This is a genomic window from Alexandriicola marinus (assembly GCF_004000435.1).
In the GTDB taxonomy this organism is placed as follows: Bacteria; Pseudomonadota; Alphaproteobacteria; order Rhodobacterales; family Rhodobacteraceae; genus Alexandriicola; species Alexandriicola marinus.
The window spans coordinates 112,901-225,363 of sequence record NZ_RBVZ01000003.1; the positions used below are offsets into that span (position 1 = coordinate 112,901).

General features: G+C 64.2%; 108 protein-coding genes and 2 pseudogenes (2 of these 110 running past the window's edge). 62 read left to right on the forward strand and 48 right to left on the reverse strand.

Features of this window, described 5'->3' with window-relative positions; genetic code table 11:
- From urtB to EP376_RS13170, 6 genes are all read left to right on the forward strand, one after another.
- Window positions 1–644, forward strand: the 3' portion of a protein-coding gene (gene urtB / locus EP376_RS13145; RefSeq protein ID WP_127656060.1) for an urea ABC transporter permease subunit UrtB. Its footprint begins 1,309 nt before the window's first position; 644 of the gene's 1,953 nt are visible here — the last part of the coding sequence; its start codon lies beyond the left edge, outside the window; its stop codon occupies window positions 642–644.
- A 4-nt stretch (window positions 645–648) separates the two neighbouring features.
- Entirely contained in the window at window positions 649–1,905 is a 1,257-nt protein-coding gene (gene urtC, locus EP376_RS13150; protein WP_127656061.1) for an urea ABC transporter permease subunit UrtC, read from the forward strand.
- The gene (gene urtD, locus EP376_RS13155; RefSeq protein WP_127656062.1) at window positions 1,902–2,642 is read left to right on the forward strand and encodes an urea ABC transporter ATP-binding protein UrtD; all 741 of its coding nucleotides are present in this window, start codon (window positions 1,902–1,904) and stop codon (window positions 2,640–2,642) included. Before urtC ends, urtD begins: the two co-directional genes overlap by 4 nt.
- A 2-nt stretch (window positions 2,643–2,644) precedes the next feature.
- Window positions 2,645–3,340, forward strand: a complete 696-nt coding sequence (gene urtE, locus EP376_RS13160; RefSeq protein ID WP_127656063.1) for an urea ABC transporter ATP-binding subunit UrtE — start codon at window positions 2,645–2,647, stop codon at window positions 3,338–3,340.
- Window positions 3,341–3,385: 45 nt separating this feature from the next.
- Complete coding sequence (locus EP376_RS13165) at window positions 3,386–3,859, forward strand: thioesterase family protein (RefSeq protein WP_127656064.1); 474 nt, start codon at window positions 3,386–3,388, stop codon at window positions 3,857–3,859.
- A gap of 127 nt (window positions 3,860–3,986) precedes the next feature.
- Window positions 3,987–4,298 carry a MocE family 2Fe-2S type ferredoxin gene (locus tag EP376_RS13170; protein WP_127656065.1) on the forward strand — a complete coding sequence of 104 codons (312 nt, stop codon included), beginning with the start codon at window positions 3,987–3,989 and terminating at the stop codon, window positions 4,296–4,298.
- 3 nt (window positions 4,299–4,301) lie between these two features.
- Here the strand turns inward: EP376_RS13170 and EP376_RS13175 are convergent, their stop codons facing one another.
- Window positions 4,302–4,766, reverse strand: a complete 465-nt coding sequence (locus tag EP376_RS13175; protein WP_127656066.1) for a HugZ family pyridoxamine 5'-phosphate oxidase — start codon at window positions 4,764–4,766, stop codon at window positions 4,302–4,304.
- A gap of 173 nt (window positions 4,767–4,939) precedes the next feature.
- On the opposite strand from EP376_RS13175, the gene EP376_RS13180 reads away from it, so the two are divergent.
- The 9 genes from EP376_RS13180 to EP376_RS13220 all read left to right on the forward strand — a co-directional run bounded on the left by EP376_RS13180 (window position 4,940) and on the right by EP376_RS13220 (window position 14,705).
- Window positions 4,940–5,992 (forward strand): LacI family DNA-binding transcriptional regulator, encoded by a 1,053-nt coding sequence (locus EP376_RS13180; RefSeq protein WP_127656067.1) that lies wholly within the window; start codon window positions 4,940–4,942, stop codon window positions 5,990–5,992.
- A 31-nt stretch (window positions 5,993–6,023) separates the two neighbouring features.
- Window positions 6,024–7,280: an extracellular solute-binding protein gene (locus EP376_RS13185; RefSeq protein ID WP_238928839.1), complete on the forward strand. Its 1,257-nt coding sequence runs from the start codon at window positions 6,024–6,026 to the stop codon at window positions 7,278–7,280.
- A 73-nt stretch (window positions 7,281–7,353) separates the two neighbouring features.
- On the forward strand, window positions 7,354–8,421 hold the full coding sequence (locus tag EP376_RS13190) for a carbohydrate ABC transporter permease (protein ID WP_127656068.1): 1,068 nt from the start codon (window positions 7,354–7,356) through the stop codon (window positions 8,419–8,421).
- 1 nt (window position 8,422) lies between these two features.
- Window positions 8,423–9,301, forward strand: a complete 879-nt coding sequence (locus EP376_RS13195) for a carbohydrate ABC transporter permease (RefSeq protein WP_127656069.1) — start codon at window positions 8,423–8,425, stop codon at window positions 9,299–9,301.
- Window positions 9,302–9,305: 4 nt separating this feature from the next.
- The gene (locus tag EP376_RS13200; RefSeq protein ID WP_127656070.1) at window positions 9,306–10,301 is read left to right on the forward strand and encodes a glycoside hydrolase family protein; all 996 of its coding nucleotides are present in this window, start codon (window positions 9,306–9,308) and stop codon (window positions 10,299–10,301) included.
- A 3-nt stretch (window positions 10,302–10,304) separates the two neighbouring features.
- Window positions 10,305–11,369 (forward strand): ABC transporter ATP-binding protein, encoded by a 1,065-nt coding sequence (locus tag EP376_RS13205; protein WP_127656071.1) that lies wholly within the window; start codon window positions 10,305–10,307, stop codon window positions 11,367–11,369.
- Window positions 11,366–12,430, forward strand: a complete 1,065-nt coding sequence (locus tag EP376_RS13210) for an NAD(P)-dependent oxidoreductase (protein ID WP_127656072.1) — start codon at window positions 11,366–11,368, stop codon at window positions 12,428–12,430. The genes EP376_RS13205 and EP376_RS13210 overlap by 4 nt, the downstream gene beginning before the upstream one ends.
- A 78-nt stretch (window positions 12,431–12,508) precedes the next feature.
- Window positions 12,509–13,963, forward strand: a complete 1,455-nt coding sequence (locus EP376_RS13215; RefSeq protein ID WP_127656073.1) for a hypothetical protein — start codon at window positions 12,509–12,511, stop codon at window positions 13,961–13,963.
- A 7-nt stretch (window positions 13,964–13,970) separates the two neighbouring features.
- The gene (locus EP376_RS13220) at window positions 13,971–14,705 is read left to right on the forward strand and encodes a hypothetical protein (protein ID WP_127656074.1); all 735 of its coding nucleotides are present in this window, start codon (window positions 13,971–13,973) and stop codon (window positions 14,703–14,705) included.
- Window positions 14,706–14,707: 2 nt separating this feature from the next.
- Here EP376_RS13220 and EP376_RS13225 read toward each other — a convergent pair whose 3' ends face one another.
- The 8 genes from EP376_RS13225 to EP376_RS13260 all read right to left on the reverse strand — a co-directional run bounded on the left by EP376_RS13225 (window position 14,708) and on the right by EP376_RS13260 (window position 22,424).
- Window positions 14,708–14,938 (reverse strand): formate dehydrogenase subunit delta, encoded by a 231-nt coding sequence (locus EP376_RS13225; protein ID WP_127656075.1) that lies wholly within the window; start codon window positions 14,936–14,938, stop codon window positions 14,708–14,710.
- Window positions 14,928–15,662, reverse strand: a complete 735-nt coding sequence (gene fdhD / locus EP376_RS13230; protein ID WP_338068404.1) for a formate dehydrogenase accessory sulfurtransferase FdhD — start codon at window positions 15,660–15,662, stop codon at window positions 14,928–14,930. The genes EP376_RS13225 and fdhD overlap by 11 nt, the downstream gene beginning before the upstream one ends.
- Window positions 15,663–15,739: 77 nt before the next feature.
- On the reverse strand, window positions 15,740–18,622 hold the full coding sequence (fdhF, locus tag EP376_RS13235) for a formate dehydrogenase subunit alpha (RefSeq protein WP_127656077.1): 2,883 nt from the start codon (window positions 18,620–18,622) through the stop codon (window positions 15,740–15,742).
- Window positions 18,619–18,834, reverse strand: a complete 216-nt coding sequence (locus EP376_RS13240) for a DUF4287 domain-containing protein (protein ID WP_127656078.1) — start codon at window positions 18,832–18,834, stop codon at window positions 18,619–18,621. The genes fdhF and EP376_RS13240 overlap by 4 nt, the downstream gene beginning before the upstream one ends.
- Window positions 18,831–20,351, reverse strand: coding sequence for an NADH-ubiquinone oxidoreductase-F iron-sulfur binding region domain-containing protein (locus tag EP376_RS13245; RefSeq protein WP_127656079.1), 1,521 nt, complete (start codon window positions 20,349–20,351; stop codon window positions 18,831–18,833). The genes EP376_RS13240 and EP376_RS13245 overlap by 4 nt, the downstream gene beginning before the upstream one ends.
- Window positions 20,348–20,827 carry a formate dehydrogenase subunit gamma gene (locus EP376_RS13250; protein ID WP_127656080.1) on the reverse strand — a complete coding sequence of 160 codons (480 nt, stop codon included), beginning with the start codon at window positions 20,825–20,827 and terminating at the stop codon, window positions 20,348–20,350. Before EP376_RS13250 ends, EP376_RS13245 begins: the two co-directional genes overlap by 4 nt.
- A gap of 93 nt (window positions 20,828–20,920) precedes the next feature.
- Complete coding sequence (locus EP376_RS13255; RefSeq protein WP_127656081.1) at window positions 20,921–21,805, reverse strand: LysR family transcriptional regulator; 885 nt, start codon at window positions 21,803–21,805, stop codon at window positions 20,921–20,923.
- A 43-nt stretch (window positions 21,806–21,848) separates the two neighbouring features.
- Window positions 21,849–22,424: a hemerythrin domain-containing protein gene (locus EP376_RS13260; RefSeq protein WP_127656082.1), complete on the reverse strand. Its 576-nt coding sequence runs from the start codon at window positions 22,422–22,424 to the stop codon at window positions 21,849–21,851.
- A 318-nt stretch (window positions 22,425–22,742) separates the two neighbouring features.
- Here EP376_RS13260 and EP376_RS13265 point away from each other — a divergent pair, with 318 nt between their 5' ends.
- From EP376_RS13265 to EP376_RS13285, 5 genes are all read left to right on the forward strand, one after another.
- Window positions 22,743–24,380 carry a peptide ABC transporter substrate-binding protein gene (locus tag EP376_RS13265; RefSeq protein WP_127656083.1) on the forward strand — a complete coding sequence of 546 codons (1,638 nt, stop codon included), beginning with the start codon at window positions 22,743–22,745 and terminating at the stop codon, window positions 24,378–24,380.
- Window positions 24,381–24,463: 83 nt separating this feature from the next.
- The gene (gene oppB, locus EP376_RS13270; protein ID WP_127656084.1) at window positions 24,464–25,387 is read left to right on the forward strand and encodes an oligopeptide ABC transporter permease OppB; all 924 of its coding nucleotides are present in this window, start codon (window positions 24,464–24,466) and stop codon (window positions 25,385–25,387) included.
- A gap of 3 nt (window positions 25,388–25,390) precedes the next feature.
- Entirely contained in the window at window positions 25,391–26,320 is a 930-nt protein-coding gene (locus EP376_RS13275; RefSeq protein ID WP_127656085.1) for an ABC transporter permease subunit, read from the forward strand.
- Between the two features lie 30 nt (window positions 26,321–26,350).
- Window positions 26,351–27,322: an oligopeptide/dipeptide ABC transporter ATP-binding protein gene (locus tag EP376_RS13280; RefSeq protein WP_127656086.1), complete on the forward strand. Its 972-nt coding sequence runs from the start codon at window positions 26,351–26,353 to the stop codon at window positions 27,320–27,322.
- Window positions 27,319–28,326, forward strand: a complete 1,008-nt coding sequence (locus EP376_RS13285) for an ABC transporter ATP-binding protein (RefSeq protein WP_127656087.1) — start codon at window positions 27,319–27,321, stop codon at window positions 28,324–28,326. The genes EP376_RS13280 and EP376_RS13285 overlap by 4 nt, the downstream gene beginning before the upstream one ends.
- Window positions 28,327–28,386: 60 nt before the next feature.
- Here the strand turns inward: EP376_RS13285 and EP376_RS13290 are convergent, their stop codons facing one another.
- The 4 genes from EP376_RS13290 to truA form a co-directional block, all read right to left on the reverse strand.
- Entirely contained in the window at window positions 28,387–29,013 is a 627-nt protein-coding gene (locus EP376_RS13290; protein ID WP_127656088.1) for a hypothetical protein, read from the reverse strand.
- Between the two features lie 69 nt (window positions 29,014–29,082).
- Entirely contained in the window at window positions 29,083–33,339 is a 4,257-nt protein-coding gene (locus EP376_RS13295; RefSeq protein WP_127656089.1) for a translocation/assembly module TamB domain-containing protein, read from the reverse strand.
- A 26-nt stretch (window positions 33,340–33,365) separates the two neighbouring features.
- A complete protein-coding gene (locus tag EP376_RS13300; protein ID WP_240652465.1) occupies window positions 33,366–35,174 on the reverse strand; it encodes an autotransporter assembly complex protein TamA in 1,809 nt (602 codons plus the stop codon).
- Window positions 35,175–35,322: 148 nt separating this feature from the next.
- Window positions 35,323–36,099 carry a tRNA pseudouridine(38-40) synthase TruA gene (gene truA / locus EP376_RS13305; RefSeq protein ID WP_127656090.1) on the reverse strand — a complete coding sequence of 259 codons (777 nt, stop codon included), beginning with the start codon at window positions 36,097–36,099 and terminating at the stop codon, window positions 35,323–35,325.
- A 97-nt stretch (window positions 36,100–36,196) separates the two neighbouring features.
- On the opposite strand from truA, the gene EP376_RS13310 reads away from it, so the two are divergent.
- Genes EP376_RS13310 through EP376_RS13320 form a run of 3 tightly spaced genes read left to right on the forward strand, consistent with a single transcriptional unit; the run spans window position 36,197 to window position 39,044 of the window.
- Window positions 36,197–37,612, forward strand: coding sequence for a YcjX family GTP-binding protein (locus EP376_RS13310; protein ID WP_127656251.1), 1,416 nt, complete (start codon window positions 36,197–36,199; stop codon window positions 37,610–37,612).
- Window positions 37,609–38,034 (forward strand): GNAT family N-acetyltransferase, encoded by a 426-nt coding sequence (locus tag EP376_RS13315; RefSeq protein ID WP_127656091.1) that lies wholly within the window; start codon window positions 37,609–37,611, stop codon window positions 38,032–38,034. The genes EP376_RS13310 and EP376_RS13315 overlap by 4 nt, the downstream gene beginning before the upstream one ends.
- Window positions 38,031–39,044, forward strand: a complete 1,014-nt coding sequence (locus EP376_RS13320; protein ID WP_127656092.1) for a YcjF family protein — start codon at window positions 38,031–38,033, stop codon at window positions 39,042–39,044. Before EP376_RS13315 ends, EP376_RS13320 begins: the two co-directional genes overlap by 4 nt.
- Here EP376_RS13320 and EP376_RS13325 read toward each other — a convergent pair.
- Window positions 39,041–40,219 carry an FAD-dependent oxidoreductase gene (locus EP376_RS13325; RefSeq protein WP_127656093.1) on the reverse strand — a complete coding sequence of 393 codons (1,179 nt, stop codon included), beginning with the start codon at window positions 40,217–40,219 and terminating at the stop codon, window positions 39,041–39,043. The two genes, EP376_RS13320 and EP376_RS13325, sit on opposite strands and share 4 nt — an antisense overlap.
- A gap of 229 nt (window positions 40,220–40,448) precedes the next feature.
- Between EP376_RS13325 and ileS the strand changes: the two genes are divergently transcribed.
- A complete protein-coding gene (gene ileS, locus EP376_RS13330; RefSeq protein WP_127656094.1) occupies window positions 40,449–43,379 on the forward strand; it encodes an isoleucine--tRNA ligase in 2,931 nt (976 codons plus the stop codon).
- A gap of 117 nt (window positions 43,380–43,496) precedes the next feature.
- Complete coding sequence (locus EP376_RS13335; protein WP_127656095.1) at window positions 43,497–43,955, forward strand: methylated-DNA--[protein]-cysteine S-methyltransferase; 459 nt, start codon at window positions 43,497–43,499, stop codon at window positions 43,953–43,955.
- Here the strand turns inward: EP376_RS13335 and EP376_RS13340 are convergent.
- The 3 genes from EP376_RS13340 to EP376_RS13350 are packed head-to-tail and all read right to left on the reverse strand — an operon-like array spanning window position 43,952 to window position 46,307.
- Window positions 43,952–44,647 (reverse strand): CDP-alcohol phosphatidyltransferase family protein, encoded by a 696-nt coding sequence (locus tag EP376_RS13340; RefSeq protein WP_127656096.1) that lies wholly within the window; start codon window positions 44,645–44,647, stop codon window positions 43,952–43,954. The two genes, EP376_RS13335 and EP376_RS13340, sit on opposite strands and share 4 nt — an antisense overlap.
- A gap of 7 nt (window positions 44,648–44,654) precedes the next feature.
- Window positions 44,655–45,599: a tyrosine recombinase XerC gene (locus EP376_RS13345; RefSeq protein WP_127656097.1), complete on the reverse strand. Its 945-nt coding sequence runs from the start codon at window positions 45,597–45,599 to the stop codon at window positions 44,655–44,657.
- The gene (locus EP376_RS13350; protein ID WP_127656098.1) at window positions 45,600–46,307 is read right to left on the reverse strand and encodes a DUF484 family protein; all 708 of its coding nucleotides are present in this window, start codon (window positions 46,305–46,307) and stop codon (window positions 45,600–45,602) included.
- Between the two features lie 142 nt (window positions 46,308–46,449).
- Here EP376_RS13350 and EP376_RS13355 point away from each other — a divergent pair, with 142 nt between their 5' ends.
- Entirely contained in the window at window positions 46,450–46,824 is a 375-nt protein-coding gene (locus tag EP376_RS13355; protein ID WP_127656099.1) for a hypothetical protein, read from the forward strand.
- Window positions 46,825–46,849: 25 nt separating this feature from the next.
- Here the strand turns inward: EP376_RS13355 and fsa are convergent, their stop codons facing one another.
- Entirely contained in the window at window positions 46,850–47,503 is a 654-nt protein-coding gene (fsa, locus tag EP376_RS13360) for a fructose-6-phosphate aldolase (RefSeq protein WP_127656100.1), read from the reverse strand.
- A gap of 138 nt (window positions 47,504–47,641) precedes the next feature.
- On the opposite strand from fsa, the pseudogene EP376_RS13365 reads away from it, so the two are divergent.
- Window positions 47,642–48,270, forward strand: a pseudogene (locus EP376_RS13365) (LysE family translocator).
- 6 nt (window positions 48,271–48,276) lie between these two features.
- Window positions 48,277–50,469 carry a primosomal protein N' gene (locus EP376_RS13370; protein ID WP_127656101.1) on the forward strand — a complete coding sequence of 731 codons (2,193 nt, stop codon included), beginning with the start codon at window positions 48,277–48,279 and terminating at the stop codon, window positions 50,467–50,469.
- Window positions 50,470–50,471: 2 nt separating this feature from the next.
- Here EP376_RS13370 and EP376_RS13375 read toward each other — a convergent pair whose 3' ends face one another.
- The gene (locus EP376_RS13375; protein WP_127656102.1) at window positions 50,472–51,539 is read right to left on the reverse strand and encodes a YeeE/YedE family protein; all 1,068 of its coding nucleotides are present in this window, start codon (window positions 51,537–51,539) and stop codon (window positions 50,472–50,474) included.
- 67 nt (window positions 51,540–51,606) lie between these two features.
- Complete coding sequence (locus EP376_RS13380; RefSeq protein ID WP_127656103.1) at window positions 51,607–51,897, reverse strand: DUF6958 family protein; 291 nt, start codon at window positions 51,895–51,897, stop codon at window positions 51,607–51,609.
- A 91-nt stretch (window positions 51,898–51,988) separates the two neighbouring features.
- Between EP376_RS13380 and EP376_RS13385 the strand changes: the two genes are divergently transcribed.
- From EP376_RS13385 to EP376_RS13395, 3 genes are all read left to right on the forward strand, one after another.
- Window positions 51,989–53,233 carry an MFS transporter gene (locus tag EP376_RS13385; RefSeq protein ID WP_127656104.1) on the forward strand — a complete coding sequence of 415 codons (1,245 nt, stop codon included), beginning with the start codon at window positions 51,989–51,991 and terminating at the stop codon, window positions 53,231–53,233.
- Window positions 53,234–53,262: 29 nt separating this feature from the next.
- On the forward strand, window positions 53,263–54,144 hold the full coding sequence (locus EP376_RS13390) for a 50S ribosomal protein L11 methyltransferase (RefSeq protein ID WP_127656105.1): 882 nt from the start codon (window positions 53,263–53,265) through the stop codon (window positions 54,142–54,144).
- A 102-nt stretch (window positions 54,145–54,246) separates the two neighbouring features.
- The gene (locus EP376_RS13395; RefSeq protein ID WP_238928841.1) at window positions 54,247–54,597 is read left to right on the forward strand and encodes a hypothetical protein; all 351 of its coding nucleotides are present in this window, start codon (window positions 54,247–54,249) and stop codon (window positions 54,595–54,597) included.
- A gap of 130 nt (window positions 54,598–54,727) precedes the next feature.
- Here the strand turns inward: EP376_RS13395 and EP376_RS13400 are convergent, their stop codons facing one another.
- Window positions 54,728–54,928: a DUF1127 domain-containing protein gene (locus EP376_RS13400; RefSeq protein WP_127656106.1), complete on the reverse strand. Its 201-nt coding sequence runs from the start codon at window positions 54,926–54,928 to the stop codon at window positions 54,728–54,730.
- 236 nt (window positions 54,929–55,164) lie between these two features.
- Here EP376_RS13400 and ruvC point away from each other — a divergent pair, with 236 nt between their 5' ends.
- From ruvC to EP376_RS23320, 17 genes and pseudogenes are all read left to right on the forward strand, one after another.
- Window positions 55,165–55,671, forward strand: a complete 507-nt coding sequence (ruvC, locus tag EP376_RS13405; protein ID WP_127656107.1) for a crossover junction endodeoxyribonuclease RuvC — start codon at window positions 55,165–55,167, stop codon at window positions 55,669–55,671.
- The gene (gene ruvA / locus EP376_RS13410; protein WP_127656108.1) at window positions 55,668–56,351 is read left to right on the forward strand and encodes a Holliday junction branch migration protein RuvA; all 684 of its coding nucleotides are present in this window, start codon (window positions 55,668–55,670) and stop codon (window positions 56,349–56,351) included. Before ruvC ends, ruvA begins: the two co-directional genes overlap by 4 nt.
- A gap of 9 nt (window positions 56,352–56,360) precedes the next feature.
- Window positions 56,361–57,380 (forward strand): Holliday junction branch migration DNA helicase RuvB, encoded by a 1,020-nt coding sequence (gene ruvB, locus EP376_RS13415; RefSeq protein ID WP_127656109.1) that lies wholly within the window; start codon window positions 56,361–56,363, stop codon window positions 57,378–57,380.
- Window positions 57,381–57,424: 44 nt separating this feature from the next.
- On the forward strand, window positions 57,425–58,054 hold the full coding sequence (locus EP376_RS13420; RefSeq protein ID WP_127656110.1) for a hypothetical protein: 630 nt from the start codon (window positions 57,425–57,427) through the stop codon (window positions 58,052–58,054).
- The gene (gene ybgC, locus EP376_RS13425; protein ID WP_127656111.1) at window positions 58,051–58,431 is read left to right on the forward strand and encodes a tol-pal system-associated acyl-CoA thioesterase; all 381 of its coding nucleotides are present in this window, start codon (window positions 58,051–58,053) and stop codon (window positions 58,429–58,431) included. The genes EP376_RS13420 and ybgC overlap by 4 nt, the downstream gene beginning before the upstream one ends.
- A gap of 149 nt (window positions 58,432–58,580) precedes the next feature.
- On the forward strand, window positions 58,581–59,255 hold the full coding sequence (gene tolQ / locus EP376_RS13430) for a protein TolQ (RefSeq protein ID WP_203331014.1): 675 nt from the start codon (window positions 58,581–58,583) through the stop codon (window positions 59,253–59,255).
- 3 nt (window positions 59,256–59,258) lie between these two features.
- The gene (locus EP376_RS13435; RefSeq protein ID WP_127656112.1) at window positions 59,259–59,753 is read left to right on the forward strand and encodes an ExbD/TolR family protein; all 495 of its coding nucleotides are present in this window, start codon (window positions 59,259–59,261) and stop codon (window positions 59,751–59,753) included.
- A 17-nt stretch (window positions 59,754–59,770) separates the two neighbouring features.
- A complete protein-coding gene (locus EP376_RS13440; protein ID WP_238928842.1) occupies window positions 59,771–60,904 on the forward strand; it encodes a hypothetical protein in 1,134 nt (377 codons plus the stop codon).
- Between the two features lie 170 nt (window positions 60,905–61,074).
- Window positions 61,075–62,376, forward strand: a complete 1,302-nt coding sequence (tolB, locus tag EP376_RS13445; protein ID WP_127656255.1) for a Tol-Pal system beta propeller repeat protein TolB — start codon at window positions 61,075–61,077, stop codon at window positions 62,374–62,376.
- Between the two features lie 83 nt (window positions 62,377–62,459).
- A complete protein-coding gene (gene pal, locus EP376_RS13450; protein ID WP_127656113.1) occupies window positions 62,460–62,981 on the forward strand; it encodes a peptidoglycan-associated lipoprotein Pal in 522 nt (173 codons plus the stop codon).
- Between the two features lie 22 nt (window positions 62,982–63,003).
- A complete protein-coding gene (ybgF, locus tag EP376_RS13455; RefSeq protein ID WP_127656114.1) occupies window positions 63,004–63,831 on the forward strand; it encodes a tol-pal system protein YbgF in 828 nt (275 codons plus the stop codon).
- Complete coding sequence (gene tilS / locus EP376_RS13460) at window positions 63,828–65,165, forward strand: tRNA lysidine(34) synthetase TilS (RefSeq protein ID WP_127656115.1); 1,338 nt, start codon at window positions 63,828–63,830, stop codon at window positions 65,163–65,165. The genes ybgF and tilS overlap by 4 nt, the downstream gene beginning before the upstream one ends.
- A gap of 82 nt (window positions 65,166–65,247) precedes the next feature.
- Complete coding sequence (gene ftsH, locus EP376_RS13465) at window positions 65,248–67,173, forward strand: ATP-dependent zinc metalloprotease FtsH (protein ID WP_127656116.1); 1,926 nt, start codon at window positions 65,248–65,250, stop codon at window positions 67,171–67,173.
- A gap of 132 nt (window positions 67,174–67,305) precedes the next feature.
- Complete coding sequence (locus tag EP376_RS13470) at window positions 67,306–67,887, forward strand: MOSC domain-containing protein (RefSeq protein WP_127656117.1); 582 nt, start codon at window positions 67,306–67,308, stop codon at window positions 67,885–67,887.
- A 160-nt stretch (window positions 67,888–68,047) separates the two neighbouring features.
- The gene (locus EP376_RS13475; RefSeq protein WP_127656118.1) at window positions 68,048–69,724 is read left to right on the forward strand and encodes a formate--tetrahydrofolate ligase; all 1,677 of its coding nucleotides are present in this window, start codon (window positions 68,048–68,050) and stop codon (window positions 69,722–69,724) included.
- 79 nt (window positions 69,725–69,803) lie between these two features.
- On the forward strand, window positions 69,804–70,712 hold the full coding sequence (gene folD / locus EP376_RS13480; protein WP_127656119.1) for a bifunctional methylenetetrahydrofolate dehydrogenase/methenyltetrahydrofolate cyclohydrolase FolD: 909 nt from the start codon (window positions 69,804–69,806) through the stop codon (window positions 70,710–70,712).
- 545 nt (window positions 70,713–71,257) lie between these two features.
- Window positions 71,258–71,539: pseudogene (locus EP376_RS23320) on the forward strand (LytTR family DNA-binding domain-containing protein); the annotation flags it as partial.
- Window positions 71,540–71,564: 25 nt separating this feature from the next.
- On the opposite strand, the gene pdeM reads toward EP376_RS23320, so the two are convergent.
- The 16 genes from pdeM to EP376_RS13565 form a co-directional block, all read right to left on the reverse strand.
- Window positions 71,565–72,275 (reverse strand): ligase-associated DNA damage response endonuclease PdeM, encoded by a 711-nt coding sequence (gene pdeM / locus EP376_RS13490; protein WP_127656121.1) that lies wholly within the window; start codon window positions 72,273–72,275, stop codon window positions 71,565–71,567.
- Between the two features lie 40 nt (window positions 72,276–72,315).
- Window positions 72,316–74,715 (reverse strand): ligase-associated DNA damage response DEXH box helicase, encoded by a 2,400-nt coding sequence (locus EP376_RS13495; protein ID WP_127656122.1) that lies wholly within the window; start codon window positions 74,713–74,715, stop codon window positions 72,316–72,318.
- 86 nt (window positions 74,716–74,801) lie between these two features.
- On the reverse strand, window positions 74,802–76,112 hold the full coding sequence (locus EP376_RS13500) for an ATPase (RefSeq protein ID WP_127656123.1): 1,311 nt from the start codon (window positions 76,110–76,112) through the stop codon (window positions 74,802–74,804).
- A gap of 113 nt (window positions 76,113–76,225) precedes the next feature.
- The gene (locus EP376_RS13505) at window positions 76,226–76,717 is read right to left on the reverse strand and encodes a prepilin peptidase (protein ID WP_127656124.1); all 492 of its coding nucleotides are present in this window, start codon (window positions 76,715–76,717) and stop codon (window positions 76,226–76,228) included.
- A 3-nt stretch (window positions 76,718–76,720) separates the two neighbouring features.
- Window positions 76,721–77,578 carry a tetratricopeptide repeat protein gene (locus EP376_RS13510; RefSeq protein WP_127656125.1) on the reverse strand — a complete coding sequence of 286 codons (858 nt, stop codon included), beginning with the start codon at window positions 77,576–77,578 and terminating at the stop codon, window positions 76,721–76,723.
- Between the two features lie 32 nt (window positions 77,579–77,610).
- On the reverse strand, window positions 77,611–78,171 hold the full coding sequence (locus EP376_RS13515) for a tetratricopeptide repeat protein (RefSeq protein ID WP_238928843.1): 561 nt from the start codon (window positions 78,169–78,171) through the stop codon (window positions 77,611–77,613).
- A 62-nt stretch (window positions 78,172–78,233) separates the two neighbouring features.
- Window positions 78,234–79,217, reverse strand: coding sequence for a type II secretion system F family protein (locus tag EP376_RS13520; protein WP_127656126.1), 984 nt, complete (start codon window positions 79,215–79,217; stop codon window positions 78,234–78,236).
- Between the two features lie 8 nt (window positions 79,218–79,225).
- Window positions 79,226–80,194 (reverse strand): type II secretion system F family protein, encoded by a 969-nt coding sequence (locus EP376_RS13525; RefSeq protein ID WP_127656127.1) that lies wholly within the window; start codon window positions 80,192–80,194, stop codon window positions 79,226–79,228.
- Between the two features lie 6 nt (window positions 80,195–80,200).
- Window positions 80,201–81,667, reverse strand: coding sequence for a TadA family conjugal transfer-associated ATPase (locus tag EP376_RS13530; RefSeq protein WP_127656128.1), 1,467 nt, complete (start codon window positions 81,665–81,667; stop codon window positions 80,201–80,203).
- Window positions 81,668–81,673: 6 nt separating this feature from the next.
- Window positions 81,674–82,921 carry a CpaE/TadZ family protein gene (locus EP376_RS13535; RefSeq protein ID WP_127656129.1) on the reverse strand — a complete coding sequence of 416 codons (1,248 nt, stop codon included), beginning with the start codon at window positions 82,919–82,921 and terminating at the stop codon, window positions 81,674–81,676.
- Between the two features lie 236 nt (window positions 82,922–83,157).
- Window positions 83,158–83,817: an OmpA family protein gene (locus tag EP376_RS13540; protein WP_127656130.1), complete on the reverse strand. Its 660-nt coding sequence runs from the start codon at window positions 83,815–83,817 to the stop codon at window positions 83,158–83,160.
- 14 nt (window positions 83,818–83,831) lie between these two features.
- On the reverse strand, window positions 83,832–85,256 hold the full coding sequence (locus EP376_RS13545; RefSeq protein ID WP_127656131.1) for a type II and III secretion system protein family protein: 1,425 nt from the start codon (window positions 85,254–85,256) through the stop codon (window positions 83,832–83,834).
- 210 nt (window positions 85,257–85,466) lie between these two features.
- A complete protein-coding gene (cpaB, locus tag EP376_RS13550) occupies window positions 85,467–86,327 on the reverse strand; it encodes a Flp pilus assembly protein CpaB (protein ID WP_127656132.1) in 861 nt (286 codons plus the stop codon).
- A 53-nt stretch (window positions 86,328–86,380) separates the two neighbouring features.
- Entirely contained in the window at window positions 86,381–86,572 is a 192-nt protein-coding gene (locus EP376_RS13555) for a hypothetical protein (protein ID WP_127656133.1), read from the reverse strand.
- Between the two features lie 223 nt (window positions 86,573–86,795).
- Entirely contained in the window at window positions 86,796–86,984 is a 189-nt protein-coding gene (locus EP376_RS13560) for a Flp family type IVb pilin (RefSeq protein WP_127656134.1), read from the reverse strand.
- Window positions 86,985–87,227: 243 nt separating this feature from the next.
- Window positions 87,228–87,416, reverse strand: a complete 189-nt coding sequence (locus EP376_RS13565; protein WP_127656135.1) for a Flp family type IVb pilin — start codon at window positions 87,414–87,416, stop codon at window positions 87,228–87,230.
- A 344-nt stretch (window positions 87,417–87,760) separates the two neighbouring features.
- Here EP376_RS13565 and EP376_RS13570 point away from each other — a divergent pair, with 344 nt between their 5' ends.
- Window positions 87,761–88,621 carry a lytic transglycosylase domain-containing protein gene (locus EP376_RS13570; protein WP_238928844.1) on the forward strand — a complete coding sequence of 287 codons (861 nt, stop codon included), beginning with the start codon at window positions 87,761–87,763 and terminating at the stop codon, window positions 88,619–88,621.
- A gap of 4 nt (window positions 88,622–88,625) precedes the next feature.
- Here EP376_RS13570 and topA read toward each other — a convergent pair whose 3' ends face one another.
- From topA to tldD, 3 genes are all read right to left on the reverse strand, one after another.
- Window positions 88,626–91,262, reverse strand: coding sequence for a type I DNA topoisomerase (gene topA, locus EP376_RS13575; protein ID WP_127656136.1), 2,637 nt, complete (start codon window positions 91,260–91,262; stop codon window positions 88,626–88,628).
- A 136-nt stretch (window positions 91,263–91,398) separates the two neighbouring features.
- The gene (gene dprA / locus EP376_RS13580) at window positions 91,399–92,571 is read right to left on the reverse strand and encodes a DNA-processing protein DprA (protein WP_127656137.1); all 1,173 of its coding nucleotides are present in this window, start codon (window positions 92,569–92,571) and stop codon (window positions 91,399–91,401) included.
- Window positions 92,572–92,673: 102 nt separating this feature from the next.
- Window positions 92,674–94,095, reverse strand: coding sequence for a metalloprotease TldD (gene tldD, locus EP376_RS13585; protein ID WP_127656138.1), 1,422 nt, complete (start codon window positions 94,093–94,095; stop codon window positions 92,674–92,676).
- 180 nt (window positions 94,096–94,275) lie between these two features.
- Between tldD and coxB the strand changes: the two genes are divergently transcribed.
- The 10 genes from coxB (at window position 94,276) to EP376_RS13635 (ending at window position 102,725) form a co-directional block, all read left to right on the forward strand.
- Window positions 94,276–95,106 carry a cytochrome c oxidase subunit II gene (coxB, locus tag EP376_RS13590; protein WP_127656139.1) on the forward strand — a complete coding sequence of 277 codons (831 nt, stop codon included), beginning with the start codon at window positions 94,276–94,278 and terminating at the stop codon, window positions 95,104–95,106.
- Window positions 95,107–95,184: 78 nt separating this feature from the next.
- Complete coding sequence (gene cyoE, locus EP376_RS13595; protein WP_127656140.1) at window positions 95,185–96,135, forward strand: heme o synthase; 951 nt, start codon at window positions 95,185–95,187, stop codon at window positions 96,133–96,135.
- The gene (locus EP376_RS13600) at window positions 96,135–96,341 is read left to right on the forward strand and encodes a hypothetical protein (protein ID WP_127656258.1); all 207 of its coding nucleotides are present in this window, start codon (window positions 96,135–96,137) and stop codon (window positions 96,339–96,341) included. Before cyoE ends, EP376_RS13600 begins: the two co-directional genes overlap by 1 nt.
- Complete coding sequence (locus tag EP376_RS13605; protein WP_127656141.1) at window positions 96,338–96,967, forward strand: cytochrome c oxidase assembly protein; 630 nt, start codon at window positions 96,338–96,340, stop codon at window positions 96,965–96,967. Before EP376_RS13600 ends, EP376_RS13605 begins: the two co-directional genes overlap by 4 nt.
- Before the next feature lie 48 nt (window positions 96,968–97,015).
- Window positions 97,016–97,816, forward strand: coding sequence for a cytochrome c oxidase subunit 3 (locus EP376_RS13610; protein WP_127656142.1), 801 nt, complete (start codon window positions 97,016–97,018; stop codon window positions 97,814–97,816).
- Between the two features lie 92 nt (window positions 97,817–97,908).
- Window positions 97,909–98,574: an SURF1 family protein gene (locus EP376_RS13615; RefSeq protein WP_127656143.1), complete on the forward strand. Its 666-nt coding sequence runs from the start codon at window positions 97,909–97,911 to the stop codon at window positions 98,572–98,574.
- Window positions 98,575–98,578: 4 nt separating this feature from the next.
- Window positions 98,579–99,967 carry a threonine synthase gene (thrC, locus tag EP376_RS13620; protein ID WP_127656144.1) on the forward strand — a complete coding sequence of 463 codons (1,389 nt, stop codon included), beginning with the start codon at window positions 98,579–98,581 and terminating at the stop codon, window positions 99,965–99,967.
- On the forward strand, window positions 99,964–101,229 hold the full coding sequence (locus EP376_RS13625; RefSeq protein WP_127656145.1) for a M16 family metallopeptidase: 1,266 nt from the start codon (window positions 99,964–99,966) through the stop codon (window positions 101,227–101,229). Before thrC ends, EP376_RS13625 begins: the two co-directional genes overlap by 4 nt.
- The gene (locus tag EP376_RS13630) at window positions 101,229–101,813 is read left to right on the forward strand and encodes a GNAT family N-acetyltransferase (protein ID WP_127656146.1); all 585 of its coding nucleotides are present in this window, start codon (window positions 101,229–101,231) and stop codon (window positions 101,811–101,813) included. The genes EP376_RS13625 and EP376_RS13630 overlap by 1 nt, the downstream gene beginning before the upstream one ends.
- Window positions 101,814–101,903: 90 nt before the next feature.
- Window positions 101,904–102,725: an MBL fold metallo-hydrolase gene (locus EP376_RS13635; RefSeq protein ID WP_127656147.1), complete on the forward strand. Its 822-nt coding sequence runs from the start codon at window positions 101,904–101,906 to the stop codon at window positions 102,723–102,725.
- A 1-nt stretch (window position 102,726) separates the two neighbouring features.
- Here EP376_RS13635 and EP376_RS13640 read toward each other — a convergent pair whose 3' ends face one another.
- Together EP376_RS13640 and EP376_RS13645 are read right to left on the reverse strand one after the other, a co-directional pair.
- Entirely contained in the window at window positions 102,727–103,275 is a 549-nt protein-coding gene (locus EP376_RS13640) for a cytochrome b (RefSeq protein ID WP_127656148.1), read from the reverse strand.
- A complete protein-coding gene (locus tag EP376_RS13645) occupies window positions 103,275–103,841 on the reverse strand; it encodes a YceI family protein (RefSeq protein ID WP_127656149.1) in 567 nt (188 codons plus the stop codon). Before EP376_RS13645 ends, EP376_RS13640 begins: the two co-directional genes overlap by 1 nt.
- 123 nt (window positions 103,842–103,964) lie before the next feature.
- Here EP376_RS13645 and EP376_RS13650 point away from each other — a divergent pair, with 123 nt between their 5' ends.
- Entirely contained in the window at window positions 103,965–105,371 is a 1,407-nt protein-coding gene (locus EP376_RS13650) for an FAD-binding oxidoreductase (protein ID WP_127656150.1), read from the forward strand.
- On the opposite strand, the gene EP376_RS13655 is transcribed toward EP376_RS13650, so the two are convergent.
- The 4 genes from EP376_RS13655 to EP376_RS13670 all read right to left on the reverse strand — a co-directional run bounded on the left by EP376_RS13655 (window position 105,368) and on the right by EP376_RS13670 (window position 108,348).
- The gene (locus EP376_RS13655) at window positions 105,368–105,898 is read right to left on the reverse strand and encodes an adenine phosphoribosyltransferase (protein ID WP_127656151.1); all 531 of its coding nucleotides are present in this window, start codon (window positions 105,896–105,898) and stop codon (window positions 105,368–105,370) included. The genes EP376_RS13650 and EP376_RS13655 overlap by 4 nt on opposite strands.
- A 13-nt stretch (window positions 105,899–105,911) precedes the next feature.
- The gene (locus EP376_RS13660; protein WP_127656152.1) at window positions 105,912–106,595 is read right to left on the reverse strand and encodes a hypothetical protein; all 684 of its coding nucleotides are present in this window, start codon (window positions 106,593–106,595) and stop codon (window positions 105,912–105,914) included.
- A complete protein-coding gene (locus tag EP376_RS13665) occupies window positions 106,592–107,467 on the reverse strand; it encodes an S-methyl-5'-thioadenosine phosphorylase (RefSeq protein WP_127656153.1) in 876 nt (291 codons plus the stop codon). Before EP376_RS13665 ends, EP376_RS13660 begins: the two co-directional genes overlap by 4 nt.
- 275 nt (window positions 107,468–107,742) lie before the next feature.
- Window positions 107,743–108,348 carry a flavin reductase family protein gene (locus EP376_RS13670; RefSeq protein ID WP_127656154.1) on the reverse strand — a complete coding sequence of 202 codons (606 nt, stop codon included), beginning with the start codon at window positions 108,346–108,348 and terminating at the stop codon, window positions 107,743–107,745.
- A 35-nt stretch (window positions 108,349–108,383) separates the two neighbouring features.
- Here EP376_RS13670 and EP376_RS13675 point away from each other — a divergent pair, with 35 nt between their 5' ends.
- Both EP376_RS13675 and EP376_RS13680 read left to right on the forward strand, forming a co-directional pair.
- A complete protein-coding gene (locus EP376_RS13675) occupies window positions 108,384–108,911 on the forward strand; it encodes a GNAT family N-acetyltransferase (RefSeq protein WP_127656155.1) in 528 nt (175 codons plus the stop codon).
- Between the two features lie 48 nt (window positions 108,912–108,959).
- Entirely contained in the window at window positions 108,960–109,748 is a 789-nt protein-coding gene (locus tag EP376_RS13680) for an EcsC family protein (RefSeq protein WP_127656156.1), read from the forward strand.
- Here EP376_RS13680 and ptsP read toward each other — a convergent pair whose 3' ends face one another.
- Together ptsP and EP376_RS13690 are read right to left on the reverse strand one after the other, a co-directional pair.
- The gene (gene ptsP / locus EP376_RS13685) at window positions 109,749–111,989 is read right to left on the reverse strand and encodes a phosphoenolpyruvate--protein phosphotransferase (protein WP_127656157.1); all 2,241 of its coding nucleotides are present in this window, start codon (window positions 111,987–111,989) and stop codon (window positions 109,749–109,751) included.
- A gap of 165 nt (window positions 111,990–112,154) precedes the next feature.
- Window positions 112,155–112,463, reverse strand: the final stretch of a protein-coding gene (locus EP376_RS13690) for an aspartate kinase (protein ID WP_127656158.1). 930 nt of this gene lie beyond the right edge of the window; only the last 309 of its 1,239 coding nucleotides appear in the window; its start codon lies beyond the right edge, outside the window; it ends in the stop codon at window positions 112,155–112,157.

The following is a 112,463-nucleotide window of genomic DNA, read 5'->3' on the forward strand; positions in this document are numbered from 1 at the left end:
TGGTGATCCGATGGCTCTATCATCGCCCGCTCGAGACGCTGCTGGCGACCTTCGGGATCTCCATCGCGCTGCAACAACTGGCCAAGAACATCTTCGGCACGCAGGCCCGGCCGCTGACCTCGCCCGGTTGGCTGGATGGGGCGAGGGTCGTCAACGACGTCGTCCAGATCAGCTATATCCGGATCGCGATCTTCGTTCTGGCGCTGATGTTCCTTGTCCTGATCCTGTTCATCCTCAACCGAACCCGTCTTGGCCTCGAGGTTCGGGCGGTGACGCAGAATCCCGGCATGGCGGCCTCGATGGGGATCAATCCCGACCGGATCAACATGCTGACCTTCGGGCTTGGCTCCGGGGTCGCGGGGATCGCGGGCGTGGCGATCGGCCTTTATGCCAAGGTCACCTCGGAAATGGGCTCCGACTACATCGTGCAAAGCTTCATGACAGTGGTTGTGGGCGGTGTCGGCAATGTCTGGGGCACGCTGGCCGGGGCCGCCCTCATCGGCTCGTTCCAGAAGGGTATCGAATGGCTCAATCCGTCGAACACGCTGGCGGCACAGACCTACATGATCATCATCATCATCATCTTCATCCAGTTCCGGCCGCGCGGGATCATCGCGCTCAAGGGGCGGGCTGCGGGGGGCTAGGATCATGAGCCTTGTTCAAGACAGCGGACCGCGCCGGCCCTTCATCCTGAGACACCCCTCCGTGCTTTTGTTTCTGGGCGCACTGGCGGCGTTCACCATCGTGGTGACCATCCTGTCAGAAGCCGCGGGTCTGGGCCTTGTCTCGACCTCCTTCGTCAAGACATTGGGCAAGACCCTGTGCCTGTGCCTCGTGGCAGTGGCCATGGATGTCCTCTGGGGCTATTGCGGGATCCTGTCGCTGGGACACATGGCGTTCTTCGGGATCGGCGGATACGCGATCGGTATGTGGCTGATGTATGCCCGGACCGAAGCGATCGTCGCCGACAACCTGGCCGCGGCACCGATCCCGCCCACGCCGCAAGAGATATCCGATGCCATCGGGTCGCAGATCTTCGGTGTGGTGGGGTCATCGGAATTCCCGCTGATCTGGTCGTTCGCGGATTCGCTGTTCCTGCAATTGCTGGCCGTAATCGTTGTCCCGGGCCTTCTGGCGCTTGTCTTTGGCTGGTTGGCATTCCGGGGGCGGGTCACGGGGGTGTATCTGTCGATCCTCACGCAGGCGATGACGCTGGCCCTCGCGCTGTACCTGTTCCAGAACGACAGCGGCCTGCGCGGCAACAACGGCCTGTCGGGCCTTCAGAACATCCCCGGATGGGAGGATTGGCCGCAAAGCGTGGTCTCGCTCGTGTTCTTCTGGGCCTCGGCTCTGGCGCTGGCGCTTGGCTACGTGCTCTGTGCCTGGATCGTGTCGGGCAAGCTGGGCTCGGTGATCCGGGGCATCCGCGACGACGAGGCCCGGGTGCGGTTCCTCGGCTACCACGTGGAAAGCTACAAGCTGTTCATCTTCGTGCTGACTGCGGTGATCGCGGGCATTGCGGGGGCGCTCTATTACCCGCAGGCGGGCATCATCAACCCTGCCGAGATTGCGCCCATCGCCTCGATCTATCTCGCGGTCTGGGTCGCGATCGGTGGGCGCGGGCGGCTATATGGTGCGGTGATCGGTGCGGCCTTCGTCTCGCTTCTGTCGAGCTGGTTTACCGGGGGAGGTGCGCCGCCGATCAACCTTGGCTTCTACACGATCCAGTGGACCGATTGGTGGCTTGTCCTGCTGGGCCTCAGCTTCGTTCTGGTCACACTCTTTGCGCCCAAGGGACTGGGCGGTCTGGTCGACCTCTGGACAGAGCGTCGCCGGACAGCGGACCGGGTCGGCGATTACGGCCCCGACAAGGGCGCGTGGCGCCGCGAGGAGGGCGAGGAATGAGCACGCTTCTCGAACTTAGCGGGGTGTCGGTCTCCTTCGACGGGTTCAGGGCGATCAACAACCTGTCCTTCCAGATCGGTGAACCCGAGATGCGCGCGATCATCGGCCCGAACGGGGCCGGCAAGACGACCTTCATGGATATCATCACCGGCAAGACCCGCCCAGACGCGGGCAGCGTTCTGTGGGGGGAAAAGAGCGTCTCACTCCTGCGCAAGAGCGAAAGCGCGATTGCCCGCGAGGGCATCGGCCGAAAGTTCCAGAAACCGACCGTGTTCGAGGCGCAGACCGTGCGCGAGAACCTCGCCATGGCCCTGAAGAACCCGCGCGGGCCGTTCGACGTTCTGATGCACCGCAAGACGCCCGAGGGCGCAGCCCGCATCGAGGCGCTGGCCGAAGAGATCGGATTGACCGGACAGCTGGGCCGCATCGCCGGCGAACTGAGCCACGGACAGAAGCAATGGCTCGAGATCGGGATGCTGCTGGCGCAGGCTCCCCGGCTCCTGCTGGTCGACGAACCCGCGGCGGGAATGACCCCGGCGGAGCGTGAACACACGACCGACCTTCTGAAAAGGGCGGCTGAGACGCGCGCCGTGGTGGTGGTCGAGCATGACATGGAATTCGTCCGGCGGCTGGAATGCAAGGTCACGGTCCTGCACGAAGGTTCGGTCCTGGCCGAGGGAAGCCTCGATCACGTGACGAAGAACAAGGACGTCATCGATGTCTATCTGGGGCGATAACGATGCTTGAAGTCAGCGGTCTGACATTGCGCTATGGACAAAGCCAGATCCTGCACGGGATCGATCTGGTCGCCGAACGGGGGCGGGTCAGCGCCATCATGGGCACCAACGGTGTGGGCAAGACCTCACTGCTCAAGGCCGTGTCGGGGCGGCACCCGTTCCACAAGGGAACGATCCGACTTGATGGCCGCGACCTTGGCCATCCCTCTGCCTTTGCCGCGGCGCAGGCGGGCATCGCCTATGTGCCGCAGGGACGCGAGATCTTTCCGCTTCTGACGGTGCGTGAGAACCTCGAGATCGGGTTTTCCTGCCTCCCGCGCGAGGCGCGCGAGGTGCCGGACCGCGTGTTCGAACTGTTCCCGATACTCAAGGAATTCCTTGGCCGCCGGGGCGGCGATCTGTCGGGCGGTCAGCAGCAGCAGCTGGCCATCGCGCGGGCGCTGGTGACGCGGCCCAAGGTTCTGCTTCTGGACGAGCCGACCGAAGGCATCCAGCCCAATATCATTCAGCAGATCGGCGAGGTGATCCGCCGCCTGCGTGAAGAAGGCGAGATGGCGATCGTTCTGGTCGAGCAATATTTCGATTTCGCCGTGGGCCTTGCCGACCGGATCACCGTGCTCAACCGGGGCGAGGTCAATTTCCAGACCGATGCCGCCGAGCGCGACAGGCAGAAAGTTCTGGAAAGCGTATCGATCTGACGGTGTCGGCTTGCCCGTCCCGGTCGGCCCGCTAATCTTGCCACGATGAGCGAAGTTTTCACATATCGAACGAACGTGCGCCCCGAGTGGATCGATTACAACGGTCACATGCAGGATTGCTACTATGGCCTGATCTTTTCGCTGGCCGCCGACGAGGTGCAGGAGGCGCTGGGCGTCGGTGCGCGTTATCGCAAGGCAACCGGCTGCACCATCTATCTGGTCGAGGATCACAAGGTGTTCCTGCGCGAGGTCAAGGAAGGGGCCGAGGTCATCGTCGAGGCGCGGGTGATCGGCGCGGATGCCAAACGGTTCCATCTGCACAAGCAGATGTTCGAAGGTGGGGAACTGGTCTGCGTCGGCGAATACATGGAATTGCATGTCAATCAGCATCCCAAGCCGCATGCCACGGCCATGCCCGACGAGGTTTGCGAACGCCTGAACCGCGCCTGTCTGAGTGCCGAGGCCGCAGCTGCCCTGCCGCATCGCGCCCGCGCCATGGGATTGCCGGCGGCCGGATGATGGCTTTCTTTCAACCGGCCTGGCTGCGCATGACGAAAAATGAGGGGAATGGCGTTGCGAATGCTTTCCAATCCGGTGCATTCCCGCCTAGCTCTTCGCGAGTATGAACAAAGGGAAGGAAGCCAAGATGGCCCAATGGATCGATGCCTGCGCCGCCGATGATATCGAAGAAGAAGACCTGATCCGGTTCGATCATGACGGACGGACGTTCTGCATCTATCGCTCTCCGGACGACGAGTTTTTCTGCACCGATGGGCTTTGCACCCATGAACACGTCCATCTCGAGGACGGGCTTGTCATGGATTACGAGATCGAGTGCCCCAAGCACAACGCGACCTTCGATTACCGCACCGGCGAGGCAAAGCGCGCACCGGCCTGCGTCAACCTCAACACCTATCCCGCCAAGGTCGAGGGCGGGCGCGTGATGATCGAGATCTAGGGTCTAGCCGGCAAGGTCCTCGCGGGTCATCTCGTAGGCCTTGCCGAACCCTCCGTTCAGAAACACCCGCGACGCGACAAGCCGCATCATCCGGAAATCCGCGAAATCATAGTAAAGCGCGGTCTTCGGGTGATCACGGAGCCACGCGTCCTTGAGGGTTGCCTTGTCGGCGGGTGTGACCCGGCCCTGCAAGGTCAGCCGCGGGTGGGTCAGGGGATCGCCCTTCGGTCCCGGCTCCCCCAGAAGGAGCGAGGCGCCGGGATCGGCGTCAAGCGCGCGGGTATGGCCCGACAGCGACGAAATCAGCAACAACGCATCCGGCCCGTCGTGGCCCACCGCGACGCGGCTGACAAATGGCAGGCCCGTCTCGGGATCGGTGACGCCAAGCGCTGCGTGGCGCGCATCGCGCAGGAGGCCGCGTGCCAAAGCGCGCGCCTCGTCATCGGTGGGGCGGATCGGATCGGTCATCTCCCAATGGTGGGCCGACCGGACCCGGACGGCAAGTCGGGTCGAAGAGAATCCTTGACGCGGGAAATTCCACGCTGCTATGACACCGATGTCATGACACCGATGTCATAATCCAGATAGGTGAACCGGAGACACGCGCGGGAGGCGCGATTCGGGCTGGCGGGGGAGGGAAGATGTCGACCATCTATGACGTTGCGCGAGAGGCGGGAGTCTCGCCCAAGACAGTGTCGCGTGTGATCAACGGCGACGCGCCGGTTGGACGTGAAACGCGCGCGAGGGTCGAACAGGCAATCCAGAAGCTCGATTATGTGCCCTCGAACGCCGCGCGCATGATGCGGTCGTCGAAATCGGGCCTGATCGGGATGATCACCGGCGCCATTTCCAACACCCCCGAACCGGGCGAGCCGACGGGCCTGCCGGATATCTACATCGTTCAGGGCATCCAGCGGGCCATCGCCGAACGCAACATGACGTTGATGATCGCCGACACCGGAGGGCGCTCTGACAAGGTGGAGGACCTTGTCCGCACCTTCATGCAGCACAAGGTCGAGGGCCTGATCTACGTGGCCGATTACCACCGCCGCGTCGATTTCGACGCCTCTGGTGCGGATTGCCCCGTGGTTCTGGCCAATTGCTATGACACTAAGGGCACCTCCTGTGTTCTGCCCGATGACCGGGCCTGCCAACGCGCGCTGGTCGAACGGCTGATCGCCCATGGCCATCGCCGCATCGCGTTCCTGACGCTTCATGACAGCATGGATGCGTCCGGCCTGCGTGTTTCGGGCTATCGTGACGCGCTCGACCGTGCGGGCATCGCGTTCGACCCTGATCTGGTGCGGCCGGGTTTCCTCGAGGTGCATCAGCCGCACAATTCCTCGATCCTCGGCCCGGCTCTCGAGGCGCTCCTGTCGCTGGATGATCCGCCCACCGTGATCTGCTGCGGCAACGACGAGATGGCCCTGCGTCTTTACGGGCTTTTGCGCACGCGGGGCATCCGCCTGCCCGAGGAAATCTCGGTCGCGGGTTTCGACAATTATCGCGCCATCGCCGAGACGTTGCTGCCGCCCCTGACAACGGTCGAGCTGCCCTATCGCGAAATGGGCAAGCGCGCCGCCGAGGCCCTTCTGGCCCTGATCGACGGCACCCAAGAGAAACCACGGGAACCGGTCCTCGTGCCGGGCCCCGTTGTCTGGCGATCCTCCGTGATCGCTCAAACTGCATCCTGACTTTGCAAATCCATGGGAGGATAAAATGAGGATGATGAAACTGACCGCCGGCGCCCTTGTCGCCTATGCCGCGCTGGGCGGCACCGCCGCAATGGCGCAGACGGAACTGACCATGTGGTACCACGGTGCCGGAAACGAGGTGGAACTCACGCTCATCAATCAGTTGATCGACGACTTCAACGCCAGCCAGTCCGACTGGTCCGTCTCGATCGAAAGCTTCCCGCAGGAAAGCTACAATGATTCCGTCGTCGCAGCTGCACTTGCCGGCAACCTGCCCGACATCATCGACGTCGATGGCCCCGTCATGCCGAACTGGGCATGGTCCGGCTACATGCAGCCGCTGACCATCGACGAGAGCCTGATCGAAGACTTCCTGCCCGGCACCAAAGGCATCTGGGATGGCCAGCTCTATTCCATCGGTTTGTGGGATGCGGCCGTCGCACTCGTGACCCGTCAGTCGACGCTTGATGCGCTGGGCCTCCGGACGCCGACCCTCGAAGAGCCCTGGAATCTCGAGGAATTCATGGCAGCTCTCGAGGCGGCCAAGGCCTCGGGCGACTACGAATACGCCTTCGATCCGGGCATGGCCTGGACCGGTGAATGGTATCCCTATGCCTTCTCGCCGTTCCTGCAATCCTTTGGCGGCGACCTCGTCGACCGGTCGACCTACCAGAGCGCCGATGGCGTCCTGAACGGCGAGGCGGCCATTGCCTTTGGCGAATGGTGGCAATCGCTCTTTGCAGAAGGCTATGCGCCCGGCACCAGCCAGGATCCCGCGGATCGCGACACCGGCCTGATCGACGGCAAATATGCCTTCAGCTGGAACGGCAACTGGGCGGCACTGGGCGCGCTGGCCGCGCATGAAGACACGCTCTTCCTGCCGGCCCCGGATTTCGGCAACGGGTCGGTGATCGGCGCGGCGTCCTGGCAGTTCGGCATCTCGTCCACGTCCGAGCATCCCGAGGGTGCTGCGGCCTTCATCGAGTTCGCCTTGCAGGACGAGTATCTGGCGGCCTTCTCGAACGGGATCGGTCTCATTCCGGCGACGCCAAGTGCCGCCGCGATGACCGAGAACTACGCCGAAGGTGGCGCCATGTCCGTCTTCTTCGACTTGTCGGCTGAACAGGCGCTCGTTCGTCCGGTCACGCCCGGTTACGTGGTTGCGGCTAAGGTCTTTGAAAAGGCACTGGCCGACATCGCCAACGGCGCCGATGTGATCGACACGCTCGATGCGGCCGTCGACGAGATCGATGCCGATATCGAATCCAACAGCGGCTACGGCCACTAAGGGTTCCTCCCCGTGGTGGCCCGTGTTCTGACGCGGGCCACCGCACCCACCTTTTGCGCCGGAGGCCGCGGATATGGCGTCATCGCTCAAGAATCCCGATCGGACCGGATGGGCCTTTGCCTTGCCGGGCACGGTCCTGATCCTGACGTTCATCGTGATCCCGTTCTTCTTCGCGTTCGCGTTGTCGATGACGAACCAGCGGCTAATCTCGCCCAACCCCACGGAATACGTGGGGCTCAAGAACTACCGCGATCTTCTGGGTCTTGCGGTCGTGACGCTGGAACCCGAACGCGACGACAGCGGCGCGGTCGTCATCGATGACGACGGCGAAATCGTCTATCCCCGGCTCAGGACGATCACGCGCAGCGACGATTATCCTCAATACCGCGGGATGCGCGAATGGTTCCGATGGCAATCTGGCGAAGACGCCCGGATCGTGATCGCGAGCGATGTCGTCTTCATGAAGGCGCTGGTCAACACATTGCTGTTCGTACTCGTGGTGGCCCCGGTTCAGGGCGGTCTCGCACTTGTTCTGGCGTTGCTGATCAACCAGCGATTACGCGGCATCAACATCTTCCGAACGATCTATTTCATGCCGGTCGTTGTTTCGATCGTCGTCGTCTCGCTCTTGTGGCGCTTCATCTATGACGGCAGCGACGGACTTTTGAACAACGTCCTGTCTTGGATCACCTTCGGTGCGTTCCAGCCCGTCGACTGGCTGGGCAATACCGAAACCGCGCTGGGAGCGATCATGGCCATGTCGATCTGGCAGGCTGTGGGCTTTCACATGGTGATCTGGCTGTCGGGGCTGCAGACCATCTCGCCCACCCTCTACGAGGCCGCGGCGATCGAAGGCGCGTCGAAATGGCAGACGTTCCGATACGTCACATGGCCGGGGTTGCGGCACACCGCCGTTCTGGTGCTGATCGTCATCACCATGCAGGCCTTCGCGCTGTTCGCGCAGATCGACGTCATGACCAGCGGCGGCCCGCTCGACTCCACCCAGACGGTTGTGTTCCAGGCGGTCGAACGTGGCTATGGCAAGCAGGACATTTCGGGCGGCTCGACGATCTCGGTCATCCTGTTCGTCATCGTCCTGACCATCTCGCTGATCCAGCGCTACCTGACGAGGGAGAAGTAACATGGCCGCCGTCAATCCCGACAACCAGGGCCTCAGGCTCGCCGTGCGCTATGCGGTGCTGATCCTGATCGCCCTGATCTTCATCGGCCCGATCCTGTTTATGGTGATGTCGAGCTTCAAGCCTGACCTGCAATTGCTGCAGGACACCTCGTCGTTGCGGGCCTTTCTGCCAGTGGGTGACCTGAGCCTCGAGAATTACCGCGAGGCATTCCAGCGTGCGCCTGTCCGGCTGTTCGTCATCAACTCGGTCATCGTCACCGGGGCGACGGTGGTGCTGTCGCTGATCGTGTGTTCGCTTGCCGCGTTCTCGTTCGTCTATCTCGATTGGAAGGGGCGCGACGTGATCCTTTCGGTGATCCTCGCCACGCTGATCATCCCGTTCGAGACGATTGCCATCCCTCTTCTGCTGCTCGTGTCCAAACTGCCGTGGATCGGGCTCGAAGGGTTCGAGATCGGCTGGCTCAACTCCTACCGGGTGCAGATCATCCCGTGGATCGCCGACGGTCTGACGATCTTTCTCTTCGTGCAGTATTTCAAATCCCTGCCCGGAGAGCTGATCGAGGCGAGCCGCGTCGAGGGGGCCACGTGGTTCCAGATCTACATGCGGGTCGTCATGCCCCTGTCCGGGCCGGTTCTTGCCACGGCCGCGATCCTGAAGTTCCTCGTGATGTATAACCAGTATCTCTGGCCCCTCATCGTGGTTCAGCAGGAACAATACCGTCCCGTGATGGTCGGCCTGCAATACTTCTTCCAGCTCAACACGGCATGGGGCGAGATCATGGCCTACCTGACCCTGATCACCGTGCCTGTTCTGGGCTTCTACCTGGTCCTCCAGCGGGCCTTCATCGCATCGATCGCCTCAACCGGCGTCAAAGGATAACGCAATGGTTCTCTCTCTCGAAAAACAATGGATCTGGGACAGCTGGTATGCCCATGACGGCGAGAAATGGCATGGCTATTTCCTCAAGGCCGACAAGTCCCTGATCAACCCCGACCTGCGCCATTTCAACGTCAGCCAGGGCCATGCCGTCTCGGATGACCTGATCAATTGGGAACATCTGGGCACCTGCCTGGCACCGTCCGAGGGCGAAGCCTGGGATGATTTCACCACCTGGACCGGCTCGGTCGTTCAGGATGACGATGGCATGTGGCACCTGTTCTATACCGGCGCGCGCAAGTCCGAAGAGGGCCTGTATCAGCGGGTCGGCCATGCGACCGCCGCGGACATGCACAATTGGGAACGGGTGGGCGACGGGTTCTGCCTCGATCTGGTCGGGCCCAATGCGCAGCATTACGAGGCCGATCACGCCAAGGGTTTCTGGCACGATCGTGCCATGCGCGACCCGTGGGTCATGCGCGATCCCGACGGCGACGGCTGGCTGATGTACTTCACCGGGCGGGCCGATGGCATCGAGGAGCCGAATGCAGGCGGCGCGATCGGGTTCGCCACTTCGCCCGATCTCGACAACTGGACGCTTCAGCCCCCGGTCTTTACCGGCGGCTTCGGCCAGCTCGAAGTTCCTCAGGTCTTCGAGGTGGGCGGGCGCTGGTATTGCCTGTTCTGCACCGCGGCCGAGCATTTCTCGAAGGAGCGGGCGGAAGCCACGCCCGGCGGCCCCGTGACCGGGACGCATTACCTGATCGGTGACAGTCCGCGTGGTCCTTGGCGCGTTGCGCCCGGCTCGTTCCTTGACGGGGCCCTGCCTTGCCGGCGCTACGCCGCGCGGATCGTCCAGACGGACGAGGGTCTGCGCATCATGGGCTTTGCCGATCGCGGCGAGGACGATCATTTCATTGGCCACGTCATGGACCCCGAACCCGTCGTCATCGAAGAGGACGGGCTGTTGCGGGTTGAACCGAAACGACAGGCAGCGGAGTAGGGCATGGCCGATCTCAGACTGAAGGGTCTCCGCAAGAGCTATGGCTCGGCAGAAGTCATCCGCGGCGTCGATATCGACATCGAGGATGGCGAGTTCGTCGTCTTCGTCGGGCCCTCGGGCTGCGGGAAATCCACGCTTCTGCGGATGATCGCCGGGTTGGAGGACATCACCTCCGGCACGCTCGAGATCGGGGGCAAGCGGGTCAACGACGCCCAGCCCAAGGAGCGCGGCGTGGCGATGGTGTTCCAGTCCTATGCCATCTTTCCGCACATGTCGGTGCGCGAGAACATGGCCTTTGGCCTGACGATCGCCGGGGCCAGCAAGGCCGAGAAGGAACAGAAGGTGGCCGAGGCCGCACGCATCCTTCAGATGGAACATCTGCTGGATCGGCGGCCCAGCCAGCTGTCGGGCGGGCAACGCCAGCGTGTCGCCATCGGGCGCGCCATCACGCGCAATCCGTCCGTCTTCCTGTTTGACGAACCCCTGTCGAACCTCGACGCTGCGCTGCGCATGGATATGCGGATGGAAATCGGAAAGCTGCACAGCCAGCTGGATACGACGATGATCTACGTCACCCACGATCAAGTCGAGGCGATGACCCTTGCAGACAAGATCGTAGTGCTCAAGGATGGCGAGGTCATGCAGATCGGATCGCCGATGGAATTGTATCACAATCCGGCCAACCTGTTCGTCGCGGGCTTTCTTGGCGCGCCGTCGATGAATTTCCTGCAGGTCGATGTCCTCGACGTGCAGGGCGAAGAGGCCAAGGTCTCGAACCCGTCGCTTGAACCGATCGTCGTCAAGACTGCCGGACGGCCGATCGAGGCCGGGCACAAGGCCACGCTGGGCGTCAGACCACAGCACCTGCGCGTCAGCGAAACGGGTCAGCTGCACGGAAATGTCACGCTTGCCGAACGGCTTGGCAGCGAAACCGTGGCCGACCTGCGGCTTGATGACGGATCCAAGCTGATCGCGGCCTTTGCCGAAGACAAGATCCTCGACGTCGGTCAGCGCCTGTCGCTGGATTTCGATTCGGACGCGGCGCATCTTTTCCCGGTGGACGGATGAGCAAACCCGCGGTCATTCTGGATGTGCATTGGCGCGGGATGACCGAGCTTTTCTCTGCGGCGGACCGTGCGCGCCTGAACGACGCGTTCGACGTGGTCTGGGGGCGCGACGAGAAGATGCCCGACGAAGTGCTCGAGCAGAACATCGGCCGTGCCTTCGCGCATGTCACGACGACCCCAGAAGTCGATGCCGGCTACCTCGCACGGGCACCCGAACTTCGCGTCGTCGCCGAGGTGTCCGGCGCCTTTCCAGATACGATCGACTACGCCGCCTGCGAGGCCCGCGGCATCGAGGTGCTGTCCTGTGCACCCGGCTTTCGCCAGTCGGTCGCCGAGATGGCCGTCGCGATGGCGCTGTCGGCCGGGCGCGGGCTGGTGGCCGAACACGAGCTGTTCCGCCGGGGAGAAGAGTTCTGGCTCGACGACCGCGCGGGCCGCGATTTCACCATGTATGGCCAGCGGATCGGCTATCTGGGCTTCGGCTCCATCGCGCGGGAAACCCAACGTCTTCTGGCGCCCTTTGCGCCCGAGGTCCTGATCCATGATCCGTGGCTTCCCGATGCGGTGGCAGAAGAGGCAGGTGCCGCCAAGGTCAGCCTCGAGACGCTCTTTTCCGAAGCGCGCTGCCTGTTCGTCTGCGCCGCACCCACCCGCGAAAACGAGGGTCTGGTCGATGCGCGCCTGATTGCACTTATGCAACCCGGATCGCTGCTTATCGTGATCAGCAGGGCACATCTGGTGAACTTTCCCGATCTGGTGGCCGCCCTCGAGGCAGGCCATATCCGTGCCGCGATCGACGTCTTCCCCTCCGAGCCGGTGGGGCAGGACGATCCCATCCGTGCCTTGCCCGGCGTGATCCTGTCGCCGCATCGCGCGGCCGCCGTTGCAGGCGGTCGGCAATTGATCGGCCGGATGCTGGTCGATGATCTTCTGTCGATGGCGGCGGGCGGTGAACCTTCGCGGCTGCAACGGGCCCGCGGTGCGAATATCGCCCAGCTTGCCGGTGTCGGGGATGCCTCTCAGGTCACCAAGATGGCTTCTGCCCGCGACACGGGGTCCTAGGTCCCGGATCGCCTTGACGCGGGGTCGCCGGCCAACGGATAGTCTTCGCTCAACAGGCGGGGTCTTGAGGGGGTGAACATGTCAATTCGTGCGATCAGTGGGGCGGTTCTGGTCATTGCGTCAAGCACCGGAATGGCAGCGGCCCAGACGCCTCCGGGCTTTGAATTGCGCACGAATGTCGAGGCGTTCGACTCGCAGGATTCGACGATCCAGGGCCTGCACGGGATCACGGTTCTCTGGGATTTCGGCAATAATATCTACGCGGGCCAATCCTTCTATTCCGCGGCCTTCGGCGATGCGGGTGGCGCTTTTTTCTGGGGGTTCGAGGGGGCGACGCGCGTTCCGGTCACCGAACGCGTGTCGCTCAGCTTTCAGGGGTTCCTCGGCGGTGGCGGCGGCGCGGGCGAGGTGCCGGGCGACGGGCTAATGTCCCGGCTATATGCGGGCGCCAGCTACAGGGTGACCGAGCAATTCGCCCTCGATCTCGGAGCGAGCCACGTGCGCATCCTCGGCTCGCCGGTCGATACGCTGTCCTACGGGTTGGGTGTGACCTACCGGCCCGGCGGCTGGAGCGAGACCGGCCCGCTGGCCGGCAGCAACGTGGTCGACCGCCTGTCTGCCGTGCGGCCTTCGGTGCGCAGCTTCATCGTCGATGACGGTCGGCGCGCCCGCAATGGAAGCCCGCAGGAAAACGTGACCCTTGCCGGTGCCGAAATCGCCTTTGCCGTCAATTCCGCGAGCGAGCTGTTCGTGAACGCCGATGGCGCGGTGGCCGGGGATGGCGAAGGATACATGAACGTCCTTGGCGGCTATCGCCTCTTTGCCGATCTGGGCGCTGTGCGGCCCTATGCCGATGCCAGCATCGGCTTTGGCGGTGGCGGTGACATCGATACGGGTGCGGGTCTGCTTCTGTCGGCGGGTGTCGGCGCGGCACTTGCGATCAGCCCCAGTTTCGAGATCATGGCCGGTGTTCAGCGGGTTCAGGCAACCGACGGCGATTTCGGTGCCTGGTCGCCCTATCTGCGCGGATCGGTCAATCTGGGTGGATCGCCTGATCAGGACCGCGACGGTAGCCGAACATGGCGGCTCGCCTATTCCACCGCGATCACCCACCAGTTCGCCAATGACGATTTCCGCAAGCCCGGCGATCTGCGCGATGCCTCGCCCACGCTGAACGCGACCGCCATCGACGTCTACCTTGCAGGTGACCTCTATTTCACCGGAGAGGCGCAGACGGTCATGTATGGCGATGCCGGGGGCTATGCCCTCGGGATCCTCGGGGCGGGCTACAAGTTCGATCTGGCCGAGCGTTGGGACCTGTCGATCGAGGCACTGGTCGGCGCGGCCGGCGGCGGCGGGGTCGCCACCAACGGTGGCCTGATCGCGGGCGCACGGGCCGAGGTCGACTACGCCCTGACCGACAGCTTCCTGTTGTCGGGCGGCATCGGCTATCTGCAAACCATCGAAGGCGGCGGCATGGCTCCTGTCACGATCCACGCCGGGATCAAGATCCCCTTCGAACTGGGCGGCTAGGCGAAACATGATCATCCTGACATATGGCCAGCCGAAATCAGCAAGCACCTATCTTGCCGAACTGGCGCGCCGGGCCTGTGCGATCGCCGGATCAAACCAGAACGACCTACGTGCCAGCCACCTTGCCGGAAGGCCCGGCGTGTCAGGCGGATTCTGGGCCGGAGGTCTGAACGGACTAGCCAAGGTCGCAGCTGACCTTGCCCCGGAGGATCGACTGGCCATCAAGACCCACTCTCCCCCGCCCCGCGACCTCTCGGAGCTGGTCGCGCAGGGGCAATTGAGAATACTGATTTCCTACCGTCATCCGGGCGATGCAGCGCTTTCGATGTTCGAAGCAGGTGAGGCGATTCGCGCAGAGGGGGGCGATCGTCAGCCAGCGTTTGCCAGCCTGACGACCCACCGGGCCGCGATCGATGCGGCGGTCGCTCATGTTCGGAACACGCTGTTGCCGTGGCTGCGTTCAGGGCAGGGTGATGCGTTCCCGTTCGACGTCCTGGTGAATGAGCCCGACAAGGTCTTGTCGCAGATTGCCGCGGCGGTGGGTATCGGTGTCGATGCACTGATGGCTGATCGGGCGATCAGAAATCTCGTCTCGGGTCGAAAGCGGGTCTACAATTTCAATACCGGCCAAAGCGGGCGGTATCGTGACGCGTTCTCCGCCGAGGATATCGCCTATCTGACTGACCAGATCGGTCCGTTCATCGACTTCTGCGAGGATAGACTGCCGCGTGAGGCGCTCTGACGTCAGGCGTCCTGCATTCGGGCAAGTCTTTCGGCGGCACGATGGGCCGTCTCTGACAACCCACCGCCGCCTTGTTCCACAAGAGTTGCAAGCTGCGCGCGCATCCTCGGATCCCAGAACTCCACAAGGTGCCGGGCGGTGGCGTCGACCGCGTCCTTGCCGGGCTGGGTATCGAAAAAGCCTGCGATCTGGTTCGCCATGCGCACCAGTTTCGCATCGGTGTCAGAGGACATGATCGCTCTCCTTGATCCTGTGGGCATGTGAGAACACGGCAATCCCGCCCCGGCCCCGGCTGACCAGCGTCATGCCTGCCGCTTCCGCCACGCGCACCGCATGGGCGGTCGGGGCAGAGACTGCGCAGACCAGACCCGCACCCGCCATCGCGGCCTTCTGCACCATCTCGAGCGACAGGCGTGAGGTCAGAACGATTGCGCCTGTCGCGGGGTCGATGCCATCGCGCGCCATCGCGCCGATCAGCTTGTCGAGCGCGTTGTGCCGCCCCACATCCTCGCGGGCCATCACGATGCCCGACCCGGGCACATAGAACCCCGCGCCATGAACGGCATGGGTCTCGTCGTGCAACGGCTGCCAGTCGCGCAGCTCATCCAGCGCGAGGGCCACGTCGGTTTCGGAAAGCGCGATGCCGCCGGCGACGGTGGGCACCTTGCGCCCGGCCTCTTCCAGGCTGTCGATCCCGCAGAGCCCGCAGCCGACCGGCCCCACCATCGCGCGCCGCCGCGCATTCAACGCCGCGATCCGCGCCTCGGGCAGCCACATCCGGGCCTCGATGCCGGCCTCGTGTTCGATGACCTCGACTTCGCCGAGGTCTTCGATCGACGCCACGCCTTCGCTCAGGGCGAAGCCCCATGCGAAATCCTCGAGGTCCGTGGGCGTGGCCATCATCACCGCGAAGGTGGAGCCGTTATGGACGAGTGCGACCGGAACCTCTTCGGGCAAGGCGCGATCCTGCACCATTCCTGACGGCGATGCCGCCCTGACCCGGCGCGATGGCGCGGATATGACGCCCGGCGCTCTCATTCCGCGGCCGGAATGATGCGGCGCGACCGGGCGGCCTGATCGGAATATTCCTCCTGCCAGCGGGTCGGCCCGTTCGACAGGCCGATCTGCACCGCCGTCACCTTGTATTCCGGGCAATTGGTGGCCCAGTCGGAATAATCCGTGGTGATGACGTTGGCCTGCGTGTCGGGATGGTGGAACGTGGTGTAGACCACGCCGGGAGAGACGCGGTCGGTGATCTCGGCCCGCAGGCTCGTCTCGCCGGTGCGGGAGGCGAGCTTCACCCAGTCGCCCTGCTTGATGCCGCGGTTCTCGGCGTCCTGCGGATGGATTTCCAGCACGTCTTCTTCATGCCAGACGACATTGGCTGTCCGCCGCGTCTGCGCCCCGACGTTGTACTGGCTGAGGATCCGCCCCGTCGTCAGTAGAAGCGGGAAGCGCGGGCCCGTCCTTTCATCCGTGGGGATGTATTCCGTCACGATGAACTGACCCTTGCCACGGACAAAGCCGTCCACATGCATGATGGGGGAGCCGTCGGGATGGGCCTCGTTGCAGGGCCATTGCACCGATCCGCGCTCTTCCAGCAATTCGTAGGACACGTTGGCGAAAGACGGTGTCGTGGCCGCGATCTCGTCCATCACCTGGGACGGGTGGGTATAGGTCCAGCCCGCACCCATGGCATTGGCCAGAAGCATGGTTACTTCCCAGTCCGCATAGCCATTGCGCGGCTGCATCACCTTGCGCACCCGGTTGATCCGGCGTTCGGCATTGGTGAACGTCCCGTCCTTTTCGAGGAAGGTCGAGCCCGGCAGGAACACATGGGCGTAATTCGCGGTCTCGTTCAGGAACAGGTCATGGACGATCACGCAATCCATCGCGGCAAGACCCGCGGCCACGTGATGCGTGTCGGGGTCGGATTGCAGGATATCCTCGCCCTGGACGTAAATCCCCTTGAACGTGCCATCGACCGCACCGTCGAGCATGTTGGGAATGCGCAGCCCCGGCTCGCTGTCGAGTGTCACGCCCCACAAGTCGTCGAAGATCGCCCGCGTGGCATCGTCCGAAACATGCCGATAGCCGGGCAATTCATGCGGGAACGACCCCATGTCGCACGAGCCCTGAACGTTGTTCTGGCCGCGCAGAGGGTTCACCCCCACGCCGGGGCGGCCGATATTGCCGGTCATCATCGCGAGGTTCGCGATCGACATCACGGTGGTGGAGCCCTGTGAATGCTCCGTCACGCCCAGCCCGTAATGGATCGCGCCGTTTCCGCCGGTGGCGAAGAGCCGCGCCGCGCCCCTGACCTCATCGGCGGGAACGCCGGTCAGCATCTCGGTCGCTTCGGGGCTGTGCCGGGGGTCCGAGATGAAGGTCGCGTAATCCTGGAATTCGTCCCAGTCGCAGCGGTCACGGATAAAGGCCTCGTCGAACAGACCTTCGGTCACGACCACATGGGCAATGGCCGACATGACGGCCACGTTGGTGCCGGGGCGCAGGGGCAGGTGATGGGCCGCCTTGATATGAGGCGATTTCACAAGGTCGATCCGGCGCGGGTCGATCACGATCAGCTTGGCGCCAGCCCGCAGCCGTTTCTTCAGGCGCGAGGCGAAGACCGGGTGACCGTCGGTCGGGTTGGCGCCGATCACGATGACGACGTCGGTCTGCTCGACGGAGTCGAAATCCTGCGTGCCCGCGCTGGTGCCGAACGTCGTCTTGAGCCCGTATCCGGTGGGCGAATGGCAGACCCGGGCGCAGGTGTCGGTGTTGTTGTTGCCAAAGACCGCGCGGATCATCTTCTGAACGAGGAAGGTTTCCTCGTTAGTGCAGCGGCTCGAGGTGATCCCGCCGATGGCGCGCTTGCCGTACTTGGCCTGAATGTCTTGCAGGCGGCCCGCGGCGAAGCCGATTGCCTCGTCCCAGCTGACTTCGCGCCATGGCTGATCGATGCTGTCGCGGATCATCGGGTTGAGGATGCGGTCGCGGTGCGAGGCATAACCCCAGGCAAAGCGGCCCTTCACGCAGGAATGGCCGCGATTGGCCTTGCCGTGCTTGTAGGGCGTCATCCGCACGACCGTGTCGCCCCGCATCTCGGCCTTGAACGAACAGCCCACCCCGCAATAGGCGCAGGTGGTGATGACCGAACGTTCGGGCGTGCCCAGTTCGATCACGCTCTTTTCCTGCAAGGTTGCCGTGGGGCAGGCCTGAACGCAGGCCCCGCAGGAGACGCAGTCGGAGGCCAGCGCATCGTCCGACCGCGCGCCAAAGGACACCCGGCTGTCAAAGCCCGACCCTTCGATCGTAAGGGCAAAGGTGCCCTGCACCTCTTCGCAGGCCCGCACGCAACGCGAACAGACGATGCATTTGGCCGGGTCATAGGTGAAATAGGGGTTCGATTCATCCTTCGGGACGTAGCGCGGATTGGCCTCGCCGTTCTGGCGCACGGCGAAATGGTTCTCGGTGCCTTCGTAGCGCACGTCGCGCAGGCCGACGGCGCCCGCCATGTCCTGCAATTCGCAATCACCGTTCGCGGCGCAGGTCAGGCAATCGAGCGGATGGTCGGAGATATAAAGTTCCATCACCCCTTTGCGGATCTTGCGCACCTTGTCGGAATGAGTGTGTACCACCATCCCGGGGCTAACAGGCGTCGTGCAGGAGGCGGGCGTGCCGCGTCGGCCCTCGATCTCGACCACGCAGAGCCGGCAGGAGCCGAAGGCCTCGACATTATCGGTCGCACAGAGCTTGGGCACCTCGATGCCGGCCAGAGCCGAGGCCCGCATGACGCTCGTCCCCTCGGGCACCGTCACCTCGAAACCATCGATGGTGAGCGTGACCGGCGGGCCTGCCTTTGCGGGCGTGCCCAGGTCGCGGTCATCGGTCCAGGGAATGATGAAATCCTTCATGATGCCCTCTCAGCTTTCGCCTTGTGATAGGCGACCAATGCGTTCGCATGTCCGTGTCCCAGCCCGTGTTCGGACTTGAGCCAGTTGACGATGTCCATGTGCTTCATCCCGGTTTGCCCCGAGATCAGCGTCAGCCAATGATCGACCGGCTGCCCATATGTCTTTTCGATCGACGGGAAATAGGAGGCGGGGCCCTTCACCTTTTCGGTCATTCGGCGGCCTCCCGCGCGAGAGTGAAATCCTCGGGCGCAAGGCGGAGCGCACTCAGGACGGGATAGGGCGTGAACCCGCCCAAGGCACAAAGAGAGCCGTCCTTCATCGTCTCGCACAGGTCCTCCAGCAACGGCACCGCTGTGGCATCGCCCGCGACGATCCGGTCGATCGTCTCGACGCCGCGCACGGCGCCGATCCGACAGGGCGTGCACTTGCCGCAGCTCTCGACCGCGCAGAATTCCATCGCGAAGCGTGCGAGCCGCGACATGTCGGCGGTTTCGTCGAAGACGGTGATCCCGGCATGGCCGATCAGACCGCCCGCGCCATCGAATTCCTCGTAACCGAAGGGCGTGTCGAATTGCTCGGGCCCGAAATAGGCCCCCAGAGGTCCGCCCACCTGCACGGCCTTCACCGGCTGGCCCGAGGCTGTTCCCCCGCCGATCCCGTTGATGATTTCACCCAATGTGGTGCCAAAGGCGGTCTCGTAGAGGCCACCGAATTTCACATTTCCTGCAATCTGCAACGGGATCGTGCCCCGCGACCGGCCAAGCCCGAAATCGCGGTAATGGGCGGCGCCCTTCTCGAAGATCACGGGCACCGTGGCGAGGCTGATCACGTTGTTCACAACCGTGGGCCGCCCAAGGAACCCTTCCAGCGCGGGCAGGGGCGGTTTCGCGCGCACAACCCCGCGTTTGCCCTCCAGCGAATTCAGAAGCGAGGTTTCCTCGCCGCAGACATAGGCGCCCGCGCCCACGCGGATTTCCATGTCGAAGGCCTTGTCCGACCCAAGCAGGCTTGCGCCAAGAAGGCCCGTCTCCCGCGCGATGCGCACGGCTTTGTTCATGACCGCGATCGCGTCCGGGTATTCCGAACGCAGGTAGACATAGCCTCTCGTCGCGCCCACGCCGATGCCGGCAATCGCCATGCCCTCAATCAGGCAGAACGGGTCGCCCTCCATGATCATGCGATCTGCGAAGGTGCCGCTGTCGCCCTCGTCGGCGTTGCAGACGATGTATTTCTGCGCGGCCTCGGCCCCCAGAACGGTGTTCCACTTGATGCCCGTCGGGAACCCCGCGCCGCCACGCCCGCGCAGGCCGCTTTCGGTGACTTCGGCGACGATTTCGGCGCCGGTCATGCCAAGCGCGCGGCGCAGGCCCGCAAGCCCGCCATGGGCCTCGTAATCGGGAAGGTCCAGCGGGTCGATCACGCCCACACGCTGAAAGGTCAGCCGGGTCTGGTTGGCAAGGAAGGGGATGTCCTCGACCGGCCCCAACGCCTTGGGATGTCTCTCATCGAACAGGCCCGTCACATCGGCGGCGGTCATCGGGCCGAAACCGTGGCGGACGCCGTCGATCTCGATCTCGACCAGCGGCTCGAGCCAGATCATGCCCCGGCTGCCATTGCGGATCAGCGTGATCTCGTGGCCCTGCGCGGCGGCCATCGCCTCGATTGCACGGGCTACGGCATCGGCGCCAAGCGCGCGGGCAGCGGCATCGCGGGGGACATAGACCTTCATGCCCCGGCCTCCACCAGCAGGTCTTCCAGCCGGCCCGCATCGACCCGGCCCACGACCCGGTCGTCGACCATCGCCGCCGGACCGCAGGCGCAAAGGCCAAGGCAGTAGACAGGTTCGAGCGTCACGGCACCATTGCCGGTCGTGCCATGCCAATCCACGCCAAGTCGGGCCTTGGCGGTCTCGGCCAGCGCGGTGGCGCCCATGGCCTGGCAGGCCTCGGCACGGCAGATTTTCAGAATGTGCCGGCCCGCCGGTTCGGTGCGGAAATCGTGGTAGAACGAGATCACGCCATGCACCTCGGCCCGGCTGATGTTCAGCGCCTCGGCAATCGGCGCAATCACCGCCTCGGACAGGGAGCCGAGTTCATCCTGAACGGCGTGCAAAATCGGCAGGAGCGGACCTTCGAGATGCGCATGATCCGCGCAAATCTCAGAAATCCGGTCGGCGAGGCCAGCCTCGGGGTCGAGTGCGCGCATGAGGCGTCTCCGGCAGAGTGATCACGACATCACCCTATGCGCCATGCATCGACAATCAATATCGAGATACCGTTATTCGATAGGATAAATCTATCAAACCTCGGCGCTGCGCTGGGCTTCCCGGATCAGGGCGGCCAGCACCGGCGTATGAGGCTCGCGATAGGGGGCGATCAGGCCGACCTGATGGCTCCAGTCGGGACGGCGGATCGGGATCGCCACCAGCGCATCGGCGCGCACGAAGGTTTCGGCCATGCGGTCGGGCAGGATCGTGGCCAGTCCGCCGAACAGGATGTGGCTGACAAGAACGATCGTCGAATTGCTCTCGACTGTCGGATTGACCTCGATCCCCGCCTCCGACAGGTGATCGGAGATGATCCGCCGGTTCTGCATGTCGGGCGTCAGAAGGCAAAGCGGAACGTCGCCAAGCTCCTTCCATCCTACGCTATCCCGCCCGGCGAGCGGCGAATCCGTGCGCACAAGGAGAACGTATCGTTCGGCATAAAGCGGCACCGTCACAACGCGGCCCAGCGGCTCGTTGTCCATGTAGGTGAGGCCCGCGTCGATCCTGAGATCCTCGAGCATCTCGAGGATGCGGTTCGACGGCTCGGACAGAAGCGTCAGCCGGACATTGGGGTTCTTCTCGATGAAAGTGTTGGTCAGCCGGCTTGCCGTGTTCAGCGCCGTGGGGATCGCGGCGATCCGCAGGTTGCCGGACAGGCCCTGCTTGGCCGCGCGCATTTCCTCGCGCATGGTGCGCGCGTCGCCCACGATCTGGCGGGCCCATTCCAGTACGCGTTTGCCTTCGGGCGTCAGCCCCTGGAACCGCGATCCGCGCAGGACGAGCATCACGCCCAGCTGATCCTCAAGCTGACGGATCGCCGCCGACAGGGTCGGCTGCGTGACGCCGCATTCCTCGGCGGCCTTGCCGAAATGGCGGGTCCGGGCAAGGGCAAGGAACATCTCAAGCTTGTCGATCATGGCCCGACCTTGCCCTCAAACGCGCGCCTTGGCCATCGGTGCATCAGGAAAAGAGCGCGGGTCCGTGCCTGAGCAGAACCGGCGCGACAAGTTCTTCCTCGTCCTCGAGATGACGATCCAGCAGCCGGGCCATCGACGTCATCTCTTCGGAGAGCCGCCCCGTCGTGTCGCGGAACACGATGGGATCGCCGCTGTTCTGAAGGACGGCATTCGCGCGTTCCACGAATCGGTTCAGCGTCGCGTCGATGGCGTGATGGTCGGTATCGAGGATTTCGAATCCCCTCGCGAAATCGGGCTCCGCCCGGGCGAGGACAGGGAAATAATGGTGATCCTCGATCTGATGGTGGCCATGAAGCTCGTTGACGAACATCCCCCCGAACCGGCCCAGCCGGTTGGCATAGTCCCGCTGATCCATGCGCGCGTCGATCAGCGCCTGTGCGTCGCCTTGCAGCATGTCCATCAGCTTCCGGAACATCATGTGCCGTTCCAGCCAGAAGCTGACCAATTGATCGAAGTTCGGATGTGTCTGCCAGCTATCGCGCGGAATCTGCTCGACAAGGGCCCTGAGCGCATCGGGCAGTCGGTCGCGCGTGTCGAGGGCGAGTGTCTCGTCGGTCATGGGGTGATCCTTTGCTCTGGCAATCCCGCGTCAGGTGGCTCGATCTAGCAGACAGGTTTTCGGTGTCCACCGACGGGCGGGCCGGGGCCGGCGTGTCCCGCCCTGTGGCCGCGCGCGGAATACCGCCGCCGACCACCACGGGATTGGGTAATCCCGTGTCCGAAACAGGCAATCTTACCTCGGGTCAACCGCTAAACGCTCTTGCCATTTCGGGAAACAACCAAAAGGATTGTTCCATGTCCGCACATTTGCGGAACATCGAACCAACAGGCATGGCCCTGAGAATGTCGGTCATGCCCACAACAGGGAGATGAATTCATGACATTCAAGGCAACTCTTCTCGCGGGAACGGCGACGGCGCTGATCGCCTTGGCCGGCATGGCCGTGGCCGACGGCCACGCGACCCATCCCGTGACCGGGGATGTGCTGGCGTCTGACCAGTCGTTCACCTATCGCGTTCTCGACGATTTCCCGTCGATCGACCCCCAGCTGATCCAGGACGTGTCCGGCTCCGAAGTCGCGCGTGACCTGTTCGAAGGCCTGATGAACGAAGATGCCGAGGGCAACGTCATCCCCGGTGTCGCGACCGGTTACGAAGTGTCCGAAGATGGTCTCGTCTACACCTTTACCCTGCGTGAGGACGCCAAGTGGTCCGATGGTGTGCAGGTGACGGCCCAGCAGTTCGTCGATGGCATCAAGCGTGCCGCCGATCCCGCGACCGCCTCTGAATATGCGTGGTTCCTCGGCGTCACCGGCATCGTCAATGCCGAAGCCGTGACCGCGGGCGAAATGCCTGTCGATGCGCTTGGCGTGCGGGCCATCGATGACCTGACGCTCGAGATCACGATCGATGCGCCGCGGCCCTATTTCCCGCAGACCACGACCTTCCCGACGCTGTTCCCCGCCCGTCTCGACGTGATCGAGGCCAATGGCGACGACTGGACGGATCCGGCGAACATCGTCTCGAACGGTGCCTATGTTCTTGAGGAATACGTCCCGCAGGAGCGTCTCGTGCGTGTCCGCAACGAGATGTACTGGAACAATGACGCGACGATCATCGACCAGGTGACCGCGCTGATCATCAACGACGAGAACGCGGCCCTGACCCGTTACCTCGCCGGTGAACTGGACATGACCGACATTCCCGCAGGTCAGTTTCCGCGTCTGAGCGAAGAATACCCCGACCAGGCGATCAGCTTCCCGAACTCCTGTTCCTACTATTACATGTTCAACCTGTCCGACAGTGGCCTCGAGGCGCTGCAGGACGTTCGCGTCCGTCAGGCGCTGAGCATGGCGGTGGATCGCGACATCATCGTCGACAACGTGCTCGCCGGTGGCCAGCGCGCGGCCTACACCTTCACGCACTGGGCGATCCCGGGCTGGGAAGTGCCGGATATCCCGATGGCGAACATGACCCAGGCCGAGCGGAACGAGCAGGCCAAGGCCCTAATCGCCGAGGCGGGCTATGGCGAAGACAACCCGCTTGAAGTGGAAATCGTCTACAACACTTCTGACAGCCACCGGGCGATTGCCGTGGCGATCAGCCAGATGTGGAAGCAGACGCTGGGCGTCGAGGCGACCCTCGCCAACCAGGAATGGGCGACCTATCTCGATACCCGCGGCGAACAGAACTACGAGATTGCCCGCGGCGGCTGGTGTGCCGACTATGCCGAACCGTCGACCTATCTCGACCTGTTCACCACGACCTCGAGCTACAATGACGGAAAGTATTCCAACGCCGAGGTCGACGCCCTGATGCAAGAGGCCAAGCTGTCCGAGGATCCGCTGCCGCTTTATCAGCGGGTCGAGGAGATCGCGGCGGCTGACGCAGCCATCATCCCGATCTACCATTATGCCAGCGTCCGCATGATGAGCGCGAACCTCGAGAACTGGCCGACCGAGAACCTGCTTCAGAACTGGTACTCGCGCGACCTGTATATCTCGGCTTCCGAGTAACGCCGGTTTCGAACTGCCATAGCACTGCGCCCCTTCACCGGGGCGCAGTCGATTGACGTTTTCCATTCATCCGGGAACAACGCATGTTCAGCTTTATCGTCCGACGCATCGCCGTCGCGATACCGACGCTTCTGATCCTGATCCTGATTTCCTTCGTGCTGATGTTCGCTGCACCCGGAGGACCTTTCACGAATGAACGCCCGCTTCCCGAGGCGGTGATGAACAACGTGATGGAGCGGTACGGTCTGGACGATCCCTATCCCGTTCAGATGTTCAACTACGTCAAGAACATCGTTCTGCATTTCGATTTCGGCCCGTCCTTCCAGTATCGCGACCGCACCGTGAACGATGTCATCGCGCAGGGCTTCCCGGTCACGCTGACCTATGGGTTCTGGTCCTTTGTCGTCGCGATCGGGGTCGGCGTGAGCCTTGGGGTCGCAGCTGCGATCCGGCACAACAGCTGGCTCGATTACCTTGCCGTCGGCATCTCGATCGGTGCGCAGGTCCTGCCCAATTTCGTGATGGCGCCGATCCTGCTGCTGGTTTTCACGCTCTGGCTGGGCTGGTTGCCCGGGGGCGGATGGAACGGCGGGCAATGGAATTACGTGATCATGCCGGTGATCGCGCTGTCGACGTCCTACATGGCCTCGATCGCCCGGATCACGCGATCCTCGATGCTCGAGGTTCTGAACTCCGGCTTCATCCGCACCGCCAAGGCCAAGGGCCTGCCGATGCGGCGCATCATCTGGCGACACGCGCTGAAACCGGCGATGCTGCCTGTCCTGTCCTATCTTGGCCCGGCCTTCGTGGCGATGATCACCGGCTCGGTGGTGGTGGATGTCTATTTCTCGACCGGTGGCATCGGTCAGTTCTTCGTCAATTCCGCTTTCAACAGGGATTATTCGGTCATCATGGGGATCACGATCCTCGTGGGCGCGCTGACGATCCTGTTCAACCTTCTGGTCGATATCGCCTATGCGTGGATTGACCCCAAGATCAGGTATTGAACCATGGTATTGCCTGACAAAGCGACAGCCGACGGACTCGTGCAGGCCGCACATCTGGCCGAGGTCCGGGGCCGGTCCCTCTGGGCGGATGCGCGCATCCGGTTCTTTCGCAACAAGGCCGCCGTGGGGGCCCTGATCGTTCTGACCCTCGTCGCGATCTTTGCCTTCTTCGGGGGTTTCATCGCCCAGTATGAACGCGATTTCGTGGACTTTGCCCTGATGGGGGCGAACCAGACGCAGGGCGTGCCCTCGATCGAGACGGGCCATTACTTCGGCACCGACTCGTCGGGTCGCGACCTTTATGCCCGCACGGTGCAGGGCACGCGGATTTCGCTGCTCGTGGGCATCGTCGGCGCCGGCGTCGCGGTGATCGTCGGCACGCTTTACGGGGCGGTTGCCGGGTATTTCGGTGGCCGGATCGACAGCATCATGATGCGGACGGTCGATGTCCTGATGTCGATCCCGTTCATGTTCGTGCTGATCCTGATGCTGGTGATCTTTGGCCGGTCGATCCTGATGCTGTTCATCGGGATCGGGCTGATCTCGTGGCTAGACATGGCCCGGATCGCACGCGGCCAGACCCTGACCATCAAGAACAAGGAATTCGTGGAAGCCGCCGTCGCGACCGGCGTGGCCCCGATGATGATCATCCTGCGCCACATCGTGCCCAACCTGCTGGGCATCGTGATCGTCTATGCGACGCTTCTGGTGCCGGGCATGATCATCACCGAAAGCTTCATCTCGTTCCTTGGCCTCGGCGTGCAGGAGCCCAACACCTCGCTCGGGGCGCTGATCTCGGCCGGGGCAAGCCAGATGCAATACGGGGTGATCTGGCAGCTACTTTTCCCGCTCTTCTTCTTCATCATCACGCTGTTCGCCTTCTTCTTCGTGGGGGACGGGCTGCGAGATGCACTCGATCCGAAGGATCGGTAGATGAACACCAATCCGAAGGATCGCTGAGACATGGCGCTGTTGGAAGTCTCCGATATGACCGTGACGTTCCAGACCGGGGACGGTCCGGTGAATGCCGTCAACGGCGTCTCGCTTCAGATCGACAAGGGCGAAACGCTGGCCATCGTCGGCGAAAGCGGCTCTGGCAAAAGCCAGACGGCCTTTGCGACGATGGGCCTGCTGGCGCAGAACGGCGCGGCCACCGGATCGGTCAAATTCGACGGGCGCGAATTGATCGGGATGGGGCAGCGTGAGCTGAACAAGGTGCGCAGCCGCGACATCGCGATGATCTTTCAGGATCCGATGACCTCGCTGAACCCCTATATGCGGGTCTCGGACCAGATGGCCGAGGTGCTGACGCTGCACAAGGGCATGTCAAAGCGGGCCGCCATCGACGAGGCGGTCAAGATGCTCGACGCGGTGCGCATCCCCGATGCCCGGTCCCGGATCACCATGTTCCCGCACGAGTTTTCGGGCGGGATGCGGCAACGGATCATGATTGCCATGTCGCTTCTGTGTCAGCCGCGCCTTCTGATCGCGGATGAGCCGACGACGGCGCTCGACGTGACGGTGCAGGCCCAGATCATGGACCTTCTGTCCGAGGTGCGCCGCGAATTCGGCACCGCCGTCATCCTGATCACCCATGACCTCGGGATCGTCGCGGATTTCTGCGACAGGACGCTGGTCATGTATGGCGGCCAGATCATGGAGGAGGCGTCAACGCAGGACATCTTCGCCGAGCCGTCCCATCCCTACACGCTGGGCCTGTTGCAGGCGGTGCCGCGGCTTGATCGCGATGACGACACGCTGGCCACCATCGCGGGCGAACCGCCCGACATGTCGCGCCTGCCGGCCGGCTGCCCGTTCTCGCCGCGCTGCAAGATGGTGCGCGAGGAATGCCCGACCGTTCGTCCGGCGCTCGAGCAATTCGGCAACGACCGCCGCCGTGCCTGCCATATCCCCGTTTCGGAGCTTGCCCGATGACCGAACCGATCCTGTCCGTCAGCGACCTTTCCGTCATCTTCGACATCCGTCCGCAGGGCGCATGGCCCTGGACGAAATCGCTCAAGCTGCATGCGGTCTCGGGCGTCGGGTTCGATCTGGCCCCGGGCGAATGCCTGGGCGTCGTGGGTGAAAGCGGCTCGGGCAAATCCACGCTGGCCCGCGCGATCGTCGGCACGATCCCCTCGACGGGGGGCAAGATCATCTTCAACGGCACCGACCTTGCCTCCATGTCCCCGCGGGACCGCCGGCACCACCGCCGCGACGTGCAGATGGTGTTTCAGGATCCGCTTGCCGCCCTGAACCCGCGGATGCCCGTGGGTGATATCATCGCCGAGCCGCTGGTGACGCATTATCCCGATCTGCCGCGCAAGGAGGTCAAGAGCCGGGTTTCGGAGATGATGGAACGGGTGGGCCTTCTGCCGAACCTCATCAACCGCTATCCACACGAATTCTCGGGCGGGCAATGTCAGCGGATCGGGATCGCCCGGGCCCTGGTGATGCAGCCCAAACTCCTGATCTGCGACGAACCCGTCTCGGCGCTGGATGTGTCGGTGCAGGCGCAGGTGATCAACCTGCTGGCCGATCTGCGCCGCGACATGGGGCTGTCGATGATCTTCATTGCCCATGATCTGAGCGTGGTGAAACATATCTCCGACCGGATCGTCGTGATGTATCTGGGCCGCCTGATGGAGACGGCCAAGTCACGCACCCTGTGCACCCGGCCCGAGCATCCCTATACGCAGGCGCTCATCGCGTCGGTGCCGATCCCCGATCCGGTGATGGAACATGCCCGCGAACGGCCGATCCTCGAGGGCGAGTTGCCGTCGCCGCTCAACCCGCCATCGGGCTGCGTGTTCCGCACGCGCTGCCCCAAGGCGCAACCCAGCTGCGCAGACGCGCAGCCCCCTGCCGAGGAACTGGGCGACGGCCACCGCGTCGCCTGCCCCTTCCACGCTCCCGCGCAGGTGCTTGCGCCGGTCTAGTGATTTTTCCGGTAGGGTATTGCAGACTGGCTGGAAGTCAGGGGCTTCCATAGGCTTGGATCAGCCATTCCGGCTGATGTTTGGAAAATCACGATGAATACGCACTTCAGGAAAGTGGCTTCGGCCGCGACGGCTTTTTTCGTTCTCGTGTTTCTCGGTGCCTGCGCGACTGGTACGAACCAGAATTTCGATAACTACGGCGATCCGCTCAGCGGGGCTGAGGTGACAGAAGTTCTCGCTGGCAACTTCCTTCCGTTTGGGTCGAGTGACAACGGAACCTTCTTTGCTGCCAATGGTGCTCTGAACTCCCTGCGCGGCGGCGGCGCGATTGGCATCGGAACGTGGGGGGCCGGAGATCGTGGGCTTTGTATGGAAGAAGCGGTCTTCTACCGCGAGAATGGTGCCGTGAAGGCCGAGCCGCCCTTTACGAACTGCTATTTCGTGTTCAAGGCAGAGAACGGTACGATCATCTTCGATCCGGTTGGAATGGGTCGGAATATCGTCTTGCCCCCCGGAACGATCCGGTCCGGATTCGCAGGGCGGGCCGAGTTCAACAGGTTGCGGTCCGACCTTGGTGTCTAGATTTCCCGTGGTCGAGATATGATCACTTTGCGTGATCGGCCCCGTGTTGGGGCCATGGTAGCGGCAACCTGCAAGGATCATTCCGCAAGAGCGGTTTTCCTTCATCAGCCGTCGGTCGCTAGCATTGACGTTTTTCCGCGCAGCCAATGCGACGGGTGCATCGGCTGCGCGGACTCAATAATCCCGCTCGAAGAATATCCCCAAACTCGTCTCGCCATCCGAATTGGCTCCCCCCGTGACGGTGATGTCGTCGGTCAGATCGAGGTTCAGATCGACTTCGGTGCGCTCGGCCCCGACCGTCACGTCGGTATAGACATTCTCACCGATATAGGCGCCGGCGCGGACGGCGACATTGCCCTCCTCGTCGGAGGTGACATCCAGATCATCAAGGCCCAGCTGGTCGCGGAAATTCCCGACAAGCCCACCGCCGCCGCGGCCTGCAAGCGTCGCGGCCGCCGAGGCCAGTTGGACCGCTTGAAGCGGCGTGATCTCGGTCAGGTTGCGACCGAATATCAGCCGCGCCAGAACCTCGTCCTGCGGCAGGTCGGGGCTGGAGCGGAAGGTGATCTCGGGGTTGTCGGCAGGCCCTTCGAGGATGATCGTCACCAGCGTTCCGTCGCGTGCCTCGGTCGAGGCGACCAGACGCAGGATCGGGGTGAATTCCCCGCTCAGCGTGGCTGAGCCTTCATCCAGCGTGAAGCGCTGCTGCAGGACGTCGAGCCGCCCCCGCACGAGAGACAATTGTCCCGACGGGATCGGCCGCTCCGTCGTGCCGCCGATCTGCAATTGACCGCCCAGTTCGGCATCGAGCCCCCGGCCTCTTACGAAGATCTGGTTCGGGGCATTGACGACGATATCAAGGCCAAGGGCGATCCCTGCACCGCCATCGGCGCGCGACGGCGCGCGTCCGGTCTCGTTCACGCCGGCGCGTTCGAGGGTTCGGCGAATGCCCGGACCCGCGCCCACATGGCGCACTGTCGGCAAATCGCCCAGCACGCCGACGGCAGACGAGGGGACCCGCAACTCCGTGGCGCCCACGTTGATCTGCCCCGAGACCAGCCCGCCGGACCGGATCGGCCCGGTGACCCGGATCGACGCATCCAGCAAGGTTTCATAGAGCGCGGGATCGGTCACCGCCACGTCGAGGAATTCCAGCGTAAGGTCGGCCACCTGTGCACCGGTCACGCCGACCGAACCGGAGATCCCGACCGTTCCACCGTCAGAAATCCGACCCTGAAGATCGATGATTGCCTGACCCGATCTCAGCTCGACCTGTGCGTTGACATCCTCGATTGCGGATTCCAGCAGCGGCGCGGCAAGTCGCGCGCCTTGCGTGGTGACAACGCCGGATACCGAATTGACCTCGGGCGGCCCGGTCACGGCAAGGTCGAACTGCGCCATGCCCTGCAGCCGCCGGGGTTCGATATAGCGGTTGGCAAGCCCGAGGGGCGCCTGTCCGCTGGCCGTCAGACCCAGCCGTATCCCGTCGATCGTGCCTGCGATCCGCGCGGCGATGCCCGCCGGACCGGCGAGATCAGCCGCGACCTGCCAGATGCCCCCCGCGCCCAGATCGGCGGTGCCCTGCGCCGTGACAGGCCCGCTCAGATCATCGGTAAAGAGCCCGATATCGGCGAGCCGGGCGGAATACCGGGCCGACCCGGTCGCACCGTCGCTTTGCAGATCGGCGTTCGCGCTGACGTTCGGATAGACGACGTCCAGCCCCGACACATCGACCCTGCCGGCCGCATCGCGGGCAATGTTGGCCACGATCCGGCCCGTTCCGGCAAGCAACCTGTCCGCCTCGGCCGCGCCGGTGCGCAGGGATGCGGTCTCGGCCGAGATATCGACATCGAAGACAAGCCTGTCCGGATCGGCCGTGCCCTGGGCGTCAAGGCTGATCTGCCCCCCGATGGACCGGCCCAGAAGCGCCGAATAGGGCTCGATGCTGGCCGCATCAAGCGCAAGGTTGCCTTCGAAAAGGGCCTCCGGATCGTCGCGTCCGGCCTCGACTTCGAGGTTCAGCCCCCCGGGCCCGGTCAGCGTGGCCACCAGCATGGATCGACCCACCGGATCGAAGACCGCTTCACCCTGCGCCGTCCCGCGCCCGGCAAGACGCGGGTCGACGACGCCCAGATCGGGGAGGGACGCGTCGAACTCGGCAAAGGCGGCGCCCTCCGGCTGAAACCGCCCGTTGGCCGAAAGGTCCAGCTTGTCGCCCGCCAGTGAAAGTCGCTCGATCGTCAACCGGCCGTCACCGTCGCGCGACAGCGCGCCATCGAGCCGCAACTCACCGGCCAGAAGCGGGCGGACCTGATCGATGCCGGGATCAAGATCGGTCCCGGTTCCTTCGAGCGCGAGATTGAAGGAACCGAAACCCGATGCCGCATCGCCCGACAGCCCCAGTCGGATTGCGCCTGTCACATCCTGCCCCGCAAGGCGCGCCAGCGGAGCGATCTCGACGACATCGAGCATGGCGTTACCGCTGATCGCACCGCCCCGGGCGCGGGGCTCGATCATCGCGGAGACGCGGCCCGTGATCCCGCGGGCCGTCAGATCGGCAGAAATCCCGGTCGCGCCGCCGGGGGGGCGCTCGGCCGCAGCCCGGATGCGGGCCGGGCCCGACAATCCATCGACCGCGATGCCGAGATCGCGAAGATCGACCTCGACGAAGGCATCCGTGATCTCGTTCGTCAGATTGGCGGAACCGACGATCTCTGCCTCGTCAGTTGTGATCCGAAGCGCGCTGATCCGGGTGCCGGTCTCGTCGCGATTGGCGGCAAGGGTCAATTCGCCGGCCCCTGTCAGTAGGGGGTCGACCTCGGCGATGCCGACGGCAAGGTTGTCGGTGCCGCCGCTGAGCATGATGTCGAATATGCCGTTCAGGGGTTCGATCTCGCTCACGATACCCAGCGATGCCGCACCGCCCAGCCCATCGATGCCCGATAGCGCGGCAAAGCGCGACAGGTCGTCGGCCTGAAGCCGGATCGTGCTGTTGGTGGTGAAATCGTCGTCGGCCCCGGCAATCCGGGCCCGGGCCTCGGCGGTCAGACCCGGCCCGTTGACCGTCAGCCGGTCGATCCGGACCGGCCCAGCATCCGACCGGGACAGGCGCAGCTCACCCGCGATCTCGGGGCCGATGGCAAGGGCAAGACCGGGATCATCGAGGGCAAGCCCCACCGCGGCATAGGCCAGCTGCCCGTCGAACCGGCCGGCCTCGCCGCCGTCGCGCGGGACGATCTCGCCCTCGCCCTCGAGCGTCAGTTCACTGATGCTCAGTCCGGGACGCTCAAGCCCGTCCATCCGGAACGTGGCGGTCAGGGCATTGCCCGCAGCCACGTCGAACCCGATATCGAGCGTCGCGCGATCGACGAATGTCTTCTCTCCTGCGAGGGGCAGCAGAACGGGGCTGCCATCCTGCGATGCGACCAGCCCTGTCAGTGCCAGCCGCCGGGGCCAGCCGTCGGCGTCGATCAGCGCTGATCCGTCGAGCGACAGGGATTGCGTTTCGACTGTCAGGACGGGCAGGGCGATTTCGCCTGTCTCGCGTCGTTGGGCCTGCACGGCCAGACGCGAGTCGGGACCAAAGAATTCAGCATAATCCGGCGGCAGGAGCGCACCCACATCGCCCCGGATATCGGCGCGCAAATCCAGCCGTTCCATCCCGGTCTCGGAGGTTTCCGAGACAAAGCCGAACGTGCCCGTGGCGCGTTCCACATCATCCGTGGCCAGCGTCAGATCGGCCCGGAAATCCGAAATCGGCCCGTCGCCCTGCAGGCTCAGATCGACGGAGGGCCGACCCGGAAGGCCAAGGATCCGCGCCACCGCGCCGTCCGGCGGCTCGGACAGTGCCACGTCGAGGGACAGGGCCTCTGTCTGGTTGGAATAGGCGGCCTTGATCGAAAAGATGCCCTCCCGGTCCGTCCGTGTGGCCGCGATATCTGCAGTGCCTTCGCCGCCTTCCAGCGTGACGGTTCCGTCAAGTGTCAGTGTCAGGTCTTCGCCCAGAAACGAGGCGTCGAGGAACACGCGGGCGGCTTCGACGCGCCCGATATTGATCGCGACAGGCAGTTCGGGCAGGGCAAAGGGCTTGGCCTCGGCGTCGGGCAGGCTCTGTTGCGGGATCGGGGCGCGCAGAAATTCGATATTCTCGGCGGCCAGTTCGTTCACCTCGATCCGGCCTGCCAGAATGGCCGACCGGTTCCAGTCCAGAACAAGGCCCTCAGCGCGGAGCCAGATGCCCTCGGCATCGGCGATGGTGATCAGCTCGACCCTGGCCCGCGACGACAGCGCGCCCTTGAACCCTGTCACCGTGACCGTCCGGCTGACGCCCGACAGATTGTCCTCGATCAACCGGGTCAGAACCCCGCGGTCGCGCTCTTCTTCCTCGGAGGATTGCGCACTCACGATCGACCCGGCCAAACAAAGCGTCATGGTGAGAACAAGAGAGAGCAGATACCTCAAAACGCTTGTCCTATCCCGATATAGAATTCGAGCCGCTCCCCGGCCTTGTCCCCGGTCGCGGGTGTCGCGAGATCAAGGCGGATCGGCCCGATCGGGGACCCGTAGCGCAGACCGATCCCGGCACCGGCGTGCAGGGGATCGTCGGTGGATGGCAGGGCCTCTGGTCCGACAAGACCGATGTCATAGAAGCCAACCACGCCGATCGTGTCCGTCACGCCGACCCGCGCCTCAAGCTGGGCACCAAGGAAAGAGGCGCCGCCGGATTCGAATTCCACCGGCCCGTCGCCGAAATTCGCCTGCGTCGTCAGCGACAGTGACTGATAGGGCTGGCCGCGAACCGTCCCGCCGCCGCCAGAATAGAACAGGAAATCCGCCGGTGCCGTCGTAAGCCCCGCACCCAGAACCGATCCGGCCTGCGCGCGTGCGGCCAGCGTGACCCGGTCTTCCGCGCCAAAGCTGAGATAAGCCCGGCCATCGGCAAGGATGCGCGCACCGCTTTCCAACCCGGTGATCCCGGCAAAGGGTGTGATCTCGAGGTTGACGAAAAAGCCCTGTTTCGCGTCAAGCGGATCGTCCCGCTGTTCGAGCGTCGCCTCCAGCGGCAGCGTCAGCAGGGCGTAATCTCGGGTCCGGTCCTCGGTTTCCTCGCGGGCGATCAGGCCGCCCAGCGCGGCGCGATAGGTCAGATCATCGCGAATGTATTGCACAAGGCCGAGCCGGGCGTCGAGTTGGCGCAGAAAGTAGAGGTCCTCGTTGATCTGGCTGAGGGTAGCGCTTGTCTCGAGGTCGATGTCGGGCTTGAACGTCGCGGGCCGTGCGAAGGTGGCCCCGATGCGGTAGTCGATGCCATCGGCGCCGGCGTCGACATTGCTGGCCTCGCCCTCGATCCGGAACCGCTCGGCCCCGCCCAGAAGGTTGCGGTGCAGCCAGTAGGCCGAAACGTTCAGACCATCGACCGAAGACAGTTCGAGCCCCGCACCGATCCTCCGGGGAAGGCGCTCATCCACGAGGAGCCGGAACGGAACGGTGTCGCCGGGCCCGATGTCTTCGCTTTCGATGAAGGCCACGGAGTCGAACGTGCCCGTGCGCTGAAGCCGCCGTGTCGCGGCCTCGATCTCGGCGGGAGAGAAGACGCGGTCTTGCGGGTAGCCCGCGATCTCGCGGACCCGCTCCGTCCGCACATCTTCGTTGCCCTCGATCACCAGTTCGCCAAAGGTCAGCCGGGGGCCGGGATCGATCTCGATCGCGACATCAAGCTGTGTTTCGGGATGGATCGCGGCCACGTCCTGCCGGGCGACATCCGCTCTGGCATGTCCCTCGTTCCGCCAGCCGTCGATGGCGGCGCGTGCGGCGCCCCGAACGGCGTCGGTTCTCGCGATTCTGCCCGGCGCAAAGGCCTCTGGCAGGAGCGTGGCCGAAGTGACGGGGCCGATCTCGGCCCGGCCGAAGCGGTATCTCGGGCCCGGATCGACAATGATGCGGACCTCGGATACCCGCGACGGTGCCTCCAGCGGCGGGATCGACGCGGCCTCGCGTCCGTCAATCGTGATCGAGATCGTGCCGCCGTAATGTCCTTCGGAATAGAGCGCGGTCAGGAGCCTGCGGTAATCGGCCCGTGCGGCGGCCACGAAATCCTGCGCATCGCCGCCGTCACGGCCAAGCGATACCGATGCGCTTCGCAACGCGCGGCGCAGATCGTCGCTTGCATCGGGTGTGATCAACTCGACATTTTGCGCGCGGGCGATACCCCCCGCAAGCATGAGCAGGGTCGTGGCGATCGCTATGGGACGACGCAGACTTCGCACGTTCCTGTTCCCCCAGATATGGTGAGTCAGGCGGTGCTCGAATACACGATCCTGACGGCAGACTAGAACTTTGAACACCAACACTGATGCGTAGACTAGCGCTTTGACAGCCAGCCGCAAACCGGTATGCCGTGTGGCAGCAAGAAACTCAGCGGGAATCCCCGAAGGGATCGTGTGGATAATCCACCTCCCTGAGATAGAGTCCCTGAGGCGGACAGACCGGTCCGCAGGCCGCGCGATCACGGGCCTCGAGCGCGGCAGTGACGTCATCGGGCGACCAGGCTCCCGCGCCCACCCGCTCCAGCGTGCCGACCATCGAGCGGACCTGGTTGTGCAGGAACGAGCGCGCGTGAAACCGGAACCTGTATTCAACGCCGACGGGCAGGGAAATCTGTTCGACCTGCGCCAAGTCGAGCGTCTTCTCGGGCGATTTCGCCTGACAGATCGTTGATCTGAACGTCGTGAAATCGTGGCGCCCAAGCAGCCGGTCCGCACCCGCCTGCATCGCCCGCACATCCAACGGTTGGCGCACCTGCCAGGCAAGGCCGCGGTCATGGATCAGCGGCGCCCGCCGGGAAATCAGCCGGAACAGGTAGTGACGCCCCGTCGCCGAGAACCGGGCATGCCAGTCATCGGGCACTTGGGCGCAGGCGGTGATCGCGACGGGCGCAGGTTTGAGGTGCCAGTTGAGCGCCTCGGACAGGCGGAACGGATCCCAGTCCTTCTCCAGATCGCAATGGGCGACCTGCCCGGTGGCATGCACGCCCGTATCCGTCCGGCCGGCCGCCGCTATGGTATGGTCCCGGGGTTCGAGCCGGGCCAGCGCAGCCTCGATCGCGCCCTGAACGGTGCTCAGCCCGGGCTGGCGCTGCCACCCCGAGAACGGGGCGCCATCATACTCGATCCTGAGGGCAAAACGCGGCATGCCGCGCGGCTTAGGGGGAGGGGCTGGCAAAATCAATCCCTACACATCCCCCGGACGCGTGCCTATCTTCATGCCAACCATCGGCGAGGGCGGCAATTTGGTCATATCCACGATCACCGATCAGATCTCGCGCACCGTCGAGGGGGTGGGCGACGTACTGTCCGCGCCGTTTTCGGACCCGGTCATCCGGCTTGGCGTGACCGGGCTCAGTCGCGCGGGCAAGACGGTCTTCATCACGTCGCTTGTCGCGAACCTCATGAATCGCGACCGCATGCCCCAGCTGCGGGCCGCGTCCCGCGGGGCGATCCGCGCGGCCTATCTGCAACCGCAGCCCGACGATACGATCCCGCGCTTTCGCTACGAGGATCATCTGGCCGCCCTGACGGGCAACGATCCGCATTGGCCGCAGGGCACCCGCCGGGTGAGCGAGTTGCGTCTGTCTCTCAAGGTGCAGCCGACGGGGCTGCTGTCGGGGATACAGGGGCCACGGACGGTCCATCTTGATATCGTCGATTATCCCGGCGAATGGCTTCTGGACCTCGGCCTGATGGACAAGGAGTACGCCGAATGGTCGGTCTCTGTTCTCGACCGGATCGAGAACCGGGCCGAAGCCGCTGAATTCCTTGCCCTTGCCCGGCAGACCGATCCAACCGCCGATCTCGAGGAGCCGCAGGCCCAGCGGCTGGCCGAGGCTTTCACAGGCTATCTGAAAACCGCGCGCGAGGCCGGGTTTTCCGATTGCACGCCGGGGCGGTTCCTGCTGCCCGGCGATCTGGAAGGCTCTCCCGTCCTGACCTTCGCGCCGCTGCCACAGGCGCAGGGCGCGGGGCGCAAATCGCTCTGGCGGGAATTCGAACGCCGGTTCGACAGCTACAAACGTCACGTCGTGCGCCCCTTCTTTCGCGACCATTTCGCCCGGATCGACCGGCAGGTCGTGCTGGTCGATGTGCTGGGCGCGATCCATGCGGGCCCCCGCGCGGTCGAGGATCTGCGCCATGCCATGGCCGATATCCTGTCCGCCTTCCGCCCCGGTCGAAACGCCTTTCTCAGCCGTCTTCTGAATGGCCGGCGGGTCGAGCGGATCCTCTTTGCCGCGACCAAGGCCGATCACCTGCACCACACGCAGCACGCCCGCCTGAGCGCGATCACCGAGGCGCTCCTGCGTGACGCCAAGGACCGGGCCGATTTCGCCGGCGCCCGCACAGAGGCCATGGCCATCGCGGCCCTGCGCACGACTGTCGAGGAAACGATCGACCACAAGGGCCGCGCGCTTGACGTGGTGCGCGGTCGCCTGCTCGAGACCGGCAAACAGGCCGCCCTCTATCCCGGGGAATTGCCCTCCGATCCTGCCCGCCTTCTGAACCCTGCGCTGTCTGGGGCCGAGGCATGGCTCGATGCGGATTATTCGATCATGCGCTTCGCGCCTGCGAAAATCTCGCTCGCCCCCGGTCAGGGACCACCGCATATCCGGCTAGACAAGGCAGCCGAATTCCTGATCGGAGACAGGTTATGAGCCTGCGCCCCGCCTCTTTGGATGACGCCCCGGCGCTGGGCACGATCCTGTCGGACTGGATCGACGAGACCGTCTGGATGCCGCGTCTTCATAGCCGCGCGGAGGATCGGGGCTTCGTTGAAGGGCTCATCAGGGATGCCGAGGTCTGGACCGACGAGACGCGGTCGGGCTTTGTCGCCCGGTCGGGCGAGGAGGTTCCGGCCCTTTACCTCGCCCCCGGCGCGCGCGGCAGGGGGCTTGGCGCGGAACTTCTGAACGCGGCCCGGACAAGGCGCGAGAGCCTTGGTCTGTGGACGTTTCAGGCCAACAGCCGCGCTGTCGCATTCTACCTGCGCGAAGGGTTCACCGAAGCCCACCGCACCGAGGGGGATAACGCCGAAGGCCTGCCCGATATCCGATTGATCTGGAGACGCGCGCCATGACCGACCCTCGCAAGACCGGCCCTGTCCTGATCGAGCTGGAACCCGACACGCCGCCCGCCGCACCCGACAGCGCCCCCCCGGTGATCGACCCGGTCGAGGGGCCGCAGGGTGCCGCGATGCAACAGGTCGCGGCCCTTGCCGTGCGTCCGCCCTCGCGACTTGCGCGCTGGTTCTGGGGGCTTCTGGTCTCGATTGTCATGTTCTTTCTCTCGCTTGCGGCGTGGAACGCCGTCACGGCCCTGATCGCGAGCACGCCCGTGCTGGGCTATGCCGCGACGGCGCTCATGGTGGCGTTCTGCCTTGTCTGCCTCGTGATCACGCTGCGCGAATGGGCGGCCTTCCGGCGGTTGGCGCGGCTCGATACCGTCCGTTCCGCCGCCGAGACGGCGATCATGGCGGAGGATCTGGGGCAGGCGCGGGTCGCGATCGACCGGATCGTCGCCCTTTATTCCAGCCGGGACGACGTGGCCTGGGGCCGCTCCGCCCTGGCGGATCAGCGGGGCGACGTGCTTGATGCCGATGGATTGATCCGACTGGCCGAACGGCACCTTCTGGCCCCGCTCGATCAGCAGGCCGCGCGCGAGGTCGAGGCCGCGTCGCGGCAGGTTGCGATGGTGACGGCGCTTGTGCCGCTGGCCCTTGCCGACGTATTCACCGCGCTGACGGCCAACCTGCGGATGATCCGCCGCATTGCCGAAATTTATGGCGGCCGGTCCGGCACTCTCGGCGGCTGGCGGCTGACCCGGAGCGTTTTTACCCACCTCGTCGCCACGGGCGCGGTCGCGGTGGGCGACGATTTGGTGGGCTCCGTCGCGGGCGGCGGGGTCCTGTCCAAGGTGTCGCGGCGCTTTGGCGAGGGGATTGTCAACGGGGCGCTGACGGCCCGCGTCGGCGTCGCTGCGATGGAGGTGTGCCGCCCACTGCCTTTTGCCGACGTGGCCCGCCCGTCGGTCACCGCCATCGTGCGTCGTGCGCTGACGGGGCTCTTTTCTCGGGCCGACCGGGTCTAGCGCCGGGTGAGACTGGCCACCGGCGGCAACATCGTGCCGCTGACCAACGCGCCCAGAACCCGGGGCAATGGCGGCACCTGCGACAGCGGGAACAGCGCCCTGTCGCGCAGCCACGGCAGGATCTTGCTGTCGGATTGATACTGCGGCGTGAAGACCCGCGAGAACAGCTGGTAGACCCGCACATGCCAGCGCCGTGCCGCGGCATAGAGAGCCAGCGGATCCTGCCCATCCGCATGACGGATCGCGAGCGCCAGCGCCTGCGCATCCAGAAGCGCCATGTTCGCCCCTTGCCCCAGCTGCGGGCTGGCCCGGTGGGCGGCATCCCCGATATGGACGATCCCGTCGGAATAGGGTTTGCGGAGCGTTCCGTGGCTGTAAAGGGCGAGGCTCATGTCGCCGTGATCGGTGATTTGTGCGATGAACGGCGCGACCTCAGGCCAGAGGGCAGTTGCCTCTGCCCGCCAGTCGGCAAGCGGTGTCTTGCGCCACGCCGCGACCCTGTCATGGCGCAAAGACCAGAACAGGGCGGCCCGTTCGGCCCCGCCATCGGGGCGGCCCAGCGGCAGGACCCCGATCATCCGGTCGGCTGCGCGGTAGCATTGGCGCAATTCGTCGCGGGGCAGGGCCGTCTCGGGCCAGTCGACATTGCCCCAGATCGCGCCATAGGGCAGGGGCCGCGATACAAGAGGCGACAGCGGCGACCCCACCCCCGTCGCATCGACGATCAGGTCGCCCGCATCGCTCAGCCGGCCATCGGCGAAACACAGGCGCGTCCCGTCGCGGCCAGTGGCAAGGGCCCCCGTCTCGACCGGGATGCCGCGCACGCGGCAAGCCTGCCACAACAGATCGAACAGGGCCGCGCGATGGATCCCCAGACCCGTGCGCCCCGGCGCGCCCGCATCATAGCGCACGTCAAGGACGGGCCGCCCGTGATCGGCCTCGTGCCCCCGCATCCGGGTGATCGGCGCCCCGCGCGACCGCGCGTCATGCCCGATCCCGATCGCGTCGAGCACGTTCAGCCCCACAGGCTGGATCACCAGCCCCGATCCCACCGGCCCCGGAGCGTCGAACTGGTCCCAGATCCGCACCTTGTGCCCGCCGTCATGCAGCAGCGCCGCCGCCGACAGCCCGCCGATCCCGGCGCCCGCGATCTCGATCCGAAGCGATTCTCTCATGCGCCCAATCTGACCGAAGCGCAGGCTCTGGCAAGCGCGGGCGATGGCGGACTTTACCCTGCCCGGAGGGGGGCCTATAAGCCGCCCCATGATGTTGGGCCGCACGACGATCATTCGAATTACGGACCCGGCGCTCTGATCTTCAGGGCCGCCGGGCAAATGGTGTCCGAGATATCGCACCGCCCCGAACATTCCGATTTTCCGAACTCCGCTCAAGGGACGCCCGAAAATGTGCGCCGAAACGCCTGATTACAAAGACACTCTGAACCTGCCCAAGACCGAATTCCCGATGCGGGCCGGTCTGCCCAAGCGCGAGCCCGAATGGCTCGACCGTTGGGCGAAGATGGGCATCTATGACCGCCTGCGCGCCAGCGCCGGCGACCGCCCGTCCTTCGTCCTGCACGATGGCCCGCCCTATGCCAACGGGCATCTGCACATCGGCCACGCGCTCAACAAGATCCTCAAGGACATGGTCGTCCGGTCCCAGCAGATGCTGGGCCACGACGCGCGCTATATCCCCGGCTGGGATTGCCACGGTCTGCCCATCGAATGGAAGATCGAAGAGCAGTATCGCGCCAAGGGCCAGAACAAGGACGAGGTCGATGTTGTCGACTTCCGGCAGGAATGCCGCCGCTTCGCCGAAGGCTGGATCGATGTGCAGCGCGAGGAATTCAAGCGGCTTGGCGTCACCGGCAAGTGGGAAAAGCCTTACCTCACGATGGATTTCCGGGCCGAACGGATCATCGCGGAGGAATTCCAGAAGTTCCTGATGAACGGCACGCTCTATCAGGGCTCGAAGCCCGTGATGTGGTCGCCGGTCGAGGAAACCGCGCTCGCCGAGGCCGAGGTCGAATATCACGACAAGGAAAGCTTCACGATCTGGGTGAAGTTCGAGGTCACGGCGCCCGCGGACGCCGATCTGGCCGGTGCCCATGTGGTGATCTGGACGACGACCCCCTGGACCATCCCGTCGAACAGGGCGGTGGTCTATGGCGCGGACATCTCTTACGGGCTTTACGAGGTGACGGGCACGCCCGAGGAATGCTGGGCCAATGTGGGCGACCGGTTCCTTCTGGCCGACAACCTTGCCGCCGACGTGATGGCCCGCGCGCGGCTGGGCGATGACCATTGGCGCCGCGTGCGCGATGTTACGGCAGATGAATTGGCGGGCCTGAGCCTGTCGCATCCGCTGGCCGGGGCCGACGGTGCCAACGGCGAATGGGACGATCCGCGCGATTTCCGTGCCGCCGATTTCGTGACCGACACCGAAGGCACGGGCTTCGTGCATTGCGCGCCCTCCCACGGGATGGAGGAATACGAGCTGTATCGCGATCTCGGCATGCTCGAGCAGGTCATCACCTATAACGTGATGGATGACGGCACCTTCCGGCCGGACCTGCCGTTCTTTGGCGGCAAGGCGATCCTGCGCAGCAAGTTGAACAAGAAGAACAAGACCAACCCCTGGGAAGGGGACGCCAACGCGGCCGTGATCTCCAAGCTGGTCGAGGTGGGCGGGCTTCTGGCGCGCGGCACGATCAAGCACAGCTATCCGCATTCCTGGCGGTCGAAGGCGCCCGTCATCTATCGCAATACGCCGCAGTGGTTTGCCGCGATCGACCGCGAGGTGGGCGACGGGCATGACACCTTTGGCAAGACGATCCGCCAGCGCGCCCTGACCGAGATTGACAACGTCAAATGGACCCCGCAATCGGGCCGCAACCGGCTTTATTCGATGATGGAGGCCCGGCCCGACTGGGTGCTGTCGCGTCAACGCGCCTGGGGCGTGCCGCTGACCTGTTTTGTGAAAAAAGGTGTGCTGCCGACCGCACCGGATTTCCTACTGAGGTCGGAAAAGGTCAATGCCCGCGTGCTCGAGGCCTTCGAGGCTGAGGGTGCGGATGCGTGGTACAAGCCCGGGGCGAAGGAACGGTTCCTCGGCAACGACTACAACCCCAATGAGTATGAACAGGTTTTTGACATCCTCGATGTCTGGTTCGATAGCGGCTCCACCCATGCCTTCGTTCTGGGCGACCGCGAGGACGGATCGGCGGACGGAATGGCCGATCTCTACCTCGAGGGGACCGACCAGCATCGCGGCTGGTTCCACTCCTCGCTCCTGCAAAGCTGCGGCACCCGCGGCCGCGCGCCCTATCGGGGTGTGCTGACCCACGGCTTCACTCTCGACGAGAAGGGCATGAAGATGTCCAAGTCGCTGGGCAACATCATCGCCCCGCAGGAGGTGGTGGACCAATACGGCGCCGATATTCTGCGCCTGTGGGTCGCGCAGACGGATTATACCGCCGACCAGCGGATCGGGCCCGAGATCCTCAAGGGCGTGGCCGACAGCTATCGTCGGCTGCGCAACACGATGCGGTTCCTTCTGGGGTCGCTCGCCGATTTCACCGAGGCGGACAGGGTCGAGGCGGCGGAGATGCCCGAACTGGAGCGCTGGGTTCTGCACCGGGTGACCGAACTCGATGAGACGGTGCGCAAGGGCTATGCCGCCTATGATTTCCAGGGCGTGTTCTCGGCGGTGTTCACCTTTGCGACGGTCGACCTCTCGGCCTTCTATTTCGACATCCGCAAGGACGCGCTCTATTGCGACGGCGACACGATCCGCCGCCGCGCGGCGCGCACGGTGCTCGATCTGTTGTTCCACCGGCTGACGACCTGGCTGGCCCCGATCCTTGTGTTCACGATGGAGGAGGTCTGGCTGGAGCGGTTCCCGGGCGAGGACAGCTCGGTCCATCTGGTCGACATTCCCGAAACTCCAGAGGCATGGCGCGACGCGGCGCTTGCCGAGAAATGGGCCGTCATCCGCCGCGCCCGGCGCGCGGTGACCGCCGCGCTGGAAATCCAGCGGCGCGACAAGGTGATCGGCGCAAGCCTCGAGGCCGCGCCTGTGGTGCATGTGGATGCAGCGACCCGGGACATCCTGACGACGGTCGATTTCGCGGACCTCTGTATCACCTCGGCCATCAGCCTGAGCGCCGATCCGGCCCCGGCCGAGGCGTTCCGCCTGCCCGAAGTGGCGGGCGTGGGCGTCGTCTTCGAAAAGGCCTCGGGCGAAAAGTGCCAGCGGTGCTGGAAGATCCTGCCCGACGTGGGCCGCCATGCCCACGAGGGCGTGTGCGGGCGCTGCGAAGAGGCGTTGTCCTGATCGGTGAGGGGCGCGGCCAAATTTCGCGAAATTTGGCTGAGGGGGGCGATGCCCCCCGGGCCCTGACGGGCCGTCCCTCGCGGCTGATCACCGGCAAGGGTGAGAGGCGCGTGTTCGATGACTGAGGCCTGCGTTCTGCCCAGCCCGACGGGATGGCTGAGGCTCGCGATCGAGGACGGCGCGATCGCTACCTTGGGCTGGACCGACAGCCCGGGCTCGCCCCCGGAAGGTGCGCTTGCCCGCGAGGCCGCCGCTCAGATCGCCGCGTATTTCGACGGGGATCGTCGGGAATTCGATCTGCCGCTTCGCCCCGCCAAAGGCTTTGCCGGGCGGGTGCGTCAGGCGCTCCTGGCGATTCCGTTTGGCGAGACGTGCACCTATGGCCAGCTGGCCGCCTCGCTCGGCGTCTCGCCCCAAGGGGCGGGTCAGGCCTGCGGCGCCAACCCGATCCCGCTGATCGTGCCGTGCCACCGGGTGCTGGCCCGCGACGGGCTGGGCGGGTTTTCCGGTGGAACGGGGATCGAGACGAAGGTCGCACTTCTGCGCCACGAAGGTGCGGCGGGGCTTCTGATCTAGCCGTCGGGGCCGTGCAGGATCTGCTGCACCGCGCCTGCGGCCAACAGGTAGACCGAGGTCAGCACGAGCCCCCAATGTGCCCAGCTTTGCGGATGGAAATCGACCCATGCGGCCCAGCCGGCAAAGAAGGTCCAGCCCAGCGCCATCGGCAGCGTTACAGACCGCCAGCGCGCTGTGCGCACGGGGTGGACGAACTTCACCGGCAGGAACATCGCCACCGCAAGGATCGCCACGAGCGCGGTGATCACCCAGAAATTCGGGTTGAGCGCGAAGAGCACGATCACCACCATGTTCCAGCACCCGGGAAAGCCGGAAAAGGAATAATCCTTTGTCTTCATTCGCGTATCGGCGAAATACAGAGCGCTTGCGAAGGTGATGATGATGATCGCGAACCAGCCCGTCCAGCCGGGCAGAAGCCCTGATTTGAACAGCGCGTAGGCCGGGATGAACACATAGGTCAGGTAGTCGATGATCAGGTCCAGCAGGACCCCGTCGAATTCCGGCGAATATCGTTTCACATTGTAGCGGCGGGCAAGCGGCCCGTCGACGCCGTCGACCGCAAAGGCCACCACGAGCCACAGGAACATGAGGCTCCATTCCCCGTCGACTGCTGCCAGCATGGCCAGCATCGCAAAGACCGCGCCGGTGGCGGTCAGCAGGTGAACGAGAAGGGCTTTGTTTGCGGCGGACATTCTGCCCTCACCTAGACCGGGAAGAGGTCCGCTGTCCATCCGCCTTTGGATGACTGCGGTCATAGACCTCCATCAGGTGCGCCGTGTCGACGGCCGTGTAGGCCTGTGTCGTCGAAAGCGATGCGTGCCCCAGGAGTTCCTGGATCGCGCGCAGATCACCGCCCGCCGTCAGAAGATGGGTCGCGAAGGAATGGCGCATGGCATGTGGCGTCGTGGTGGCCGGAAGGCCCAGCCCTGTTCGCGCCTGTTCGACCGTCTTTTGGACCATGCGCGGCGACAGTGGCCCACCACGAGCGCCCAGGAACAGCGCGCCGGCTGGCGCGATCTCGAACGGGCAGGCGTCGACATAGGTATCGACCGCCGCGCGTGCGGCCGGGATCACCGGCACGATCCGTTCCTTGCCGCCCTTGCCCCGGATGAGCAGCGTCTCGGGCAGGGGGGCCTCGGCGCCGGTCAGGCCCAGCCCTTCGGAAATCCGCAGCCCGCAGCCATACAGAAGCGTGACGATCGCAACGTCACGCGCGGCGATCCAGGGTGTCTGGTGGCCGACCGAGACCCGGTCGATCAGGTCGCGCGCGGCCTGTTCGGCAACTGGCCGGGGCAGCTTGCGGTGGAACTTCGGCGCCCGCGTCGACAACACGGCCGTCGGTTCGAACCCTTCGCGATCCGACAGCCAGCGATAGAAACTCTTGACCGCGGACAGCGCCCGCGCCAGCGACCGTGCCCCCACGCCGCGGCCCCGTTCATGCGCCATCCATGCCCGCATGTCGGAAATCGTGATCCGCGAGATCGGCCCCAGCCCTTCCTGCCCGCCATGGTGCCGGCCCATGAAGGCCAGAAACCCGAGCAGATCGGACTGATAGGCGCGGATCGTGTTTTCCGCCGCGCCGTTCAGGGCCTGTTCATGGGCAAGCCACCGGTCAAGCGCATCGGTTAGGGCCGGTGCGATCATCTAGCCTAGCCAGCGGCGCATGGCCCGTTCGAAGACTCCGGCGAAGAACATCAGCAAGTCAGGCCCGTGCTGAGGCGTGAACTGGTGCGGATCCTCGGAACCCAGAACCAGCATTCCGGGAAGCCGCCCCTGCCCGAAATCCAGTTTGAGGCAGGCTTCTGAGCGGATGTAATCGGCCTTGTCGCCATAGACGCGGCCATCGCTGGGCTGATACTGACGCAAGGTCACCTGCCGCGTCGTCATGTTGCGGCCCTGCGTGATATAGGCATCCGTAAAGCCGATCTCGGCCACGGAAAGGATATCACCCACTTTCCGGACCGCGGGCACCTCTTCCTCGGTGGCGGTTTCGAGCACGAGGCGGATCGCGTCCACGCGCAGGATCTCGGAGACTTCGCCCCCCAGATCGCGCAGAAAATCCTCGAAATTCGTGGCATCCATCAACCGCAGCACGGCGCGATGCACCTGGTTGGTGCCGGCAAGGTTCTCGTAGGCGGCGGCGATGACGGAGCGATGCGTGTCTTCCAGCCTGTCGAGCCGGGATTCGAGGCGCGACATGGCGATGCCGCGCAGGTCCACGATATTGGGCCCCATGGATCGTTCGTTCGCGGCGACGAGCGCACGCATGATGTCTGTATCCTCCAGCAGGAGGTCGGGATCGGAAAGGATCTTGTCACGCAGATTTGCGTCGATCGCGGGGGAACTGCTCATCTCGTCTCTCTCGTCGCGGCGCCGGTTGGCGGGCCCGTTTTTGCCCTTAATGGCTTTGGGGGCGGTGCCGGGCAAGCATTTCTTCATCTTTTTCCGCGATCTGTGCCGTGGTCGGCACGTTCGTTGCCCAAGGGAGAAAAGGATGCCAGACGGAACCCGCCCACCTGATCCGAGGATCGCGGAATGCGCCCGACTGATGACCCGCGTGACGCGGCACTGGGCTGAACTTGACGCCTCCGGTCCCCGCTCGGGGCCTGTCCGCGACGCGATATCGAGGCTGGAACCCGTGGTCTTTGCCCAGATGATCGTGGCGATGGATCACTGGGCCAGCCAGATCGACGGGACCCTCGCCGCAGACGGCGCCCGCGCGCGGTTGCACAAGCTGTCGGAACAGATCCTGCGCGGTGCAGAGGATGATACGCACGATGATCCCGTGCCCGGGGGGCCGCACCTGACCTCCATCGATTTCGTCCAGCTCTGGCCGAAGGTGATCCGCGAACTCAGGGGGGAGGAGTAGTTCCCGCAGGGGGGCTTTCCGTGCCTTACAGGATCTTCTGACCGGTCGAGGCCCAATCCTTCAGAAACGCGTCGAGACCCTTGTCCGTCAGGACGTGGTTCGCCATGGCCTTGATGACGTTGGGCGGCGCGGTGGCCACGTCGGCGCCGATCTTGGCGCATTCCGACATGTGGTTGGCCGTCCGGATCGAGGCTGCGAGGATATTCGTCTCGAACCCGTAATTGTCATAGATCTCGCGGATATCGGCGATCAGGTCGAGCCCGTCGATGTTCAGATCGTCCAGCCGGCCGATGAAGGGCGAGATGAACGTGGCCCCCGCCTTCGCCGCCAGAAGCGCCTGGTTGGCAGAGAAACACAACGTCACGTTCACCATCCGGCCTTCGCCGGTCAGCACCTTGCAGGCCTTGAGACCGTCCCAGGTCAGCGGCACCTTGATCGTGATGTTGTCGGCGATCTTGGCCAGTTCCCGGCCCTCGGCGATCATGCCCTCGGCATCGAGCGCCACGGTCTCGGCGCTGACGGGACCGTCGACCATCTCGCAGATCTGCTTGGTGACTTCCTTGATGTCACGTCCGGATTTCATGATCAGCGACGGGTTGGTCGTCACCCCGTCGACCATGCCAAGGTTGTTCAGTTCGGCAATCGCATCCGTATCCGCGGTATCGACAAAGAATTTCATGGTATCCGTCCTTGAAGCTTGGCTTGGGGTTGAGCGTCTCCTACCGCATCGGCCACGCTGCGAAAAGGGTTGAAGCACTTTACAGTGCCGGTGCGGTGGGGTTTGCTTTACGTCGAATGTCCCCCGGGAGAGTTGGTCATGGATTTCGCGCTCTGGCTTGGTTTCGTCGTGGCGTCCTCGGCGCTGTTGATCGTGCCGGGGCCGACCGTGATCCTTGTTGCAAGCTATGCGATGACCCATGGCCGCAAGGTGGCGCTGGCCACCGCCGCAGGCGTCGCCGCCGGCGATTTCGTCGCGATGAGCGCATCGCTTCTGGGGCTTGGCGCGCTGGTTCAGGCCTCCGCCGAGCTTTTCGTCGTGCTCAAGTGGATCGGCGCAGCCTACCTCGTCTATCTGGGCATCCGGCTCTTGCGGGCGCGGCCCGGTGCCGGGCTGGCGGAGGCGACCGCGGGGCGCAAGACGCGGCCCGCGGCCCTGTTCGGACATGCCTTCACCGTGACCGCGCTCAACCCCAAATCCATAGCCTTCTTCATCGCCTTCGTGCCGCAATTCCTGCGGCCGGAGGCACCGCTTGCCCCGCAATTCGCGATCCTGATCACAACCTTCGTTGGGCTCGCGGCGCTCAACGCTTTGGCCTACGCGATCCTTGCCGACAGGCTGAGGGCGCGGATGGCCCGGCCCGCCGTCGCTCTCTGGCTCGGCAGGGCGGGGGTGCGGTTCTGGTGGCGATGGGGGTTCTGACGGCCGCCACCCGCCGCGCCGCGTGACAGGCCGTGTCTGACCGCTTCTTCGACGAAGGCACGCTGATCGCCGTCCTGACGACGCAGCCTCTTGACCGGACGCTGGATTACCGCGCGCCCGAAGGCGGTTGCTGGATCGGTGCCTTTGTCGAGGTGCCTCTGGGGCCGCGCAAGGTTCCGGGAGTTGTCTGGGGGGCAGGCAAGGGCGATTTCGATATCTCGAAGATCCGCTCGGTGATCCGGGTGATCGACACGCCGCCGATGCGCGAAGAGATGCGGATGTTCCTGACCCGCGCCGCCGATTACACGCTGACCCCGATGCCCGCGATGCTGCGTCTTGCGATGCGGGCCCCGGGCCTTGGCGATCCGCCGTCGATGCGGCTGGTCTACCGTCTGGGCGAAGCGCGGCCCGACCGGATGACGCCCGCCCGCGAAAAGGTTCTTGCCGTGCTCGAGGACTATGGCGGGCTGGCGTTCACCCTGGGCGAATTGGCCGAGATGGCAGGCGTCGGGACTTCCGTCGTCAAGGGCCTCGTCAAGCAGGGCTCCGTTCTCGAGGAACAGGCCCCGCGCGACATGCCCTATCCGCATCTCGACCCTGACATCACCGGGCGTGACCTGACCCGGAGCCAGACACAGGCCGCCGCTGTCCTGCGCGAGGGTATCCGCACCGGGGGTTACGGCACGACACTTCTGCGCGGGGTCACAGGGTCGGGCAAGACCGAGGTCTATCTCGAAGCCGTGGCCGAGGCCCTGCGCTGTGGCCGTCAGGCGCTTGTCTTGCTGCCCGAGATCGCGCTCACGGGTGAGTTTCTTTCCCGGATGCAGGCGCGGTTTGGCGCACGACCCGCCGAATGGCATTCGGGCGTCACCATGACGGAACGGCGCCGCTGTTGGCGGATGGTGGCGCAGGGCGATGCGCAGGTGGTGGTGGGCGCGCGATCGGCGCTGTTCCTGCCATTTCGCGATCTTGGCCTGATCGTCGTCGATGAGGAACACGACACGTCCTACAAGCAGGAGGACGGTGTCCTTTACAATGCCCGCGACATGGCGGTGCTGCGCGCCTCGATGAACTCGGCGCAGGTGATCCTCGCCTCTGCCACGCCCAGCCTTGAAAGCTGGGCCAATGTGGAGGCCGGCAAATATGCCCGGCTCGACCTGACCGACCGGTTCGGACCCGCCGTGATGCCCAAGCTGGCCGCGATCGACATGCGGGCGGAGGATCTGCCCGGGGCGCGCTGGATCTCGCCCACGCTGCAATCCGCGGTCACGTCGCGGCTCGAGGTCGGTGAACAGGCGTTGTTGTTCATCAACCGGCGGGGTTATGCGCCCGTGACCCTGTGCCGGGCCTGCGGCGAGCAGATCGCCTGCGAACATTGCGACGCACGCATGGTCGAACACCGCTTTCTCAAGCGGCTCATGTGCCACCAATGCGGCGAGACGCGGCCGATGCCCGAGGCCTGCCCTTCCTGCGGGGCGGAGGGGCGGCTGGCCCCCGTCGGCCCCGGTGTCGAACGTCTGGCCGAAGAGGCGGGCGGGCTGTTCGAGGGGGCCCGGATCGCCGTGCTGTCGTCCGACCTTTACGGCTCGGCCCGCGCGCTCAAGGCTCATATCGAGGAGATCGCGGGCGGCGGGGCGGACATCATCATCGGCACGCAACTTGTGGCCAAGGGCCACAACTTCCCCAAGCTGACGCTTGTGGGTGTGATCGACGCCGATCTGGGGCTTCAGGGCTCGGATCTGCGTGCGGCGGAACGCACGTTTCAGCTGATGCGGCAGGTGGCCGGCCGTGCGGGCCGGGCCGAGGCGCCGGGCGAGGCGCTGCTTCAGACCTATCAGCCCGAACATCCCGTGATCCGCGCGATCCTCGCCGGGGACGAGGAAGGCTTCTGGAAGGCCGAGGCCGAGGGCCGCCGCGCCGCGGGCGTGCCGCCCTATGGCCGGATGGCGGGGATCGTGCTGTCGAGCCCTAACGTGCAGGAGGTCTTCGACATCGGGACTGCGCTTGCCCGCAACGACGCGGCCCTGCGTCGGGTGGGTGCGCAGGTCTTTGGCCCCGCGCCCGCACCGATCGCCCGCATCCGGGGGCGGCACCGGGTCAGGCTTCTGGTCAAGGCGGACAAATCCGCCCCCTTGCAACAGGCGCTGGCCGAATGGGTCTCGGGCCTGCGGTTGCCGTCAACGGTGCGGCTCTCGATCGATATCGATCCGCAGAGCTTCTACTAGGCTCAGGCCGGCACCGCGCCGGGGGTTTTCTGGTCGATCAGCAGATCGGTCACCATGCCGCCCACCCACATCGCCGTCAGCGCGGCCCACGCGGTGCCTGCAAAGATCGACCCGCCCGTCACGCCCGCGCCGATCGCGCAGCCGCCCGCCAGCATCCCGCCGAACCCCATCATCGCGGCGCCCGTAAAGGCGCGGCGCATGTTGGCCTCGTTCTCGAAGCCCTGAAACCGGAACTCCCGCGCGGCAATGGCGGCGACAAAGGCGCCAAGCACAACCCCCGGAACCAGCCCGATATCAAAGCTCAGCACCGCATCGCTTGAGAGAAAGAACATCAGCGTGTTGGCCGAGGGGCCGGTAAAGGTCGCGCTTTCGATCTGCACCGGATCGAAAGCCACGCGCGACAGGGCCGTCGTCAGCGTCCAGCCCACCGCCACGGCAAAGCCCACGCCGGCCCCGAAGACAAGGCGCGATCCGCCGATCCGGTTGCGCCGCGCCACGATCAGCGCAAGGCCCGCCAATCCAATGCCAAGCGCCAGCCCGCCCCATTGCGGGACGCCCGCACTTGCCAGAAGGTCGACGTTGCGCCCCCCCGGCGTGATCCAGAGCGCGGCGAGCCGGTCGCGCAGGGGCGCGAGCCATCCCTGCAGCGACATCTGCGCCACGACCGCGAAGATCAGGCCGGAGACGACCGAGCGCAGATTGCCCGTTGCCGCCAGAACCAGAAGCCGCCCCGAACAGCCCCGCGCCAGCACCATGCCCACACCGAACAGAAGCCCGCCCAGTATGGCGCCCGACCAGCTGCCCGGCACTGCCATCATCCGCGCCTCTGTCGTGTCGATCAATCCGCCAAGGCGGGCGGCCTGAACCCAGACGAGCGCGGTGGAAAAGGTCAGCAACCAGACCGCGACCTTGTCGCCCATCTGGCCGCGGGCGAATTCCACGGTCGCGGCCCTGAGGCAAAACCGTGACCGTTGCGCCGCCACGCCGAAGATCGCACCCGTGATCAGCCCGAAAAGCGCCGCGGTCGGCGCCTCGCCGATCCGGTCGACGAGTGAGATGACAAACTCCATGGGGCGCCCTTTCCTGCGTGTTCAGAGCGCATATGCCTTGTCGTGAATGTGTCTGCCTTGATCTGGATCAGGTCAGGTAGAACCTAAGCGGCTTGGTTGCCGCCCGGCCGATCACGCCCTTGGCCTCCAGATCAAGCTGGACACATTTGGCCCACCATCCCGACGTGGCCCCGCCCGGAAACAGGTCCCCGGGCAAATGGGCCTTGGCGGCCTCCTTGATCTCGGCGGCGGTCTGGCCGGGGGCGTCATGCGTCATGACGTTCAGCATCGCGGCCTTCATCGCGTGGTACTTCGCGGCATCGACGCGCCCGACATGCCCGGGCTGGTTCACGTTCTCGACTTCGATCTTTTCCGACATCGCTCTCTCCTCCCGCCGTGACGGTAGGCTGCAGGCCGGCCATCGCGCAAGGACTAGGCAGCGTCGCGAATTGGGCGTAATGGCTTGCCACATGCGGATCGTTTCCCTGTCCGAGGCCCAGTCGCTGCCATACTGGCGGCGCCCCGTGATGCTCCTGTTTCTCATGGCGATCGCGATGCCGGTGTCCTTTGCGACCTGGTCCGCGCTTCTGAACAATTTCGTCATCGAGGTCGCCGATTTCGACGGCTCGGATATCGGCTGGCTTCATACGGTCCGCGAGGTGCCGGGCTTCCTTGCCGTCGGTGTGCTGGCGCTTCTGATGTTCATGCGCGAGCAGGTTCTGGGCCTTGTGGCGCTTGTGCTTCTGGGTGTGGCGACCGGCGTGACGGCGTGGTTCCCGTCGCTGGGCGGGATCCTCGTGGTGACGATGCTGTCCTCGATCGGGTTCCACTATTTCGAGACGGTGAACCAGTCGCTTCAACTGCAATGGATGACTAAGGAACGCGCTCCGCAGATGCTGGGCTGGCTCCTCTCGGCGGGATCGGCGGCCACGCTGGTGGCCTATATCCTGATCGTGGTGACGTGGGAGACCTTCGATCTGAGCTACAACTTCGTCTACCTCGTCTCTGGCGGGTTCACGATCGGCCTCGCGATCTATTGCATCGTCGGTTTTCCCCAATTCGAGGCGCCGCATGTCCAGCTCAAGTCCATCGTGCTGCGGCGTCGCTACTGGCTCTACTACATGCTGCAATTCATGTCCGGCGCGCGGCGGCAGATCTTCGTCGTCTTCGCCGGATTCATGATGGTTGAAAAGTTCGGCTTCGAGGTGCACGAGGTCACGGCGCTCTACCTTATCAACCTGATTGCCAACATGATCTTTGCGCCGCTGATGGGGCGGCTCGTGACCGTGTTCGGCGAACGGCGGGCGCTGATCTTCGAATATGGCGGGCTGGTGATCGTCTTCCTTGCCTATGGCGGGCTGTACTGGTTCGGCTGGGGGGTGCTGATCGCGTCGATCCTCTACGTGGTCGACCACATCTTTTTTGCGCTGGCGCTGGCGATGAAGACCTATTTCCAGAAGATCGCCGATCCCGGCGATATCGCTCCCACCGCGGCGGTTGCGTTCACCATCAACCACATCGCGGCGGTGTTCCTGCCCGCGTTGCTGGGCTATCTCTGGCTGGTGTCACCGCCGGCGGTCTTTGTGCTGGCCGCGGGGATGGCCCTCGCCTCGCTGGTTCTGGCGCTGCTGATCCCGCGCCACCCCGCCCCCGGCAACGAGACGATCCTGTCGCGTGTCATGCCGACCGCGCTCGGGGCGACCCCCGGCGAATGATGCCCTGATCCGTTCCGAAAGGCCCTCACATGACTGCTGTCTATTCCGCGATCACCACTCTCGAAGGTCATGGCCCGGCACAGGCCTTGGGCGAGGCCGTCGAAGACCTTGATCCCGCGCCCTATGGTGTCGGCGTCTTCGAGGTGGAGGACGGATCGGGCCTGTTCGAAGTGGCCGCCCATTTCATGGAACCGCCCGATGGCATTGCGCTGGCGCTTCTGGCCGCGGCCATGGGGGCCAAGGACTTCGTCGTCTCCGAGGTGCCGGAACGCGACTGGGTCGCCCATGTGCGCCGCGAGTTGGCCCCCGTCGAGGCAGGGCGCTTCTTCGTTTATGGAAGTCACGACGCCGACAAGGTCCCGGAGGGGAGCATTCCCCTGAGGATCGAGGCCGCGATGGCCTTTGGCACCGGACATCACGGCACGACTTTGGGGTGCCTGCGCGCGTTGGACCGGCTTCACGAAGACGGGGTGCGCGCCACGCGGATCGCCGATGTCGGCTGTGGCACGGCCGTCCTTGCCATGGCAGCCGCGGCCCTCTGGCCGGACGCCGGGCCGATCATCGCAGGCGATATCGACGAGACGGCGGTCGACACCGCAAAGGCAAATGTGGCGGCCAACGATCTGGAAGGCCGCATCGATTGCATCGTGGCCGCCGGCCTTGATTCGCCGCAATTCGACGCCGCAGGCCCCTTCGATCTGGTGTTCGCCAATGTCCTCAAGGGGCCGCTGACAGCGCTGGCACCCTCGATCTCGGCGGCGACGGCGGCGGGCGGACGGGCGATTCTGTCAGGGATTCTGACGGAACAGGCCGATGCGATCCTCAAGGTTTATTCACGCAATGGGTTCAGTCTTGTGAATCGTGAAGACATTGTTGACTGGACGACGCTTTGCCTGCGCAAAGAAGGCTGAAATTCGATTAATTTGAGGGGTTTCAGCGCCGCTGCCCAAAATTCGCCACATTTCGGAGGGAATTTGAACATCAGTAGGGCGGGGGCTTCTACGGAGGCTGTCATGGGCGAAACCGCTGATACCTTTAGAAAGCGCACCAATCGCGTGAACCGCCGCCATGAGCAGATTTATCTCAATGGCGCGAGAACCAAGATCGGCCGCGATGGGCTGATCACGACGGTTCCTCGCAAACGCATGCCATCGTTTCCCCTGCGCGGCTTTGCGATCCTGTTCCTCGCGGCGATCCTTTACAAATCCGTGATGCTCGCCTGGATCGGGCCCACCGTCTATGCCGAGCGCGTGGGCGCGCTTGCCGATGGTACCGTGATCGAACAGGCCGGCGCATGGCTCTTGCAGGCCGATCCCGCGACAGTTGCCGTCGCAGGCGTCATCGGGCCGTTCTTGCCGCGCTGACCATAGACACCTCCGGTTGTTCCGAACCCTCGCCACTCCTCCTCGGGTCTTGGCAAGTGAAGAGGGCCGCTTCGCACAAGCGAAACGGCCCTTTTTGCGTCTCTCTTTCAAGTCGCCGGCGGCTGACCTGTCAGAAATAGGTCGGACGGCTGATCCGGTCGATATCGCCGCGGCAAAGCCCGATATCGTCAAGCTCATGCTCGCTCAGGCGCAGCAGAGCCCGGCGCGTCTGGCGCGCGTCGTTCCATGCGCGGACGGTGTGAACGATAGAGAGCAGGCGGGTCATGAGCCCGCCGCCCGTGGAAAGGCGGGTCGTGTCGATGATGGTCATGTGATGTTTCCTGTGCGGGTGCCGGGTCCGTGCCCGGCGGTGCTTTTCGATGTGCTGCATTTATGGGCAGCGTGAGAACTTCACCACCAACAAGACTGCAATGTCCCTATGCGCTGCCGTCATGGCAGAAATCATGGCCCATTGCGCCGGATCCGGGTCCGGGCGGCGCAATCTACTTGGCGGGTGTTCGCCTTTTGTGCTAGTCCCGTGGCAAACGAGCAGAAAAGCGGGCGGCAATGCGTGTATTGGGCATCGATCCCGGTCTGAGAAACCTTGGTTGGGGCATCATCGACGTTGCAGGGTCGCGGCTGTCGCATGTGGCAAGCGGTGTGTGCCGAACGGTGGGAACCAATCTCGCGCATCGCCTGCTGTCGCTCCACGAACAACTTACCGCCGTCATCGTCGAGCATGCGCCCGACATGGCCGCGGTCGAACAGACCTTCGTCAACCGCGACGGGGCAGCGACGCTCAAGCTTGGGCAGGCGCGCGGCATCGCGATGCTGGTGCCCGCGCAGGCCGGGCTTCCGATCGGGGAATATGCGCCCAACGCCGTGAAAAAGGCCGTCGTTGGCGTCGGCCATGCCGACAAGATCCAGATCGCGCATATGGTGCGGCTTCACCTGCCCGGCGCGGTGCCGGCCAGTGCCGATGCCGCCGACGCGCTGGCGATCGCGATCTGCCACGCCCATCACATGCAATCGACAGGGCATCTCGAACGTGCCCTGCGGAAGGCGGGCGCATGATCGGGCGGATCAGCGGGCGGCTCGACTGGCGCGGCAGCGATCACATCCTGATCGATGTGCGGGGCGTCGGATACATCGTCTATGTCTCGGACCGCGTGATGGCGGGCCTGCCCGGCACCGGCGAGGCCGTGTCGCTCTTTACCGATCTTCTGGTGCGTGAAGACAATCTTCAGCTGTTCGGCTTTCCGACGCTTGTCGAAAAGGAATGGCACCGTCTGTTGATGAGCGTGCAGGGCATCGGCGCCAAGGCGTCTCTGGCGATCCTTGGCGCGCTTGGCCCCGACGGGGTCAGCCGCGCGATCGCGCTGGGCGACTGGAACGCGATTGCCAAGGCCAAGGGCGTCGGCCCAAAGACCGGGCAACGCGTGGTCAACGAACTCAAGGACAAGGCCCATTCGGTCATGGCCATGGGCGGGGCAGAGCCCGCATCCGGCACTCCGGCCCGCGATCCCGCTGACGCCGAGGTGATCGAGCAGGCCGCACCACCCGTTCGCGCCGCACCCCGCCGCCCGGCCGGGGCAGGCGCCGCCCAGTCCGAGGCGCTTTCGGCACTGGGCAATCTCGGCTACGCCCCCGGGGAGGCGGCCTCTGCCGTGGCCGAGGCCGCGGGCGCCGATCCCGACGCCACGACCGAGACGCTGATCCGCGCGGCCCTGCGCCTTTTGGCGCCCAAGGGATAAACCGCCGAGATGACCGAACCCGATCCCACCCTCAGACCGGACCGCCAGCCCGAAGACCTCGACCGTGCGATGCGGCCACAAACGCTCGATGAATTCATCGGTCAGGCCGAGGCGCGCGCCAACCTCAAGGTCTTCATCGAAAGTGCGCGCCGCCGGGGCGAGGCGATGGACCACACCCTGTTTCATGGCCCGCCCGGTCTCGGCAAGACGACGCTTGCGCAGATCATGGCGCGCGAACTGGGCGTGAATTTCCGCATGACATCGGGGCCGGTTCTGGCCAAGGCGGGCGATTTGGCCGCGATCCTCACCAATCTCGAGGCGCGCGACGTTCTTTTCATCGACGAAATTCACCGCCTGAACCCGGCCGTGGAAGAGGTTCTGTATCCCGCGCTCGAGGATTTCGAACTGGACCTCGTGATCGGCGAAGGTCCCGCCGCGCGCACCGTGCGGATCGAGTTGCAGCCCTTCACCCTTGTCGGGGCCACGACGCGGCTTGGCCTGCTGACAACGCCGCTGCGCGATCGGTTCGGCATTCCCACCCGGCTGGAATTCTACGACATCGACGAATTGCACGAGATCGTGCGCCGGGGTGCCCGGCTTCTGGGCGCACCGGCCGAGGATGACGGCGCGCGCGAGATCGCCCGCCGCGCCCGCGGCACGCCGCGCATCGCGGGCCGCCTGCTGCGCCGGGTCGTGGACTTCGCGATCGTCGAGGGCGATGGCCGTGTGGACCGCGCGATTGCCGACCGCGCCTTGACCCGGCTTGGCGTCGATTACCTTGGCCTCGACGGGGCCGACCGGCGGTATCTGACGCTGATTGCCGAAAGCTATTCGGGCGGTCCCGTGGGCATCGAGACGCTGTCGGCGGCGCTCAGCGAAAGTCGCGACGCGCTCGAGGAGGTGATCGAGCCTTACCTTCTTCAACAGGGCCTGATCCAGCGCACCCCGCGTGGCCGGATGCTGGCCCAGAAGGCCTGGACCCATCTGGGCATCGCGCCCCCTCGGAGCCAGACCGACCTTTTCGAATAGGCCAAACACTTGCGCCGCCTGGCGCGGTCTGCAAGTTGTTGGGCATGCTTGATCATACTGAAATCGCGGCGCTCTTCACCCGCTCGGACGGCGAATTCCTCTTTGCCCGCTGGCAGCGGCCCATCGCGCCGGTGATCTTCGGCGTCGACGACGCGACACTGCCGGTTCTCAAGGGCGGGATCGAGGCCGTCGTGACGCTTGCCGGTCACAAGATGACAGAGGCCGATCCCGAACTCGGCACCAATCTGATGATGTTCTTTGTCGCCGAATGGGACGAGCTGCGCGAGGTCCCCGATCTCGACCGGCTTGTTCCCGGGATCGGCGACATCCTCGATCAGCTGGAGGCGGCGGGGGCGAACCAGTACCGGGTCTTTCGCTTCGAGGAAAGCGGCGCGATCCGCGCGGCCTTTGCCTTCATCCGGCTCGATGAGCACATGCGCGACGTGCCGGCGCAGACGCTCGCGCTCAGCCAGGCGGTGCAGCTGGCGCTCTTGTGGTCGGACGAGGCCTTTCAGAACAGCCCGCCACTTCTGATCGGACCCGACGGCGATGTCCTTCTCAAGCCCGAGATCGGGGCGCTTATCCGCGCGGCCTATGATCCGGCGATCCCCGTTATGGGGCGTGATCCCGCACTGGCCTACCGGCTTGCGGCCCGCGTCGACCGGCCCACATGACGCATGTTTTCCGCCTGCGCGTCTATTACGAAGACACCGATTTCGGCGGCATCGTCTATTATGCCAATTACCTGAAATACATCGAGCGCGCGCGCAGCGAATGGGTCCGGAGCATGGGCGTCGACCAGCGCCGGATGAAAGAGGAAACCGGCGTGATATTCGCCGTGCGCCGGGTTGAGGCAGATTACCTCTCGCCCGCGCATTTCGACGATGAACTCGAGGTCAGGACCGAATTCCTTGAATTCGGATCGGCCAAGGTGATCCTGCGGCAGGAAATCTGGCGCGAAGAGACCAGGTTGTTCGTCGGCGTGGTGACACTTGTCGCCATCGGGGACGGCGGCTGGCCCACGCGCATACCGGCGATACTCCGCCCATAATGGCCCAGCGCGGGGAAGATCGCGCGCATTTTCACCGCCCCGACGCACTGTTCGATTGGATTTCCCGCGACCGATGCGATAGAGGTCGGTCAAGTGAGCCGCGAAAGATGGCCACGCGAACATGTACCGGCGCGACAAAGAGCAGGCAGATGGAACACGCAAGCGACTTCACGATGTGGGCGTTGTTCGCCCGCGCGACCCTTATCGTCAAATTCGTCATGGTCATGCTGGTGCTGGCCTCGGTCTGGTGCTGGGCGGTCATTATCGACAAGGCGATCCAGTATCGCCGCGCCCGGCGCGAGGCTGCGGCTTTCGACCGGGCCTTCTGGTCCGGTGAACCCCTCGACCAGCTGTTCGAGGAGATCGGACCCGCCCCCACGGGCCAGAGCGAAAAGATATTCGCCGCCGGCATGCTGGAATGGCGTCGATCCCACCGGCAGGATGGCGGGCTGATCGCGGGCGCGCAGGCCCGGATCGATCGTTCCATGGACGTGGCCATCGCCAAGGAGGCAAGCCGCCTGCAAAAAGGGCTGCCGGTTCTGGCGACCGTCGGCTCCACCGCCCCGTTCGTCGGCCTCTTCGGGACGGTCTGGGGCATCATGAACGCCTTCATCGAGATTGCCGAACAGCAGAACACCAATCTGGCCGTCGTGGCGCCCGGCATCGCCGAGGCCCTCTTGGCGACGGGTCTGGGCCTTCTCGCTGCGATCCCGGCGGTCATCTATTACAACAAGCTTTCCGCAGACAGCGACCGCATCGTCGGCAATTACGAGGCCTTTGCCGACGAATTCGCCACGATCCTTTCCCGCCAGCTGGACAGCTGAGCCATGGGTGCCGGTGTCATGAAATCCGAAAGCGGGGGCGGGGGATCGCGCCGCCGCCGCCGTCGCGGCCGGACCCAGCCGATGGCCGAGATCAACGTTACGCCCTTTGTCGACGTGATGCTTGTGCTGCTGATCATCTTCATGGTCGCCGCCCCGCTTCTGACCGTGGGCGTGCCGGTTGAATTGCCCAAGACGGCGGCCAACGCGCTGCCCACCGACGAGGAAGAGCCGCTGACGGTGACGATCACCGGCGAAGGCTTCCTTCTGATCCAGAATACGCAGGTGACCGATGACGAATTGGTCCCGCGCCTGCAAGGCATCGCCGCGGAACGCACGTCGGACCGGATCTTCGTGCGCGCCGACGGCGCCAATGTCTGGAACCGCGTGGCCGAGGTGATGGGCGCGCTCAACGCGGCCGGATTTTCCGAGATCGGTCTGGTGACCGATATCGGCGGGCCGTCCCTTGACGGGTCGGACCAAGCGGTCGGCGACGAATAGGATCGCGGCGTAGCGCCATGGAGAACGAAGACGCCATCTTCGAGGACGACGCGACGGACGGCGCGGCGCGGATGACCACAGGCACCGCCCTGTCCGCGCTGGGTCATGTCGCGCTCGTGGGCTGGCTTGTCATGGGGTGGGGGCTCGAGCAGGATCCGCTGCCCTTCGATGTGACCGATGTCTCTGTCATCTCGGGCGAGGATTACGCGGCCCTCGTGGCCGCGACCTCGCCGCAGCCCGACATCTTCGAACCCGCCGCGCCAGAGCAGCCGCAGATCGAAACGCCCGCCGCCGTCACGCCGCCGGAGGAGGCCGCGCCCGAACCGCCCCCTGACACGCCGCCACCCACGCCGCCCGAACCACCGGTCGATGAGTTGCCACCGCCCGAGCCGCCCGAACAGGCGCCCCAGACCGAGGTGACCGATACCGTTCCGCAATTGTCGGAACCTGCGCCGGTCGCGCCGCCGCCGCAGGCACCGACCGAAACGCCCCGGCCGCAGCCGCGGCCTGCGCCGCGCGTGGCCCCCGAGGCTGCGCCCGCCCCGCCGCCCGATGCCGATGTCGCGCCTGTCGTCCAGCAGGAGGCCGCGCCCGATCCCACCCCCGATATCCCCGTCGAGGAGGAACAGGACCAGGCTGCGCCGGAGGAAGCCACGACCGAGATCGTGACCGAGGCCGAGGAGCCGTCCGGCGCCGTCGAAACAGCAATCCGGCCGCCCGCACGGCCTGCCCGGCCGACGCCGCCCGCAGAACCGGCCTCCGATCCGATCGCCGACGCGGTGGCCGATGCCGTCGCGGATGCGGTCACCGGCGCGGCCGAAGCCTCCGGTCCACCGCTCACCGGGGCCGAACTTGATGCGTTCCGCATCTCGGTTCAGCAATGCTGGGTCGTCGATCCGGGGTCCGAATCCGCCCGCGTGACCGTCACCTTGGCATTCGAACTTGACCGGGATGGCCGGGTGATCGGCAACCAGGTAGAGATGCTTGGGAATTCCGGTGGTTCCTCCGCAGCCGTCAATACCGCGTTCGAGGCAGCCCGCCGTGCGGTCCTGCGCTGTCAGGCGGGGGGCTTCCCGCTTCCCGCCGACAAGTATGATCAGTGGCGGCTGGTCGAGATGACGTTCAACCCTTCGGAGATGCGCATCAGATGATCCCGACGATTACGGCCCGCATCCCTTCGGCGATCCTTTGCCGCTTGCGTCCTGCCGCTTTCTTGATCAACGCAGTCCGGTTAATATGTACGGCGACCCCCGTCCGTCGACGCGGCGCAACAACGAGGAACCTGATTTTGAAACCGGTCTTGAGTGTCCTGATCCTGGCCATGGCCGCGCTGTTTGCCTCGGGGCTGTCCGCCCCGGGCCTGAAGGCGCAAGAGCCGCTGCGCATCGAGATCACCGAAGGCGTCATCGAACCCTTGCCCTTCGCGATCCCGATGTTCGTCGCCGAAACCGCCGGCGCTTCGGATGTCGCGCGCGATATCACGGGCCTGGTCTCGGCCGACCTTACGGGAACCGGGTTGTTTCGGGAAATCCCGGCCTCGGCCCATATCAGCCAGGTCGCCACCTTCGCGCAGCCGGTGGCCTATGCCGATTGGCGCGCGATCAATGCGCAGGCCCTGATCATCGGCGCGGTGTCCGTCAACGGCAGCCAGCTGGTCGTCAAGTTCCGCCTCTACGATGTCTTTTCGGGCGAAGAGCTGGGCGACGGCCTGCAATTCGCGGGCACGACGGATGGCTGGCGGCGGATCGCCCACAAGGTCTCTGACGCTGTCTATTCCCGGATCACCGGCGAGGGCGGCTATTTCGACAGCCGGATCGTCTTTGTCTCGGAAACCGGGCCCAAGGACAACCGGCTCAAGCGGTTGGCGATCATGGATTACGACGGCGCGAACGTGCAGTTCCTGACCGACAGCGGCGCGCTTGTTCTTGCGCCGCGGTTCTCGCCCACGGGCGACCGGGTGCTTTACACCAGCTATGAGAGCGGCTTTCCCCGGATCAACGTGCTTGACGTGGCCTCGGTCGGGCGGCGGCAATTGCCCACCGCCGAAGGCTCGATGGCTTTTACCCCGCGCTTTTCCCGGGATGGCGGTCAGGTGATCTACAGCCTGTCGAACGGCGGCAACACCGATATCTGGCGCACCGATCTGGCCAGCGGTCAGCATACCCAGCTGACCAATGCGCCGTCGATCGAAACCGCGCCGTCGCTGTCCCCGGACGGAAGCCGGATCGTCTTTGAAAGCGACCGCTCCGGCACCCAACAGCTTTATATCATGTCGGCCAACGGTGGGGAGCCGACCCGCATCTCCTTTGGCGAGGGTCGCTATGGCTCCCCCGTCTGGAGCCCGCGCGGCGACCTCATCGCCTTTACCAAGCAGAATGCCGGACGGTTCCACATCGGTGTCATGCGCACCGACGGCTCGGAAGAGCGGCTCTTGACGGCGTCCTTCCTCGACGAGGGGCCGACGTGGGCGCCCAATGGCCGCGTCTTGATGTTCACCCGCGAAACGCAGGGCGCCTCGGGCGGCCCACGTCTCTATAGTGTCGACATTTCCGGGCGGAACCTGAGGCAACTGCCGTTGTCGGGCTTTGCCTCCGATCCCTCCTGGGGGCCGTTGCAGCAATGACATGCTTCGTGAACGTTGCGCGTTCCCTGGGTCCGCGCGGCGTGCTACCTTTCCCGCAAATGAGCAGATAACAGGCAAAAGCCATGATGAACCTCACGAAAGCCACGATCCTGATCGGCGCCTTGGCGCTGTCGGCTTGCACCAATCCCGACCGGTTCGGCGGAACCGGCACCGGAAACAACCCCGGAACGATCGCGCTCGAGAATGCCGATCAACTGACCGGGATCAACGACGTGACCAGCCCCGAGTACTTCACCCAGGCCATCGGCGACCGCGTCTTTTTCGAGGTCGATCAGGTCACGTTGACCGCGGCCGCCCGCGCCACGCTGGACGGTCAGGCGCAATGGCTGATCGGCAACGTCGACTATCTGGCCATCATCGAAGGCCATGCCGACGAGCAGGGCACCCGCGAATACAACATCGCGCTTGGCGATCGCCGGGCCAACGCGGTGCGCGATTATCTGGTCAGCAAGGGTGTTCCCGCCAGCCGTCTCCGGACGCTGAGCTATGGTAAAGAACGCCCGGTGGCGACATGCTCCGATGAATCGTGCTATTCTCAGAACCGTCGCGCGGTCACGGTGATTTCGGTGGCCTCGATCGGCTGAACATAGCCTTTGGGGGGTGGTGATGAGATTGGGAAAGACGCTGCTGGCAGCGGCTGTTCTGGCGGTAACCGGTTTCGGCGTGTCGGCGCAGGATCGCGACGCGACACTGGCCGATATCCGCCAACAGCTTTCGGTGCTCTATGGTGAGGTCCAGAGCCTGAGGTCCGAACTGACGGCCACGGGCGGGGCCGCAACCGGTGTCGCGGGCACGACCCCGCTGGACCGGCTGGCCGCGATAGAGGCCGAATTGCAGCGCCTCACCGCCAAGACCGAACAGCTGGAATTCCGGATCAACCGGATCACGGTGGACGGCACCAACCGGATCGGCGATCTCGAGTTCCGCCTTTGCGAGCTTGAGGAGGGATGCGACATCTCGCTTCTGGGGGACACGCCGTCGCTGGGCGGTGTCGACAGCGCGGCGCAGATTCCCGTCCCGTCGGAAGAGCCCGCGACCGGGCCCGCCCTCGCGGTGGGCGAGCAGGCCGATTTCGACGCGGCGCAGGCGGATTTGTCGAATGGCAACCTGCAGGCGGCAGCCGATCGGTTCTCGGCCTTCGTGTCGACCTATCCCGGCAGCCCGCTCAGCGCCGAGGCATATTATCTGCGGGGCGAGGCGCTCGAAGGTCTGGGTCAGCTCAGCGCCGCGGCGCGATCCTATCTCGACAGTTTTTCGGGCGATCCAAGTGGGGTGGTGGCCCCGGACGCGCTGTTCAAGCTGGGGACCTCGCTCGCCTCGCTGGGGCAGATCGAGGATGCCTGCGTGACCTTGCGCGAAGTCGCAAACCGGTTTCCCGCCTCTGCCGCAGTGCCCGACGCCAATGCCGCCATCCAGGAGTTGGGTTGCGCGTGACGCCCGAAGCCGCGTTTGACCGGGCGCTCGATTTTTTTATCGACGGCAAACATGGCGACGCGCTGGGTGTCGCCGTCTCGGGCGGTGGTGACAGCGTCGCCTTGATGCATCTGGCCTGTTCCTGGTGTCGGGCGCATGGCATCCGGCTCGAAGTGGCGACCGTCGATCACAGGCTCCGGTCCGAAGCCGCCGAGGAGGCCAACGCCGTGGCATCAGCGGCCGAGGCGCTGGGCCTTCGCCACGACACGCTTGTCTGGGACGATTGGGACGGCCGCGGCAACCTGCAGGCCCGCGCGCGCGAGGCCCGACGGGCGCTCTTGCACCGATGGTCGCTCGAGAGGGGCCTGTCCTTGGTCCTTCTGGGGCACACGGCCGATGATCAGGCAGAAACTTTCCTGATGCGGCTTGCGCGCGGGTCGGGTGTCGATGGCCTGTCCGGGATCGACGAGGTGGACCGGGACGCGCTCTTCATCCGCCCGCTTCTCTCCGTTCGCCGGGCCGACCTGCGCGACTGGCTGATGCAGAGGGGCATCGACTGGATCGATGATCCTTCGAACGAGGATACGCGGTTCGACCGGATCAAGGCGCGCAGGGCGCTGGAACTGCTCGAGCCGATGGGACTGACGCCCGATCGGTTGATCTCGACGGCAGGCCACATGAACCGGGCACGTCGGTCGCTCTGGCACGCGGCGGCTGATTATGCCGATCGCCATGTGCGGGTGGAGGGCGGAGATCTGATCTTCGACGCGGATTCGCTCTGGCTGGGCCGGTCCGACACGGAGGCGCGGGTCTTCACGGCGGCGATTCGCTGGATCGGTAACGGCGCCTACCGTCCGCGCTATGACGCCGCGCTTCAGGCCGCCGAGGCGCTGCGGCGGGGCGAGGCCCGGACGCTGGGTGGTGTTTCCATGTTGCCGGAGGGGGGCGGTGCCCGGCTAAGGCGCGAATTGTCTGCCTGCCCGCCGCCCATGATCGTTCCTTTCGGCACATCGGCGGCCCTCAGCTGGGAGGAGCGGTGGATCATCTCGCCGCCTGAAGGCGTCCAAGACCTTGTCAAGACACGCAATTTTTCTGACACTTTGCCCGAGAGCCTGACCCTTGGTCCCCTCGGTCCCGCGATCCGCGATATCGACGACTGGCGCGCTATCGGCTTACCGCGCGAAAGCTTGATGACGACCCCGGCGCTTTTCGATCAGGGGGAACTTGTCGCGGCCCCACTGGCCGGTCTTGCAAACGGATGGTCCGCCCGCCTTTCGCCCGATTTTCGCAGCTTTTTGCTGTCAGGCTCAGAAAGAATGGGCGCCGATCCGTCGCACCGCACCGTTTCGCATTGAAGATCGGGGCCTGATCTCTATCTTAGAGACATGGTTGAAGGTGGTTTCGCCGCCTCCCGCCCAAGCTTGTGAGGAGATTCCCTTGGGAAACGCGAGAAATATCGCCTTCTGGGTCGTGCTGTTCCTGCTGATCCTGGCGCTGTTCAATCTGTTCAACGGCAATCAGAGCACGTTGCAGTCCAACACCCGGAGCTATTCCGACTTTGTCTCCGCCGTCGAGGCGGGGCAGGTCAGTCAGGTCACGCTCGATGGTGAACAGGTCCGCTACCGTGGATCGGATGGCCGCGACTATGTGACGATCAAGCCGCAGGACGCCGAAGTCACGCAGCTACTGATCGACGAGAACATCCCCGTATCCGCGCGCAGCCAGGAACAGTCGGGCTTTACGACGTTCCTTCTGTCGCTGCTGCCGTTCCTTCTGCTGATCGGTGTCTGGATTTACTTCATGAACCGGATGCAGGGCGGTGGTCGTGGCGGTGCGATGGGCTTCGGCAAATCGCGGGCCAAGCTGCTGACCGAAAAGCACGGTCGCGTGACGTTCGACGACGTGGCTGGCATCGACGAGGCCAAGGAAGAGCTCGAAGAGATCGTGGAATTCCTGCGCAACCCGCAGAAATTCTCGCGCCTTGGCGGCAAGATTCCCAAAGGCGCACTGCTGGTCGGCCCGCCGGGCACCGGTAAGACGCTTCTTGCCCGTGCCATCGCTGGCGAGGCGGGCGTGCCCTTCTTCACCATCTCGGGCTCTGACTTTGTCGAGATGTTCGTCGGTGTGGGTGCCTCCCGTGTCCGCGACATGTTCGAGCAGGCGAAAAAGAACGCGCCCTGCATCGTCTTCATCGACGAGATCGACGCCGTGGGCCGGTCCCGTGGCGTGGGCTACGGCGGCGGCAACGACGAACGAGAACAGACGCTGAACCAGCTTCTGGTCGAGATGGACGGCTTCGAGGCGAACGAGGGCATCATCATCGTCGCGGCAACCAACCGCCCCGACGTGCTTGACCCCGCGCTTCTGCGTCCGGGCCGGTTCGACCGTCAGGTCCAGGTTCCGAATCCCGATATCAAGGGCCGTGAAAAGATCCTCGGCGTTCATGCCCGCAAGGTGCCTCTGGGCCCCGATGTCGACCTGCGAATCATCGCGCGCGGCACGCCGGGCTTCTCGGGCGCCGACCTTGCGAACCTCGTGAACGAAGCGGCCCTGATGGCCGCCCGTGTCGGCCGTCGCTTCGTGACGATGATCGATTTCGAAAGTGCCAAGGACAAGGTCATGATGGGCGCGGAACGTCGCTCCATGGTGATGTCGGAAGAGGAAAAGATGCTGACCGCCTATCACGAGGCCGGCCATGCCATCGTCGGCCTCAACGTCCCGCAACATGATCCGATCCACAAGGCGACGATCATTCCGCGCGGTCGTGCGCTGGGTCTTGTCCTGTCTCTGCCGGAGCGGGATCAGCTGAGCGTGACCTTCACCAAGTATCGCTCGAAGATCGCGATGGCGATGGGTGGCAAGGTCGCCGAAGAGCTGAAGTTCGGCCGCGAGAACGTGACTTCGGGCGCAACCTCCGACATCCAGCAGGTGTCGAAGATCGCGCGCGCCATGGTGACGCAGTTCGGCTATGACCCCGATCTCGGCCACGTGGATTACGCCAACGAACAGCAATCCTATCTGGGCAATTATGGCGGTGGCACGAACCACAGCCCCGAAACCCAGAAGATCATCGACCAGAAGGTCAAGCAGCTGATCGACGAGGGCTATGAAACGGCCAAGCGCATCCTCACCGAACACGAAGAGGAGTGGGAACGCCTTGCCCAGGGTCTTCTGGAATACGAGACGCTGACGGGCTCCGAGATCACCAAGGTGATCAACGGGGAACCGCTGAACCGTGGCGACGATGGGGACGATACGTCCACCAATCAGGGCCCCGGTGCATCGGTCACCTCGATCCCCAAGACAAAGCCGCGCAAGCCCAAGGCAGACGACAGCGGGCCCGAGCCCGAGCCCGTCACCTGATCACCCGATAGGCAGAAACGACCCCAACGCCCCGGTGCCACAGCGCCGGGGCGTTTTTCATTCGCCCTTCGACTTGCAGTTGGCCAAGCGACATGGAAACTGCCTGCGTGAGCCCCAGTCCGGAGACCGCCCATGCCCGCCCTGAAAAAGACCGACATATCGGGAACCATCGTCTGGTTGGGACGCGTCCCCCATCGGGACGCCGACGAGATCGAGACCGATGGCCTGACAGAAATGACGCTGACCTTCGCGGGCCTCGAAGGAGAGGTTCATGCCGGCCTGACCCGCCCGTCCTGCAGCCGGGTCTCCACCCAGTATCCGCGCGGCACCGAGATCCGGAACGTCCGGCAGCTGAGCGTCGTAAGCGAGGAAGAGCTGGACCGGATCGCGGCCAGCCTCGGCCTGCCGCAGATCGATCCGCGCTGGCTCGGCGCGTCGGTCGTAATCCGGGGCATCCCCGATTTCAGCCATGTGCCACCTTCGTCGCGGCTTCAGGCCGAGGGCGGCTGCACCCTGACGGTCGATATGCAGAACCGGCCTTGCCACCTGCCCGCAATGACGATCGAAGCGGTGGCCGAAGGCCACGGCAAGGGCTTCAAACAGGCGGCCAAGGGGCTGCGCGGCGTGACGGCCTGGGTCGAGCGCGAGGGCATTCTGCGCCTTGGCCACACGGTCACGCTGCATGTTCCCGATCAACGGGCCTGGGCTCCCTGACTTCCGGGATCGGTGGAGATCGTTTCCAATGTGAAACCGCGTTTCGCCCTTTGGGCGATTCCGATGGCCAAAATGTCGCAATCGCTGTGTGCGATCCGGTAGGGCCTGATTAGAAGAGCGATCAAAGACATGCGTCCCGGACCGGGGAAGGGAGTTCCAAATGGCCCACAAGAGTGACATCGAGATTGCCCGCGAGGCGACCAAGAAACCGATCCTCGAGATCGGCGCTGGTCTGGGGATCGGCGAGGCCGACCTTCTGCCCTATGGCCACGACAAGGCCAAGGTCAGCCAGCAGTTCATCAACAGCCTCGTGGATCGCCCCGACGGCAAGCTGATCCTTGTCACGGCCATCAACCCTACCCCTGCCGGTGAGGGCAAGACGACGACGACCGTGGGTCTTGGCGACGGGCTGAACCGGATCGGCAACAAGGCGATGATCTGTATCCGCGAAGCCTCGCTCGGCCCGAACTTCGGGATGAAGGGCGGAGCTGCGGGAGGCGGCTATGCGCAGGTCATCCCGATGGAGGAAATGAACCTCCACTTCACCGGCGATTTCCACGCGATCACAAGCGCGCACAGCCTTTTGTCGGCGATGATCGACAACCACATCTACTGGGGCAACGAACTGGAGATCGACATCCGCCGCGTCGTCTGGCGCCGGGTCGTCGACATGAACGACCGTGCGCTGCGCCAGATCACCTGCAGCCTTGGCGGCGTGGCCAACGGTTTCCCGCGCGAGACGGGGTTCGACATCACGGTCGCCTCCGAAGTCATGGCAATTCTCTGTCTTGCCACGGACCTCGCCGATTTGCAGCGTCGCCTTGGCGACATGATCGTGGCCTACCGTCGTGACCGCTCCCCGGTGTTCTGCCGGGACATCAAGGCCGATGGTGCCATGACGGTTCTGCTGAAAGACGCGATGCAGCCGAACCTTGTCCAGACGCTGGAGAACAACCCCGCCTTCGTCCATGGCGGGCCGTTTGCCAATATCGCCCATGGCTGCAATTCGGTCATCGCCACCAAGACGGCACTGAAACTGGCCGATTACGTCGTCACCGAGGCGGGCTTTGGCGCCGATCTGGGTGCCGAGAAGTTCATGAACATCAAGTGCCGCAAGGCGGGCCTCGCGCCATCGGTCGTGGTCTGTGTCGCCACCGTCCGCGCGATGAAGATGAACGGCGGCGTCGCCAAGGCCGATCTGGGCGCCGAGAACGTCGAGGCCGTTCGCAACGGTTGCCCCAATCTCGGCCGCCATATCGAGAACCTGAAATCCTTTGGCGTGCCGGTGGTCGTGGCGATCAACCATTTCGTCACCGATACCGATGCCGAGGTGCAGGCCGTGAAGGATTACGTCGCGACCCACGGGGCCGAAGCGATCCTGTCGCGTCACTGGGAACTGGGGTCCGAAGGCTCGGCTGAATTGGCCGCGCGAGTGGCCCAGATCGCCGATGCCGGAGAGGCCAATTTCTCGCCCATCTATCCCGACGAGATGTCGCTTTTCGAAAAGGTCGAAACAATTGCAAAGCGGATTTATCGCGCGGATGAGGTTATCGCCGACAAGAAGATCCGCGATCAGCTGACCCAATGGGAAGAGCAGGGCTATGGCCACCTGCCGGTCTGCATGGCCAAGACGCAATATTCCTTCTCGACAGACCCGAACCTGCGCGGCGCGCCGACCGGCCATTCCGTCCCGGTGCGCGAAGTGCGGCTGTCCGCCGGCGCGGGCTTTGTCGTTGTCGTCTGTGGGGAGATCATGACCATGCCGGGCCTGCCCCGGACACCTGCCGCCGAATCGATCCGGCTCAACGAGGACGGCCAGATCGAAGGCCTGTTCTAGGCCCCGGCACGCGAACTGTGGAAGCGCGGTTCGGCGCCCCCGGATCGCGGACCCGTACCGACAAGACAAGGAGACGACCATGACCGCCACGCGTATCGATGGCAAAGCCTTCGCCGCCCGCCTTCGGACCGAGATCGGCGCGCATGTCGGCTCGCTGAAGGCCGATCACGGGATCACCCCGGGCCTCGCCGTCGTTCTGGTCGGCGAAGACCCGGCAAGCCAGGTCTATGTCCGGTCAAAGGGCAAGCAGACGGTCGAAGTGGGCATGAAGTCCTTTGAACACAAACTTCCTGCCGACACGTCAGAAGAGGCGCTTCTGACGCTGGTCGGCCAGCTTAACGCCGATCCGGCAGTCAACGGCATCCTCGTGCAGCTGCCCTTGCCGGGTCATATCGATTCCGATCTCGTGATCAACGCGATCGATCCGGCCAAGGATGTCGACGGCTTTCATATTTCCAATGTGGGCCTGCTGGGAACGGGGCAAAAGGCCATGGTCCCTTGCACGCCCTTGGGCTGTCTCATGATGCTGCGCGATCATCACGGATCGCTTTCGGGGTTGAATGCGGTCGTGGTGGGCCGGTCCAACATCGTGGGCAAGCCTATGGCGCAGCTTTTGCTGAACGACAGCTGCACCGTGACGATCGCCCATTCCCGCACCCGCGACATCGAGGATGTGACACGCCGCGCCGATATCGTCGTGGCCGCCGTGGGCCGGCCCGAAATGGTGACCGGAGACTGGATCAAGCCCGGCGCCACGGTGATCGACGTGGGCATCAACCGCATCGATGACGGTTTGAAAGAGGATGAGACGCCCAAGACCCGCCTCGTCGGTGATTGCCATTTCGACAGCTGCGCCGAGGTGGCAGGCGCCATCACGCCCGTGCCCGGCGGTGTCGGGCCAATGACGATTGCCTGTCTTCTGGCGAATACGCTGACCGCGACTACGCGCGCAAATGGCCTGCCCGAACCGGTCGGTCTCACGCCCTGAATTTGTGCGAATGCGCAACAATTACCTCACCTTCCCGTGATCATTGGAAGAATCTTAGCCCCTCAGTCCGTTCCGGTGTTAACAAGCTCGCGCTATCGAAAGTTGCTGAAAGAGTTTGCGGGGTCTCGGTGCGAAAGACGGTGGAAGACTCGATCCGGACGTTCTGTGCGGAATGTTTTACCGCGACAACCTGGTCGATCTGGTTTGTCGCGTCTGCGATTTTTGTTGTTGCCGGACCCTTCGGAACCTTTGAATACATGTCCGTTTCGGAACGGCTGCTGTATTGGCCGATCCTGCTCGCGATTTCCCTGATCTTCAGCTACCTCGTCCGGGCAACGGTCAAGACAATGGCGCCGCGACAGCACCAGTTCTCGCGCGACGGATTGGTCATTGTCCTGTTCAGCACGATCTTTGCCCCGATGCCTTCGCTGGTGCTGGCAGTCTTGAGAGGGGGGCAGTCCGAGCCAGCCCTGACGTTTTCCGATACATATCTCCTGATCCTGATCGTCGCCTCGGCCGTCGTCATAGTGCGCCATCTTCTTAACATGGAAGCCGGGCCCACCGAGGACAAGATCGACGAACGCCCGCGTTTTCTGCGCAGGCTCGAAGGTTCGGTCTGCCCCGAACAGGTCCTGCGGCTCACGGTCGACGACCATTACGTCGAGGTCTATCTGACCACCGGCAAGACACAGCGCATCCTGATCCGCTTTGCCGACGCCGTCGACGAGATGGACGGGCTCGAGGGGATTTGCGTTCATCGGTCTCACTGGGTCGCATCGCAGGCGATCCGAAGCGTCGAAAAAGAGGGTGGCCGGGAATTCGTCGTGCTGAGCGACGATAGTCGCGTGCCCGTCAGCCGGACCTATAGGCCGAACCTTGTCGAGGCCGGCTGGATCGTCGATGGCCGTCAGAAATCAGCGGAACCTTTAGTGGGCGCCGGCCTGTCAGCACGGCAAAGGCCTCTGTTCCGAACAAAGTCCTGATCGGCGGCGAGAGCGCCGACAGCCCCCCGGTATAGGCCCCGAATGCCGGCAGGATGCAGCGCCGCCCGTCCCAGACGAAACAGCGCCGCGCCACGCCACCGCCGGGCACGGCCAATTTCGGATGAAAATGGCCCGAGATTTCTCCGACGGCGCCCGGTTCCGCGATGTGCCGGTAGGTAAGCCCTTCGAACGAGACCGAGCCCAGATGCTCACCGCCCACCGAGATCGGCCCCGGATCGTGATTGCCCTCGATCCAGATCCAGCGGCGACCCGCCTGCATGCGCAACAACAGGTCGCGGCAGTCGTCGTCCAGCGACGTGGCGCCGTCCATGTCGTCGAAACTGTCGCCCAGGCAGATCACGATCTCGGGTTGGGTCGCCTCGACCTCGTCCGAGAGGCGGCTCAGCGTCTCAAGGTTCTCATAGGGCGGCAGGAGGGCACCGCCCGCTCGTGCTAGCCTGTCGGACTTGCCCAGATGCAGGTCGGACACACAAAGCGCGCGTGCGCCCGGCTGCCAGAGGGTGCCGGCGGGCCGCGCCATCAGGGGGATGTCACACAGGGGAATGGTCGACGCGTTCATGATCTGTTCCTAATCCCCTGCGCGACAATTGCAAAGGGGGTCAAGGAGCAAGGCCGGCCTCGGTGATCGCGCGTTCGGCGGCGGCCTCCAACAGTCGTTCCCGCCCTTCGCCCGCGAAGGGAACCCGCCCGGCCTCCAGCAGAAGCGGCGCGGCAAGTGGCGTCAAGCGCGCGGTTTTCACATGGTCGATATGCCCGCCCGTTCGCGACAGCATCTCTTCGATCCGACCGAAATCGACCAGTCCGCGCAGCGCCTCTTCCCTCGTGATGCGCAGCATCAGGTGGTCGGGATCGTATTTCGACAAGGTGTCAAAGAGTATGTCGGAAGAGAATGTCGCCTGCTTGCCGGTCTTCTTGGATTGGGGCGTCCGCCTCTCGATCAGCCCGGCGATCGTGGCCGAGGCGCGGAAGGTGCGTTTCATCACCGCGTTGCCCCTGAGCCATGTGTCGAAATTCTCGCGCAGCTGGTCGGGGTCGAACAGCGGCACCGGGTCCGTGACAGGCTCTACGCTCCAGATGAGGGTCGCGTAATCGGTCGAGACAAAGCCCAGCGGCGCGGTGCCCTCCGCCTCCATCCTTTGTGTCAGGAGAAGCCCAAGCGTCTGCTGCGCGTTTCGTCCGGCAAAGCCATAGATGCAGCTGTGCGGCCGCCCGTCATAGATGAAACTCTCGAACAGGATGCGGTTGGCCTCGGGCAGCTTTGACACCTCGCGCTGAAGCGTCAGCCAATCCTGCGTATGGCCGGGCAGGTCCGGCCAGCTGTCTTGGCGAAACATCTCGAGGATCCGAGCCGAAAGCTGCGTCGAGGTCGCGAATTTCGTGCCCATGAAGGTCGCGATCTTCGGCTTGCGATCGGCGCGCCGTGACACCTCGACCGTCATCTCGCGGAGCCCCTCATAGCGCACGACCTGTCCGCCGATCAGGAATGTGTCGCCCGGTGTCAGCGTGGCGGCAAAGGCCTCCTCCACCTCGCCGAGCGGCTTGAACGAGCCGCGGTAGCGGACCTTGAGCGTGTCGGTATCCTGGATCGTGCCGATGTTCATGCGGATCCGTTGGGCCGACCGCGGATCGCGAAGTTGCCACAGCCCATCCACCTGTTTCAGGCGCTGCCACTTGTCATAGGCCCTGAGCGCGTAGCCGCCCGTCGCGCAGAAATCGAGGCAGTCGTCGAATGCCGCCCGGCTCAGCCCGGCGAAGGCACCCACGGTCCTGACCTCACGGAACAGCGCCTCCGCGTCGAAGGGGCCGGCGCAGGCGCAAATCAGGATATGCTGGCACAGCACGTCGCGCGGCCCGGGACCCTTGGGGTCGCCATCCAGATCACCGGCCTTCGCCGCGTCCAGCGCGGCCACGCATTCGACGATCTCGAACCGGTTGGCGGGGACAAGCACCGCCTTGGACGGCGCGTTGTATCGGTGATTGGCCCGCCCGATCCTCTGGATCAGACGTTTGACGTTCTTGGGCGCCCCGATCTGGATGACAAGGTCCACGTCACCCCAGTCGATGCCAAGATCGAGCGATCCGGTGCAGACGATCGCCCGCAGATCACCGCGCACCATGGCGGCTTCCACGGCCTCGCGTTGCTGCCGGTCGAGCGATCCATGATGAATGCCGATCGGCAAGCTGTCGTCATTGGCAAGCCAAAGGTTGTGAAAGAAGATCTCGGCCTGTGCCCGCGTGTTGTGAAAGATGAGCGTCGTGCGGTGCTGCTTGACAAGATCCAGCACGGCCGGGATCGCATAGGCCGCCCCGCCGCCCGACCACGGCGGCTTTTCCTCGGTGACCAGCATCGAGATGTCGGGCTCGGGCCCCGGATCGGCCGTGAGGATGCGGCAGGGATCGGGCTGGCGCGCCAGCGCATGGGCGATGCGTCCGGGGTCTTCGACCGTGGCCGACAGGCCCACCCGGCGCAGCCCCGGCGCGAGCGTCTCGAGCCGCGACAGAGCCAGCATCAGTTGATCGCCCCGCTTGGAGTCCTCGAGCGCGTGGATCTCGTCGATGATGACGCGGCTCAGCCCGGCAAAGATGCGCGGTGCATCCTCATAGCTTGTCAGAAGCGCAAGGCTCTCGGGCGTGGTCAGCAGGATATGCGGCGGGTCTGCGCGTTGGCGGCGTTTCGTTGTATAGGACGTATCGCCGGTGCGATCCTCGATCCGGATCGGCAGACCCATCTCGTCGACCGGGGTGCGCAGGTTGCGTTTGATGTCGCTTGCCAGCGCCTTGAGCGGGGAGACGTAGAGCGTGTGCAGCCCTTTGTGCGCGCCGTCCGCCAGTTCGACCAGCGAGGGCAGAAAGCCGGCCAGCGTCTTGCCGCCCCCCGTCGGGGCGATCAGCAGCAACGTGCTTTCGGACGCGCGCGACAGCATCTCCTGTTGATGCGGATGTATCTGCCAGCCGCGCGTATCGAACCAGTCGGCAAAGGGGCGGGGCAGGGCGTTCATGAGCCAAAGGTGGCACCTGACCGCGCGGCGTCAAGCCCCGCCGAGGGGGCGAACAAAATTCGCGAATTTTGTTGTGCGCCCCGGGGCTAGTGGATGATCGCCTCTTCGCGGACGAACATGTTGGCCCAGGCCCGCTCGATCAGTTCGGGCGACATCTGGTAGGGGATGCCTTCGAATTCGCAGATCGAAATCATCTGGTCGATCAGGAAGACCGGCTGGTAGTTCGCATATTCGTTGTCGATCGTCGGATACTTCTCCTGCAGCAAGTAGATCAGCGCATCCTCGTCGAGTGGCATCTTCTTCTTCCGGGCGATCATTGCGAAAATCTTGAGGAAATCTTCCTGGTTCGGCCCGTCGACCTTGATCTTGAAGAAGATCCGACGCAATGCCGCACGGTCGAAGATCTCGTTGGGATGGAAGTTCGTGGAAAAGATCACCAGCGTGTCGAAGGGAACCTCGAATTTCTCGCCCGATTGCAGGGCGAGGATGTCGCGGCTTTCCTCGAGGGGAACGATCCAGCGGTTGACGATCGACTGCGGCGGCTCTTTCTGGCGGCCGAGGTCGTCGACGATGAAGATGCCGCCGGTCGATTTCAGCTGAAGCGGTGCCTGATATGTCCGCGCCGTGGGGTTGTAGACGAGGTCCAGCATGTCGAGCGACAATTCACCGCCCGTGACAACGGTGGGCCGTTCGCAGCGGACATAGCGGCTGTCGAAGCGGCCTGTCGTCCGCCGGAGCGAGTTGGGATCCTCGACCTCCTGTTCAGCGGAGGAATGCACGATCGGATCATAGACTGTAATCACCTGGCCCGCATATTCGATCGCGCGCGGGATATAGATCTTGTCGCCGAGGGCATCACGAATGCCGTTGGAGATCGAGGATTTACCGTTGCCGGGCGGGCCATACATCAGGATCGACCGGCCCGCGCTGACCGCAGGGCCCAGATGATCGATAAGGTCGTCCGGCAGGATCAGGTGACCCATCGCCGATAACAGACGGTCACGCGTGACTTGGAGGTTGCGGATCGACTGCCGTTTGACCTGTTCGCTATAGACCTCGAGAGGCACGGGCATCGGCCCGAAATACTCTGACTGCGCCAGCGCATCGAGCGCGCGGGCCTTGCCGCTGTCGGTGAGCTGATAGCCCATCTCGCCGTTGGTGCCGGCCCGAAGCGACCCCATCGCTTCCAGTAGTTTCTGACCCCTCGCCAGATCGACCAGTTCCTGTGTGACGGGCACCGGCAGACAGATCGCGAGGGCGATTTCGGTCACGACGCTCAGGTTCTTGCGAAACATCGTCTTGAGGAGGATGTCGCGCATCATGACCTGCGGAAGGAGCATACCTTCAATGGTCTTGGGTGCGGGTGGCGCAACAACGCCGGCTACTTGCATGTTCATGTGACTGCCCATCGCTGCCTGATATTCCGTGTCCTGGACACACGGCTCCGGTCGTGATTAACGGCAATCTTTGTGGCGAATTGATGGAGGCTCTGGTGCCGTTGTACGGCGTATCAGCCGGCCTGAAGCGCCAGCACCAGATAGAGGATCATCGTGAATCCGAGGGGAAAGCCCATGGGAAATCTGCCCCGTTCGGTCCAGCTTTTCCAATCGGGCGCCAGTCTGCGGATCGGTGTCTTTGCGGCCAGCCGGTGCAGGCCCAGTCCGATCAGCAGGCAGGCGGCCAGCAGCATCGCGACGAGGCTCAGGTCCGACAGCGCGACAAAGGGCGCCGCGGCTGCGATAAACTTTGCGTCGCCCGCCCCGAGGATGCGCCCGACATTCAGAATGATCCCCACGATCAGCGCCACCACGAGGTGGAGATACCGCCAGAGGTAATCGGCGAAGGGCAGGGCGATCAGCCCCAGAACCGCATAGGCGATCAACAAGGCGAGGTTCGCCTTGTTGAGGATCTTCATCTTTCGAAGGTCATACCAGGCCACGAACAGGCAGATCGGGACAACGGCCGGCAGAAACCATGCCGCGGCGTAGGCCGAGGTTCCCATGGATCAGTTCGTCACGTTGTCTTCTAGCGCCCGAAGCGCCCGCACAGCCTCTTCGAAATGCTGCGGATGGGTGTCTATTGCTTCTCTCAGAAGGCCCTGGCCGATGATCACGTCGTTCTGTTTGATCGCCGTCAGCGCCAGCGTATACAGAAGCTGCGCCCGTTCGATCTGGGTCATCTGGATGACCGGCAGATCATAGTTGCGCTGTGCGCCCCGGGCCAGAACGAGGTTGTTCTTGGCGGTGAACATCCGCGGGTCGTGGCGAAGCGCATCGCCGAACAGGCGCTCGGCATCGTCGAAATCGCCGCGGGTCAGCTTGGAAAACCCCCAGTTGTTCAGAACGCCCGCGGGTGTCGTCGTCAGGCCGACGGCGGTTTCGTAGAAACTGTCGGCGCGGTCCCATTCCTCGTTGCTGTCGGCGATCATCGCCTCGAGGCGGTAGCGTTTGAACGTCTCGTGCGTTGGGGGGATGTCATCCAGGACCAGTTCGGCCTCGTCCCAGTCGTTCGACCGGACGAGCGCATCGGCGAGTTCGACACTGTCTTCGTTGGTGGCGTCGGGATGAGCGACGACGCTGCGCCAGACACTGACCGATTCCTGCGCCCGGTCAGCCCGGACAAGCGACAGGCCCAGCCCGCGCAAATGGTCGATCCGGTTCGGATCGGCCTGGCTCGCGCGTTGGAAGTAAATGACCGCTTCGTCCGGATCGGCGACAGTCAGCATCACGTCGTTGAGATTGCTTTCGTCGATGACGTTGACGTCCTGCATCGCGCGCTGGACCTGTGCATCGCCCGTTTGTTCACATGCCGCAAGGGCCACAAGTCCCGCAAACGGGACAATAATCCTGATGATCTGGCGCATTGCCTGCGTCCTTTACCTGCTCTTGCCTCGTCTTACAGGTCCGTCACGATCAGGAAATCTCCTGCTCCACGGCGAACCAGCTGGAACTGTGCGTTCTCTTGCTCAGGAGCATAGCCCGGGTTTTCAAGTTTTGCGAGTGCAAGTGCGAGGTTGTCGCGGATCTGCTCGCTATTGCCGTTGTCCGTGGCAAATGCGCGACGGAAGACTTCGGCCGCTTCGGCCACTTTTCCGCGTTCCATCAGGATCACGCCGAGGTTGTTCCATGCCGGGACGAATTCCGGATCTTCCTCGACCGCCTGCCGCATCAGCGCCTCTGCCTGGCCCAGTCGACCGAGGCGGAGGTTCGCAGACCCGAGCGCAGAGAGGGTGTCCACATTCAGCCCCTGAACCCCTGCGGCCCGGATATAGGCCTCGAGTGCCAGCTCGAATTCGCCGGCCTCCATCAGCCGGTGCCCGACGATGAGCCCGTCCACATCCTCGCCCCGGCCCACGCCCGGGGCATAGACCCCGTCCGGCGACGCGCCAAGGCCGCCCGTGTCACAGGCGGCCAGAGATGCCAACATCATGGCACAGGCAGAGATTGCTCGGATCATGGCCCCTCATGCTCGGGCCCCTTTCGGCGGGAGCCTCTTGTGGCGGGCCGGTTCAGGCCCGATTACGGCATCGCGCCGCCCAGAACCGTGGAAATCTCGAAGATCGACGGCCCAATCAGAATGATCAGAAGTGGCGGAACCGTCAACATCATGGTGGCCAGAGTCATCTTCGTCGGCAGCTTGTTGGCCTTTTCTTCGGCCCGCATCACCCGCTTGTCGCGCATTTCGCTGGCATAGACCCTCAGCGCCTCGGCGATCGATGTGCCGAATTGCTGTGACTGGATCAGAACGGTCACGAAACTGGCCACGTCGGGCACGCCGCAACGTTCGGACATGTCGCGCAGGACAGCTGTCTTGTCCTTGCCTGCCTTCATCTCGTTGCTGACCAGTTCATATTCCTCGGCCAGTTCGGGGAATCCGGACCGCAATTCCTTGGACACGCGGATGATCGACTGGTCCAGCGACTGGCCCGCCTCGACGCAGACCAGCATCATGTCGAGACTGTCGGGAAAGCCGTCCTCGATCGCCTGCTGACGCACAGCCTGACGGCGGGTCACCCAGTATTTCGGGATCATGTAGCCGACTGCGCCCGGACCGATCGAATAGAGGATCAGCATATGGGTTTCCGGATCGCCCGTCGCCGACTGGACGATCGCATAGATGACACCCAGGATCAGGAACGCGACACCAAGCGCGAACTGCATGAAATGATAGATCCGGACGGCGTTCTTGGTCCGGTAGCCTGCCTGCAACAGCTTGAGCCGGACGGCCGTATAGGCCTCGACGTCCTGGGGTTCGAGGAAGTTGGAGTATTTCTCGAGCTTGTCCTTGCCGCCGCCCATCCGAAGGCGCTGGGCCTTTTCGGGGGTCGTGGTCTTGGTCCGGTTCGACGCCTTGAGCTTGTCGAGCGGGTCTTCCTGTTTCTTCAGCAGGACGGGCAAGGTCACGAGAACAAGAATGAGGCCCAGCATGCCGACGGCGATCAGCGGGCCGAATGGGCCCAGCATATCGACCAGCATCGTCTCGATCGTTTCCATGAAAGCCATTTCGAACCTCAGACCTTGATATTCACAAGTGCCCGCATGACGAAGATGTTCGCCACAAGAAACACACCGACGGCGATACAGGCGGGCACGAAGACGGCCTCTTCCTTGACGTCGTCATAATAGTTGGGCTCGATCACGTTGATCGCGACCAGCGCCACCAGCGGGAACAGCGACAGGAACATGCCCGACCACTTCGATTCCGCCGTGATCGCCTTGACCCGGCGGAACAGCTTGAACCGCGCGCGGATCACCTTGGCCAGACCATCGAGGATTTCTGCAAGGTTGCCGCCGGCCTGCTGCTGGATGGCAACCGCCACCGCCAGAAAGCGCAAATCCTGCATGTCGATCCGTTCGGCCATGTGCTTGAGCGCTTCGCCCATGTCACGACCATAGGCCGCCTCGTCGGCGATCATGCCCATTTCGGTGCCCAGCGGATCGGGGACTTCTTTCGCGACGATCGCCACCGCAGAGGCAAACGGATGGCCGACCCGAAGGCTTCGGACCATGAGTTCCACCGCATCGGGAAGCTGTTCCTCGATCATCGTGGTCCGCTTCTTGGCCTTGTTGTTGACCCACAGGTAGACCGAGCCGATCCCCATCGCGAGTGATACGAGAATCCGCACCGGTGCCTCGGTCTCGGTGCCCAGCGTCAGCGCCATGAAGGCAACGCCCGAAAGTACCAGCATGATGATGACCAGCTGGGACGGGGAAAAGGCGATGTTGGCCTTTTGCGCCTTGCCCGCCAGGATGGAATACAGCGGGATCGAGGTCGATTTCATGTGCTGCGTCATCTCCTTGCGGAGCTGTTCAAGCACTTGTTCCCGGCCACCGCCCTTTTCGAGCAGTTCCAGCCGGCGGTTCACACGACTGTTGAGGCTGATGGATTTGCCAAAGACGGTGAGATAGATCCCCTCGACCAGCAACAGCACGGCCAGGAAGATCAGGCCATAGATAATCGGTTCTGCAGACAGTTCCATTGACGTCTACTCCGCGGCGAAGGGTTCAAAGATGGTCGGCGGAAGATCATAGCCCCAAAGGCGGAACCTCTCGGAAAAGTGCGACCGAACGCCGGTGGCCGTGAAATGTCCGATGATCTTGTTTTCGGGTGTCAGGCCTACGCGCTGGAACCGGAACACCTCCTGCATCGAGATGACGTCGCCTTCCATGCCGGTGATCTCGGTGATCGAGGTCATCCGCCGCGAGCCGTCCTGCAGACGGGAGGCCTGTACGATCAGGTTCACAGCACCCGCGATCTGGGAGCGAACCGCCTTGAGAGGCATCTCGATACCCGCCATGGCGATCATGTTCTCGAGACGGCTGATGCCGTCCCGCGGGCTGTTGGCGTGGATCGTGGTCATCGATCCGTCGTGGCCCGTGTTCATCGCCTGCAACATGTCGATGACTTCTTCGCCGCGCGTCTCGCCGACGATGATCCGGTCGGGCCGCATCCGCAGCGCGTTCTTCAGACAGTCGCGGGGCGAGACCTCGCCCTTGCCTTCGACGTTGGGCGGACGGCTTTCCATCCGGCCCACGTGAACCTGCTGAAGCTGAAGTTCGGCCGTATCCTCGATCGTCAGGATGCGTTCCGAATTGTCGATGAAGGAGGACAGGGCGTTCAGCGTGGTCGTCTTGCCCGAACCCGTACCACCTGACACGATGACGTTAAGCCGGGTCGCGACGGCGGCCTGAAGATAGGCGGCCATTTCCTCGGTGAAGGCTCCGAACTTGACCAGGTCGTCGATGCCCAGCTTGTCCTTCTTGAATTTCCGGATCGAGACAAGCGAACCGTCCACGGCGATCGGCCCGACCATCGCGTTGAAACGCGAGCCGTCGGCCAGACGAGCGTCGACATAGGGGTTGCTTTCATCGACGCGCCGGCCAACCGCGGACACGATCTTGTCGATGATCCGCAAGAGGTGACGTTCGTCCTTGAACGTCACATCCGTCAGTTCCAGCTTGCCCGACCGTTCCACGAAGATCTGCTGCGGGCCGTTGACCAGAATGTCGTTGACCGTTTCGTCCTTCAGAAGCGTCTCGAGGGGGCCAAGGCCCCTGACCTCGTCATAAAGATCCTGGCTCAGTGTCTGCCGCTCTTCGCGGTTCAGGACGACGCCCATCTCTTCGAGCGTCTCGGTGGCGATCGCATTGATCTCCTGCCGCAGGTCCTGTTCGGAGGCCTGGTCAAGCGCGCTGAGATTGAGGTTGTCCAGAAGCGCGCGGTGCAGGTCGAGCTTGATCTCGCCCAGCTTTTCCTTGCGCTTCTTTTCCTTGTCGACGGGGGCGACCTCGCCGGCCTTTTTCTTGGGTTGCATCAGCGGCTTCTTGGCGGCCGCCGGTGTTTCGGTGATCGGGGTCACGGATGCGGCTGGCCCCCGCGAGGCGACGTTCAGCCCCGGAGCCGGTGCCGCCGCTGCAGGCGCTGCATCAGGCTTTTTGAACTTTGAGAACATGTCGGGTTACCCTCCCGCTTTCGCGGTCTCCGCAACGTTGACGTCATGGACGGACTTCGCCAGTTTCGCGATTTCCTTGCGAAGCGCGTTCTTGGGGATGCCCTCGGCCATCGGCACGCCGTGATCTGCGTTCTGCGACACGGGCTTGCCGCCGTCAGGCAAGAGAAGCTCGATCGAGATCCCCAGCGATTCCGCCAGCCGCTTGACCCGGCTCTTGCCGTTCAGGTCGGTGAACCCGGGTGCCCTGTTCAGCGCAAAGCGCAGCTTTTCGAACGGCAGTTCCTCGGATTGCAGCGCGCGCTTGAGCCGGAGCGTGTTTTGCGCCGACCGCATGTCCAGTTCGAGCGTCGCGAAATAGACATGCGCCGCCGACAGAACGGTTTCGGACCATTCGACCATCGTCGCGGGCAGGTCGATCACCACATAGTCGAAATTGATCCGCGCCATTTCGATCAGCCGTTCGATATCGGCCGGTCCCAGCAGATCGAGAGGGATCATGTCGGTGGGGGAGGTCAGGACGTGCAGCTTTTGTTCATAGGACAAGAGCGCCTGCATGAACGCTTCGCTGTCCATCGCCTCGGTGTCGGTCAGCAGCTCCAGAACCGCCTCGCGACGCGGAAGGTCGAGGTAGGTGGCGACCGTTCCGAATTGCAGGTCAAGGTCCAGAAGGCAGACACGGGGCGCCAGTTCCGGGTCCACGTTCGCCAGTTCCCAGGCGAGGTTGACCGCCAGTGTTGTCGCGCCCGTGCCGCCGGCCATGCCATGGACGGGGATGACGACGCCCGACCGATCTTCGGTCGCCGAGAGCGTGTTGCGCATCTCCGGTGCGACCGGATCGTGGGTCGGGGTGTTCTGAACGCGCTGGATGGCCTCGCGCAATTCTCCCTCGGGGAGCGGGTAGGGCACGAATTCGTCGCCGCCCTCGCGGAGCAGCTGGTGCAGCGAGGCGGGTGTCAGGTCCTCGGCGATCAGGATTACCTTGACGGACTTGGCCTTGGCCGCCGCGATGATATCGACAATCAACGAGAGATCGTCCTCATCCTCGGAGTCCAGCGCGATTGCCACGAATTGCAGTTCCGAGGCTTCGGGTTGTTCGAGAAAGGCGAGAGCGTCGTTGAAGCTCAGATCACCCCAGTTCTCACCGAGAGCACTTTCCATGTCTTCGATCAACAGATCGAAGATCTGAACGTCCCTGCTGATCGTGCAGGCAATTATCGGTTGCGGTTCAGGTTGCAACGCTGCGCTCGTACTCATGGCCTCGAATCCTTATTCCACCTCAAGGACGGGGCTACCCCCGGAACGATACCGACAGACTCGGATCGAACGTGTCCCAGTGCAGACAATCTCGCCGAAGATCGTGACCAGATTGGGGCCGAAAAAATGTAATTGTTGGGTAAGCCGGGACGATAACCTGAGATCGTCCTTGTTGTTGAAAAGGGCGGCAGAGGTTGCCCTCGCCGCCCGTTTCGAATTGTTTTTGGGCCGCGACCCTAGTTTTCGGTCGAAAGCTCCGAACCTTGGATGCCTTCGATCTGCTGTGCCGGGATCGCGCTTTCCACGTATTCACGGAAGATGACTTCCGCGTATTTGCCGTTCATCACGGCGGGGTGATCCTCGACGAAGCCGGACACTTCGGTCACGGTCCGGCGGTTGGCGCGTTCGCGACCCTCGGTCACGATCAGGGGCTGTTCTTCGCCAAACGACACCACCGCCTCAAGCCGCGACCGGCTGATGCCCTGACTTGTCAGGTACAGCACCACCGCTTGTGCACGCCGCAGGCCAAGCCCCCGGTTATAGCTCGACGATCCGACAAGGTCGGTGTGGCCATAGACCTTGAACCGGACTTCGGGGAATTGCCGGATGAAATCGGCCTGCCTGCGCAAGGTCGCCCGGGCCATTTCGTCCAACGCCGTGGAATTGAAAGCGAAATTTACGGTGGACGGAACTTCTGCCTCGAACCTGCGCGCCAAGCTGATCCGGTAACTTTCGTCGCCGTTGTTGATCGCGATGTTCTGGTTCACGGCGCTGCCGAAATTGCCCTGGCTGGGGTCGGCTCCGGCCTCGCGGTAGAAGGACGAGACCGATGGATTGTCTGCCGTGCAGGCGCCAAGAACCATCGCCGACGCCAGTGAGAGTGCCAGATATTTCATAGCCCGCCCTTTCCTCAGTCGAGCACGTAGCCGTAGGACCCGCTGAAGTCCTGACGTGCAACTTCACCTGCTCCGCCCGTCGTGGGCGCAACATCGTTCGATGTCCGGCCAAAGAGGAACAGGTCCCGCTCGGTCGGTGGGCGCACCCGGTCCGTCGGAAGGGCATAGACCTCGCCCCGCGTCGGTGTAACCAGATGTGGCGTCACGATGATCACCAGTTCGGTCTGTTGGCGCGCATAATCCGCAGAGCGGAACAGCGCTCCCAGCACCGGGATGTCACCCAGCCACGGGACCTGGCCCGAAAGATCGCGGAAATCGTCGGACAGAAGACCGGCGATTGCAAAGCTTTCCCCGTCGCGCATCTCCACCGTGGTGGAGGTTTCGCGGCGCCGGAAGGCGTCGACGGTAAAGTTGCCCTGCGTGATGCCGTTCGACGGGTCGATCGACGAAACCGCCGCTTCCAGCTCGAGGTTGATCACGTCGCCGTCGACAACCCGCGGGATGAAGTTCAGCTCGACACCGAACGGCTTGTATTCAACGGTGATTGTGCCGTTTTCCTGGCTGACGGGCACCGGATATTCGCCACCGGCGAGGAACTTCGCCTCCTGACCCGACAGGGCGGTGAGGTTCGGCTCGGCCAGCGTGCGGACCATACCTTGCGATTCCAGCGCTTCGAGCAGTATACCCACCTGAACCGCGCCCGCATTGAACCCGAACAGCATCGCTCCGTTCTGATTGCTGATTGACGGGATGTTGCCGCCAAGGGCGGAATCCGCGGAACCGGATGTATTCAGTGTGTTCGTGCCGGTCGAAATACCAAGATCGCCGCCAAGTCCGATGCCCTGAAGGGCGAGCGAACTGGACAGCGACTGGCTGACGGTCCGCTGCATTTCCGCAAACTGGACCTTCAGCATCACCTGCTGTGTGCCGCCCACGCTCATCAGGTTCGAAACCCGCTCGGGCGCATACCGCTCTGCCAGTTCCAGCGCGCGATCAAGCCGCGCGATCGAACTGACGGTTCCGGACAGGACAATCCCGTTATTCGCGGTGCGGACCTCGATCGGCTCGCCCGGCAGGATCTGTTCCAGCCGTTCCTTGAACTCCGCGATGTCAGGGGTGACATGCACCTCGACATTGGTGATCAGGCTGCCATCGGCCCCCAGGATCGTGAGTGTCGTGCGTCCGGGTTCTTTTCCCAGAACGTAGATGCTTCGATCCGACAGGGACGAAATGTCCGCGATGCCCGGGTTTGCAATGGATAGTTCGGCGAATGGCGTATCGCTTTCCACGACCACCGCGCGGTTCATCGGCACCTGCAGTGCAGATGACGGAGCGCCACGCTGAACGCGAAGTGCCTCTGCATGGATGGGCGTCGGCGCCTGAGCCAATGCCAAAGACAGCCCGACTAGGGCCGCCTGCATAAATCTGTCAATTTTCATTGTGACCTGCCTCTCCGATCACGACTACCAGCGAGATTTTTCTCGTCGTTGGATCGACCGTGACCGCAATATCCTTTCCGGTCAAGAATCAACGCCTTGTCGGGGGGAGTTGATGTGGATAACTGGCAACAGTCGGACCTGACGAAAAAAGGCGCGCCGCAAGGGCGCGCCTCTTCCACGAAGCAGGTCATCTAGTTGCGAGCAGTCGACCTAGTTCGTGCAAGGGATCTCTGTCTCGACCACTTCCGATCCGCGGCGGTTGCGGACGGTGCAGACCTCTTCCGGCGCCTCCACCTCTTCGATCACGCGGGCCTCTTCTGCGATGCCCAGAAGGCTGCGCTGATCGACTTCGATCGCCGTGGCAATCGTCTCATCCCCCTGGCCGACCAGTGACAGCATCAGTGATCCCGTCGTCTGCGCCTGCGCCAGGTTCGCGACCTGCTGCGGCGACACCTGAACCGTCACGGTTTCCGCCACGCGCGCGGGCTGCGACGAGATTTCGGAACTCTGGTCGATCGCGATCAGCTCGAGACCGGTTTCGATCAGGCGCGTGATCTCCTGTCCCGACTGTTCGCCAAGGCTCAGGCGGCCGGACCAGTAGACATCCACCCGATCCCCCGGACGCAGGAAGCCCGACACACCCGATTCGACATCGACCGGGATCGTGAAGGCCCGCATTCCCGGTGCCAGCCGGCTGGTGATGCCGGGCAGGGCGCCCGGTTCGCTGACCTTGCTGGCAAGAACCGGTTCGTTCTCTTCCATCTGGCGAAGGACCGTCCGGGGCACGTCGGTGCCGCGCGGAAACAGGTCCTCGGCGCTCGTGAACACACCTTCGGGAAGGTAGTCCTCGGCATAGCGCACCACCTTCAGGTCGTCCGTCGTCAGCTGTTCTCCATAGGCGACCGATCGGTTCACCGCGATCACCTCGATCGTCGCGACGATCTGGGCGGCTGCCGCGCGTTCACGCGCGAGAGCCTGTTCCTGCTCTTCAAAATAGCCCTGGACCATGTAGACGGCAAAGCCGGCCAACCCAAGTCCCAAGACAAGTACCAATCCAAATACTGCTCGCATATCTTACTTCTTTCCTCTGGGTCCGTGTGTTTCGGTCTGGACCGAGACGATCCCTAGAAAACGACTTCGGGGACGACGGCGTTCGTAAGTTCTGTCTCGGTGTTGTTGGCCATCGTTTCGGCTCCATTGGAAACCGCGGCGCCGACGACGACACCAAGTATGAGGATCGCGGCGGTCAGTACGACCCAGTCAATCGTGACCGCTCCATCTTCATCCTGGCGAAAGTGCCGAAAGAAACTCCACATTCACGTCTCTCCTGATAATACCCGACGGCTAATCGTTCCCTAATGAACGTGCTGTCGGAATGGGGCATTTTTGGGGAGGTTTTGTTCCGGATCCGTGAACAAACTTGTTCTTTCTAGACAAACGTCAGGACGACGGGGCCTCCCGGGCGACTTTGAAACGGCAAGGGCCAGTTCCGCTGCGCGGAACCGGCCCCCATGATCGTTCGATCGAACCTTCGTCGAATTAGAAGGTGATCGTCGGGACGGCCGTGTTCAGCTCGGTCTCGATGTTCTCGGCCATCTGCTCGGCTCCGTTCGAAACGGAGGTGAGAACGGCGATGCCAAGGCCCACGACAGCGGCGGTCAGCACGACCCAGTCGACGGTGACCGCACCATCTTCGTCGCGGATGAATGTGTTGAGATAGTCTTGCATTTCCAGTCCCTCCTGGGGGTTTGGTATGGTTGCAGTATCCTGCGCATCAAGCAGTGCCGAACCAACCAGTCCGAAACCCGCGAAGGACGATTTGATTGTCCGCCTGCAATCAGGCGAGTTTCAGGCTTTTTCCCGGCGTCATCCGAAACCTGTGCGGATTGCGAGAAGACTTGCCCGAAAAGCGGAAGCCGGCCCCGATGGTCGAGACCGGCTTCCTGTCATTCCGAAAGACGGGCTCTCGGATCAGAACGTGATGGTCGGGACGGCCGTGTTCAGCTCGGTCTCGATGTTTTCGGCCATCTGCTCGGCACCGTTCGAAACGGAGGTGAGAACGGCGATGCCGAGGCCAACGATGGCGGCGGTCAGCACGACCCAGTCAACAGTAACCGCACCATCTTCGTCGCGGATGAAGGCGTTCATGAAGTTTTGCATTTCTAGTCCCTCCTCAGGGGTTTCACTCAGTTGCGATATCCAGCGGATCAACTCGGACCGGCCTCTTCTTGGTCCGATCCCCGCTTTGGATGTACTTTTTATCGACTTTGAATCGGGCGGGATTTGGGCCTGTTTCGATCATTTTCAAAGCGCTGGCGTTTTTTGTGAACTTTTTCCTAAAGAACTGATTTTTATAGATAAATAAATGAATGGGGGTTTTTGACCCGCGGCAATTGTTACGCGTCAGTGTTCAAAGCGCCCCACTGGGCTTTATTATCCGCGACCCACTGGTCAATGCGGTTCGCGTGTGGATAAATTCTCCAAAAAGCACAGAGGCATGTTTCATGGTTTTCCTGGATATGCGCCGCCTGGCGCTCGCATTCAGCTGTCTGGCGTCTCTCGGGGTGGAGGCCTCCGCCGTTCAGGCGCAGGGCACCGACAGACTTCAGCCTGATTTCACGTTCCGCCGGGTCGGCGTGCCTTCCGGTGACACAGGCAACAGAATCACCGTTCAGATCGATCCCACCGCGCCCAGTGCCACCGCAGCTCCCGCAGCCCCCCAACCCCCGGCAGTGGCCGGGCCGGGTGAGGGGGGCGCAACTCCCGCGTCCAGCGGGTTCGAATGGTTCTGGGCCGCGATCTCCCCCCGGATCGAGGATTCGGGCCCCGGCCGGCTTGAGCCCGCGCTTCTGGCGCTGTCTGCGGCGCCGCAGGGGCAGGCCGCGCCCGTGCCCCGCATTCAGACCTTGCAGGAGGTCGCGCAAAGCCATGGCCGCGATATACTGGCCGCCACAATCGGCACCCGCGTATCGCCGGCCTTGGTTCTGGCGGTCATTTCAGTCGAAAGCGCGGGGCGCATCGATGTGGTCAGTTCCGCCGGTGCGCAGGGCCTGATGCAGCTGATGCCCGCGACCGCCGAACGCTTTGGCGTCACCGACAGCCTTGTGGCGGCCGAGAATATCCGCGGCGGCGTGGCCTATCTCGACTGGCTTCTGGGCCATTTCGATGGCGATCCGGTTCTGGCGCTCGCAGGCTATAACGCGGGCGAGGGGGCCGTGCGCGACAATCTGGGCGTGCCGCCCTATCCGGAAACGCGCGGCTACGTGCCCAAGGTCCTTGCCGCCTGGACGGTCGCACGCGGCCTGTGCCAGACCCCGCCCGAGTTGATCTCGGACGGTTGTGTCTTTGCGGTGAACAACCTCTGACGGATCAGTCGTCGGCCTTCTTGGCGGCCGACTTCTTCGCAGGGGTCTTTTTCGCAGCCGTCTTCTTTGCCGCGGGCTTCTTGGCGGCTGCCTTCTTTGCTGGGGCCTTCTTTCGGCCCTTGCCCGACTTCGCGGCCCGTTCGTTGACCAGCTCCACCGCCATCTCGAAGGTCAGCGCTTCGGGCTCGACCTCCTTGGGGATGGTCGCGTTCACCTTCTCCCATTTGACGTAGGGCCCATAGCGGCCGGGCATGACGCTCATCGCGCCGCCATCGGGGTGATCGCCCAGTTCCTTGATCGGCTGGGCCGGTGTCCGGCCCCGTCCGCGCGACGCGGCTTTCTGTGCCAACAACTCCACCGCGCGGTTCATGCCCACGGTCCAGACCTCGTCGATCCCCTCGAGATTGGCATTCAGCCCGCCCTTGTGGGAAATCGTCTCCGCATGTTTGAGGTAGGGGCCATAGCGCCCGATATTGGCCCAGATCATCACCCCGTCATCCGGGTGCGTGCCCACCTCGCGCGGCAGCGCCAGAAGCTTCAGCGCCTGTTCCAGCGTCAGCTCTGCCGGTGGCCAGTCCTTGGGAATCGACTGGCGTGGCGGCTTCTTGTTGTCGTCCGTCACCTCGCCGCGCTGGACGTAAGGCCCGAAGCGGCCGTTGAAGGCGTAAATCTTGTCGCCCTGATCCTCGCCCAGAAGCTTGCCCTCGGGCGGGATCGCGCCATCGCCGGCGTTTTCATCCATGCCGGGGGGGCCGAAGGGCCGGGTGTAGCGACATTCGGGATAGTTCGAACAGCCGATGAAGGCGCCGCCCGACCGGGCGGTGCGCATCGACAGCCGGCCCTGTCCGCAATTGGGGCAGAGCCGGGGGTCTGTCCCGTCCTCGTTCGGCGGGAACAGGTGCGGCGCGAGAACCTCGTTGATCTTTTCTAGAACCTCGGTGATCCGCAGTTCCGACGTCTCCGCAATCGCGGCGGAGAAATCGCGCCAGAACCGGCGCAGAAGGTCCTTGTAATCCGCCTCGCCCGCGCTGACCCGGTCGAGATCCTCCTCCAGATCGGCGGTAAAGTCGTAATCGACATAGCGACGGAAGTAATTCGACAGGAACGCGATCACCAGCCGGCCCTTGTCCTTCGGGATCAGGCGGCCCTTGTCCTTTTCGACATATTCACGATCCTGGATCGTCGTGACGATCGAGGCATAAGTCGACGGGCGGCCGATCCCCAGCTCTTCCATCCGCTTGACCAGCGTTGCCTCGGTGTAGCGGGGCGGCGGCTGGGTGAAATGCTGCTCCGGCGTGACCTCGCGCTTTTCGGCGGCCTCTCCTTCGGCGATCTGGGGCAGGCGCTTGTCGTCGTCATCGACGACGGCATCGTCGCGGCCCTCTTCGTAGATGGCGATGAACCCTTCGAACAGGATCACCTGACCCGTGGCCCGCAGGCCGACCTGTTCGTCGGCGCTTCCGATCTCGACGGTGGTGCGTTCCAGCCGGACGGCCTCCATCTGGCTGGCAAGGGTGCGCTTGTAGATCAGGTCATAAAGCTTGCGCTGATCGGCATCGGCGATCTTGGCCTTCGCCGGGTCGAGCGCCATGTCCGTGGGCCGGATGCATTCATGCGCCTCTTGGGCGTTCTTGGCCTTGTTCTTGTACATGCGGGGGCTGGCCGGCACGTAGTCGGTGCCGAACTTCGCCTTGATGGCATCCCGGGCCGCATGCACGGCCTCGGGGGCCATGTCGATCCCGTCGGTCCGCATATAGGTGATCAGCCCCGCCTCGTAGAGCCGCTGCGCCACGCTCATGGTCTGGCGCGCCCCGAAGGAGAACTTGCGGCTTGCCTCCTGCTGAAGCGTCGATGTCATGAAGGGCGGCGCGGGGTTGCGGGTGCCGGGCTTGGCCTCGACCGACTTGATCACCAGATCGCGCGAGGTGATCGCCTGCACCGCCATCTCGGCCGCGGTCTGGTCGGCGATATCGAACCGGTCGAGCTTTTTCCCGGCCAGCGTCGTCAGGCGCGCGGAATAGGTCTGGCCGCGCGGCGTCGCGAGAAGCGCGCCCACCGACCAGTATTCGCGCGCACGGAACGCTTCGATTTCCATCTCGCGCTCGACGATCAGCCGCAGGCAGACCGATTGCACCCGGCCCGCGGATTTCGCGCCCGGAAGCTTGCGCCACAGAACGGGGCTGAGGTTGAAGCCCACAAGGTAATCCAGCGCGCGGCGCGCCAGATAGGCTTCGACGAGGTCGCCATCGACCTGACGTGGCGCGCCCATCGCCTCGGTCACCGCGGATTTCGTGATCGCGTTGAAGACGACGCGGCTGACCGGCGTGTCCTTCTTGAGTGCCTTGCGCTTCAACAGGGCCTCGGTCAGGTGCCAGCTGATCGCCTCGCCCTCGCGGTCGGGGTCGGTGGCGAGGATCAGTTCGGGATCGTCCTTCAGCGCATCGGCGATCGCCTTGAGATGTTTCTTGCTGTCATTGGCGACCTCCCAGCTCATGTCGAAATCCGCATCGGGATCGACTGAACCGTCCTTGGGCGGCAGGTCGCGCACATGACCATAGGAGGCGAGAACCGTGTAATCGGGCCCCAGATACTTGTTGATTGTCTTCGCCTTTGCAGGAGATTCGACGACGACGACGGGCATAGGCACCTCTGACTGAACGGATCACGGCAGCGGGCCTAGATGTGCGGGCAAGTGCGGGAATGTCAATGCGGGCTTCCCTTGCCGGATGGCTCCGATCCGGCACAGCCCTAAAGGGCTGAAAAATTCAGGTGCAATTTCAGACCTCCCGGGACAGCAGTCCTGCCGCATCGCGCCGGATGCGACCATCGAGTTCCAGATCGACCAGTGCCGGGGCAATCTCGCGGGGTGGGGTGGCAAGGTCCCGGATCAGCTCATCCTCCGAGATCGGGCCGGCCCCGATCCGTGAAAGGATCCTGTCGTGAAGCGCCGCGACCTGCCGCAAGGGCTGCGCAGGCGGGTGCGGTGCGGGCCTGTCGTCGGGGATGCCTTCGGGCACAAACAGGTTTGGCTGTCGCTGCACCAAGGGGGCCACCACGGCAGGGCCGGTCACATCAAGGATGTCCTCGGCCGAGCGGATCAGGGTCGCCCCGTCGCGGATCAGGATGTTGCAGCCCGAGGCCCGACCCTCGAACGGGTGGCCGGGCACGGCCATCACCTCCCGCCCCTGATCGAGCGCGCATCGTGCGGTGATCAGGCTGCCGGATTTCGCCGCGGCTTCGACGACGACGACGGCCCGCGCGACTCCCGAGACGATCCTGTTGCGCATCGGGAAATGCCGCGCCAGCGGCTGAAGCCCCATCGGCTGTTCTGACAGGACGAGCCCGTCCTGTTTGATCCGCGCGGCCAGATCGGCGTTTTCCTGAGGGTAGATGACGTCCACGCCGCCTGCCATCACGGCGATTGTCCCGCCTTTCAGGGCCGCGTCGTGCGCCACGGCATCAATGCCCCGCGCAAGCCCCGAGACGACGACGAAACCCGCCTCGGACAGATCGGCCGCCAGCCGCCGCGCCATGCGCGTTCCGGCCGAGGATGCGGTGCGCGAACCGACGATCGCGATCATCGGCCGGCAGAGCAGATCGGAGTCGCCGCTGATCCACAGGATCGGCGGTGCATCCTCGACCCCTGTCAGAAGTGCGGGGTAATCCGGCTCTCCGTGAAAGACGGCGCGCGCCCCGGATCGGCGCGCGGCCTTCATCTCGGCCGCGACTACGCCTTCGGGGCAGGGCGCGTAATCCTCGACCCCGGCCGCCCGCGCGATCTCGGGCAGCGCGTCAAGCGCGGCCGCAGCACTGCCGAACTGGTCCAGAAGCCGCCAGAAGGTGGCCACACCGACCCGGCGGGAGCGTAACAGGCGAAGCAAGAGAAACCGGTCATCTTCCGTGGTGGGTGGGAGTGGGGGGTGAGCGGAAGAAGTTGGGTCCCCGGCCATTCTGTGCCTCGTCCTGTTACCCACACAGGATTAGGCGGCCAAGGTTAATGGCGTGTAAACGCAATCACGCTTTGTTCCTCACCAATTCGGGGGAGGCGGCGCTCAGGTCTGCGCGCCGCCGATGGTCAACCCGCCGATCAGCAGGCTTGGCTGGCCCACGCCCACCGGCACCCATTGCCCGGCCTTGCCGCAGTTCCCGATACCCGGGTCCAGCGCCATGTCGTTGCCGATGGCGCGGATCTGTTGCAGTGCGGTTGCCCCGTCGCCGATCAGCGTCGCGCCCTTGACCGGTGCCCCGCGCTTGCCGTCCTTCACCCGGTAGGCTTCGGTGCAGGAAAACACGAACTTTCCGCTCGTGATATCCACCTGACCGCCACCGAATCCCACGGCATGAATGCCGTCGCGCAGCTCACCGATCATGTCATCCGGCGCAGCGTCTCCGCCCAGCATGTAGGTGTTCGTCATGCGGGGCATCGGAATGTGGGCAAAGCTTTCGCGCCGCCCGTTGCCCGTGGGCTCGACCCCCATCAGCCGGGCGTTCTGCCTGTCCTGCATGTAGCCGACAAGGATGCCATCCTCGATCAGGACGTTCCTGCCCGAGGGTGTGCCCTCGTCATCGATCGTCAGGGATCCGCGCCGGTCGGGGATGGTGCCGTCATCGAGAACCGTCACGCCACGTGCAGCCACTTGTTGGCCCATCAGCCCGGCAAAGGCCGAGCTGCCCTTGCGGTTGAAATCGCCCTCCAGCCCGTGGCCCACGGCCTCGTGCAAAAGGATGCCCGGCCAGCCCGGGCCAAGCACCACGTCCATCACGCCCGCCGGCGCGGCTTCGGCGCCCAGATTGACCGTCGCGATCCGCAGCGCCTCACGCACCGCGCCTTCCCAATGCGTGTGGCTGATCAGCCCGTCGAGACCGTGCCGCCCGCCAGCCCCCGCGCCGCCGCTTTCGCGCCGGCCGTTTTCCTCCACGATGACGCTGACGTTCAGCCGGGCCATGGGTCGGATGTCCGAGACAAGCCGGCCGTCGGGGCGCAGAATCACCACCTCCTGGTAGACGGCCGACAGCGTCGCCGAGACCTGCACCACCCGCGGGTCCAGATCGCGGGCGAAGGCGTCGATCTCGCGCAGTGTGTCGACCTTGACGGCAAAGGGCGTCTGCTCGACCGGGTCGACGTCGGCATAAAGCGCGGTATTCGTGCCCTTGGGCCCGTCGGCCAGCGTACCGCCGCCAGCACCCACCGCAAGGCGCGCCGTTTCGGCCGCGCGGCGCAGGGCGTGTTCGTCGATCGTGGTGGAATGGGCATAGCCCGCCGTCTCGCCGCGCACGGCACGCAGGCCGAATCCTTCGGAGGCGTCATAGCTGGCGGTGCGGAGCCGCCCGTCATCGAAGGACGTCACCTCCGACCGGCGCCGTTCTAGGAACAGTTCGCCATCGTCGGCCCCTGCCACGGCCTCGCGCAGGATGGACAGCGCGGTGTCCTGATCGAGGTTGGTTTCAAACGGGCGAAAGGGGTCTTGGGACATGCAATCCTCCGGGGCATAATGGCGCGCAGAACCCGCCGCGCGCCGCGTCATTAGGCCAAAGGAGACGCTTTGCCGCAACAGGCCTTCTTGTGATGTGCCTCGGGTTGTGGGTATAGACGCCCGAGACGACAGGATTCCCATGCAAATGGGGTCCGGCTAGCCAGAGACAAGGGAACGAGAATGCAACTGTTCAGAACAATCCGGACGCTGGGCACCGGGCTGGCTGCCGCAATGACGGCGCAGACCGTATCGGCGCAGACCGCGATCGACGACCTCGAGGTCGTTGGTGCACCGCATTTGGGCGGCATCGGGTTTCAGCCCGCCGCAACCGAGCTTGCACGCGATCTGCAGTGGCTCGATGGCATGCTTCTCGTGATCATCACGATCATCTCGCTCTTCGTCGTGGGCCTGCTGGCCTACGTGATCCTGCGCTACAACAGCCGCGCGAACCCGAATCCCGCGTCATTCACGCACAATTCCCCGCTTGAGGTTGCGTGGACGATCATTCCGATCGTGATCCTCGTATTCATCGGGGCCTTTTCGCTGCCTGTGCTGTTCAAGCAGCAGGAAATCCCCGAGGCCGATATCAATATCAAGGTCACCGGGTACCAGTGGTACTGGGGCTATGAATATGTCGACGATGGCGTCGCCTTCGAAAGCTTCATGTTGGCCGAGGACGAGCTTGCCGATTTCGGCTATGACGAAAGCCTCTACCTGCTGGCCACCGATACGGCCGTTGTCGTGCCCGTGGGCGCCACGGTCGTGATGCAGGTCACGGCCGCCGACGTGATCCATTCCTGGACGATCCCCGCCTTCGGTGTGAAGCAGGACGCCGTTCCCGGACGCCTTGCCCAACTGTGGTTCGCGGCCGAGCGTGAGGGCGTCTATTTCGGCCAGTGCTCCGAGCTTTGCGGTCAGGCGCACGCCTATATGCCGATCACCGTCAAAGTCGTGAGCCAGGAAGAATACGACAAGTGGCTTGCTTCCGCGCAGGAAGAATTCGGGGTCTGATCCCCCTGAGCGGGGCGCGGTATCGGCTGCGCCCCGTCTCCCCCGCCCCCAGATGACCGCCAGAACAGACGGACAGCCATGACAGATGCCAGCGTGACAGACGTCGCCCATAACGGAGCCCAGACCAACGAGGCAGGCTTTGGCGATTATTTCGCGCTGCTCAAGCCGCGGGTCATGTCGCTTGTCGTGTTCACCGCGCTGGTGGGCCTCGTCGTGGCGCCGGTCGGCATTCATCCCTTTATCGGCTTTGTCGCGATCCTGTGCATCGCGGTCGGGGCCGGCGCGTCAGGCGCGCTGAACATGTGGTGGGATGCCGATATTGACAGCGTGATGAAGCGCACGTCCCGCCGCCCGATCCCTGCCGGCAAGGTTGAGCCAAGCGAGGCGCTGGGCATCGGGCTGGCGCTGTCTGGCTTTTCGGTGATCCTGCTGTTTCTCGCGACAAACCTGCTGGCCGCCGCGCTTCTGGCTTTCACCATATTCTTCTACGCGGTGATCTATTCCATGTGGCTCAAGCGGGCCACGCCGCAGAACATCGTGATCGGTGGCGCTGCGGGCGCCTTTCCCCCGATGATCGGCTGGGCCGTCGCCACCGGCGGCGTGTCCATCGAATCGGCCCTGATGTTCGCACTGATCTTCATGTGGACGCCGCCGCACTTCTGGGCGCTGGCATTGTTCGTGCGGTCCGATTACGGCGATGCGGGCGTGCCGATGCTGACCGAAACCCACGGCCGGCCCATCACGCGCAACCACATTCTGGTCTACACGCTGTTCCTTGTTCCGGTGGCGCTGGGGCTTGGCTTCACCTCGATCGGCGGGCCGGTCTATCTTGCCGCGGCCTTCGTGCTGAACCTGCGGTTCTTCTATGGTGCATGGCTCGTCTGGCTTCGTGATGACGCCGCTGCCGAGGCCGACAATTACGCGACCGAGAAGTGGCTGTTCCGCATCTCGCTTAGCTACCTGTTCCTGCATTTCGGCCTCCTTCTGGTCGAGGCCGCGCTCCATTCGCTTGGCTGGAGTATCTGGTGATGGCGATCAAGGTCGAACATGAGCTGCACAGCCGCCGAAAGGGTCGCAACCTCGGCGTGGGTCTTGTCCTGGTCGGGCTGGTCGGGATCGTTTTCGGCCTGACAGTGGTTAAGGTCCTCAACCTCGAGAATATCGCCCAGTTCGAACGCTTCGATCATGTGGCCAGACCGCAGCTTGAACCCAGCGCATCGGAGGGCACGCAATGAAACTGTTTCCCCGCCTGCAGGGGCCGCAACGCACCGCCACGCAGGCCGTATCGGTCGTGATCATCATGGGATCGCTCGCCTGGGCGTCGGTCCCGTTCTACGACTGGTTCTGCCGCGTGACGGGGTTCGGCGGCGCGACGGATGTCGCCGATCAGGGCAGCGATGTGATCCTCGATCAGACGATCACCGTTCGCTTCGACGGGTCGCTGGAACGCGACATGCCGTGGACCTTCAAGCCCATGCAGCGCGAGATGGAAATCCGCATCGGCGAGACGGGTCTCGCCTTCTACGAGGCGCACAACCCCACCGATCAGCCGATCGCGGGACAGGCGGCCTATAACGTCACGCCCTACGAGGCGGGCGGCTTCTTCGACAAGATCGAGTGTTTCTGCTTCGTCGAACAGGTGCTCATGCCCGGCGAGACGATGCAGATGCCGGTCAGCTTTTTCGTCCATCCCGACATCGTTGATGATCGCGAAGGTCAATACGTCCACACCATCACGCTGGGCTACACTTTCTATCAGATCGACCTGCCCGAGGATTTCGAAGGCGCCGAGACTCAGGCCGCCCTCGATCTGCCCGCCGGTTTGACAGATGGCATCGGCCCGGACATAGAACAGAATTAACGACAGCCGGCCCCGCAGGGCCGGACCTAGCCTCAGGGAACGACCGCAATGGCCCATGAAAAGAACCACGACTATCACATTCTGAACCCCTCCATCTGGCCGTTTGTTGGCGCTGTCGGGGCCTTCCTGATGCTGTACGGCGCCGTCCTCTGGATGCACGGCAGCGCGCCCTACCTGTTCCTGATCGGCCTCGTAGCGGTCCTTTACACGATGTACGCCTGGTGGGCCGAGGTCGTGACCGAAGGCCAGCAGGGCGATCACACGCCCGTCGTTCGGATCGGCCTGCGCTATGGCTTCATCATGTTCATCATGTCCGAGGTCATGTTCTTTGCCGCGTGGTTCTGGTCCTTCTTCAAACATGCGCTCTACCCCATGGGCCCCGAAAGCCCGATCGTCGACGGCCAGTGGCCGCCTGCGGGCATCGAGACGTTTGATCCCTGGCACCTGCCGCTGATCAACACGCTGATCCTGCTGTGTTCGGGTGCCGCGGCGACCTGGGCGCACCACGCGCTGGTGCACGAGAACAACCGCAATGACCTCAAGAACGGTCTGATCCTCGCCATCGCGCTTGGCCTGCTGTTCACGGCCTTCCAGATATACGAATACACCCACGCCTCCTTCGGCTTTGCCGGGAACATCTATGGCGCCAACTTCTTTATGGCGACGGGCTTTCACGGCTTCCACGTGGTGATCGGCACGATCTTCCTCGCGGTCTGCCTGCTGCGCGTCTATCGCGGCCACTTCACGCAGGAGCAGCATGTCGGCTTCGAGGCCGCGGCCTGGTATTGGCACTTCGTGGACGTGGTCTGGCTCTTCCTGTTCTTCTCGATCTACGTCTGGGGCGGCTGACACCTGCCGGCGGGGCCCGCCCTGCCAGTCCGAAATTTCCTGAAACGCGCGAGGGCACCCTCGCGCGTTTCGTCCGTCCTCAAGGGGGGGCAATGCGCCGTCTGATTTTTCCCATCGTCCTTGGCCTTGTCGGTGTTGCGATCCTCGTGTCGCTCGGCAATTGGCAAATGCGGCGCCTCGCGTGGAAAGAGGGGATCCTCGCCGAGATCGACGCACGCATGGCCTCGGCCCCGGCCGATCTGCCCTTTGCCGATCTGACCGAAGAGACCCATGAATACCTGCCCGTCGCTATCACCGGCGCCTTCACCGGCGAGACGATCTATGTCCTGATCTCCCTTGACGGTGAGGGCCCCGGCTACCGTGTGATTGAGGCGTTCGAGACCGCGGGCGGCGACCGCATCCTTGCCGATCGCGGCTTCCTGCCCGACGAATCTCGCGGCGCTGACCTCTCGCCCGCGCCCGGCACATGGGAGGGCAACCTCTCATGGCCGAACGAGGTCGACGGCTTCACGCCAGACCCCGAGGGCAATCTGTGGTTCGCCCGCGACCTGCCCGCCATGGCCGAGGCGCTGGGAACGCTGCCGGTGCTGGCCGTGCTGTCGGAGCAAACAGACCCGCAATTGACGCCGATGCCTATCGACACCGGCGGCATTCCCAACGATCACAGGGAATACGCGATTACCTGGTATCTTCTCGCATTGGTCTGGGCCGTCATGAGCGGCTATTACGGCTGGCGGGTTCTGCGCAGGAAGGACTGACACGATGCGCTATATCTCGACCCGGGGCCGCGCGCCCGATCTCAGCTTCGAAGAGGCGATGCTGCGCGGGCTGGCCCCCGATGGCGGGCTCTATGTCCCCGACACCGTCCCGCAGATGTCGGCTGACGAGATCGCGGCCCTCGCGGGCCTGAGCTATGAAGAAGCGGCCTTTCGGGTGATGCGCCCCTTCGTGGGCGACGCCTTCGATGACGCGACGCTGCGCCAGTTGATCGAGACCGCCTATGCGAGCTTTGGCCATGATGCACGCGCGCCGCTCGTGCAGCTGGGGCCGAACCATTTCCTGCTGGAATTGTTCCACGGCCCGACGCTCGCGTTCAAGGATTTCGCGATGCAGCTGATCGGCCAGATGTTTCAGGCCTCGCTCGCGCGGTCCGGTGACCGGATCACCATCGTGGGCGCCACCTCGGGCGACACCGGATCTGCCGCGATCGAGGCGTTTCGTGGCCTGTCGAATGTGGATGTCTTCATCCTTTATCCCCATGGCCGGGTGTCGGAGGTGCAGCGCCGCCAGATGACGACGCCTGTCGAAGACAATGTGCACGCCCTCGCGCTGGATGGTGATTTCGATGATTGTCAGGCCGCGCTGAAAGACATGTTCAACGACCACGCCTTCCGCGACGAGGTCGGGCTGACGGCTGTCAATTCGATCAATTGGGCGAGGGTTCTGGCGCAGGTCGTCTATTTCTTCACCTCCGCGGTCAGCCTTGGCGCGCCTCACCGCGAGGTCAGCTTTACCGTGCCCACAGGCAATTTCGGCGATATCTTCGCAGGCTATATCGCCAAACGGATGGGCCTTCCGATTGCCGATCTGGTGATCGCCACGAACCAGAACGACATCCTGCACCGGACGCTCGTCACCGGCGAACAGGTCAAGACCAGCGTGACCCCCTCGATCAGCCCCTCGATGGATATTCAGGTCTCGTCGAATTTCGAACGCGTCCTGTTCGATGCCTATGGCCGCGACGGCGCGCTGACGGCCAGCCAGATGGCTGACCTCAAGGACAAGGGCGGCTTTTCGGTGGGGCAGGGTGCGCTGGAGTTCCTGCGCGAACATTTCCGCTCGGGCCGCGCCTCCGAAGAGGAGACGAGTGCGACCATCACCGGCGCGCTGGCCAGCACGGGCGAACTTCTCTGCCCGCATTCCGCCGTCGGCGTCCATGTGGCCGAGGCGCATCTGGGGGCCGTGCCAATGATCACGCTGGCCACCGCACATCCGGCGAAATTCCCCGACGCGGTCGAGGCGGCATCGGGCATTCGTCCGCCCCTTCCCTCTGCCATGTCGGATCTGTATGAGCGACCCGAACGGGTCACCCAGGTGCCCAACGCCCTTGCCGACCTTCAGAAACTTGTCAGGGATCGAAGATCACATTGACCGTCCAGACCCACACACTCAGCAACGGCCTCCGCATCGTCACCGAGAACATGCCGGGCCTGAAATCCGCCTCCGTCGGTATCTGGATCATGGCGGGCGGGCGCCACGAACGGGTCGAACAGAACGGTATCGCGCATTTCCTCGAACACATGGCCTTCAAGGGCACGACCCGGCGCACCGCGCTGAGGATCGCCGAAGAGATCGAGGATGTGGGCGGCTATATCAACGCCTATACCAGCCGCGAAATGACGGCCTATTACGCCCGCGTTCTGGAAGACGACGTGCCGCTGGCCATCGACGTGATTGCCGATATCCTGCTTGATCCGCTGTTCGAACAGGCCGAGATCGACGTTGAACGCGGCGTGATCCTGCAAGAGATCGGACAGGCGCTCGATACGCCCGATGACATCGTTTTCGACTGGCTGCAGGAAGTGGCCTACCCCGATCAGCCGCTGGGCCGCACCATTCTGGGCCCGACGGAACGGGTGCGCGGCTTCGGCCGCGACGATCTGGCGGGTTTCGTCGGCGAACATTACGGGCCCGACCGGATGATCCTGTCGGCCGCCGGTGCCGTAGATCACGACGCCATCTGCGCACTGGTCGAACGGCTCTTCGGCCATCTCCCCCCGGCCCGCGCCGCCGAGGCGCCGGTACCGGCCCGCTTTGTCGGCGGCGAACGGCGCGAGTTGAAACAGCTTGAACAGGTGCATTTCGCGCTTGCCCTCGAGGGGCCGGATTACCGCGACCCCGCGATCTATACCGCGCAGGTCTTTGCCAATGCGCTGGGTGGCGGCATGTCTTCGCGCCTGTTTCAGGAAATCCGCGAGAACCGGGGCCTGTGCTACACCATCTTTGCGCAGGCCGGCGCCTATGCCGACAGCGGCATGATGACCATCTATGCCGGGACCTCCGCCGAACAGATCGACGAGCTGGCCAACCTGACCATCGACGAGATGCGCCGCAGCGCCGAAGACATGTCCGAAGCGGAGGTCGCCCGCGCGCGGACCCAGATGAAGGCCGGCATGCTCATGGGGCTTGAGAGCCCGTCGAACCGGGCCGAACGGCTGGCGCGAATGCTGTCGATCTGGGGTTATGTCCCCAGCGTCGAGGATACGGTCGAACGGATCGATGCGGTCGGCCTCGAGGATGTCCGCCGCTTCGGTGCGGCGACTGCAACCGGTGCCGGCGCGGCGCTTGCCCTTTACGGGCCGGCCGAGCGGGCACCGACCCTGTCCCGGTTGCGGGACAGGCTTGCCGCGTAATGCTCGGGTCGCGCCGGAAACTCCGGCTCGATACCGAACGGCTCGTCCTGCGGCCCCCCGAACATGGTGACTTCCGCCCTTGGGCGGACTTGCGCCGCGACAGCCGGGCGTTCCTCAAGCCGTGGGAGCCGACATGGGCGGCCGATCACCTCAGCCGCAAAAGCTTTTCCAACCGGGTCTATTGGGCGCAGAAATCGATCGGCAACGGCTCTGCGCTGCCGCTGTTCCTGATCCGGCGCGAGGATGACATGCTTCTGGGTGCGATCACCCTCGACAATATCCGGCGCGGCCCGGCGCAGGCCGGAACGACCGGTTACTGGATCGGCGAGCCTTTCGCCCGGCAGGGCTACATGCGCGAGGCGATTTCGGCGCTTGTACACCATGCCTTTACCGTGCTGGATCTGAGCCGGATCGAGGCCGGTTGCCTGCCCGAGAACACGCCCTCTCGTCGACTGCTGGAATCCTGCGGCTACAAATACGAAGGCGTGGCGCAAAGCTATCTCCAGATCGACGGTCGCTGGCGCAACCACGTCCTTTACGCCAATTTGCGCTACGACCGGCGGGGCCGGACCGAAACAGGCTGACCGGCCACCCCAACAACAGGCTCTGCACAGCGGAAGACGATGGGTCAGAAAGTTCTGGCCCGGGGTGTGCGTCGGACTATTCTCTTTGTCATGTTCAGATTCGCTGCCTTGTTCCTTGCCCTCGGTGTCGCGCTTCCTGCGCAGGCGCAGCTTCGCCAACCAAGCCATTGCATCGCGGTTGCAGAGGGTCCTGAGCGGGTGATGACCGCCTCGTTCCGTGACCCGGTGCCCGAGAATTCGGTGCGCATCCGCTATGTGGATCACGCGATGTTCCTGCTGCAGACCCCGGGCGGACTGTCGGCCATGACGGATTTCACCGGCTGGTTCGGGAACGTGGATTTCATCCCCGATGTCGTCACGATGAACAACGCGCATTCCACACATTGGACTTCTGCCCCCGATCCGGCGATTCCTCATGTTCTGGAAGGATGGACCCGGGACGGACAAGCGGCCGAGCATTACCTTGATCTGGGCGAGATGCTGGTGCGCAACGTACCCACTGATGTTTTGCCGCGCGGCATGGGGGGCGTCCCCCGCGTCGATGGCAATTCGATCTTCGTCTTCGAGGTGGCTGGCCTCTGCATCGGCCACCTGGGCCACCTGCACCACGAACCGACGCCCGAGGATTACGCGATGCTGGGGCGGATGGATGTGGTGATGGTGGCCGTGGATGGCGGGCTCACCCTCGATATCGGGACGGTCCTGTCGGTGATGGAGCGGCTTCGGTCCAGCGTCGTGATCCCGATGCATTGGTTCGGACGCTCGACACTGGACCTGTTCCTCGTTGGCATGGAAGAGGCGGGCTATGATGTCGAGCGGACGGGGCAGAGCGACCTGACCGTGTCCCTTCGCGATCTGCCCGACAGGCCCACCGTGATGGTGCTGGAGCCGCAGATCCTGACCGAGCCGTGACCTAGCGCCCCCGCACGATCCGGCGCAGTGTTGCATCGCGGTGCAGAACGACATGCGACAGAGCGCCCGCCAAGTGCAGCAGGATCAGCGCGAAAAGGGCCTTCGTGAGAACGGAATGAGCGGTAAAGCCCGCAGTGTCCCAGAATTCGGTTGCGGGCGCGATCGCGGGCAGGGTGATCTGTCCAAAGATCACCGTGGGAATACCCGTGCCCGACGATCCGACCCAGCCCGACAGCGGCACCAGAACCATCAGCAGATACAACAGCCGGTGCGACCAGGCCGCGGCCCTGACCTGCCAGCCCGGGATGCCGGCGCTGATCGCCACGGGCGGCGGGCTGAACCGGTGCCAGGCCAGCCGTATCAGCACCAAAACCAAAAGCGTGATCCCCACGCTCTTGTGCGCGCCATACATCCACAGCGTGTCGAAGCTGGGCTCGATCCGGGCGAGGTAGCTGCCGAAGGCCAAGGCACCAATCAGACCCAGCGCCATCAGCCAGTGAATGCCTCGGCTGACCCAGCCGAAACTGTCGGGACCGTTGCGCGCCGCCATCAGCCCCCCTCGGCGATGGTGGCCGTGATATCAAGCGTGACCGTATCGCCCACGAGGTCGGACCAGCCATCCGCCCCGAATGCCGACCGGCTCAGCGATCCGCTGATCAGGACGGTAAGACGCGACAGATCCCCAGCATCGCTCCCCGGGGCGCGATAGATCTGCGCCGTAATCGTCTCGGGCCGCGTCACGCCGCGCACCGTCAGATCGCCCTCGATCGTGGCTGTTCCTGGGCCCGTCCGGGTGAAGCTGCGGCTGCGAAAGCTGATCAGCGGGTGGGCTGCCGTATCCAGAACCCGTGGGCCACGCATCGCCTCTGTCGCGAAGGGGAACCCGGCCTCCGCCCGCGACGCGTCGACGGCGACCGTGACCCGGGACTGCGACACGTCTTCGAAATCGATCGTCAGGTCCGCCTGGGCGATTTCCATGGTGCCGGTGAAGGTGTCTTCGCCGAACTGCCACGAAAAACCGACCTCCGAGGCCCGTTCGTCAAGGGTATAGTCACGAGGCGCGGCCGAGAGCGCCGGCGCGAGGGCCATGGCGGCCAGAAACAGGATCACACGCATGAACGAACACCTCCTGCTGCAACCATAGACCAGCAAACGGGCGGCCCCCAGACAAGATTGCGTGCGCCCGGCTTGCCGCCATCGCGGCGGCATGGTGTAGAAGGGGCCGGAGGTGCGCCACACATGCTCAATCCCGCGACTGAAGAGACCCTTGCCGCCCTGCGCGCGACCTGCCCCGATCTGGTGATCCGGGAGGAGAGTGCCGCCTATCTCGAAGAACCGCGTGGCCGCTGGGCTGGGAAGGGCATCGTGCTCGCGCCCGGAACCACGGCCGAGGTTGCGCAGATCATGACCTACGCCCATGCCAACCGGATCGGCGTCGTGCCCTATGGCGGGGGCACCGGTCTGGTCGGCGGTCAGATCATGACGGACGGGCCCGCGCCCCTGATCCTGTCGCTTGAGCGGATGAACCGGGTGCGCGAAGTTCATGCCGACGAGAACGTCCTGGTGGCCGACGGAGGCACGATCCTTGCCGATATCCAGAAGGCCGCTGAAGGGGCGGGACGGCTGTTTCCGCTGTCGCTTGCGTCCGAGGGGTCCGCCCGGATCGGGGGGCTTCTGGCCACCAATGCGGGCGGGGTGAACGTGCTGCGCTATGGCAATGCGCGGGCGCAATGCCTCGGGCTGGAAGTGGTCACCGCCGAGGGTGAGGTCTGGTCGGGGCTGAGCCGGCTGAGAAAGGACAACACCGGCTATGACCTGCGCGATCTGTTCATCGGCTCTGAAGGGACGCTGGGCATCATCACCGCGGCCTCGCTGCGCATGATGCCGCGCCCGCGCGAGATGGGCGCTGCGGTCTTTGCCGTGGCCAGCCCCGAGGCCGCGATCCGGCTCTTGTCGCTCGCGCAGGAGCGGCTGGGCGAAACCGTCTCGGCTTTCGAGTTGATGGGGCGGCAGGGCCCGGATTTCCTGAACGAGGTCGGCCCCGAGACGCGGATGCCACTTGATCCGATGCCGGACTGGACGGTCCTGATCGACGTGGGCCTGTCAGGCGAAGGCCGCGCCGAAGAGGCGCTTGCGGCCCTCTTCGAGGCGGCGCTCGAGGCCGGGCTGGTCACCAATGGCGTGCTGGCCAGCTCCGAGGCGCAGAGAGCCGAATTCTGGGCCCTGCGCGAAAATATCCCGGCGGCGAACCGCAGAATCGGCGCGGTCAGTTCCCATGACATTTCGGTGCCGGTGGGCGCGATCCCGGAATTCATCGCGAAGGGCGCGCCTGCGATCGCTGCCATCGGCCAATTCCGGATCAACTGCTTTGGCCACGTGGGCGACGGAAACCTGCACTACAACGTCTTTCCCGTGCCCGGAAAAACCCGCGCCGATCACGAGGGAGACCGCGACGCGATCAAGCGGGCGGTGCACGACCTGACACATTCACTGGGCGGGTCTGTCAGCGCCGAACACGGGATCGGACGGCTCAAGACCGGCGATCTGCGGCGCTATGGCGATCCGGTCAAGCTGGCGCTGATGCGGCGGATCAAGACGGCGCTCGATCCGCATGGCATCCTCAATCCGGGCGCGGTGCTCGATTAGTCGCCCTCGAATTCGCACAGGGCGTGCACCTCCATGCCCAGCGCCTCGAGCCGCTTGCGGCCGCCCAGATCGGGCAGATCGATCACGAAGGCGCAGCCCACCACTTGCGCGCCCAGACGTTCGATCAGCCGGATGCCGGCCTCGGCGGTGCCGCCGGTGGCCAGAAGGTCATCGACCAGCAGGACCTTCTGTCCCGGTGCGAAGGCATCGTCATGGATCTCCATCACGGCCTCGCCATATTCCAGCTGATAGGCCTGTTCGATCGTGGCGCCGGGCAATTTCCCTTTCTTGCGGATGGGAACGAAGCCCACCGAAAGCTGGTGCGCGATCGCACCACCGAGGATGAAGCCCCGCGCCTCGAGACCCGCGACGCAGTCGATCTCTGTCCCCGCATAAGGGTGCAGAAGCTGATCGACCGCGATCCGGAAGCCGCGCGTATCCGAAAACAGCGTCGTGACATCCCGGAACATGATCCCTTCATGCGGGAAATCGGGGATGGTGCGGATGTAATCCTTCACGTTCTTCATTTGGGCTCCGGTGTCATGAATGGGGGTAGTGGCGCAGGATCGCCATCCGGTCCTGCGGGCCGTGCTTGCGCACGAGGTTGCTGTCCTCGGAAAAGACCGAGGTCGTCTCGTAATAGGGATTGCGGATATCGGTCATCAGGCCAAGCGACTGGGTGACCTCTTCCAGCAGGACGGGATAGGCGTTCGACAGCGGGATATCGGCGGCCATGGCGATGGTTGCGTCGGTGATATGCTTGCTGGCGTCCCAGCTGATGTGAACGAGGGCCGCGCCAATCACGAAGCCATCCATTTCGTAGTTTCCTGTTCCGCTGATCGGCTCGCCCTCGCGAGAGGAAATAAGGTGGATCGTGATATCCTGCCGCTCGGGATCGTCCTCGGCGATCAGGTGAAGATCGGCGCCGATCCGGTTGATCGAGCCGATGGCAAGACCAAGCCCATAGTATAGCTGGTCGCGCAGCACCGCCGGGTAGCCGCTCGACACCGGCGCGAAACCGATGCGCAGGGCTTGTGCGGCCTCGGGTGCCCAGCGGACGAAATCCTCGCGGCAGGGTTTGCCCGGCGGGGCACGGCACGCCACGAGCCTGTAGAAATCGTCGTCGGATAGCGGCCCGTCGCAGGCCACGAAATCCGCGTCCTGTGCAAAGGCGGCCGGGGCAGAAAGGCACGCCAGAAGGGCTGCGATCCGCGCAGGCCTCATCCCAGGATGCGCCCCGCCACGGCATCGAGCCGGGCCATGACGTCAGGGTCACGCTTGTCCGGGGCAGTCAGAACCGCATGATCGAGCGCATGATCGCAACCATGCGGGCAGGCGGCGCGCGGGCCTGCCAGCCGTTCGGGCATTCCCGCCACGCTGCGCCGCGCGGCATCGGAATTGGCGCCCAGCGTCGCGATGATCTCGGCGATATCCACCGATCCGTGATCGGGATGCCAGCTGTCGTAATCGGTGATCATGGCCACCGAGGCATAGCAGAGTTCAGCTTCACGGGCGAGCTTGGCCTCGGGCATGTTGGTCATGCCGATCACGTCGCAGCCCCAGACATCGCGGTAGAGCCGGCTTTCGGCCTTGGTCGAGAATTGCGGCCCCTCCATCGCGAGGTAGGTGCCGCCCTCATGAACGGTGACACCCGCCGCACGGGCGGCGTCCCGGGCGAGGGCGGCGAGGCGGGGGCAAACCGGGTCGGCCACGCTGACATGGGCGGTGAAACCGGTGCCGAAAAAGCTCTTCTCCCGGGCGAAGGTCCGGTCGATGAACTGATCGACGATGACGAAATCGCCCGGTGCCAGCTCCTCCCGGAAGGACCCGCAGGCAGAGACCGACAAGACATCCGTCACGCCCAGCCGCTTGAGCGCATCGATATTGGCGCGGTAGGGCACGGTGGTGGGGGAATGAACGTGGCCGCGTCCGTGCCGGGGCAGGAAGGCCATCTTCAGGCCATTGAGCGTGCCGGTCAGGATCGCGTCGGAGGGGGCGCCCCAAGGCGTCTCCACTTCGGTCCAGGTGGCGTCTTCGAGGCCCTCGATCTCGTAGAGGCCGGAGCCGCCGATCACGGCGAGCATGGTGGCTGACATTTCATCCTCCGATTGAGCGGACCTTTCGCCCAGATTACGGGAACAGACGCGAATGGGAAGCCGGGTCTCACCTTTTTGCGCCGGTCCGTGCCGGAACCGCTGCAAAGTTGGGCAGCTGGGTCGCGCCGGGGCCGGCAGGCTTGCCATGGCCCGCGGTCGTGCAACGCTTTCACGCATGCAGATCAGTTTGGAGCAGAGGGTGAGGAGGCGTCGGCTCACCTCAAACCCATTGCTTCGCAACGACTTTTCAGAAGATGCGCGGCGTCGTCGCGCGATCAATCGTCAGGGCGTTTGAGGGAAAAAACCTCCGTGATGCGGGCATAATCGCGATAGCCCAACCGGGAAAGCGGCTGGAACGTCGTGATGTCGAAGATGCCGTCCACGATGCAATCGTCCCGCAGGTGCAGGCCTGTCACCTCGCCGAAGACGGCGAAATTCGCCTCGCCCGGCAATTGCACGATCTGTGTCAGCTTGCATTCCAGCGCGCCGGGTGTGCCCGCCACGCGGGGGCAATCGATCGTCCGGCATTGCTCTTTTTCGAGGCCCGCATGAAGGAATTCATCCTCCCCCGCAGGCAGGGAGGCCGAACTGGCATTCATCGCGTCGCGCATCGCGTATTCGACGATATTGACGCAAAAGACGCCGGTTTCCCTGATCTGGGAGACGCTGTCCTTGGTGCCATCACGATCGGGCTTGGCCGAGGTCGAGGAAAACATCACCTGCGGCGGCACATAGGCCACCGCGTTGAAGAAAGAATAGGGCGCGAGGTTATCGCGCCCGTCTGCGCCGCGGGTCGAAATCCAGCCGATGGGCCGTGGCGTGACCATGGCGTTGAACGGGTTGTGTGGCAGGCCATGGCCATCTTCGGGGCGGTAGAACATCAGCAATTTCCCTTGTTTGCCCACGACCTAGCGCCATGATAGGCCGAAGGCCAGAGCGCGGCGGAGGGAAGGGCGTGGCAGGTCTCGTCAGGGAAGTGCCCCAGGATTGGTGGGAGGTCGAGGGGCTGTTCGACCTGTGCTTCGCGCCGGGGCGCGAGGCGCTGTCGTCCTACCGGTTGCGCGACGGGATCGACCCGATTGCCGATCTGTGCCTTGTCATGCGCGACGAGACCGGCGTCATCGGCGGTGCGATCCGCTGCTGGCCGGTCATGATCGGTGGCGAAAAAGCCGTGCTTCTGGGCCCGGTCGCCGTGCACCCCACCCGGCAGGGCGAGGGGCTGGGCGCCTTCCTGATCTACGAAGTGATGGAAAAGGCCCGCGACCTGGACTGGAGCAGGATCATGCTGGTGGGAGACGCCCCCTATTACGGGCGCTTCGGGTTCGAACGGCTGGACGGCGTGGTGATGCCGCCGCCCACGAACCCCGAGCGCGTGCTGGGCGCCGCGCTTGAGCCCGGCGCCTGGGATGGGATACGCGGCGAGGTCATGCGCGTCGAGGATTGAAACCCGGTCCCCCGCCCCCAATCTTAAGAGGGCAGAGGAGTTTGGCGCATGAAGGTGATTGATCCGGACGTGACGGTCCGCCCATTCGATGACGAGGCCCGCGAAAGAGTGGCCGCACTGGCGCGGCGTCAAGCCAAGGCCAATGGCCTGTTGATGCAGGTGATCAATTTCGCCGGCGGTCAGGTCGAGGACGGTCTGAAGTTTCTTCCCAAAGGCACGCGCACCCAGATCGAAACCGCAGCCCGCAAGGCCCTGACCCGCAGCTATGAAATGGCGAGCCGGAGCCGCACGGGCCTGCCGGGCCGGGTTTCCGGCGATCGCGCGCACAAGGTGCTGGGCACGATTTCCGGCGCGATCGGCGGGCTGGGCGGATTGCCAACGGCGCTGGCAGAATTGCCGGTTGCCACGACGCTGATCTTTCGTGCCGTTCTGGAAGTGGCCGAGGCCCATGGCGAAGACCCCTTGAGCGAAGAGACCCGGTTGGAGTGCCTGCGGGTCTTTGGTGCGGGCGGGCCCGGCGCGGGCGATGACGGGGTCGATACCAGTTTCATCGGTGCAAGGCTGACCCTGTCAGGCGCCGCGCTGAATGGCCTGATCTCGCGCGTGGCACCGAAATTCGCAGCCGTCCTGAGCCAGAAACTCGCAACCCAGACGGTGCCCGTTCTGGGCGCGGCGGCGGGGGCGGGCACGAACTATGCCTTCGTCGATTACTACGTCGCCATGGCGCATGTGCATTTCGGCCTGCGGGCGGCGGCACGGGACTATGGCGAAGACAAGGTTCTCGATCATTTCCACAAGGTTCTGGCCGAACGGCGCGTGCCCGTGAACCGCGCCTGATCAGCCTTTCTGCGTCGCCAGCCAGTCCATGAGCGGGCGTCGCACCGATTGGTGGCCGTCGGCGCGGGCGGCATCGATGACAGCACGGACCTCTGTCAGATCGACCCGCCGGAACAGGTGCTTGACCGGGCCAATCGAGGCGGGGCGCATCGACAATGTCCGAAAGCCGAGGGCCGCGAAGGCCAGCGCCTCGACCGGGCGTCCTGCATCCTCGCCACAGAAACTGAGGGGTGTGCCGGCGGCGTCGCATTTTGCGAGGATCTGTTCGAGAAGACCGAGAAAACTTACGTCCAGCGTATCATAGCGGCGTCGGACACGTTCGTTTTCACGGTCTGCGGCGAAGAAGAATTGCTTGAGGTCGTTCCCACCCACCGAGATGAAATCGGCCTCGGCGAAAAAGCTTTCCGGCGCGAAGGCAAGCGAGGGTGTCTCGAGCATGGCGCCCACCTCGTACCGTTCGGGCAGGGGATGGCCAAGAATGCGCTCGCGTTCCAGCGCCTTGTCCCATTCGGCGCGGGCGGCGCGAAATTCGCGCGGCTCGGCGATGAAGGGGAACATGACGGTCAGCGGCCGGCCCGCGGCGGCCCGGATCAGCGCCTGTAGCTGCATCCTGAGAACACCGGGTTTGTCGAGGCCGACGCGGATCGCGCGCCACCCAAGCGCCGGGTTCGGCTCGTCGTTCGGGGCCATGTAGCTCAGCACCTTGTCGGACCCGATATCGAGGGTCCGGAAGGCCACGCGCCTGCCCTTGGCGCTATCCATCACACGGCTGTAAAGGGCCGACAATTCCGATCTCCTGGGCATCTTGTTGCGGACCAGAAACTGCAGTTCGGTCCGGAACAGACCTACGCCTTCTGCGCCCGATGGCTCGAGCGAGGGCAGATCGGCGATCAGCCCGGCATTCATCTGAAGCGAGATGTGTGTGCCGCATTTGCCCTCGGCGGGCAGGTCACGGATCGAGGCATAGCGCTCCATCGCGCGGGCCTGCATCGCGATCTTGTCGCGAAAGGCCGATTTGACGCTGTCTTCTGGGCGCAGGTGAACGATGCCCTGTTCGCCATCCACGAGGATCGTGTCGCCGTTGAGGGCCTCTGTCAGGATAGACTTGGCATGAACCACCAGCGGGATCGCCCAGGCGCGCGCGACGATGGCCGCGTGACTGCCGACCGAGCCCTCTTCGAGCACGACACCCTTTAGTTTCTTGCCATATTCCAGCAATTCGCCCGGCCCGATGTTGCGGGCCACGAGGATCGGATTGTCCGGCATCTCGGCCCCGGTATCTGTGCCCTGGCCCGTGAGAATCCGCAGGAGCCGGTTCGAGATATCGTCAAGGTCATGAAGCCTGTCGCGCAGATAGGGGTCAGTGGCCTTCGACAGACGCGACCGGGCCAGAGACTGCTCTTTCTCGACGGCGGCCTCGGCCGAAAGGCCGCTTTCGACATCGGCCTCCATCCGGCGCATCCAGCTGCGCGAATTCGCGAACATGCGATAGGCTTCGAGGACTTGGGCCTGTTCGCCGGCCATGTTGCCGTTGAGCATTTCGTCGACCGAGATGCGCAGCGTATCGACAGCCTTGCGCAGGCGTTCAAGCTCGGCCTCGGGGTCATCGGAGATCGGGTTGGTGACGACGACCCGGGGCTCGTGCAGATAGACATTGCCCTCGACCGCGCCTTCCTGACCAACGGTTCCGCGGATCATCACCGCCGACGTATGGCGCGCCGAAAGCGCCGCGCCATCGCCCACGAAGGCGCCAAGCTCGGTCATTTCGGCCAGCACCATGGCCACGACCTCGAGCGCATAGACCTCGTCGGCGGTGAAGACGCGTGCCGCCTTGGATTGCACGACCAGAACGCCCATCGATTCGCCAAGCCGCTGAATCGGGATGCCGCAGAAGCTGGAATACCGCTCTTCGCCGGTTTCCGGCATGTAGCGAAACCCGCGCTCGGACGGGGCGTTCGCGGAATTCATCACCTGACCGGTGCGCGCGACGCGGCCGACAAGGCCCTCGCCCAGTCGCAGGCGGGTCTGGTGGACGGCCTCGGGCTGAAGCCCCTCGGTGGCACAAAGCTCCAGCGTATCCTTGTCGCGGAACAGGTAGATCGAGCAGACCTCGGTCTGCATCGACGTGGCGATGATGCCCACGATCCGATCAAGACGGGCCTGACCTGCCCCGCCTTCGGCGAGGGCCGCCCTGAGCCTGCCCAAGAGCTTGCGACTCTCGGTTTCCGTACGATCAGGCATTCTGCTCCCCCGGGATTACCCCTGTGCCGACTGTCCTATAAGGACATGGATTACGCAAGTGGAGCGCCCTTCGGCCACCCGTCGCGGCCATGTGCTGCCATGTCATGGATGAGGCTGTCATGATCTGGCGTGATGCCCTGATCTCCCGGGCTGGAGTGGGCCGGCTCAGGCGGCCTTTTCCAGACCAAAGCAATCGTGCAGCGCCTGCACGGCAAGTTCCATGTATTTGCGGTCGATCAGGACCGAGATCTTGATCTCGGAGGTGGTGATGACCTTGATGTTGATATTTTCGTCGCGGAGCGCCTTGAACATTTGTGCCGCAACACCGGCATGAGAACGCATCCCGATGCCGACGACTGACACTTTTGCAACCCCGGTGTCTGAAACAACATCGTGGAAATTGATCTCGCCCCTTTCCTTGGCGTCGGTCATGGCCTTTTCGGCGCGGATCACCTGATCGGTTGGGCACGAAAA

Excerpts from the sequence above, each read along its gene's own strand:
- urtC (WP_127656061.1), top strand. The coding sequence starts at position 649 with ATGAGCCTTGTTCAAGACAGCGGACCGCGCCGGCCCTTCATCCTGAGA.
- urtD (WP_127656062.1), top strand. The coding sequence starts at position 1,902 with ATGAGCACGCTTCTCGAACTTAGCGGGGTGTCGGTCTCCTTCGACGGG.
- urtE (WP_127656063.1), top strand. The coding sequence starts at position 2,645 with ATGCTTGAAGTCAGCGGTCTGACATTGCGCTATGGACAAAGCCAGATC.
- EP376_RS13165 (WP_127656064.1), top strand. The coding sequence starts at position 3,386 with ATGAGCGAAGTTTTCACATATCGAACGAACGTGCGCCCCGAGTGGATC.
- EP376_RS13170 (WP_127656065.1), top strand. The coding sequence starts at position 3,987 with ATGGCCCAATGGATCGATGCCTGCGCCGCCGATGATATCGAAGAAGAA.
- EP376_RS13175 (WP_127656066.1), bottom strand. The coding sequence starts at position 4,766 with ATGACCGATCCGATCCGCCCCACCGATGACGAGGCGCGCGCTTTGGCA.
- EP376_RS13180 (WP_127656067.1), top strand. The coding sequence starts at position 4,940 with ATGTCGACCATCTATGACGTTGCGCGAGAGGCGGGAGTCTCGCCCAAG.
- EP376_RS13185 (WP_238928839.1), top strand. The coding sequence starts at position 6,024 with ATGATGAAACTGACCGCCGGCGCCCTTGTCGCCTATGCCGCGCTGGGC.
- EP376_RS13190 (WP_127656068.1), top strand. The coding sequence starts at position 7,354 with ATGGCGTCATCGCTCAAGAATCCCGATCGGACCGGATGGGCCTTTGCC.
- EP376_RS13195 (WP_127656069.1), top strand. The coding sequence starts at position 8,423 with ATGGCCGCCGTCAATCCCGACAACCAGGGCCTCAGGCTCGCCGTGCGC.
- EP376_RS13200 (WP_127656070.1), top strand. The coding sequence starts at position 9,306 with ATGGTTCTCTCTCTCGAAAAACAATGGATCTGGGACAGCTGGTATGCC.
- EP376_RS13205 (WP_127656071.1), top strand. The coding sequence starts at position 10,305 with ATGGCCGATCTCAGACTGAAGGGTCTCCGCAAGAGCTATGGCTCGGCA.
- EP376_RS13210 (WP_127656072.1), top strand. The coding sequence starts at position 11,366 with ATGAGCAAACCCGCGGTCATTCTGGATGTGCATTGGCGCGGGATGACC.
- EP376_RS13215 (WP_127656073.1), top strand. The coding sequence starts at position 12,509 with ATGTCAATTCGTGCGATCAGTGGGGCGGTTCTGGTCATTGCGTCAAGC.
- EP376_RS13220 (WP_127656074.1), top strand. The coding sequence starts at position 13,971 with ATGATCATCCTGACATATGGCCAGCCGAAATCAGCAAGCACCTATCTT.
- EP376_RS13225 (WP_127656075.1), bottom strand. The coding sequence starts at position 14,938 with ATGTCCTCTGACACCGATGCGAAACTGGTGCGCATGGCGAACCAGATC.
- fdhF (WP_127656077.1), bottom strand. The coding sequence starts at position 18,622 with ATGAAGGATTTCATCATTCCCTGGACCGATGACCGCGACCTGGGCACG.
- EP376_RS13240 (WP_127656078.1), bottom strand. The coding sequence starts at position 18,834 with ATGACCGAAAAGGTGAAGGGCCCCGCCTCCTATTTCCCGTCGATCGAA.
- EP376_RS13245 (WP_127656079.1), bottom strand. The coding sequence starts at position 20,351 with ATGAAGGTCTATGTCCCCCGCGATGCCGCTGCCCGCGCGCTTGGCGCC.
- EP376_RS13250 (WP_127656080.1), bottom strand. The coding sequence starts at position 20,827 with ATGCGCGCACTCGACCCCGAGGCTGGCCTCGCCGACCGGATTTCTGAG.
- EP376_RS13255 (WP_127656081.1), bottom strand. The coding sequence starts at position 21,805 with ATGATCGACAAGCTTGAGATGTTCCTTGCCCTTGCCCGGACCCGCCAT.
- EP376_RS13260 (WP_127656082.1), bottom strand. The coding sequence starts at position 22,424 with ATGACCGACGAGACACTCGCCCTCGACACGCGCGACCGACTGCCCGAT.
- EP376_RS13265 (WP_127656083.1), top strand. The coding sequence starts at position 22,743 with ATGACATTCAAGGCAACTCTTCTCGCGGGAACGGCGACGGCGCTGATC.
- oppB (WP_127656084.1), top strand. The coding sequence starts at position 24,464 with ATGTTCAGCTTTATCGTCCGACGCATCGCCGTCGCGATACCGACGCTT.
- EP376_RS13275 (WP_127656085.1), top strand. The coding sequence starts at position 25,391 with ATGGTATTGCCTGACAAAGCGACAGCCGACGGACTCGTGCAGGCCGCA.
- EP376_RS13280 (WP_127656086.1), top strand. The coding sequence starts at position 26,351 with ATGGCGCTGTTGGAAGTCTCCGATATGACCGTGACGTTCCAGACCGGG.
- EP376_RS13285 (WP_127656087.1), top strand. The coding sequence starts at position 27,319 with ATGACCGAACCGATCCTGTCCGTCAGCGACCTTTCCGTCATCTTCGAC.
- EP376_RS13290 (WP_127656088.1), bottom strand. The coding sequence starts at position 29,013 with ATGAAGGAAAACCGCTCTTGCGGAATGATCCTTGCAGGTTGCCGCTAC.
- EP376_RS13295 (WP_127656089.1), bottom strand. The coding sequence starts at position 33,339 with ATGACGCTTTGTTTGGCCGGGTCGATCGTGAGTGCGCAATCCTCCGAG.
- truA (WP_127656090.1), bottom strand. The coding sequence starts at position 36,099 with ATGCCGCGTTTTGCCCTCAGGATCGAGTATGATGGCGCCCCGTTCTCG.
- EP376_RS13315 (WP_127656091.1), top strand. The coding sequence starts at position 37,609 with ATGAGCCTGCGCCCCGCCTCTTTGGATGACGCCCCGGCGCTGGGCACG.
- EP376_RS13320 (WP_127656092.1), top strand. The coding sequence starts at position 38,031 with ATGACCGACCCTCGCAAGACCGGCCCTGTCCTGATCGAGCTGGAACCC.
- EP376_RS13325 (WP_127656093.1), bottom strand. The coding sequence starts at position 40,219 with ATGAGAGAATCGCTTCGGATCGAGATCGCGGGCGCCGGGATCGGCGGG.
- ileS (WP_127656094.1), top strand. The coding sequence starts at position 40,449 with ATGTGCGCCGAAACGCCTGATTACAAAGACACTCTGAACCTGCCCAAG.
- EP376_RS13335 (WP_127656095.1), top strand. The coding sequence starts at position 43,497 with ATGACTGAGGCCTGCGTTCTGCCCAGCCCGACGGGATGGCTGAGGCTC.
- EP376_RS13340 (WP_127656096.1), bottom strand. The coding sequence starts at position 44,647 with ATGTCCGCCGCAAACAAAGCCCTTCTCGTTCACCTGCTGACCGCCACC.
- EP376_RS13345 (WP_127656097.1), bottom strand. The coding sequence starts at position 45,599 with ATGATCGCACCGGCCCTAACCGATGCGCTTGACCGGTGGCTTGCCCAT.
- EP376_RS13350 (WP_127656098.1), bottom strand. The coding sequence starts at position 46,307 with ATGAGCAGTTCCCCCGCGATCGACGCAAATCTGCGTGACAAGATCCTT.
- EP376_RS13355 (WP_127656099.1), top strand. The coding sequence starts at position 46,450 with ATGCCAGACGGAACCCGCCCACCTGATCCGAGGATCGCGGAATGCGCC.
- fsa (WP_127656100.1), bottom strand. The coding sequence starts at position 47,503 with ATGAAATTCTTTGTCGATACCGCGGATACGGATGCGATTGCCGAACTG.
- EP376_RS13375 (WP_127656102.1), bottom strand. The coding sequence starts at position 51,539 with ATGGAGTTTGTCATCTCACTCGTCGACCGGATCGGCGAGGCGCCGACC.
- EP376_RS13380 (WP_127656103.1), bottom strand. The coding sequence starts at position 51,897 with ATGTCGGAAAAGATCGAAGTCGAGAACGTGAACCAGCCCGGGCATGTC.
- EP376_RS13385 (WP_127656104.1), top strand. The coding sequence starts at position 51,989 with ATGCGGATCGTTTCCCTGTCCGAGGCCCAGTCGCTGCCATACTGGCGG.
- EP376_RS13390 (WP_127656105.1), top strand. The coding sequence starts at position 53,263 with ATGACTGCTGTCTATTCCGCGATCACCACTCTCGAAGGTCATGGCCCG.
- EP376_RS13395 (WP_238928841.1), top strand. The coding sequence starts at position 54,247 with ATGGGCGAAACCGCTGATACCTTTAGAAAGCGCACCAATCGCGTGAAC.
- EP376_RS13400 (WP_127656106.1), bottom strand. The coding sequence starts at position 54,928 with ATGACCATCATCGACACGACCCGCCTTTCCACGGGCGGCGGGCTCATG.
- ruvC (WP_127656107.1), top strand. The coding sequence starts at position 55,165 with ATGCGTGTATTGGGCATCGATCCCGGTCTGAGAAACCTTGGTTGGGGC.
- ruvA (WP_127656108.1), top strand. The coding sequence starts at position 55,668 with ATGATCGGGCGGATCAGCGGGCGGCTCGACTGGCGCGGCAGCGATCAC.
- ruvB (WP_127656109.1), top strand. The coding sequence starts at position 56,361 with ATGACCGAACCCGATCCCACCCTCAGACCGGACCGCCAGCCCGAAGAC.
- EP376_RS13420 (WP_127656110.1), top strand. The coding sequence starts at position 57,425 with ATGCTTGATCATACTGAAATCGCGGCGCTCTTCACCCGCTCGGACGGC.
- ybgC (WP_127656111.1), top strand. The coding sequence starts at position 58,051 with ATGACGCATGTTTTCCGCCTGCGCGTCTATTACGAAGACACCGATTTC.
- tolQ (WP_203331014.1), top strand. The coding sequence starts at position 58,581 with ATGGAACACGCAAGCGACTTCACGATGTGGGCGTTGTTCGCCCGCGCG.
- EP376_RS13435 (WP_127656112.1), top strand. The coding sequence starts at position 59,259 with ATGGGTGCCGGTGTCATGAAATCCGAAAGCGGGGGCGGGGGATCGCGC.
- EP376_RS13440 (WP_238928842.1), top strand. The coding sequence starts at position 59,771 with ATGGAGAACGAAGACGCCATCTTCGAGGACGACGCGACGGACGGCGCG.
- tolB (WP_127656255.1), top strand. The coding sequence starts at position 61,075 with ATGGCCGCGCTGTTTGCCTCGGGGCTGTCCGCCCCGGGCCTGAAGGCG.
- pal (WP_127656113.1), top strand. The coding sequence starts at position 62,460 with ATGATGAACCTCACGAAAGCCACGATCCTGATCGGCGCCTTGGCGCTG.
- ybgF (WP_127656114.1), top strand. The coding sequence starts at position 63,004 with ATGAGATTGGGAAAGACGCTGCTGGCAGCGGCTGTTCTGGCGGTAACC.
- EP376_RS13470 (WP_127656117.1), top strand. The coding sequence starts at position 67,306 with ATGCCCGCCCTGAAAAAGACCGACATATCGGGAACCATCGTCTGGTTG.
- EP376_RS13475 (WP_127656118.1), top strand. The coding sequence starts at position 68,048 with ATGGCCCACAAGAGTGACATCGAGATTGCCCGCGAGGCGACCAAGAAA.
- folD (WP_127656119.1), top strand. The coding sequence starts at position 69,804 with ATGACCGCCACGCGTATCGATGGCAAAGCCTTCGCCGCCCGCCTTCGG.
- pdeM (WP_127656121.1), bottom strand. The coding sequence starts at position 72,275 with ATGAACGCGTCGACCATTCCCCTGTGTGACATCCCCCTGATGGCGCGG.
- EP376_RS13495 (WP_127656122.1), bottom strand. The coding sequence starts at position 74,715 with ATGAACGCCCTGCCCCGCCCCTTTGCCGACTGGTTCGATACGCGCGGC.
- EP376_RS13500 (WP_127656123.1), bottom strand. The coding sequence starts at position 76,112 with ATGAACATGCAAGTAGCCGGCGTTGTTGCGCCACCCGCACCCAAGACC.
- EP376_RS13505 (WP_127656124.1), bottom strand. The coding sequence starts at position 76,717 with ATGGGAACCTCGGCCTACGCCGCGGCATGGTTTCTGCCGGCCGTTGTC.
- EP376_RS13510 (WP_127656125.1), bottom strand. The coding sequence starts at position 77,578 with ATGCGCCAGATCATCAGGATTATTGTCCCGTTTGCGGGACTTGTGGCC.
- EP376_RS13515 (WP_238928843.1), bottom strand. The coding sequence starts at position 78,171 with ATGATCCGAGCAATCTCTGCCTGTGCCATGATGTTGGCATCTCTGGCC.
- EP376_RS13520 (WP_127656126.1), bottom strand. The coding sequence starts at position 79,217 with ATGGCTTTCATGGAAACGATCGAGACGATGCTGGTCGATATGCTGGGC.
- EP376_RS13525 (WP_127656127.1), bottom strand. The coding sequence starts at position 80,194 with ATGGAACTGTCTGCAGAACCGATTATCTATGGCCTGATCTTCCTGGCC.
- EP376_RS13530 (WP_127656128.1), bottom strand. The coding sequence starts at position 81,667 with ATGTTCTCAAAGTTCAAAAAGCCTGATGCAGCGCCTGCAGCGGCGGCA.
- EP376_RS13535 (WP_127656129.1), bottom strand. The coding sequence starts at position 82,921 with ATGAGTACGAGCGCAGCGTTGCAACCTGAACCGCAACCGATAATTGCC.
- EP376_RS13540 (WP_127656130.1), bottom strand. The coding sequence starts at position 83,817 with ATGAAATATCTGGCACTCTCACTGGCGTCGGCGATGGTTCTTGGCGCC.
- EP376_RS13545 (WP_127656131.1), bottom strand. The coding sequence starts at position 85,256 with ATGAAAATTGACAGATTTATGCAGGCGGCCCTAGTCGGGCTGTCTTTG.
- cpaB (WP_127656132.1), bottom strand. The coding sequence starts at position 86,327 with ATGCGAGCAGTATTTGGATTGGTACTTGTCTTGGGACTTGGGTTGGCC.
- EP376_RS13555 (WP_127656133.1), bottom strand. The coding sequence starts at position 86,572 with ATGTGGAGTTTCTTTCGGCACTTTCGCCAGGATGAAGATGGAGCGGTC.
- EP376_RS13560 (WP_127656134.1), bottom strand. The coding sequence starts at position 86,984 with ATGCAAGACTATCTCAACACATTCATCCGCGACGAAGATGGTGCGGTC.
- EP376_RS13565 (WP_127656135.1), bottom strand. The coding sequence starts at position 87,416 with ATGCAAAACTTCATGAACGCCTTCATCCGCGACGAAGATGGTGCGGTT.
- EP376_RS13570 (WP_238928844.1), top strand. The coding sequence starts at position 87,761 with ATGGTTTTCCTGGATATGCGCCGCCTGGCGCTCGCATTCAGCTGTCTG.
- topA (WP_127656136.1), bottom strand. The coding sequence starts at position 91,262 with ATGCCCGTCGTCGTCGTCGAATCTCCTGCAAAGGCGAAGACAATCAAC.
- dprA (WP_127656137.1), bottom strand. The coding sequence starts at position 92,571 with ATGGCCGGGGACCCAACTTCTTCCGCTCACCCCCCACTCCCACCCACC.
- tldD (WP_127656138.1), bottom strand. The coding sequence starts at position 94,095 with ATGTCCCAAGACCCCTTTCGCCCGTTTGAAACCAACCTCGATCAGGAC.
- coxB (WP_127656139.1), top strand. The coding sequence starts at position 94,276 with ATGCAACTGTTCAGAACAATCCGGACGCTGGGCACCGGGCTGGCTGCC.
- cyoE (WP_127656140.1), top strand. The coding sequence starts at position 95,185 with ATGACAGATGCCAGCGTGACAGACGTCGCCCATAACGGAGCCCAGACC.
- EP376_RS13600 (WP_127656258.1), top strand. The coding sequence starts at position 96,135 with ATGGCGATCAAGGTCGAACATGAGCTGCACAGCCGCCGAAAGGGTCGC.
- EP376_RS13605 (WP_127656141.1), top strand. The coding sequence starts at position 96,338 with ATGAAACTGTTTCCCCGCCTGCAGGGGCCGCAACGCACCGCCACGCAG.
- EP376_RS13610 (WP_127656142.1), top strand. The coding sequence starts at position 97,016 with ATGGCCCATGAAAAGAACCACGACTATCACATTCTGAACCCCTCCATC.
- EP376_RS13615 (WP_127656143.1), top strand. The coding sequence starts at position 97,909 with ATGCGCCGTCTGATTTTTCCCATCGTCCTTGGCCTTGTCGGTGTTGCG.
- thrC (WP_127656144.1), top strand. The coding sequence starts at position 98,579 with ATGCGCTATATCTCGACCCGGGGCCGCGCGCCCGATCTCAGCTTCGAA.
- EP376_RS13630 (WP_127656146.1), top strand. The coding sequence starts at position 101,229 with ATGCTCGGGTCGCGCCGGAAACTCCGGCTCGATACCGAACGGCTCGTC.
- EP376_RS13635 (WP_127656147.1), top strand. The coding sequence starts at position 101,904 with ATGTTCAGATTCGCTGCCTTGTTCCTTGCCCTCGGTGTCGCGCTTCCT.
- EP376_RS13640 (WP_127656148.1), bottom strand. The coding sequence starts at position 103,275 with ATGGCGGCGCGCAACGGTCCCGACAGTTTCGGCTGGGTCAGCCGAGGC.
- EP376_RS13645 (WP_127656149.1), bottom strand. The coding sequence starts at position 103,841 with ATGCGTGTGATCCTGTTTCTGGCCGCCATGGCCCTCGCGCCGGCGCTC.
- EP376_RS13650 (WP_127656150.1), top strand. The coding sequence starts at position 103,965 with ATGCTCAATCCCGCGACTGAAGAGACCCTTGCCGCCCTGCGCGCGACC.
- EP376_RS13655 (WP_127656151.1), bottom strand. The coding sequence starts at position 105,898 with ATGAAGAACGTGAAGGATTACATCCGCACCATCCCCGATTTCCCGCAT.
- EP376_RS13660 (WP_127656152.1), bottom strand. The coding sequence starts at position 106,595 with ATGAGGCCTGCGCGGATCGCAGCCCTTCTGGCGTGCCTTTCTGCCCCG.
- EP376_RS13665 (WP_127656153.1), bottom strand. The coding sequence starts at position 107,467 with ATGTCAGCCACCATGCTCGCCGTGATCGGCGGCTCCGGCCTCTACGAG.
- EP376_RS13670 (WP_127656154.1), bottom strand. The coding sequence starts at position 108,348 with ATGTTCTACCGCCCCGAAGATGGCCATGGCCTGCCACACAACCCGTTC.
- EP376_RS13675 (WP_127656155.1), top strand. The coding sequence starts at position 108,384 with ATGATAGGCCGAAGGCCAGAGCGCGGCGGAGGGAAGGGCGTGGCAGGT.
- EP376_RS13680 (WP_127656156.1), top strand. The coding sequence starts at position 108,960 with ATGAAGGTGATTGATCCGGACGTGACGGTCCGCCCATTCGATGACGAG.
- ptsP (WP_127656157.1), bottom strand. The coding sequence starts at position 111,989 with ATGCCTGATCGTACGGAAACCGAGAGTCGCAAGCTCTTGGGCAGGCTC.